The sequence below is a fragment of the Dactylosporangium sp. CA-139114 genome (assembly GCF_050955725.1).
Lineage (GTDB): Bacteria > Actinomycetota > Actinomycetes > Mycobacteriales > Micromonosporaceae > Dactylosporangium.
In genome coordinates this window covers 512970-628312 of record NZ_CP192080.1, presented here as the reverse complement: position 1 = coordinate 628312, position 115343 = coordinate 512970, and the positions used below count along the sequence as shown (strand labels likewise).

92 protein-coding genes, 1 tRNA gene and 1 riboswitch (1 of these 94 only partly in view) are annotated in these 115343 nt (G+C 72.6%); of the genes, 45 read left to right on the top strand and 48 right to left on the bottom strand.

Annotated elements, in window-relative coordinates; all coding sequences use genetic code 11:
- Positions 1-1060: the 5' portion of a D-alanyl-D-alanine carboxypeptidase/D-alanyl-D-alanine endopeptidase gene (dacB, locus tag ACQP2P_RS02830; RefSeq protein ID WP_433612976.1), read on the bottom strand. The gene continues 344 nt to the left of window position 1, outside the view; the window shows 1060 of its 1404 coding nt (coding positions 1-1060); it begins with the start codon at positions 1058-1060; the stop codon falls past the left edge of the window.
- Between the two features lie 81 nt (positions 1061-1141).
- Here dacB and ACQP2P_RS02825 point away from each other — a divergent pair, with 81 nt between their 5' ends.
- Entirely contained in the window at positions 1142-1681 is a 540-nt protein-coding gene (locus tag ACQP2P_RS02825; protein ID WP_350612361.1) for an inorganic diphosphatase, read from the top strand.
- A 117-nt stretch (positions 1682-1798) separates the two neighbouring features.
- On the opposite strand, the gene eccD is transcribed toward ACQP2P_RS02825, so the two are convergent.
- Positions 1799-3136 (bottom strand): type VII secretion integral membrane protein EccD, encoded by a 1338-nt coding sequence (eccD, locus tag ACQP2P_RS02820; RefSeq protein WP_433612974.1) that lies wholly within the window; start codon positions 3134-3136, stop codon positions 1799-1801.
- Between the two features lie 126 nt (positions 3137-3262).
- On the opposite strand from eccD, the gene eccCa reads away from it, so the two are divergent.
- Together eccCa and mycP are read left to right on the top strand one after the other, a co-directional pair.
- On the top strand, positions 3263-7252 hold the full coding sequence (gene eccCa / locus ACQP2P_RS02815; protein WP_433612972.1) for a type VII secretion protein EccCa: 3990 nt from the start codon (positions 3263-3265) through the stop codon (positions 7250-7252).
- A gap of 447 nt (positions 7253-7699) precedes the next feature.
- Positions 7700-8908 (top strand): type VII secretion-associated serine protease mycosin, encoded by a 1209-nt coding sequence (gene mycP / locus ACQP2P_RS02810; protein ID WP_433612970.1) that lies wholly within the window; start codon positions 7700-7702, stop codon positions 8906-8908.
- Positions 8909-8983: 75 nt separating this feature from the next.
- Here mycP and ACQP2P_RS02805 read toward each other — a convergent pair whose 3' ends face one another.
- The 5 genes from ACQP2P_RS02805 to ACQP2P_RS02785 form a co-directional block, all read right to left on the bottom strand.
- Positions 8984-10138: a MarP family serine protease gene (locus tag ACQP2P_RS02805; RefSeq protein WP_433618938.1), complete on the bottom strand. Its 1155-nt coding sequence runs from the start codon at positions 10136-10138 to the stop codon at positions 8984-8986.
- 43 nt (positions 10139-10181) lie between these two features.
- Positions 10182-10847: an NUDIX hydrolase gene (locus tag ACQP2P_RS02800; protein WP_433612968.1), complete on the bottom strand. Its 666-nt coding sequence runs from the start codon at positions 10845-10847 to the stop codon at positions 10182-10184.
- The gene (locus ACQP2P_RS02795; protein ID WP_433612966.1) at positions 10844-11440 is read right to left on the bottom strand and encodes a TlpA family protein disulfide reductase; all 597 of its coding nucleotides are present in this window, start codon (positions 11438-11440) and stop codon (positions 10844-10846) included. The genes ACQP2P_RS02800 and ACQP2P_RS02795 overlap by 4 nt, the downstream gene beginning before the upstream one ends.
- Complete coding sequence (gene nth / locus ACQP2P_RS02790) at positions 11437-12114, bottom strand: endonuclease III (RefSeq protein ID WP_433618936.1); 678 nt, start codon at positions 12112-12114, stop codon at positions 11437-11439. The genes ACQP2P_RS02795 and nth overlap by 4 nt, the downstream gene beginning before the upstream one ends.
- A gap of 144 nt (positions 12115-12258) precedes the next feature.
- Positions 12259-13470: a CapA family protein gene (locus tag ACQP2P_RS02785; RefSeq protein ID WP_433618934.1), complete on the bottom strand. Its 1212-nt coding sequence runs from the start codon at positions 13468-13470 to the stop codon at positions 12259-12261.
- 624 nt (positions 13471-14094) lie between these two features.
- Between ACQP2P_RS02785 and ACQP2P_RS02780 the strand changes: the two genes are divergently transcribed.
- From ACQP2P_RS02780 to ACQP2P_RS02745, 8 genes are all read left to right on the top strand, one after another.
- Positions 14095-14772: a Crp/Fnr family transcriptional regulator gene (locus ACQP2P_RS02780; RefSeq protein ID WP_426509797.1), complete on the top strand. Its 678-nt coding sequence runs from the start codon at positions 14095-14097 to the stop codon at positions 14770-14772.
- 245 nt (positions 14773-15017) lie between these two features.
- Positions 15018-15593: a TetR/AcrR family transcriptional regulator gene (locus tag ACQP2P_RS02775; RefSeq protein ID WP_433612964.1), complete on the top strand. Its 576-nt coding sequence runs from the start codon at positions 15018-15020 to the stop codon at positions 15591-15593.
- 11 nt (positions 15594-15604) lie between these two features.
- A complete protein-coding gene (locus ACQP2P_RS02770) occupies positions 15605-16408 on the top strand; it encodes a TIGR03084 family metal-binding protein (RefSeq protein ID WP_433612962.1) in 804 nt (267 codons plus the stop codon).
- A complete protein-coding gene (locus ACQP2P_RS02765; protein ID WP_433612960.1) occupies positions 16405-18084 on the top strand; it encodes an acyclic terpene utilization AtuA family protein in 1680 nt (559 codons plus the stop codon). Before ACQP2P_RS02770 ends, ACQP2P_RS02765 begins: the two co-directional genes overlap by 4 nt.
- Complete coding sequence (locus tag ACQP2P_RS02760) at positions 18081-19187, top strand: acyl-CoA dehydrogenase family protein (protein ID WP_433612958.1); 1107 nt, start codon at positions 18081-18083, stop codon at positions 19185-19187. The genes ACQP2P_RS02765 and ACQP2P_RS02760 overlap by 4 nt, the downstream gene beginning before the upstream one ends.
- Positions 19188-19192: 5 nt before the next feature.
- Positions 19193-20770, top strand: coding sequence for an acyl-CoA carboxylase subunit beta (locus ACQP2P_RS02755; RefSeq protein WP_433612956.1), 1578 nt, complete (start codon positions 19193-19195; stop codon positions 20768-20770).
- A gap of 10 nt (positions 20771-20780) precedes the next feature.
- Positions 20781-22802, top strand: coding sequence for a biotin carboxylase N-terminal domain-containing protein (locus tag ACQP2P_RS02750; protein WP_433612954.1), 2022 nt, complete (start codon positions 20781-20783; stop codon positions 22800-22802).
- A gap of 15 nt (positions 22803-22817) precedes the next feature.
- Positions 22818-23978, top strand: a complete 1161-nt coding sequence (locus tag ACQP2P_RS02745; protein ID WP_433612952.1) for an acyl-CoA dehydrogenase family protein — start codon at positions 22818-22820, stop codon at positions 23976-23978.
- A gap of 444 nt (positions 23979-24422) precedes the next feature.
- On the opposite strand, the gene ACQP2P_RS02740 is transcribed toward ACQP2P_RS02745, so the two are convergent.
- From ACQP2P_RS02740 to ACQP2P_RS02720, 5 genes are all read right to left on the bottom strand, one after another.
- Entirely contained in the window at positions 24423-26141 is a 1719-nt protein-coding gene (locus ACQP2P_RS02740) for a protein kinase domain-containing protein (RefSeq protein WP_433618933.1), read from the bottom strand.
- Positions 26142-26228: 87 nt separating this feature from the next.
- The gene (locus ACQP2P_RS02735; RefSeq protein ID WP_433612950.1) at positions 26229-29765 is read right to left on the bottom strand and encodes an adenylate/guanylate cyclase domain-containing protein; all 3537 of its coding nucleotides are present in this window, start codon (positions 29763-29765) and stop codon (positions 26229-26231) included.
- 87 nt (positions 29766-29852) lie between these two features.
- Positions 29853-30638: an MBL fold metallo-hydrolase gene (locus ACQP2P_RS02730; RefSeq protein ID WP_433612948.1), complete on the bottom strand. Its 786-nt coding sequence runs from the start codon at positions 30636-30638 to the stop codon at positions 29853-29855.
- A gap of 102 nt (positions 30639-30740) precedes the next feature.
- Positions 30741-31199, bottom strand: coding sequence for a RidA family protein (locus ACQP2P_RS02725; protein ID WP_433612946.1), 459 nt, complete (start codon positions 31197-31199; stop codon positions 30741-30743).
- A 1-nt stretch (position 31200) separates the two neighbouring features.
- Entirely contained in the window at positions 31201-31359 is a 159-nt protein-coding gene (locus ACQP2P_RS02720; RefSeq protein ID WP_190251269.1) for a hypothetical protein, read from the bottom strand.
- Positions 31360-31485: 126 nt separating this feature from the next.
- Here ACQP2P_RS02720 and ACQP2P_RS02715 point away from each other — a divergent pair, with 126 nt between their 5' ends.
- The 3 genes from ACQP2P_RS02715 to ACQP2P_RS02705 are packed head-to-tail and all read left to right on the top strand — an operon-like array spanning position 31486 to position 34517.
- Entirely contained in the window at positions 31486-32334 is an 849-nt protein-coding gene (locus tag ACQP2P_RS02715; RefSeq protein WP_433612944.1) for an Rv0361 family membrane protein, read from the top strand.
- Positions 32335-32365: 31 nt separating this feature from the next.
- Positions 32366-33343 (top strand): ArsA-related P-loop ATPase, encoded by a 978-nt coding sequence (locus tag ACQP2P_RS02710; RefSeq protein ID WP_433612942.1) that lies wholly within the window; start codon positions 32366-32368, stop codon positions 33341-33343.
- 28 nt (positions 33344-33371) lie between these two features.
- Entirely contained in the window at positions 33372-34517 is a 1146-nt protein-coding gene (locus tag ACQP2P_RS02705) for an ArsA family ATPase (protein ID WP_433612940.1), read from the top strand.
- A 42-nt stretch (positions 34518-34559) separates the two neighbouring features.
- On the opposite strand, the gene ACQP2P_RS02700 is transcribed toward ACQP2P_RS02705, so the two are convergent.
- Positions 34560-34871, bottom strand: coding sequence for a WhiB family transcriptional regulator (locus ACQP2P_RS02700; protein WP_350612388.1), 312 nt, complete (start codon positions 34869-34871; stop codon positions 34560-34562).
- Between the two features lie 433 nt (positions 34872-35304).
- Here ACQP2P_RS02700 and ACQP2P_RS02695 point away from each other — a divergent pair, with 433 nt between their 5' ends.
- Positions 35305-37764 carry a transglycosylase domain-containing protein gene (locus ACQP2P_RS02695; RefSeq protein ID WP_433618931.1) on the top strand — a complete coding sequence of 820 codons (2460 nt, stop codon included), beginning with the start codon at positions 35305-35307 and terminating at the stop codon, positions 37762-37764.
- A gap of 57 nt (positions 37765-37821) precedes the next feature.
- Here the strand turns inward: ACQP2P_RS02695 and ACQP2P_RS02690 are convergent, their stop codons facing one another.
- Positions 37822-38274, bottom strand: a complete 453-nt coding sequence (locus ACQP2P_RS02690) for a GatB/YqeY domain-containing protein (protein WP_433612937.1) — start codon at positions 38272-38274, stop codon at positions 37822-37824.
- 64 nt (positions 38275-38338) lie between these two features.
- Between ACQP2P_RS02690 and ACQP2P_RS02685 the strand changes: the two genes are divergently transcribed.
- From ACQP2P_RS02685 to ACQP2P_RS02675, 3 genes are all read left to right on the top strand, one after another.
- Positions 38339-39232, top strand: a complete 894-nt coding sequence (locus tag ACQP2P_RS02685) for a metallophosphoesterase (protein ID WP_433082734.1) — start codon at positions 38339-38341, stop codon at positions 39230-39232.
- Positions 39229-40386, top strand: a complete 1158-nt coding sequence (locus ACQP2P_RS02680) for an alpha/beta hydrolase family protein (protein ID WP_433612935.1) — start codon at positions 39229-39231, stop codon at positions 40384-40386. The genes ACQP2P_RS02685 and ACQP2P_RS02680 overlap by 4 nt, the downstream gene beginning before the upstream one ends.
- A gap of 84 nt (positions 40387-40470) precedes the next feature.
- Positions 40471-40544 (top strand) — tRNA-Pro (locus ACQP2P_RS02675).
- Between the two features lie 447 nt (positions 40545-40991).
- Here ACQP2P_RS02675 and ACQP2P_RS02670 read toward each other — a convergent pair.
- Complete coding sequence (locus ACQP2P_RS02670) at positions 40992-41345, bottom strand: hypothetical protein (protein WP_433612933.1); 354 nt, start codon at positions 41343-41345, stop codon at positions 40992-40994.
- Positions 41346-42125: 780 nt separating this feature from the next.
- Here ACQP2P_RS02670 and ACQP2P_RS02665 point away from each other — a divergent pair.
- Positions 42126-43802, top strand: a complete 1677-nt coding sequence (locus ACQP2P_RS02665; protein ID WP_433612931.1) for a hypothetical protein — start codon at positions 42126-42128, stop codon at positions 43800-43802.
- 110 nt (positions 43803-43912) lie between these two features.
- Here the strand turns inward: ACQP2P_RS02665 and ACQP2P_RS02660 are convergent, their stop codons facing one another.
- On the bottom strand, positions 43913-44302 hold the full coding sequence (locus ACQP2P_RS02660; protein WP_433612929.1) for a hypothetical protein: 390 nt from the start codon (positions 44300-44302) through the stop codon (positions 43913-43915).
- 346 nt (positions 44303-44648) lie between these two features.
- Here ACQP2P_RS02660 and ACQP2P_RS02655 point away from each other — a divergent pair, with 346 nt between their 5' ends.
- On the top strand, positions 44649-47783 hold the full coding sequence (locus tag ACQP2P_RS02655; protein ID WP_433612927.1) for a diguanylate cyclase: 3135 nt from the start codon (positions 44649-44651) through the stop codon (positions 47781-47783).
- Position 47784: 1 nt separating this feature from the next.
- Entirely contained in the window at positions 47785-48390 is a 606-nt protein-coding gene (locus tag ACQP2P_RS02650; RefSeq protein ID WP_433612925.1) for an HD domain-containing protein, read from the top strand.
- Here the strand turns inward: ACQP2P_RS02650 and bfr are convergent.
- From bfr to ACQP2P_RS02635, 3 genes are read right to left on the bottom strand one after another with little or no spacing between them, the layout of a single operon-like run.
- Positions 48368-48847: a bacterioferritin gene (bfr, locus tag ACQP2P_RS02645; protein WP_433612923.1), complete on the bottom strand. Its 480-nt coding sequence runs from the start codon at positions 48845-48847 to the stop codon at positions 48368-48370. The genes ACQP2P_RS02650 and bfr overlap by 23 nt on opposite strands.
- 30 nt (positions 48848-48877) lie before the next feature.
- Positions 48878-49063: a (2Fe-2S)-binding protein gene (locus tag ACQP2P_RS02640; RefSeq protein ID WP_433612921.1), complete on the bottom strand. Its 186-nt coding sequence runs from the start codon at positions 49061-49063 to the stop codon at positions 48878-48880.
- Positions 49064-49104: 41 nt separating this feature from the next.
- On the bottom strand, positions 49105-49416 hold the full coding sequence (locus ACQP2P_RS02635) for a DUF4031 domain-containing protein (protein WP_433612919.1): 312 nt from the start codon (positions 49414-49416) through the stop codon (positions 49105-49107).
- Between the two features lie 19 nt (positions 49417-49435).
- Between ACQP2P_RS02635 and ACQP2P_RS02630 the strand changes: the two genes are divergently transcribed.
- Positions 49436-50827 carry an FAD-binding oxidoreductase gene (locus ACQP2P_RS02630; protein WP_433612917.1) on the top strand — a complete coding sequence of 464 codons (1392 nt, stop codon included), beginning with the start codon at positions 49436-49438 and terminating at the stop codon, positions 50825-50827.
- Positions 50828-50939: 112 nt separating this feature from the next.
- On the opposite strand, the gene ACQP2P_RS02625 is transcribed toward ACQP2P_RS02630, so the two are convergent.
- A complete protein-coding gene (locus tag ACQP2P_RS02625) occupies positions 50940-52064 on the bottom strand; it encodes an IS630 family transposase (protein ID WP_433612915.1) in 1125 nt (374 codons plus the stop codon).
- A gap of 86 nt (positions 52065-52150) precedes the next feature.
- The gene (locus tag ACQP2P_RS02620; protein WP_433612913.1) at positions 52151-54010 is read right to left on the bottom strand and encodes a glycerol-3-phosphate dehydrogenase/oxidase; all 1860 of its coding nucleotides are present in this window, start codon (positions 54008-54010) and stop codon (positions 52151-52153) included.
- Between the two features lie 68 nt (positions 54011-54078).
- On the opposite strand from ACQP2P_RS02620, the gene ACQP2P_RS02615 reads away from it, so the two are divergent.
- Entirely contained in the window at positions 54079-54519 is a 441-nt protein-coding gene (locus ACQP2P_RS02615) for an SRPBCC family protein (protein ID WP_433612911.1), read from the top strand.
- Here ACQP2P_RS02615 and ACQP2P_RS02610 read toward each other — a convergent pair whose 3' ends face one another.
- Positions 54520-56088 carry a phytoene desaturase family protein gene (locus ACQP2P_RS02610; RefSeq protein WP_433612909.1) on the bottom strand — a complete coding sequence of 523 codons (1569 nt, stop codon included), beginning with the start codon at positions 56086-56088 and terminating at the stop codon, positions 54520-54522.
- 62 nt (positions 56089-56150) lie between these two features.
- Between ACQP2P_RS02610 and ACQP2P_RS02605 the strand changes: the two genes are divergently transcribed.
- Positions 56151-58460 carry a S8 family serine peptidase gene (locus ACQP2P_RS02605; RefSeq protein WP_433612907.1) on the top strand — a complete coding sequence of 770 codons (2310 nt, stop codon included), beginning with the start codon at positions 56151-56153 and terminating at the stop codon, positions 58458-58460.
- 1723 nt (positions 58461-60183) lie between these two features.
- Positions 60184-61119, top strand: coding sequence for a GNAT family N-acetyltransferase (locus ACQP2P_RS02600; RefSeq protein WP_433612905.1), 936 nt, complete (start codon positions 60184-60186; stop codon positions 61117-61119).
- A 98-nt stretch (positions 61120-61217) separates the two neighbouring features.
- Here ACQP2P_RS02600 and ACQP2P_RS02595 read toward each other — a convergent pair whose 3' ends face one another.
- Entirely contained in the window at positions 61218-61457 is a 240-nt protein-coding gene (locus tag ACQP2P_RS02595; protein ID WP_433612903.1) for a hypothetical protein, read from the bottom strand.
- A 91-nt stretch (positions 61458-61548) separates the two neighbouring features.
- On the opposite strand from ACQP2P_RS02595, the gene ACQP2P_RS02590 reads away from it, so the two are divergent.
- Positions 61549-62643, top strand: coding sequence for a dipeptidase (locus ACQP2P_RS02590; protein WP_433612901.1), 1095 nt, complete (start codon positions 61549-61551; stop codon positions 62641-62643).
- On the opposite strand, the gene ACQP2P_RS02585 is transcribed toward ACQP2P_RS02590, so the two are convergent.
- Complete coding sequence (locus tag ACQP2P_RS02585) at positions 62640-63995, bottom strand: RNA-guided endonuclease TnpB family protein (protein ID WP_433618929.1); 1356 nt, start codon at positions 63993-63995, stop codon at positions 62640-62642. The genes ACQP2P_RS02590 and ACQP2P_RS02585 overlap by 4 nt on opposite strands.
- 243 nt (positions 63996-64238) lie before the next feature.
- Here ACQP2P_RS02585 and ACQP2P_RS02580 point away from each other — a divergent pair, with 243 nt between their 5' ends.
- The gene (locus tag ACQP2P_RS02580; RefSeq protein WP_433612897.1) at positions 64239-65330 is read left to right on the top strand and encodes an IS630 family transposase; all 1092 of its coding nucleotides are present in this window, start codon (positions 64239-64241) and stop codon (positions 65328-65330) included.
- A gap of 63 nt (positions 65331-65393) precedes the next feature.
- Here the strand turns inward: ACQP2P_RS02580 and groL are convergent, their stop codons facing one another.
- The 6 genes from groL to thrC all read right to left on the bottom strand — a co-directional run bounded on the left by groL (position 65394) and on the right by thrC (position 72755).
- The gene (gene groL, locus ACQP2P_RS02575) at positions 65394-67013 is read right to left on the bottom strand and encodes a chaperonin GroEL (protein WP_433612895.1); all 1620 of its coding nucleotides are present in this window, start codon (positions 67011-67013) and stop codon (positions 65394-65396) included.
- Between the two features lie 239 nt (positions 67014-67252).
- Positions 67253-67627 carry a hypothetical protein gene (locus ACQP2P_RS02570; protein WP_433612893.1) on the bottom strand — a complete coding sequence of 125 codons (375 nt, stop codon included), beginning with the start codon at positions 67625-67627 and terminating at the stop codon, positions 67253-67255.
- A gap of 314 nt (positions 67628-67941) precedes the next feature.
- Positions 67942-68145, bottom strand: a complete 204-nt coding sequence (locus ACQP2P_RS02565) for a cold-shock protein (protein WP_190251253.1) — start codon at positions 68143-68145, stop codon at positions 67942-67944.
- Between the two features lie 279 nt (positions 68146-68424).
- Positions 68425-70137, bottom strand: a complete 1713-nt coding sequence (gene paaN, locus ACQP2P_RS02560; protein ID WP_433612890.1) for a phenylacetic acid degradation protein PaaN — start codon at positions 70135-70137, stop codon at positions 68425-68427.
- Positions 70138-70175: 38 nt separating this feature from the next.
- The gene (locus ACQP2P_RS02555) at positions 70176-71180 is read right to left on the bottom strand and encodes a GNAT family N-acetyltransferase (protein WP_433612888.1); all 1005 of its coding nucleotides are present in this window, start codon (positions 71178-71180) and stop codon (positions 70176-70178) included.
- Between the two features lie 306 nt (positions 71181-71486).
- Positions 71487-72755 (bottom strand): threonine synthase, encoded by a 1269-nt coding sequence (gene thrC / locus ACQP2P_RS02550; protein WP_433612886.1) that lies wholly within the window; start codon positions 72753-72755, stop codon positions 71487-71489.
- A gap of 11 nt (positions 72756-72766) precedes the next feature.
- A riboswitch (SAM riboswitch) is annotated at positions 72767-72905 on the bottom strand.
- A 97-nt stretch (positions 72906-73002) separates the two neighbouring features.
- Between thrC and ACQP2P_RS02545 the strand changes: the two genes are divergently transcribed.
- Positions 73003-73920, top strand: coding sequence for a glucosyl-3-phosphoglycerate synthase (locus ACQP2P_RS02545; RefSeq protein ID WP_433612884.1), 918 nt, complete (start codon positions 73003-73005; stop codon positions 73918-73920).
- On the opposite strand, the gene ACQP2P_RS02540 is transcribed toward ACQP2P_RS02545, so the two are convergent.
- From ACQP2P_RS02540 to ACQP2P_RS02530, 3 genes are all read right to left on the bottom strand, one after another.
- Positions 73908-74381 (bottom strand): hypothetical protein, encoded by a 474-nt coding sequence (locus ACQP2P_RS02540; RefSeq protein ID WP_433612882.1) that lies wholly within the window; start codon positions 74379-74381, stop codon positions 73908-73910. The two genes, ACQP2P_RS02545 and ACQP2P_RS02540, sit on opposite strands and share 13 nt — an antisense overlap.
- Before the next feature lie 43 nt (positions 74382-74424).
- Complete coding sequence (locus ACQP2P_RS02535) at positions 74425-75339, bottom strand: ABC transporter permease (protein ID WP_433612880.1); 915 nt, start codon at positions 75337-75339, stop codon at positions 74425-74427.
- A 174-nt stretch (positions 75340-75513) separates the two neighbouring features.
- On the bottom strand, positions 75514-78213 hold the full coding sequence (locus tag ACQP2P_RS02530) for an alpha/beta fold hydrolase (RefSeq protein WP_433612878.1): 2700 nt from the start codon (positions 78211-78213) through the stop codon (positions 75514-75516).
- A gap of 77 nt (positions 78214-78290) precedes the next feature.
- Between ACQP2P_RS02530 and ACQP2P_RS02525 the strand changes: the two genes are divergently transcribed.
- Positions 78291-80543, top strand: a complete 2253-nt coding sequence (locus ACQP2P_RS02525; RefSeq protein WP_433612876.1) for an AAA family ATPase — start codon at positions 78291-78293, stop codon at positions 80541-80543.
- A 151-nt stretch (positions 80544-80694) separates the two neighbouring features.
- On the opposite strand, the gene ACQP2P_RS02520 is transcribed toward ACQP2P_RS02525, so the two are convergent.
- Both ACQP2P_RS02520 and ACQP2P_RS02515 read right to left on the bottom strand, forming a co-directional pair.
- Entirely contained in the window at positions 80695-81060 is a 366-nt protein-coding gene (locus ACQP2P_RS02520) for a DUF3263 domain-containing protein (protein WP_433612874.1), read from the bottom strand.
- 97 nt (positions 81061-81157) lie between these two features.
- On the bottom strand, positions 81158-81943 hold the full coding sequence (locus ACQP2P_RS02515; protein WP_433612872.1) for a DeoR/GlpR family DNA-binding transcription regulator: 786 nt from the start codon (positions 81941-81943) through the stop codon (positions 81158-81160).
- A 186-nt stretch (positions 81944-82129) separates the two neighbouring features.
- On the opposite strand from ACQP2P_RS02515, the gene ACQP2P_RS02510 reads away from it, so the two are divergent.
- A complete protein-coding gene (locus tag ACQP2P_RS02510; RefSeq protein ID WP_433612870.1) occupies positions 82130-83071 on the top strand; it encodes an ROK family protein in 942 nt (313 codons plus the stop codon).
- Positions 83068-84180 carry an N-acetylglucosamine-6-phosphate deacetylase gene (nagA, locus tag ACQP2P_RS02505; protein ID WP_433612868.1) on the top strand — a complete coding sequence of 371 codons (1113 nt, stop codon included), beginning with the start codon at positions 83068-83070 and terminating at the stop codon, positions 84178-84180. The genes ACQP2P_RS02510 and nagA overlap by 4 nt, the downstream gene beginning before the upstream one ends.
- Here the strand turns inward: nagA and ACQP2P_RS02500 are convergent.
- The 3 genes from ACQP2P_RS02500 to ACQP2P_RS02490 all read right to left on the bottom strand — a co-directional run bounded on the left by ACQP2P_RS02500 (position 84144) and on the right by ACQP2P_RS02490 (position 88130).
- Entirely contained in the window at positions 84144-84860 is a 717-nt protein-coding gene (locus ACQP2P_RS02500; protein ID WP_433612866.1) for a phosphatase PAP2 family protein, read from the bottom strand. The two genes, nagA and ACQP2P_RS02500, sit on opposite strands and share 37 nt — an antisense overlap.
- Before the next feature lie 65 nt (positions 84861-84925).
- Positions 84926-86167, bottom strand: coding sequence for a trypsin-like serine peptidase (locus ACQP2P_RS02495; RefSeq protein ID WP_433612864.1), 1242 nt, complete (start codon positions 86165-86167; stop codon positions 84926-84928).
- A 133-nt stretch (positions 86168-86300) separates the two neighbouring features.
- On the bottom strand, positions 86301-88130 hold the full coding sequence (locus tag ACQP2P_RS02490; protein ID WP_433612862.1) for a potassium channel family protein: 1830 nt from the start codon (positions 88128-88130) through the stop codon (positions 86301-86303).
- A 92-nt stretch (positions 88131-88222) separates the two neighbouring features.
- On the opposite strand from ACQP2P_RS02490, the gene ACQP2P_RS02485 reads away from it, so the two are divergent.
- The gene (locus tag ACQP2P_RS02485) at positions 88223-89287 is read left to right on the top strand and encodes a hypothetical protein (protein WP_433612860.1); all 1065 of its coding nucleotides are present in this window, start codon (positions 88223-88225) and stop codon (positions 89285-89287) included.
- Here the strand turns inward: ACQP2P_RS02485 and ACQP2P_RS02480 are convergent.
- The gene (locus tag ACQP2P_RS02480) at positions 89284-90303 is read right to left on the bottom strand and encodes a DMT family transporter (RefSeq protein WP_433612858.1); all 1020 of its coding nucleotides are present in this window, start codon (positions 90301-90303) and stop codon (positions 89284-89286) included. The genes ACQP2P_RS02485 and ACQP2P_RS02480 overlap by 4 nt on opposite strands.
- A gap of 412 nt (positions 90304-90715) precedes the next feature.
- Between ACQP2P_RS02480 and ACQP2P_RS02475 the strand changes: the two genes are divergently transcribed.
- Entirely contained in the window at positions 90716-91642 is a 927-nt protein-coding gene (locus ACQP2P_RS02475) for a hypothetical protein (protein ID WP_433612856.1), read from the top strand.
- A 184-nt stretch (positions 91643-91826) separates the two neighbouring features.
- Here ACQP2P_RS02475 and ACQP2P_RS02470 read toward each other — a convergent pair whose 3' ends face one another.
- Together ACQP2P_RS02470 and ACQP2P_RS02465 are read right to left on the bottom strand one after the other, a co-directional pair.
- Complete coding sequence (locus tag ACQP2P_RS02470; protein ID WP_433082610.1) at positions 91827-92066, bottom strand: hypothetical protein; 240 nt, start codon at positions 92064-92066, stop codon at positions 91827-91829.
- A 73-nt stretch (positions 92067-92139) separates the two neighbouring features.
- Positions 92140-93096 (bottom strand): lactonase family protein, encoded by a 957-nt coding sequence (locus ACQP2P_RS02465; protein WP_433612854.1) that lies wholly within the window; start codon positions 93094-93096, stop codon positions 92140-92142.
- A gap of 101 nt (positions 93097-93197) precedes the next feature.
- On the opposite strand from ACQP2P_RS02465, the gene ACQP2P_RS02460 reads away from it, so the two are divergent.
- Genes ACQP2P_RS02460 through ACQP2P_RS02450 form a run of 3 tightly spaced genes read left to right on the top strand, consistent with a single transcriptional unit; the run spans position 93198 to position 96577 of the window.
- Positions 93198-94193 carry a fatty acid desaturase family protein gene (locus ACQP2P_RS02460; protein ID WP_433612852.1) on the top strand — a complete coding sequence of 332 codons (996 nt, stop codon included), beginning with the start codon at positions 93198-93200 and terminating at the stop codon, positions 94191-94193.
- Positions 94194-94203: 10 nt separating this feature from the next.
- Positions 94204-94779, top strand: a complete 576-nt coding sequence (locus ACQP2P_RS02455) for a DUF1684 domain-containing protein (RefSeq protein ID WP_433612851.1) — start codon at positions 94204-94206, stop codon at positions 94777-94779.
- A 58-nt stretch (positions 94780-94837) separates the two neighbouring features.
- A complete protein-coding gene (locus ACQP2P_RS02450) occupies positions 94838-96577 on the top strand; it encodes a recombinase family protein (RefSeq protein ID WP_433612850.1) in 1740 nt (579 codons plus the stop codon).
- A gap of 155 nt (positions 96578-96732) precedes the next feature.
- Here the strand turns inward: ACQP2P_RS02450 and ACQP2P_RS02445 are convergent, their stop codons facing one another.
- Entirely contained in the window at positions 96733-96837 is a 105-nt protein-coding gene (locus ACQP2P_RS02445) for an SHOCT domain-containing protein (RefSeq protein ID WP_433618927.1), read from the bottom strand.
- Positions 96838-97093: 256 nt separating this feature from the next.
- Between ACQP2P_RS02445 and ACQP2P_RS02440 the strand changes: the two genes are divergently transcribed.
- Positions 97094-97339, top strand: coding sequence for a hypothetical protein (locus tag ACQP2P_RS02440; protein ID WP_433612848.1), 246 nt, complete (start codon positions 97094-97096; stop codon positions 97337-97339).
- Here ACQP2P_RS02440 and ACQP2P_RS02435 read toward each other — a convergent pair.
- Positions 97336-97953 (bottom strand): DUF6082 family protein, encoded by a 618-nt coding sequence (locus ACQP2P_RS02435; protein WP_433612846.1) that lies wholly within the window; start codon positions 97951-97953, stop codon positions 97336-97338. The genes ACQP2P_RS02440 and ACQP2P_RS02435 overlap by 4 nt on opposite strands.
- A gap of 288 nt (positions 97954-98241) precedes the next feature.
- Entirely contained in the window at positions 98242-99654 is a 1413-nt protein-coding gene (locus ACQP2P_RS02430; RefSeq protein WP_433612844.1) for a ricin-type beta-trefoil lectin domain protein, read from the bottom strand.
- Between the two features lie 187 nt (positions 99655-99841).
- On the opposite strand from ACQP2P_RS02430, the gene ACQP2P_RS02425 reads away from it, so the two are divergent.
- Positions 99842-103666 carry an HD domain-containing protein gene (locus ACQP2P_RS02425; RefSeq protein ID WP_433612842.1) on the top strand — a complete coding sequence of 1275 codons (3825 nt, stop codon included), beginning with the start codon at positions 99842-99844 and terminating at the stop codon, positions 103664-103666.
- Positions 103667-103719: 53 nt separating this feature from the next.
- On the top strand, positions 103720-105351 hold the full coding sequence (locus ACQP2P_RS02420) for an MFS transporter (RefSeq protein WP_433612840.1): 1632 nt from the start codon (positions 103720-103722) through the stop codon (positions 105349-105351).
- Here the strand turns inward: ACQP2P_RS02420 and ACQP2P_RS02415 are convergent.
- The gene (locus ACQP2P_RS02415; protein ID WP_433612838.1) at positions 105330-107153 is read right to left on the bottom strand and encodes a sigma-70 family RNA polymerase sigma factor; all 1824 of its coding nucleotides are present in this window, start codon (positions 107151-107153) and stop codon (positions 105330-105332) included. The two genes, ACQP2P_RS02420 and ACQP2P_RS02415, sit on opposite strands and share 22 nt — an antisense overlap.
- Before the next feature lie 144 nt (positions 107154-107297).
- Between ACQP2P_RS02415 and ACQP2P_RS02410 the strand changes: the two genes are divergently transcribed.
- Complete coding sequence (locus ACQP2P_RS02410; RefSeq protein WP_433612836.1) at positions 107298-109697, top strand: Tex family protein; 2400 nt, start codon at positions 107298-107300, stop codon at positions 109695-109697.
- On the opposite strand, the gene ACQP2P_RS02405 is transcribed toward ACQP2P_RS02410, so the two are convergent.
- Entirely contained in the window at positions 109663-110256 is a 594-nt protein-coding gene (locus tag ACQP2P_RS02405) for a class I SAM-dependent methyltransferase (protein WP_433612834.1), read from the bottom strand. The two genes, ACQP2P_RS02410 and ACQP2P_RS02405, sit on opposite strands and share 35 nt — an antisense overlap.
- A complete protein-coding gene (locus tag ACQP2P_RS02400; RefSeq protein WP_433612832.1) occupies positions 110253-110432 on the bottom strand; it encodes a hypothetical protein in 180 nt (59 codons plus the stop codon). Before ACQP2P_RS02400 ends, ACQP2P_RS02405 begins: the two co-directional genes overlap by 4 nt.
- 101 nt (positions 110433-110533) lie before the next feature.
- On the opposite strand from ACQP2P_RS02400, the gene ACQP2P_RS02395 reads away from it, so the two are divergent.
- Complete coding sequence (locus tag ACQP2P_RS02395) at positions 110534-110740, top strand: zinc-binding dehydrogenase (RefSeq protein ID WP_433612830.1); 207 nt, start codon at positions 110534-110536, stop codon at positions 110738-110740.
- Between the two features lie 121 nt (positions 110741-110861).
- The gene (locus ACQP2P_RS02390; RefSeq protein ID WP_433612828.1) at positions 110862-111722 is read left to right on the top strand and encodes a DUF2207 family protein; all 861 of its coding nucleotides are present in this window, start codon (positions 110862-110864) and stop codon (positions 111720-111722) included.
- Between the two features lie 566 nt (positions 111723-112288).
- Here the strand turns inward: ACQP2P_RS02390 and rho are convergent.
- Complete coding sequence (gene rho / locus ACQP2P_RS02385; protein WP_433612826.1) at positions 112289-113497, bottom strand: transcription termination factor Rho; 1209 nt, start codon at positions 113495-113497, stop codon at positions 112289-112291.
- A 590-nt stretch (positions 113498-114087) separates the two neighbouring features.
- On the opposite strand from rho, the gene ACQP2P_RS02380 reads away from it, so the two are divergent.
- The 3 genes from ACQP2P_RS02380 (at position 114088) to ACQP2P_RS02370 (ending at position 115266) form a co-directional block, all read left to right on the top strand.
- Positions 114088-114351: a hypothetical protein gene (locus ACQP2P_RS02380; protein WP_433612824.1), complete on the top strand. Its 264-nt coding sequence runs from the start codon at positions 114088-114090 to the stop codon at positions 114349-114351.
- A gap of 226 nt (positions 114352-114577) precedes the next feature.
- Positions 114578-114946 carry an ATP-binding protein gene (locus ACQP2P_RS02375; RefSeq protein ID WP_433612822.1) on the top strand — a complete coding sequence of 123 codons (369 nt, stop codon included), beginning with the start codon at positions 114578-114580 and terminating at the stop codon, positions 114944-114946.
- On the top strand, positions 114943-115266 hold the full coding sequence (locus ACQP2P_RS02370) for an STAS domain-containing protein (protein WP_433612820.1): 324 nt from the start codon (positions 114943-114945) through the stop codon (positions 115264-115266). The genes ACQP2P_RS02375 and ACQP2P_RS02370 overlap by 4 nt, the downstream gene beginning before the upstream one ends.
- Positions 115267-115343: the final 77 nt, after the last annotated feature.

Genomic DNA, 115343 nt, shown 5'->3' with positions numbered 1-115343 from the left:
TGCGCGAGAAGCCGCTGCCGTCGACCAGTCCGTAGGCGGTGACCGGCAGGCCGAGCTCCTCCAGGACGCTCTTCGTGGCCGCCGCCCCGCCCTCGAAGGAGGCCGGCTGGTTCTTGGCCAGCGCCACCTGCCGCGCGAGCGCGTCGGCGAGCACGTTGTCGCTCTCCTGCAGCATGAACTCGACCATGCGCGACATGGGCGCGGATTCGACCTTGCCGAGCTCCTTCGCGCCCGGCGGGGCGTTTCCGGCCGCGACGGCATTCGTCGGTACCCCCAATGCGCTCGCGAATGCCTGAGCCGCCTGGAGATCGGGCTTCGGGTACCGCTGGGCGTACTTCTGCTGCTTCTGCCGCCCGCCCTCGGTCATGATCGGCGTCATCACGGCGCCGGAGCCGCCGGTCGTCGCGTCGGCGTCCCAGCCCGGCCCGATGCCGGAGCCGCTGTAGATGCTGACGTCGTACGTCACCTTGGTGGGGGCCTGGCCGCCGAGCGCCTCTTTCACCTGCTTGGCGAGATCGTCGATGCGGGCGGCGCCGGGGTAGTACGACGTTGGGAAGACCGCGAGCGTCGGGTCGCCGCCCGCGACGAGCACGACCTCGCCCGGCTGCGTGCCCGCGACCACCTTGGTCGCGATGCGGTACGCGGGGCCCCTCGCCGCGAGCGCGGCCGCCGCGGTCACGAGCTTGGTGGTCGAGGCCGGGGTCATCGCCGCGTCCGGCTCCGAGGAGTAGATGGCCTGCCCGGTCGCGACGTCCACGACCGACGCGGTGATGTGCGGCCCGAGCTGCGGCACGGCCAGCAGCGGCTGCAGCGCCGAGGTGACCCCGGCCTGGGTCGGCAGCGGGGCCTGGGCGTCCGCGGCGGCGAGCACCGCCGGCGGCGCGGCCGGGGCGGTGCCGTCCGTCCAGTGCGTCTTCTGCCCGCCCGCGAGGCCGAGTCCATTGACGATCTGTGTTCCGGCGGAGACCGAGGCCAGGGCGGCACCGAGCGCCAGGACCACCGCGACGACGGCGGCGATCAGGCCGGCCCGGCCGCGCGGTTGTGGTGTTTCCCTCGCCATCCGACCCTCCCCGTGATGCCCGACCGTGCCGTACGCGAGACTAATGGTCGGCGCAGCGGTGCGAGGGTGAGGAGTCGTCAGATGGACTTCGACGTCACGGTCGAAATCCCCAAGGGTCAGCGCAACAAGTACGAGGTCGACCACGCCACCGGCCGGATCCGGCTGGACCGAACGCTGTTCACCTCGACGCAGTACCCGGCCGACTACGGCTACATCGAGGGGACGCTCGGCCAGGACGAGGACCCGCTCGACGCGCTCGTGCTCGTGCAGTCCCCGACCTTCCCGGGCTGCCTGATCCGTTCCCGGGCGATCGGGATGTTCCGCATGACGGACGAGAAGGGCGGCGACGACAAGGTCCTGTGCGTCCCGGCCGACGACCCGCGGCTGGAGCACCTGCGGGACATCCACCACCTCGGCGAGTTCGACCGCCTGGAGATCCAGCACTTCTTCGAGGTCTACAAGGACCTCGAGCCCGGCAAGAGCGTCGAGGGCGCGACCTGGGTCGGCCGCGTCGAGGCGGAGGCGGAGATCGCCGAGTCGCGGCGCCGTTACGCCGAAGCCATCGCCGCGGGCACGTACCACGACCCCGGCGTGGCCCCGATCGCCCGCCCGGTCGACTAGACCGTCGGGTCACCGCGAAGGCGCCCGGTTCGTCCGACAACCGGGCGCCTTCGCGGTGTTCAGGGCGCTTTTCACGGCGTTCAGCGCCATCGCGGCGTTCAGCGCCTTCGCGGGGGGTCAGAGGAAGAGGCCGTACAGCCCCAGAACCGCGCAGGCGAGCGGCACCATCGCGACCACGCACAGGGTGTCGAGCAGATCTGCCGCGCGCCCGAGGTAGGGCGAGACCGGATGCGACGCCGCCCGCGCTCCCGCCACGGCGACGCCGAGCGCCACCAGCGGTACCACGGCAGCGACGATCCGGACATCGAACCCGGGGAACAGGGCGAGCAGGGCGAAACCCGCCACCCCGGCCACGATCAGCGGCAGCCGTTGCCGGATGGTCAGGAAGGTGCGGGCGCGCAGCAGCAGCGCGGCCGCGGCGACCGCGACGAGCACGGTGCCCGAGACGTCCCCGGACCGGGCGAGCAGCAGTGACCCGCCCACCGCGGCCGCGGCGAGCCCGATCAACATCCCCGTGAGCAGTTCGTCGGTGCGCGCGACGGCGGCGAAGATCCGGCCCCGGTCGGCGGCCGGCCCGCGCCCGCCCGGGGAGAGGTCGGCCGGCGTGGCCACGACCGGCATCGGCAGGCGGCCGAGCCGGATGGCCAGCAGCGGCAGCCCGGCCACGCCCGCCACCAGCACGGCGAGCAGCACCGCGGCCGCGGCGGCCGGGCGGGTCACGGTGGCGAGGAGCCCGGCCAGCGAGCCGAGCACGCCCACGGTCGCGCCGGCCGCGAACAGGCGCATCAGGTGCGCGACGCCGACGGCGCCGACGAGCGCGGCCAGCAGGAGCGCCACGGCTCCGAGCAGCGCGCGGTCCGACGCCGCGGCGGCCGCGGGCGCCGCCAGCCACCCGCCGGCGGCCGCGAACGGCAGCGCGTAGGCGGCCAGGTTCGCACCGACCAGCGCGTCGCCGTAGGCCCGCGACGCCGTGATGCCGGCCAGCAGCAGCCCGGCGGCGACGGCCGCGGCGGCCAGGGGCAGATCGGCCCGGACGACGGCGATCAGCGCGACGAGCAGCCCGGCCCCGGCGACCCCGATCGCGGCCGCCCGGGTCGCGGCCGGGCCCCACGGGAGGCCCTGCCGGCGCGCGCCCGCGGCGATGGCCTCGACCACGTCGTCGTATTCCAGCTCCGGCCAGCCGGTGCGGGCCGGGACCAGGTGCAGGACGGTGCCGTCGCGCACCCCCTGCCCGGCCAGCCCGGCGGCGCTCGACAGCGTGGTGCCGTCGGCCCGCCGCAGCAACCATCCGCCGTGCCGTTCACCCTCGTCGGCGAGCCCGTCACCCGCGTGCCGCAGGAGCTCGGGAAGCAGTTCAGCCAGCGGTACCGCATCAGGCACCGCAACATCGACGCGCCGCCCGGGCGCGTTGATCGTGATGCGGGCCAGACCGGCCGCGGCAGTCGACATGGGCATAGAACTACCACGATCCGTCGGCACGCGTCGCCCCCGTGCGCCCGCCGATTTCACAGCGTGAACAAGTCGTCACGATCCATGGTCCGGGGCGGAAAATTGTCGTACGCCTCACTTAGGGTTTCCGGCGTGACCACGGTCGTCGTGAAGCGTTCCCCGCGCCGGCCCGCTCCGGAGATCCCGAGCGGGGAGATCGTCGTGAGCGCACCGCCGGAGATCCCGCCGGCCCCCGCATCGCGCTGGCAGCAGCTGGTGCAGGTGGTGCCGATGCTCACCGGCACCATCGCGACGGCCCTGCTCTTCGCCGGGCGCGAGGGCGGGGCCTATTCCTATGTCATCGGCGCCGTCTTCGGCTTCTCGACGCTCGGCATGCTGCTCACGTCCACCGGTGCCGGCTCGCCGAAGAAGGCCGAGATGGCCGCGGCCCGCCGCGAATACCTGCGCCACCTCGCCCAGCTGCGCCGGCGGGTCCGCGAGACCGCGGCCCGGCAGCGCACCGGCCTGCACTACCGGCACCCGGACCCGCACGCGCTCTGGTCATCGGTCGACGGCTATCGGCTGTGGGAACGGCGGGCCACCGACGGTGACTTCGCCATCGTGCGGGTCGCCACCGGCCCGCAGACGCTCGCCACTCCACTCATCCCGCCGACGACCCGCCCGCTGCAGGACCTGGAGCCGATGACCGCGGCCGCGCTGCGAAGGTTCCTCGACGCCTACTCGGTGGTCCCCGGCCTGCCGGTGGCCGTCTCCCTGCGCAGCTTCGCCCGCGTCCACCTGCGCGCGGGGCGGGCCGCCGCCGGGCCGACCGGCGAGCACGACCCGGCGCGGGCGCTGGCCCGGGCCGTCCTCGCGCAGCTCACGGTGTTCCACGCCCCCGACGACCTGCTCGTCGCGGTCTGCGCCGGGCCCGACCGGCGCGCGTGGTGGGAGTGGACGAAGTGGCTGCCCCACGCCCTGCACCCCACCCGGACCGACGCGCTCGGCCCGGTGCGTCTCTTCGCCGAGACCGCCGGGGAGCTCGAGGAGCGCCTCGACGACTTGCTGCGCAGCCGCGGCCGGTTCGATGCCGAGCGGGAGGGGCCGCCGGCCGCGCCATACATCGTGGTGGTGCTCGACGGCGGCGACCTGTCCGGCAGCGCGCACCTGGGCACCGACGGCGGCATCGACGGGGTGACCATCGTGGACCTCGACCGGGAGCCGCCGCGGCTGCTCGACCGGTCCGCGATCGTGCTGGACACCGTCGGCGGCCGGCTCGCCACGATCACCGCCGACCACGACGTCGCCGAGCCGCCGCCGGCGATCGGGGTCGCCGACGCGCTCGACGCCGCCGAGGCCGAAGCCGTCGCCCGCCGGCTGGCGCCGCTGCGACTGGCGGCCGCGACCGGCCTCGACGGGGCGCCGGGCGACGGGCGGGACGCCGGCGCCGAGCTGGACTTCCCGGCGCTGCTGGAGATCGGTGACCCGGAGACGCTGGACCCCGCGAAGTCGTGGGCCCCGCGGCCGCACCGCGACCGGCTGCGCATCGCGATCGGCGTCGGGCAGCAGGGCCAGCCGGTCGACCTGGACCTCAAGGAGTCGGCCGAGGACGGGATGGGCCCGCACGGGCTGCTCATCGGGGCGACCGGCTCCGGCAAGTCGGAGCTGCTGCGCACGCTGGTGCTCGGCCTCGCCGCGACGCACTCGTCCGAGACGCTCAACTTCGTGCTCATCGACTACAAGGGCGGCGCGACCTTCGCCCGGATGGACCGCCTCCCGCACGTCGCCGCGTTCATCTCCAACCTGCGCTCGGAGCTGCTGCTGGTCGACCGCATGACCGACGCGATCACCGGCGAGGTGGTCCGCCGCCAGGAGGTGCTGCGCCGGGCGGGCGACTACGACTCGGTCCGCGACTACGAGCGGGCCCGGGCCGGGGGTGCGCCGCTGGCCCCGCTGCCGAGCCTGCTGGTCGTGGTCGACGAGTTCAGCGAGCTGCTGGAGGCCAAGCCGGACTTCATCGACCTGTTCGTGCAGATCGGGCGGGTGGGCCGGTCGCTGGGCATCCACCTGCTGCTCGCCTCGCAGCGGCTGGAGGAGGGCCGGCTGCGCGGGCTGGACACGCACCTGTCGTACCGGATCGGCCTGCGCACCTTCAACTCGCTCGAGTCCCGGACGGTGCTGGGGGTGCCGGATGCGTACGAGCTGCCGAAGAAGCCCGGCGGGCACGGCATCCTCAAGTCCGGCACCGAGCCGCTGACCCGGTTCAAGGGCGCCTACGTCGGCGGGGTGTGGCGGCGGGCGGGGCGGGCCGCGGCGAGCGCCGGCGGCGGGCGGCCGCGGGTGATGGCATACGGGACGCGGTACGTGCCCGTGCCGCCCGCACCCAAGCCCGAGCTGGAGCCGTCCGAGGCGCCGGAGGGCGAGAGCCTGCTCGACATCATCGTCGACCAGCTCGCCGGGCGGGGCGTGCCCGCGCACCAGGTGTGGCTGCCGCCGCTGGCCTCATCGGCACCGCTGGACGACGTGCTCGGGCCGGTGGCGGTCGACCCCGACCGCGGGCTGACCGTCACCCGCCCGCAGCTGCACGGAGCGCTGCAGGTGCCGGTCGCGCTCATCGACAACCCCCTTGAGCAGCGCCGGGACGTGCTGTGGTTCCGGCTCGACGGCGCCCAGGGGCACGTCGCGGTGGTGGGCGGGCCGCACAGCGGCAAGTCGGTGGCGCTGCGCACGCTGGTCACGGCCCTGGCGCTCACCCACACACCGGCCGAGATCCAGGTGTACTGCCTGGACTTCGGCGGCGGCCAGCTCGCCGGACTGCGGGAGCTGCCCCACGTCGGCGGGGTCGCGGGGCGCCTGGACGCCAACGCGGTCCGGCGCACGGTCGGCGAGATCGCCGCCCTGCTCGCGGCGCGAGAGCAGCGCTTCGCCGCGGCCGGGATCGACGGGATGCCCACTTACCGGCGGCGGCGCGCGGCCGGCGGGCCCGGGAGCCCCGACGACGGCTGGGGCGACGTGTTCCTGGTCGTCGACGGCTGGCCCAGCGTGCGCAAGGACTACGAGGACCTTGTGGCGGTGGTGGTCGACGTCGCCACGCGCGGGCTGTCCTACGGCATCCACGTGGTCGTCTCCGCCTCGCGCTGGATGGACTTCCAGTCCGGCCTCCGCGACCTGCTCGGGGCGCGGATCGAGCTGCGGCTCGGCGACCCCGGCGACTCGTTCGGCCCGCGCCGGGCGGCCGCGGCGGTGCCGCTCGAGACGCCGGGGCGCGGGGTGACGCAGGACGGACTGCACCTGCTCGTGGTGGAGCCGCGGCTGAACGGGGCCGAGCCTGGCGAGCTGGTGCGGACGATCGCCTCGGCCTGGCCCGGCGCGCCCGCCCGGCCGGTGCGGATGCTCCCCGCGTCGGTGCCCTGGTCCGAGATCGCCGATGACGCCGACCCGGAGAACCGGCTCGCGCTGCCGATCGGCATCGCCGAGTCCGACCTGCGCCCGGTGCGCATCGACTTCGCGGTCGAGCCGCACCTGCTGGCCTTCGGCGACGCCGAGTGCGGCAAGTCGACGCTGCTGCGCGGCCTGGCGACCTCGATCAGCACCCGGTTCACGCCGGAGGAGGCGCGGATCGTGCTGATCGACCATCGGCGCAGCCTGCTCGGGGCGGTGCGGACGGAGCACCTGATCGGGTACGGCACGGGGACGCAGCAGACCGTCGACCTCATCGCCTCGGTCGCGGACTACATGCAGCGGCGCCTGCCCGGGCCGGACGTGACCGAGGACCAGCTGCGCAACCGCAGCTGGTGGAGCGGCCCGCAGTGCTTCGTGCTGGTCGACGACTACGACCTGGTGCCGACGGCCGCCGGGAACCCGCTCGCGCCGCTGCTGCCCTACCTCGCGCAGGCACGCGACATCGGGCTGCACCTGATCGTCGCCCGGCACAGCGGCGGCGTTGGGCGCGCGCTCTTCGAGCCGGTGCTGCAGCGGCTGCGCGAGCTCGCTTCGCCGGTCGTGCTCATGTCGGGCGACCGGGACGAGAGTCTGGCCTTGAACAACGTGCGGTTCAGCGCTCTGCCGCCGGGCCGCGCTCGACTGGTCACGCGGAAGGAGAGCGGCACGCTGATTCAGATCGCCGACTGCCCCGTCGCCTGATCCCCCTTAGACGCGGCCCGCACCGGGCCGTTCCGGGCCGGGGCGGCCCTTCGAGCCGGGCCGGGCCGAGCCCGGCCGCTGCGCCTCGCATGAACGCGGCGGACGGCGCCGCGCCGGCGGCCTCGGACTGCCCGTCGCGGCGGCCGGTCTGTGTGGGCCGCGAGAAGACGATCGCGCGGCTGGAGTTGCCGACCACGCGCTCTCGCAGCGCGGTGCGAGTGAGCCGGCGAGCGGCTCCCCAGCGCAGCGTCGTCGGTGGGACGGGACCGTGGGGAGGAGCCGTTGTAAGCGCTGGGCCGAATGGATTACCACCTTTCGGCGAGGTGTGGCCAGACACCTGACAGATCCGACAAGACGGTCCAGAATGTCTCCATCGCGCACACCTCCATCGCCCGCGCCGCCGGCCGTGCCCTTGCTCTGGGGCTGTCGGCGGCGCTCGCGTGTGCGGTGGGAGTCGGGGTTGGGCCGGCGGCCGCGGTCGCGTACGAGGCCCGCAGCGAGCAGTGGCAGCTCACCGCCCTCGACGCGCGGGACGCCTGGAAGGTCTCGACCGGCAAGGGCGTGATCGTCGCCGTCATCGACAGTGGGGTGGACGCCACCCACCCGGATCTCGCCGGGCAGGTGCTGCCGGGGCTCGATCTCGTCGACCCCGCGGCGGGGGGCGAGGGGAAGGTCGACCCGGTCGGGCACGGTACGACCGTCGCCGGCCTCATCGCGGGCAACAACCGGGATCGTTCGGGGGCCGAGGGTATCGCGCCGGGGGCGAAGATCCTGCCGATCCGGGTGCTGGACACCGCGAACAAGTACGACGATCCGGGTGTCGTGGCCAAGGCGGTGCGCTGGGCGGTGGATCATCGGGCCTCGGTGATCAACCTTTCGCTGGGCGGGGCGCTGCGCAGCGAGGTGATCGCGGAGGCGCTGCGGTACGCGGCGGAGCACGATGTCGTGGTCGTCGCGTGTACCGGCAACATCGCCACCGACCCGTCGATCCACCAGGTCTGGTATCCGGCGCGGGAGCCCGGAGTCGTGGCGGTGGCCGGCCTCGGCGCGCGGACCAGCGCCTCCAAGGGTGACGTGCTCTGGTCCGGCTCGCTCACCGGGCCCGAGACGGTGCTGACCGCGCCCGCGGTGGATCTCACGGGGGCGAAGCCCGGCGGCGGGTACTGGCAGGTGCAGGGCACCAGCTTCGCGACTCCCCTGGTCGCCGGGGCGGCCTCGCTGGTGCGCGCCCGGTTTCCGAGGATGAGCGCCGCGAACGTCATCAACCGGCTCATCGGCACGGCCAAGGACCTCGGGCCCAAGGGGCGCGACGACCGGTTCGGCTACGGCGAGGTGGACCCGGTCGCGGCGCTGCGCGACACGGTCGGCGAGGTCGCGACCAACCCGCTCGCCGAGGACGCCTCGGGGCCGGCTCCGGCCGGCGACGAGCGGGCCGAAGAGGCGCAGGCCGAGCAGGCCGGGCCGCTGCGACCGGGCGGGGCGGCGCCGATGCCGGACTCGTCCGCGGAGCCGGGCCTGCGGCAGCTGGCGAGCGGCGTGCGCGCGGAGGCCGGCGCGGTCGCGGGCCTCACGGCGGTGCTGGTGATCTCCCTCGCGGGCGCTTCCGGGGTACTGCTCCGTCACCGCCGCCGCGCCCGGAACTCGACCACGCTGTAACCGCCGCGCACAGTCCGGACCGAGTCGGCGACAACCAGCCCATGGCACCACATCGCAGTGCCCTGGCGCGGGAGGCTAGGCGCACTCCCCCGTCTGCGTCGGGTCGGTGTGCTGCTTGCCCGCATCGGCGACCTGCGACGCCTCGTCCGCCGTCACCGCGAAGCCCGTCTGCGGATCGTCCGCCGCCGCGGCGAAGATGACCCCGATGACCTGGCCGTCCGTGGAGAGCAGCGGGCCGCCCGAGTTGCCGGAGCGGACCAGCGCCCGGATCGTGTAGATCTCCCGGGTCACCTTGTCCTTGTCGTAGATGTCCGGGCCGGTGATGTCGCGGTGGTCGCGGATGCGGGCCGACTGCGCGTCGTACGGCCCGTCGAGCGGGTACCCGAGCACGATCGCGTCGTCGTTGGACTCGGCCTTCTTCGCGGCGAAGGGCAGGACCGGGGCGTTGAGGCTCTTGACGTAGAGGACCGCGATGTCCCGCTTCGGGTCGTAGGCGACCACGGTCGCGGGCAGCGGGCGCGAGGAGCCGTCGACGAGGACGCTCACGGTCTTGGTGCCGGCCACGACGTGGGCGTTGGTCATGACGCGGTTCTGCGAGTAGACGAAGCCGGAGCCCTCGATGCGCCGCGAGCAGCTCGGCGCCTGGCCGAGGACCTTGACCACGGACTTCTTGGCGTTCTTGACCAGCTCGGAGCCCGCGAGCTTCGGGTCCGGCGGGGAGACCTCCTTGACCCGGGTCGGCGAGAGCCCGTCGAAGACGTCCGGGAAGCCGCGGGTGTCGACGGTGTCGCGCAGCGCCTGGGAGAGGGCGTCGGCCTGGGCCGGCATCGCCTTGTCGACCACGTTGAGGATGATCGAGTTGCTGACCGAGCGGGCCAGCCAGGGCAGCGACGACGTGCTCAGCGGGGCGGCGACGAGCCACACCACGAGGAGCACGGCCACGACCGAGACGACGGCGCCGCCCGCGTTGTCGACGGCCTGGGCGTTGCGGCTGACGATCGCGTTGCGCAGCCGGTTGCCCACGAAGCTCGCGAGGGCCTGGCCGGCGACGGCGAGGCCGAAGACCGCGGAGAGCGACACGACCACGCGGGCCTGGTCGGAGGAGAAGAACTGCTCGGCGATCATCGGGCCGAGCTGCAGGCCGAGCAGCGCGCCCCCGAAGAACCCGATGAATGACAGCAGACCGACAAGGAAGCCCTGGCGATATCCGTTGACGGCGAACATCACCATGAGGAGCAGAAGGACGAGATCGATCACGCTGCCAGACACGCATTCAACGTACAGGTGTGGCACCAGATGCCGGCAGTTCCTCGACCCGGCCCGTCGGCCACGGCACCGCCCATCCGCCGAGTTCCAGCAGCGTGGACAGCACGCCGGCGGTGAAGCCCCAGACCAACATGTCGTGAATCCGAAACGCCGGGCCGATCCAGCCGCTGGGGTGGCGAAGCCGCAGGCGGTGGGCGGGATCGACCAGCTCGCGGATGGGGAGGCGCTCGACGCGGGCCACCTCGCGCGGGTCGGCCGGGCCGACCGGGTGCGGCTCGCGCCACCAGGCGAGGACCGGCGTGACGAGGAAGTTGCTCACCGGGATCCACAGCGTCGGCAGGGTCGTGATGACCTCGACCGAACTCGCGTCCAGGCCGACCTCCTCCTCGGCCTCGCGCAGCGCGCACGCGATCGAGTCGGCGTCGCCGGGGTCGACCGCGCCGCCGGGGAACGCGGGCTGGCCGGCGTGGTTGCGCATGTCCGCGGCGCGCTGGAGCAGCAGGATGTCGGGGCCGGTGATCGGGTCCTCGCCGAAGAGCACGAGCACCGCACTCTGCCGGCGGCCCTCCCCGTCGGGCGTGGGCAGGCGCGTGAAGTCGGCCGCGTCGGTGTTGCGGATGTTGGTGAGCAGCGGCTCGAACCAGCCGGGCAGGTCCGGGGGCGGCTCGATCACACCGTCACCCCCAGATGCTGCCGGGCCAGCTCCCGCAGCTTGTCCGCGGTGAGCGCCGGGCCCTGGTAGGCGTACACGATGTGCCCGCCCGGGGCCACGAACAGCGTCGAGGGCAGCGTGACCAGCGCCTTGGACACCAGCGGGCTCGCCGCCACCGCGAACTGCTGCCCCTGGTCCTCCAGCATCGGGAAGGTCAGCTTCGCCTCCGTGATCACGGACTGGGCCTGGTCGTGGCGGTCCTTGGTGACGATGCCGACCACGCGCACCTTCCCGGCCGCCGCGACCTGCTCGAGCGCGGGCAGCTCCTCGCGGCACGGCGGGCACCACGAGGCCCACAGGTTCACGATCGTCGGCTCGGAGCCGAGGTCGGCCACGTCGATGAACCGGCCGCCGTCGAAGCAGGGCAGCGCCATGGCCGGCAACTGGGGGCCGGACGCGGCCGCGGCCGGGGCCGAAGGGGTCGCCTTCTCGATGCAGCGCGGGCCGGTGCTCGCCGCGGTGTCGCCGGCCGTCGGGGCCTTCACGTCCGCGGTGCAGGCCGCGAGCGCCGCGACCGTTGCGAGCAGGGCCGCGGCGAGCCGGAGCCGCCTCACAGGACCAGCTCCGCGAGCTCGCCCGCGCGCGGGCCCTTGAGCAGCTTGGTGGCCGCCTCCACCTCGGTCGGGCCCAGACCGTACGACGGGCAGTCCTTGCGCAGGGTGCACGCCCCGCAGGCCGGTTTGCGCGCGTGGCAGACGCGGCGGCCGTGGAAGATCATCCGGTGCGAGAGCATCGTCCAGTCCCGCGGCGCGAACAGCGTCGCGACGGCGAACTCGATCTTCACCGGGTCGGTCTCGTCCGTCCACTTCCAGCGGTGGACCATGCGCTGGAAGTGGGTGTCGACCGTGATCCCGGGCACGTCGAAGGCGTTGCCGAGGATCACGTTGGCGGTCTTGCGCCCGATCCCGGGCAGCGCGACGAGCTCGTTGAGCGTCCCCGGCACCTCACCGTCATGCCGCTCCACCAGCGCCTGCCCGAGCCCGATGAGCGACTCGGTCTTGTTGCGGAAGAAGCCGGTCGGCTTGATGAGCTCCTGCATCTCGATCGGGTCGGCCGCGGCGTACGCGGCGGCGTCCGGGTAGCGCGCGAACAGCTTCGGCGTGACCTGGTTGACGCGCTCGTCGGTGCACTGGGCGGACAGGATGGTGGCGACGGCGAGCTCGAGCGGGGTGGTGAAGTCGAGCTCGCAGTGCGCGTCGGGGTGGATCGTCACGAGGGCGCGGCCCATCCGCCGCGCCCGCCGCTTCAACGCCAACGCCGTCTCAGTCACGCAACGACAATACGTCGCCCGGTACGGCCCCCGGTCGAGCGACTCCGTCACAGTCAACCAAGCGCTTGATCAACCGCGGGCCGGACGCCCCGCACGAAGGCGTCAGGAGGCGGCCGGCTGCGTGATCGTGCCGTCCTGCGCGATCTGGGCGCCGGTCTTCGGGAAGTCCTGCTTGGTAAGGTTCGACACGAAGGGGATGGCCTGCTTCTTCGGGTCGGGCTTGGGCAGCCCGGGCGCGACCATGTAGGTGGCGGTGAGCTTCCCGGCCTTGAACGTACCGTCGCCGAGCAGCGTCACCTTCAGCACGCCGCCGATGCCGACCGTCCCGTTGTAGGACAGCGCCTTGTAGCCCGCGAAGTTGCCGAGGCTGTAGGCGATCAGCCGCCCCTTGTAGAACTCCATCGCGCGCATCACGTGCGGCCCGTGCCCGATGACCAGGTCGGCGCCGGCGTCGATGACGCGGTGGCTGAAGGCGACCGGGTTGCAGCGGTTCTCGCCGAGGAACATCTCGGTCTCGTTCTTCGCGTGCGTCTTGTCGGAGCCCTCGGCGCCCATGTGGACCTGCACGACCACGAGGTCGGCCTTGGTCGTGGCCTCCTTGACGATCTTCTCCGCGGCGTCGAGATCGGAGCAGAGGTTCGACCATTTGTAGGAGGCGAACCCGATCACCGCGATCTTCACGCCCTTGGCCTCGCCGACGGAGATGTCGCCCGGCCAGCCGGTGTACTTGATGCCGGCCCCGTCCAGCGCCTTCTGCGAGTTCTTGTAGCCGACCTCGCCGTAGTCGTAGGCGTGGTTGTTGGCCATGTTCATCATCTTGAAGCCGGCGTCGGTGAGGTTCTGCACGTAGGCCGGCGGGGTGCGGAAGGCGAAGCAGGTCTTGCCCGCGACGTCGGCCGAGCACTTGCCCACGCCGGTGTCGTCGGTCAGCACCTGCTCGAGGTTGCCCATCTGGAAGTCCGCGACCAGATACTCCTTCACCGGGTCGAAGAAGCCCTTGCCGTTGTTCGGCGGCAGCCCGCCCGGGGCCATGCCCATGACGATGTCGCCGGTCGCGCTCAGCGTGATGCCCTCGGCCGGGCCGGGGACCGCGCCGGCGGCGGGCGCGGACGAGCCGCCACCGGCCGCGTCGGAGCCGCCGCCACCCTTCGGCTGCTGGGCCGGGCCCTGGGTCGAGGCGGGCTTCTCGTCGCCGCCGAGGAAGGTGGCCGCGCCCGCCGTTCCGGCGCCGATGACCACGGCGGCCACCGCGCCCAGGATGATCGCGGTGCGCCGGCCGCCGCCGGAGCGCGCGGGTGGCGGATCGCCGGGCAGCGGCAGCTTGCGCCGGCCCGCCCGCTCCTCGGGCTCGTAGGCCCGGGCGGAGTAGAGGTCCTCGGGGCGCCGCTGCTGCCCGGGCGCCGGCTCGAACAGGGGCGCGACCGGCGGGGAGCCGTAGACCTGGCCGGAGACCGGACCGGTGCGGTCGCCGCCGAACGAGCCGCCGCCCCAGACGTTGCCGGAGCCGGGCTCCGGGGTGGGGTCCGGGCGCGGGTTGCGACCCGCCGCGAATCCGTCGAAACGACCGGTGGGCGCCCCGTAACCTCCGGCCGGTCCCGTCGGTTGCTCAGGGTGAGAGGGCGCAGGGCCGCGCCGCTCCGGCTGCTCGGGCTGCTCGTCCGGCCAGCGGGAGGGTCCGCCGTACACCGTCATGCGATCCACTCCACCACTCGGCGACGCCCCGAGCTCACGTTGAGCACGGGCTGGTCGTGTCCGACGCGAAGATATCGCACCCCCGCGAACGGTGGGCCACCCTTGCGCAGGACGACCCAGCCGCAGGTCGCGCGGTACCATCTCCGCCTGCCCACCCTCGGTCAACACGATCCCGTATGCATAAACTGGCGTTCGCGCGATCGCTTCGCAGCGGAGAGGACGCGCCGAGGATACGAGGTGGACGCGATGGACGAGGTACTGGCGCGGAGCGGGATTTTCCAGGGGGTCGAGGCCGACGCCGCGGAGTCGCTCGCCAAGGAGATGGAGACGATCGACGTCCGCAAGGGCGAGGTCGTGTTCAGCGAGGGCGAGCCGGGCGACAGTCTCTACATCGTGCTGTCCGGCAAGATCAAGGTCGGGCGCCGGGCGGCGGACGGCCGGCAGAACCTGATCGCCGTCATGGGCCCGAGCGACATGGTCGGCGAGCTGTCGCTGTTCGACCCCGGGCCGCGCACCGCCACCGCCACCGCCGTGCTCGACACGCGGCTGGCCCGGCTGCGCAAGCAGGCGCTGCGGCCGTGGCTGACCAACCGGCCGGAGATCGCCGAGCAGCTGCTGCGCGTGCTGGCCCGCCGCCTGCGCCGCACCAACGACTCGCTGGCCGACCTCATCTTCACCGACGTGCCCGGCCGCGTGGCCAAGACGCTGCTGCAGATGGCGGGCCGCTTCGGCACCCGCGACGGCGGCGTGCTGCGGGTCAACCACGACCTCACGCAGGAGGAGATGGCCCAGCTCGTCGGCGCCTCGCGCGAGACGGTCAACAAGGCCCTGGCCGACTTCGCCTCCCGCGGCTGGCTGCGGCTGGACGGCAAGAGCGTGATCATCATGGACCCCGAGCGTCTCGCCCGCCGAGCCCGCGTCTGAGAGCGCTCCGCGCGAGCCGGGCATGACTCGGGTCCGCCGGGGGCACGACCGTCGCTCCCGCCAGGCACCGCTGGGCGCTGCGCGCCGACGCTGCCAGGTCCGCCGCTGGTCGCCCTCGGAGCGCTAGGAAGCAAAACCGGACAGGTCCAAGAAGAAAAGGCCGCCCAGACACCCCGGGCGGCTTTTCTCGGCACCAAAAACAATCAGTCTTGACTGTTTGTTTCCGGGCGAGGACCCTGGGAGCCATGCAGGAACGCAGCCGGGTCACGCAGCGGCGCCTGCTCGAGGCCACCGTCGAGTGCCTCTACGAGTTCGGCTGGTCCGGCGCCACCACCACGGTCATCGCCGAGCGCGCCGGCGTCTCCCGCGGCGCCCAGCTGCACCACTACCCCACTCGCGCCGCTCTGGTGCTGGCCGCCGTGCAGCACCTGGCCGAGCGGCGGGCCGAGGAGATCCGGGTCGAGGCCGCCGCGCTGACCGGCGACCGCGAGGAGCGCCTGGACCGGGTCGTCGAGCTGCTCGCGGCCGCGTTCACCGGCCCGCTGTTCGTCGCGGCCCTGGAGGTCTGGGTCGCCGCGCGCACCGACGCCGAGCTGCGCGACGCGCTCGTGCCGCTCGAGGCGCGGGTCGGCCGCGAGATGCACCGGCTCACCGTCGACGTGCTGGGGGCGGACGAGTCGCGGCCGGGCGTGCGCGAGGCCGTGCAGGCGACGCTCGACCTGCTGCGCGGGCTGGGCGTGGCGAACCTGCTCACCGACGACACCCCGCGCCGCACCCTGCTCCTCGCGGCCTGGAAGCACCAGCTGGCGAAGCTGATATAGGAGGCGCGACGATGCAGCTCGACGAGGTGCTGCGAGACCTGGCGGCGGAGTCGGAGGCGCTCGACCGGCTGGTCAGCGGCCTCGACCCGCAGCAGTGGAGCCGCCCGACGCCCGCGCCCGGCTGGAGCGTGGCGCACCAGATCGCGCACCTGCACTGGACGGACGAGGTGGCCACGCTGGCCAACGCGGACCCGGACGGCTTCTACGCCCGGCTGTCGGAGTCGCTGGACGACCCGCTGACCTACGTGGATCGGGCCGCGGCCGCGGGCGTCGCGCCGCCGGACGAGCTGCTGGCGCGCTGGCGGGCCGGGCGCGCGGCGCTGACCGAGGCGCTGCGACAGGTGCCCCCCGGAGAGCAACGGCCCTGGTTCGGCCCGGCGATGTCGCCCGTCTCGTGCGCGACGGCGCGGATCATGGAGACCTGGGCGCACGGGCGTGACATCGCCGAGACGTTCCCGGACGACGAGCGCGCGCGGGAGCATCTGCGCCCCACCGAGCGGCTGCGCCACGTCGCCTTCATCGGCTTCCGGACGATCGGCCACGGCTTCGCCAGCCACGGGCAGCCGGCCCCGCCCGCCCCCTTCCGCGTGGAGCTGAGCCTGGGCGACGACGTGGTGACCTTCGGGCCGGAGGCGTCCGGCGACCGCGTGACGGGCCCGATCCTCGACTTCTGCCTGCTGGTGACCCAGCGCCGGCACCCGGCCGACCTGGCGCTGCAGGCCACCGGCGACCACGCGGCCGCATGGCTCGGCGTGGCGCAGGCGTTCGCGGGCCCGCCCGGAGCCAAGCGCGAGCCGCGGGCGAGGACCCGATGACGCTGCGGATCGGCAACGCGTCCGGGTTCTACGGCGACCGGGCCACGGCCTGGCGCGAGATGCTCGACGGCGGCGAGCTCGACGTGCTCACCGGCGACTACCTGGCCGAGCTCACGATGCTCATCCTCGGCCGCGACCGGCTCAAGGACCCGGCGACCGGATACGCCAAGACGTTTCTGCGCCAGCTGGAGTCCGTGATCGCTGCCGCCCGGGAGCGCGGCGTCCGCCTGGTGACCAACGCCGGCGGGCTGAACCCGGCCGGGCTCGCCGAAGCCGTGCGGGCCCTTGCCGCGCGGCTCGGTCTGGACGTGGCCGTCGCGCACGTGGAGGGCGACGACGTGAGCGCCCTGGTGCCGGGCCTCACGGCGAACGCGTACCTCGGCGCCTTCGGCATCGCGCAGTGCCTCACCGCGGGCGCGGACATCGTGGTCACCGGCCGGGTCACCGACGCCTCGCTCGTCGTCGGCCCCGGCATCGCCCGCTTCGGCTGGACCCGCGACGACCTCGACGCGCTCGCGGGGGCCACGGTCGCCGGGCACGTGCTGGAGTGCGGGGCCCAGGCGACGGGCGGCAACTACGCGTTCTTCACCGAGCTGCCCGACCGCGCCCGCCGCCCCGGCTTCCCGCTCGCCGAGCTGCACGCCGACGGCTCCGCGGTGATCACCAAGCACCCCGGCACCGGCGGGGCGGTGACGGTGGAGACGGTGACCGCGCAGCTGCTCTACGAGATCGGCGCGCCCGCGTACGCCGGGCCCGACGTGGTCGCCGACTTCGCCTCCATCCGCCTGGCCGCCGACGGGCCGGACCGGGTGCGCGTCTCGGGCGTCCGCGGCGCCCCGCCGCCGCCCACGCTGAAGGTCGGTGTCAACTCGCTGGGCGGCCTGCGCAACGCGATGACGTTCGTGCTGTGCGGACTCGAGATCGAGTCCAAGGCCGAGCTGGTCCGCGCCCAGCTCACCGACGCCCTCGGCCCCGACGGCCTCGAGTTCGTCCTGGCCCGCACCGACCGCCCGGACGCCGACTCGGAGGCGGCCGCCAGTGCCCTGCTGACCGTGTCGATCAAGGACTCCGACCCGAAGCGGGCCGGCCGCACCTTCTCCCAGGCCGCGGTGGAGCTCGCCCTCGCCTCCTACCCCGGGCTGGCGCTGACCGCCCCGCCCGGCGACGCCACCCCGTTCGGCGTGTTCACCGGGCACTTCCTGCCGCAGGAGGCGGTCGAGCACGTGGCCGTCCTGCCCGACGGAACCCGCCGCCCGATCCCGCCGCCGGCCACGACGATCGCGAGCACTCCACCGGGCTCGCAGACCGGCTCGCCGCCGGGCTCGCCGCGGCAGCCGCCGCCGGGCGTGGCGGTCCCGCTCGGCTCGGTGTTCGGGGCCCGCTCGGGGGACAAGGGCGGCGACGCGAACATCGGCGTCTGGGCCCGGGCCGAGCCCGCCTACGCGTGGCTGCGCGAGCACCTCACCGCCGACCGGCTCCGGGAGCTGCTGCCCGAGGCGCGGCCGCTGCCGATCGAGCGGTACGAGCTGCCGAACCTCCTCGCCGTCAACTTCGTCGTGCGGGGCATCCTCGGCGAGGGGGTCGCGGCCAGCACCCGCTTCGACCCCCAGGGCAAGGCCCTCGGCGAGTGGCTGCGCTCCCGGCTCGTCGAGCTGCCTGCGGAGCTGTTGCCGTGACGGATGCCTTCGAGACCGAGGAGCGGCGGCGGCTGCGGGAATTGACCCGTGCCTTCGTCACCCGCGAGGTGCTCCCCCACCTCGACGGCTGGGAGCGCGCCGGTGAGGTGCCCCGCGCCCTGCACCGGCGGGCCGCCGAGCTCGGGCTGCTCGGCATCGGCTTCCCCGAGGCGGCCGGCGGCTCCGGCGGCGACCTCGTCGACACCGTCGTCGTCACCGAGGAGCTGATCCAGGCCGGCGGGTCGTCCGGGCTCGTGGCCGCCCTGTTCACGCACGGCATCGCGCTGCCGCACATCGTCGCGACCGGGCGGGCGGAGCTGATCGAGCGGTTCGCGCGCCCGACGCTCGCCGGGGAGCGGATCGGCTGCCTGGCCGTCACCGAGCCCGACGGCGGCTCCGACGTGGCCGGCATCCGCACGCGGGCGGACGACCGCGGCGACCACTACGTCGTCAACGGTACGAAGACGTTCATCACCAGCGGGGCGCGGGCCGACTTCGCGACCGTGGTCGTGCGGACCGGCGAGGGCCTGCGCCTGCTCGTGGCCGAGGACTTCACGGTCACCCGAAGGCTGGACAAGATGGGCTGGCACTGCTCGGACACCGCGGAGCTGGCCTTCGTGGACGCACGGGTGCCCAAGGACCACGTCGTGGGCGGCTTCGCCGATCTCATGGCCCACTTCGCGACCGAGCGGATCTCGCTCGCGGTGCAGTCCTACGCCACCGCCCAGCGCTGCCTCGACCTGACGCTGGCCTGGGTGCGCGACCGGCACACCTTCGGCCGCCCGCTGGCGAGCCGGCAGCTCGTGCGGCACCGTCTCGCCGAGATGGCGCGGCTGGTCGCGGTGGCCCGCACATACGTACGCCACGTCGCCGTCCGTGTCGCAAGCGGCGAGCGGCTCGTTACGGAGGTGGCGATGGCGAAGAACACCGCGGTCGCGACCTGCGACCACGTCGTCGATCAGGCCGTGCAGCTCCACGGCGGCCTGGGCTACGTCCGCGACGCCGAGGTCGAGCGCCACTACCGCGACGCTCGGATCATGGGCATCGGCGGCGGGACCACGGAGATCATGAACGAGATCATCGCGAAGCAGTTGGGGGTCTGAGGGCCATGCCAGTGTTGACGAGCAATCTCGACCCGCGCGGGACCGTGTATTCGGAGAACCGCGCGGCGATGCTGGAGCGCCTGACCGAGCTGGAGTCGGCGCTGCGCCAGGCGCGCGCCGGCGGGGGCGACAAGTACATGGCGCGCCACCACGCGCGGGGCAAACTGCTGCCGCGCGAGCGCATCGAGCTGCTGGTGGACCGCGACTCGCCGTTCCTGGAGATCTGCCCGGTCGCGGCCTGGGGCACCGACTACCCGATCGGCGCCAGCGTGGTGGCCGGCATCGGGATCGTCGAGAACGTGGCCTGCGTGATCGTGGCCAACGACCCGACGGTGCGCGGCGGCGCGGTCAACCCGTTCTCGCTCAAGAAGACCCAGCGGGCCTCGCAGATCGCGCGGGAGAACCGGCTGCCGCTGATCAACCTGGTCGAGTCGGGCGGGGCGGACCTGCCGCAGCAGGCCGAGATCTTCATCCCGGGCGGCGCGGCGTTCCGCGACCTGACCCGGCTCTCGGCGGCGCAGATCCCCACGGTCGCGGTGGTCTTCGGCAACGCGACGGCCGGCGGGGCGTACGTCCCCGGCATGTCCGACTACACGATCTTCGTGCGCGACCGGGCCAAGGTGTTCCTGGCCGGGCCGCCGCTGGTGAAGATGGCCACCGGCGAGACGGTCGACGACGAGACGCTGGGCGGCGCCGCGATGCACGGCACGCGCTCGGGCCTGGCCGACTTCGTGGCCGAGGACGAGCGCGACGGCCTGCGGCTGGCCCGCGCCTGCGTGCGCAACTTCGGCCGGACGGCCACCCGCACCTACGGCGCGGAGCCGAAGTACGACGCCGACGACCTGCTGGGCATCCCGAGCGCGGACCTGCGGGTGCCGTTCGACCCGCGGGAGATCCTGGCCCGGGTGCTCGACGGCAGCGAGTTCGACGAGTTCAAGCCCGCCTACGGCCCGGCCCTGTGCACCGGCTGGGGCGCGATCCACGGCCACCGCGTCGGGGTGCTGGCCAACGTGCGCGGCGTGCTGTTCTCGGCCGAGGCGCAGAAGGCGGCCCAGTTCATCCAGCTCGCGAACGCGAGCGGCACCCCGCTGATCTTCCTGCAGAACACGACCGGCTACATGGTCGGCAGCGAGTACGAGCAGGGCGGCATCATCAAGCACGGCGCACTCATGATCAACGCGGTGGCCAACTCGCGGGTGCCCCACCTGACCGTCAACATCGGCGCCTCCTACGGCGCTGGCAACTACGGCATGTGCGGCCGCGCGTTCGAGCCCCGGTTCCTGTTCACCTGGCCGAACGCCAAGTCCGCGGTCATGGGCCCGCAGCAGCTGGCCGGCGTGCTGTCGATCGTGGCCCGCCAGGCGGCCGAGGCCAAGGGCCACGCCTACGACGAGGAGCAGGACCGCACCATGCGGTTCATGGTCGAGCACAAGGTCGAGCAGGAGTCGGCGGCGCTGTTCCTCTCCGGCCGCCTGTACGACGACGGCGTGATCGACCCACGCGACACCCGCACCGTCCTGGGCATGTGCCTGGCGCTCGTCGGCACCGGCGACCGCGCGAACTTCGGCGTATTCCGGCATTAGGGGAGCGACAGTGATCAGAAGGCTGCTGGTAGCCAACCGCGGCGAGATCGCCCGCCGGGTGTTCGCCACCTGCCGGGCGATGGGGATCGAGACGGTCGCCGTCTACTCCGACGCCGATGCCGACTCGCCCCACGTGGCCGAGGCGGACTACGCCGTCCACCTGCCCGGGAACTCCCCGAGCGCCACGTACCTGCGCGGCGATCTGCTCATCGCGGCCGCGCGCAAGTGCGGGGCGGATGCGGTACACCCGGGCTATGGCTTTCTGTCGGAGAACGCCGAGTTCGCCCGCGCGGTCATCGACGCCGGCCTGACCTGGGTCGGCCCGTCGCCCAAGGCCATCGCGATGATGGGCTCGAAGCTGGAGGCGAAGGCGCTACTGGCCGAGGCCGGGGTGCCGATGCTGCCCACCGCCGTCGAGCCCGAGGACGTCGACTCCTTCCCGGTGCTGGTCAAGGCGTCCGCGGGCGGAGGCGGGCGGGGCATGCGCATCGTGCGCGACCGCGAGTCGCTCGCCGAGGCCGTGGCCGCCGCCCGGCACGAGGCCGCGTCGGCGTTCGGCGACGGGACGGTGTTCTGCGAGCGGTACGTCGAGCGCGCCCGCCACATCGAGGTCCAGATCATGGCCGACTCGCACGGCAACGTGGTCCCCCTCGGCGAGCGCGAGTGCTCGATCCAGCGGCGGCACCAGAAGATCGTCGAGGAGACCCCGTCGCCGGCGGTCGACCCGCAGCTGCGCGAGCGGCTCTGCCAGGCGGCGATCGCGGCCGCCCGGGCCGTGTCCTACGTCGGCGCCGGCACCGTGGAGTTCCTGCTCGCGCCGAACGGCGAGTTCTTCTTCCTGGAGATGAACACGCGGCTGCAGGTCGAGCACCCGGTGACCGAGTGCGTGATCGGCGTCGACATGGTCCGCCTCCAGCTCGTCGTGGCCGAGGGCGGCCCGCTGCCGTTCAACGGCCCGCCGCCGCTGCGCGGGCACGCGATCGAGGTCCGGCTCTACGCCGAGGACCCCGCGTACGCCTGGATGCCCTCGACCGGCACCCTGCACCGCTTCGAGGTCGCCGGGGTCACGCACTCGTTCGGCCCGCTGCCCGCGCCCGGGCTCCGGCTGGATTCGGGCGTCGCCGACGGCTCGGTCATCGGCGTGCACTACGACCCGATGCTGGCCAAGCTCATCGCCTGGGCGCCGACCCGCGCCGAGGCCGCGCGCATGCTCGGCGGGGCCCTGGCCCGGGCGCACATCCACGGCGTGACCACGAACCGGGACCTGCTCGTGCGGGTGCTGCGGCACTCGGCGTTCCTGTCCGGCGGTACCGACACCGGCTTTCTGGATCGTCACCCCGAGGTCTTCGCGCCGCTGCTGTCCTCGGTCGACGCGGTGCGCCTGTCCTGTCTCGCCGCCGCGCTCGCGGGGGCCGCGCGGCGGGCCAAGACCGCGCTCCTGCCGGGGCTGCCCTCCGGCTGGCGCAACGTGCCCAGCGCGCTGCAGACGGTGGTGTACGAGGGGCCGACCGGCACGATCGAGGTCGGCTACCGGCTCGACCGGGCCAACGACCTCGCGGCCTGGGCGGTGCGCCGCATCGACCCCGAGGACATCGGCCTGCCCGGTGCCGCGCTCGACCCCTCCGGCGCGCCCGACCACCCGCCGGCCGCGATCCTCTCCGCCACCGGCGAGCGGGTCGTGCTCGACGTCGGCGGGGTGCGGCTGCAGTTCGCGGTGCACGAGGTCGACGGAGTGTCCTTCGTGGACAGTTCCGAGGGCTCGGTGACGCTGAGCGAGCTGCCGCGCTTCCCGCTGCCCTCGGCCGACCAGCCGGAGGGCTCGCTGGTCGCGCCGCTGCCGGGCGCGGTCGGCCGGGTGCTCGTGGTGCCCGGCCAGCGGGTCGCGGCCGGCGACCTGCTGCTGACGGTGGAGGCGATGAAGCTCGAGCACCCCGTGCACGCCCCCACCGACGGCGTCATCAGCGACCTGCGGGTCGCGGCCGGCTCGCAGGTCGAGTCCGGCGCACTGCTGGCGGTGCTGTCCCCCTCATAGCCCTTGGAGTTTTGCGTGGACTTCGACTACACCCCTCAACAGCAGGACCTGCGCGACGCGGTGGCCAAGCTGGGCAAGCGCTTCGGCCACGAGTACTTCGTGCGCAAGGCCAAGGCCGGCGAGCACTCCGACGAGCTTTGGCAGGAGGCGGCCAAGCTCGGCTACCTCGGCGTCAGCGTGCCCGAGCGCTACGACGGCGGGGGCGGCGGCATCACCGAGCTCGCGATCGTCTGCGAGGAGCTGGCCGCGGCCGGCTGCCCGCTGCTGCTGCTCGTCGTCTCCCCCGCGATCGCCGCGACGATCATCGCCAAGCACGGCACCGAGACCCAGCGGCAGAACCTGCTGCCGGGCTTCGCGTCCGGCACCCTCAAGGTCTGCTTCGCCATCACCGAGCCGGACGCGGGCTCCAACTTCCACAAGCTCACGACGGTCGCCCGGCCCTTCGAGGGCGGTTACTCCCTGACCGGCCGGAAGGTCTACATCTCCGGCGTCGACGAATCCGACAAGGTCATGGTCGTGGCCCGCCTGGAGGACGAGCGCACCGGCAAGCTGAAGCCCGCGATCTTCGTGGTGCCGTCCAACGCCCCCGGACTGACCGCGACGAAGATCGACATGGAGATCGTCAGTCCGGAGAACCAGTTCCAGCTGTACCTCGACGACGTGCGCGTCCCCGCCGAGGCGCTCGTGGGCGAGGATCCCGAGGCGGGCCTTCCCGCGCTGTTCTCCGGCCTCAACCCTGAGCGCATCACCGTGGCGGCGATGGCGTGCGGGACCGCGCGGTACGCCCTCGAGCGCGCCTCCGCCTACACCGCCACCCGCGCGGTGTGGGGCCGGCCGATCGGCAGCCACCAGGGCGTCGCGCACCCGCTGGCGCACGCGTACATCCAGGTCGAGCTCGCCCGGCTCATGGTGGCGAAGGCCGCGACCCTCTACGACGCGGGCCGCGACCTCGAGGCCGGGGTCGCGGCGAACATGGCCAAGTACGCCGCCGCCGAGGCCGCCGCGCTCGCGGTCGACACGGCGATCCAGTCGCTGGGCGGGAACGGGATGACGACCGAGTACGGCGTGTCGACCCTGCTCGGAGCCGTCCGCGCCGGCCGGATCGCGCCCGTGTCGCGGGAGATGATCCTGAACTTCGTCTCGCAGCACCTGCTGGGGCAGGAGAAGTCGTACTGACGCCACCATCGGCGTTGCGGCACGGCCAAGCGCGGCCAGCGCGGCGCGGCCCGGCGAGACGGCGGCCCAGCGGCCCGGCGGTGCAGTGCGGGCGGCGGCGCGGGGCGGCGGTGCGGGCGGCGCAGGCGGTGCGGCGCGGCGCGGCGCGGCGGTGCGGGCGGCGGGCGGCGGTGCAGCGCGGGCGGCGCGGCGGTGCGGGCGGCGCGGGCGGCGCGGCGGTGCGGGCGGCGCGGCGGTGCGGGCGGCGCGGGCGGCGCGGCGCGGGCGGCGCGGTGCGGTGCTGTGCGGTGCGGCGCGGCGGGCGGCGCGGGCGGTGCGGCGGTGCGGCGGTGCGGGCGGCGCGGGCGGCGCGGTGCGGCGGCGCGGGCGGCGCGGTGCGGCGGCGCGGGCGGCGCGGTGCGGCGGGCGCTCGGCGGTACGGCCCGAGGCGGCGATGGGCGCGTGCTAGCGGCTCTTGTGCAGCTGGTCGCCGGTCATCGCATTGTCCCCGCGGCCGGCCAGGCACCGGAACGTCGTCGGGCCGGTCTGCTGCTCGGCCGTGCTCGGCAGCATGACCGATATCTCCCAGTTGGCCGCGCCGATGTTCACCGCCACCAGAGTGTTGAGGCTGCACACGCCGGCCACGGCCGGGTCCTTGCGGCTGGTCACCTTGCTGCCGGCGGGCAGGTCGCCGTAGGCGAACGCCTCCCACGTGTGCACCCCGTCGCACGAGGTCACCGTGAGCTTGGCGTCGAAGCACTCCGGGGTGCTCGAGCAGTGCGCCTCCGCGGCGGCGACCGGGCCGCAGGCGGTGGTGGGCGGGGCGGCGAGCACCGAGGCGGAGGGGGCCGGGCCCGGGGAGCCGTCGCCGAAGCCGTACGCCATGGCGACACCCACCAGCGCCGCCACCGCCACCAGTCCGATGGTCACGCCGACCCACAGGCCGCGCCGGCTTCCCGCCGCGGGCTTGACCGGCGCGACGAACGGGTCCGAAGGCGGCGCGGCCGGCGGCCCCGAATCCGCGACCGCGGCCACGCCACCCGAGCCGGAGCCGGAGCCGGAGCCGGAGCCGAAGACCCCGCCCCTGGAGCCGAACCCGCCCGCACCGGAGCCCGAGGACGGAGCCGAGCCCGCCCTGGAGCCCGAAGACGGAGCCGAGCCCGCGCCGGGGCCCGAAGCGGCGGAGCCGGAGCGGTGCACGGGGTCGGTCGCGGGCTCCTCGGGGCCGGCCTCGTGCGGGACGGTCTGCTCCGGGTCGCGGGGGAAGCCGCCCAGGAACGGCGAGTCCAGCAGGCGGTCGGCGGGCGGCGGCGGGGGCGTGGGCGGCAGCGGCGGCGAGGTGTAGACGGGCTCGACCGGTGGGGAGCCGAGCGGGGGCACGATCACCGGCGGGGTGGGCGCGAGCTGCAGGGCGATCAGGGCGTCGCGCAGCTGCAGGGCCGTCGGGCGCCGGGTGTCGTCGTTGGCCATGCCCGCGCGCAGGATCGCCATCAGCTCCGGCGGGCAGCCGGGCAGGTCGGGGATGTTCTCGTTGAACATGTCGACCAGCGAGAGCAGGCTCGGCATCTGGTCCTCGCGCCAGCGGGGCGGGCGGCCGCGCATCAGGGCATAGAGGGTGGCGCAGAGCGCGTAGACGTCGGCGGCGGGGCCGGGCGGGGCGTGGCGGAACGTCTCGGGCGGGGCGTAGGCGGGCGTGAGCACGTCGAGGGTGATCGACACGTCGCGCCACTCGGCGAGGATGGCCAGGCCGAAGTCGGCGAGGGCGGGCTCGCCGAAGCGGCTGAAGAGGATGTTGGCGGGCTTGACGTCGCGGTGCAGGACGCCCAGGGAGTGCGCGTCCGCGAGGGCGTCGGCGATCTTGAAGCCGACCTCGCGGACCTCGGCCGCGCTCAGCGGGGCGGAGCGCATGCGCTCGGCGTAGGAGCCGTCGCAGAGCTCCATGATCAGGTAGGGGTGCCCGTCGCCGGTGATGCCCGCGTCGAACAGATCGACCACGTGCGGGTGGCTGGACATGCGGCCGGCCGCGCGCGCCTCGCGCATGAAGCGGCGGCGGTCGCGCTCGGTCTCCAGGGTGCGGTTCTCGACCTTGACGGCGACGTCGCGCCCGACCGACTCCTGCTGGGCCCGGTAGACGGTGGCATATCCGCCACGGGCCAGCACCGAGAACCCGGTCAGGCCGGGCACCGAGGGGAGCGGAGCCGATGCGGTCACGGTAAGACGGTACGACAGGGGTATGACAGTTCTCCGTCACGCATCGGCCACAGCCGACTTTCAGGACTCGGCCACCGCCGCAACGGAGTCGTGCGCGCACGCTCGGTTGGCTTCGAGGGCCTCGGCCAACACCGCCGCCGCATAATCGCGACCGCGAACGTCCTCACCCGCGGCGTCCTGCGCCTGCCGCGCCCAGTCCAGCGCCTCCGCGTTGCGCCCGGCCGCCAGCAGGGCCGCGGCGTAGGCGGCGATGGCCTGGCGGCGCGAGAAGATCACCGAGGGGCCGGGCCGCTCGGCGGCGACGCAGCCCAGCGTCTCCAGCGCCGTGGGCAGGTCGCCTTGGGCCAGGCGGGCCAGGCCGAAGAGCACCCGCGGCCCGACCGTGGCCGGCTCCAGCACGTCGTGGGTCTCGACAACCCGCAGGACCGCCCGCGCGTCGGCCTCGGCCGCGACGGCGTCGCCGCGGTCGAGCGACACGAAGCCGCGCATCGTGCGCGACATGCCGAGCAGCAGCGGGTGCCCGGTCTTCTCGCCCCACTCGGTGGCGTCGCTGAGCAGGTCATACGCGTGCGCCGGCTCCGACAGCTCGCGCGCGACCACGCCGCGCACGACCAGTGCCAGGCCGCGGCCCCAGTCGTCGCCGGCCGCGGCGAACTCGCGGTAGGCCCGCCGCGCCTCGCGGTCGGCCTCGGCGAGGTCGCCGCTCTCGGCCGCCGCGAACGCCTCGACCGCGCGCAGGGTGCCGACCGCCCAGGCGTCGCCGACGCGCTCGCCGAACGGCAGGAACGCCTTGGCCAGCCGCCGCGCCTCGCCGAGCCGGCCCGCGAGCAGCCGCACGAACGCCGTGGTGCCCCTCAGCCAGGCCCGCCCGACCGGGTCGCCGAGCTCGGCGAAGCGGCGGGCGGCCCGCCCGAGCGCCGCGTCGGCGCCGGCGAAGTCGCCGCGGGTGGTGGTGACCCAGGCCAGGTGCTGCAGCGACCACGCCTGGGCGCGCCGGTCGCCGGCGGTGACCGCGATCTGGAACGACTCGGCGAAGCGGCCCCCGGCCTCGGCCAGGCGCCCCTCGAGGAAGTCGGCCATGCCGAGGCGGCGCATGGCGTCGCCGCGCTCGTACGTCAGATGCGCCGCCGTCGCCGCGTCGAGCGCCTCGGACAGCGTGCCGTAGCTGCGCCGGTGATCGCCCATGGCCCGGTAGGCCCGCCCCGCCACGAGCAGCGCGCCCACCCGCACGGCCGCGTCGTCGCCCGCGTTCGCCGTGATCTTCTCGGCGTACCCCAGCGCCTCCGCCGACCGCCCGAGCTGCAACAGCGCCCGGGCGTGCACGAGCCGGTCGGCCGCGGGCAGCGCGCCGCCGCCGAGCACCGCGGCCCGGTCGGCGGCCTGCGCGGCCTGGGCCGGCTCGCCGGAGGCCAGCGCGGCCCGGGCGGCGCGGCCCAGCGCCTGCACGCCCAGCGGCGCGGCCGAGCGGGCGAGCGAGTCCGGCCGCAGCCCGACGACGTCGGCGAGCCGGCTGGCCCGCTCGGCGTGCTCGGCGATGAACGCGTCGGCGGAGCCGAGGGTGAGGTTGAGCCCCGCGACGTTGCCGGTGCCGCCGGCGGCCAGGAAGCTCGTGACGGCCGCGGCCGCCCAGCGGGAGAGCGCGGCGTGCCGCTCGGCCAGGTCGGCCTTGCCGATGCCCGCGTAGGCGGCCTCGCGCAGCAGCGGGGTGGCGAAGGCGAACCCGCCCCGCCCCCGGCGCAGCATGCGCCGCTGCAGCAGCTCCTCCACGGCCCGCTCCAGCTCGACGGCGGCCACGACCGCGGGCCGGGCCGGCTGGCCGGGCGGGTTGAACCGCAGCGCCTCGAGCGCCCGGGCGGGCACGGTGTCACCGATGACGGCGGCGTCGCGCAGCACGGCCCGGGTGTCGGCGGGCAGCGCGTCGATGCGGGCCGCGAGCACGGCGGCGAGGTCGCGGGAGAGCAGGCGGCCGCCGAGCGAGCCGGGCGCGAGCCGCCAGCCGGGCGGGTCGGTGCCGGCGACGGTGGTGAGCGCGCCCCGCTCCTGCAGCAGGGTGACGAGCTCGGCGAGGTAGAACGGGTTGCCCTGGGCGGTCGCGAGGAGCCGGTCCTCGTCGGCCGGGGCGAGCCGCCCGCCCCCGAGGTAGGCCGTCAGCAGCCGGGCGGCGTCCGCGCCCCGAAGCGGCGGGATCGGTACGACCTCGGCATCCGCCATCCGGGTCAGCACCCCGGCCGAGCGCACCAGCTCGGGCCGGCCGAGCAGCACGATGAGCACCGGGCCCTCGAGCCGCTCGATGGTCGCCCCGAGCGCGTCCAGCGTTTCGGCGGTCGCGTCGTGCAGGTCGTCGACGATCACCACGAGCGGCGTCTCCGCGGCCAGCCCCGACAGCAGCTCGGCCACGGCGGCCGGCACGACGTCGAGGTCCAGCTCGTCGGCCTTGCCGCCGGGCGCCACCCACGCGGTGTCGCCGACGGCCTCGGTGTAGCCGATCAGGCTCAGCAGCAGGTCGCTGGCGAACCGCGGCGGCTCCGGGCGCCCCCGCGCGGCCCGGGCCAGGCGCTGGGCGAGCCGGCGCAGCCGCTCCTCGACCGCCTCGCGGGTCTGCGCGGCGTCGGGGGGCAGGCCGATCGCGGCGCGCACGAGGTCGGCCAGCGGGGCCAGCCGCCGCCGCTCGCCGAACGCGGCGCAGTGCACGGAGAGCACGCGGGCGCCGCCGCCCGGCGCGAACCCGGCGCTCGGGGTGTAGCCGGCGCCGCCGAGGTATCCGGCGGCGAAGCGCTCGATCTCGCCGGCCAGCCGCGTCTTGCCCAGGCCCGCCTCGCCGGTGAAGACCAGCACCCGCGACTCCTGGCGGTCCGCGATCTCGGCGAGGCGGCCCGAGACGCGGCCGAGCTCGGGCTCGCGGCCCACGAACGGCGCCTCGTCGCCGAGGCCGGAGCGGGTGCCGGGCGCGTCGAGCAGGCCGAGCAGCTCGTAGGCGTCGACCGGCTCCCGCTTGCCCTTCAGCCGCAGCGGGCGCAGCGCCCGCCAGGAGGCCAGGCGGCGGGTGGAGCTCGAGGTGCGGTCGCCCGCGTACACCGCGCCGATCGCGGCCGCGTCGGCGAGCCGGGCGGCGGTGTTCACGGTGTCGCCGATGACCGTGTATTCGATGCCGGCCTGCACGCCCGCGACGACCGGCCCGGTGTTGAGGCCGATGCGCAGGCCGAGCGGGGCGCCGCCGCCGCGCTCGTCGTCGAGGACGCGGCGGACCGCCCGCTGCATCGACAGCGCGGCGCGCACGGCCCGCTCGGCGTCGTCCTCGTGCGCGACCGGCGCGCCGAACACGGCCATGATCCCGTCGCCGGTGAGCTTGTCGACGTGCCCGCCGAAGGTCTTCACGGCGCCGGCGAGCGCGGCGAGCACCCGGTCGGTGACGGCGCCGACGCGCTCCGGGTCGAGATCCTCCGACCAGGCGGTGAAGTCCGAGAGGTCGCCGAAGAGGACGGTGACGATGCGCCGCTCGGCCGCCGGCAGGGTGGCGGCCGCGGGCAGCGCGGAGCCGCAGTGGTGGCAGAACCGCGCACCGGGAACGGCCACGGTCCCGCACACCGAACAGGTCACGCCGTCACCTCCGCTGCGCTCCGGTGCCGCCGCGACCCCCGGGCTGAGTTTGCCGGTGAGCGGCCCCTCCGCTTCGCCGCGGACCGCTCACGTTGCATCCAAACCATCAGGGGCCGGATGTGATTCCCGTCGCAGAAAATCGAGCTGCGCGCGCACGCTCATCTCGGCGGCGAACCAGAGCGAGCGGTCCACGTCGGCGTACACCTTGGCCACGACCTCGGGCGCGTCCGTCGCGCCGGCCGCCACCGCCGCCCGCACCTGCTCCAGCCGCGACTCGCGGTGCCGGCGGTAGAATCGGGCCGCGATCCCGGTGTCGTGCAGTGCCGGGCCGTGCCCGGGCAGCGCGGGGCGCCCGTCGAGCGCGGCCAGGCGGCCGAGGCTGTCCAGGTAGTCGCCGAGATCCCCGTCGGGCCAGGCCACGACGGTGGTGCCGCGGCCGAGGATGGTGTCGCCGGTCAGCACGATCTCCTCGCCGCCCAGCCGCACCACGAAGCACACCGAGTCCTTCGTGTGCCCGGGGGTGGCCAGCGGCTCGACGGTGAGGCCGTCGGCGTCGAGGTGCTCGAGCACCGGCGGGTGGTACACCCGCGCCCCGGTGAGCCCGGCCAGCCGCTCGACACCCTCGGTGTGGTCGATGTGGCCGTGGGTGAGCACGATGGCGGCGACGGGTGCGTGCGCGGCGACGGCCCGCAGGTGCCCCTCGTCGAGCGGGCCCGGGTCGACCACGACGCTGCCGCCTCCGGGGGCGCGCAGCAGCCAGGTGTTGGTGCCGTCGAGCGTCATCGGGCCCGGGTTGGGCGCGCGGACGAGCGTCACCCAGTCGGGCAACGCGTCGAGCACTTCGGCGGCGGGGGTGGTGACGTGGCTTACCACGAAAGTGATCCTACGGCGGGGTACTTCGCCCCACACGTCACCCGACCGGCCAGTAGCCGACCCCGCGAGCGGTGCGCCACGGGGTCGGCCGGCCATCCGGCGTCAGGCCACCTCGAGGATCGCCTCGACCTCGACGGGCGCGTTCAGCGGCAGTGCCGAGACCCCCACGGCGCTGCGCGCGTGCTTCCCGGCGTCGCCGAACACCTCGCCGAGGAGCTCGGAGGCGCCGTTGACCACGCCGGGCTGCCCGGTGAAGCCCGGCGCCGAGGCGACGAACCCGACGATCTTCACGACCCGCACGACGCTGCCGAGGCCGACGAGGGCCTCCACCGCCGCGAGGATGTTGATGGCGCAGGTGCGGGCGAGGTCCTTGGCCTGCTCCGGGGTGACCTCGGCGCCGACGAGCCCGGTGGCGTGCAGGGCCCCGTAGACCATGGGCAGCTGGCCCGAGACGTACACGTGGTTGCCCGTGCGCACGGCGGGGACGTATGCGGCGACGGGCGGTACGACCGGAGGAATGGTGATCCCGAGCTCGGCCAGGCGGGCGTGGACGTCACCCATGTCAGCCGGCCTTCGGGCGCTTGAAGTAGGCGACCAGGTTCTCCGGGTTGGGGCCGGGCACGATCGCCACCAGCTCCCAGCCCTCCTCGCCGAAGTTGTCGAGGATCATCTTCGTGTTGTGGACCAGCAGCGGCGCGGTCAGGTACTCCCATTTCTGCATGTGGGGACAGTAACGCCGGGCCGTCCGGGTTTGTCGGGCACAGCCTGATATCAGGACCCCCCACGGGTGGCCCCATGACGCTACTGTGAGGGCCGCCGACGTGAGCGCCGCACAAAGGTGGGAGAAATGACGCAACCGCCCCCATACCCGGGCCAGCCGGAGTATCCGGGTCAGCCCGGACAGTCCGGGCAGCCGGGTTGGCCGCCGCCCCCGCCGGTGCAGGACCCGTTCGCGCAGCCGCAGCCCGAGCAGTACACGGTGCAGCCGCCGAACCCGGACCCGTACGCGCCGCCCACCTCGGCCCCGCCGATCTCCGGGCAGCCCTACGCCCAGCCCTACCCGCCGGCCGGCCCGATGCCGGCCACGGGCGCGTTCGGGCAGCCCACGGCGCCGTTCACGCCGCCCACCGGCCAGTTCCCGACCGGGCCCACGGCCCCGGTCAGCGGGGTGCCGCAGCCGGGCATGGCGCCGCCGTTCTCCGGTCCGCCGGCCCAGGGCTACCCGGTCTACCCGCAGCAGGCGCCGGTCAAGAAGAAGCGCGGCCTGATGATCACGCTGATCATCCTGGGCGTCGTGATCGTGCTCTGCGGCGGTGGCGGCGCCGCAGCCTACTTCGTGGTCCAGAACAACCAGGGCACGGGTGCGCCGACGGCCTCCGAGGCGGTCAACAGCTTCCTCACCGCGGTGTACAAGAACAAGAGCGTCGACGACGCGCTCAAGTACGTCTGCTCCTCCTCCCGCGACAAGGCGAAGGTCACCGCACGCATCCAGGAGATCCGCACCTACGACGCGAGCCTCAGCAGCCCGACCTACACCTGGCCCGCGCCGACGGTCGAGAAGCAGACCAGCGACGAGGCCACGCTCACGACCACGGTGAAGGTGACCACCAGCGACGAGAAGGTCGCGGAGACGAAGTACCGGTACATCGCCTCCCACGGCAAGGGCTGGTTCGTGTGCGAGATCACCGCCGCGTGACGACGGGCCTCGACCAGGTAGCGTCGAGGGTGTGACGGCGCGCGAGTCTTCTGACGGGCGGGGCGGCTACGGCTGGCCCGCCCGTCTGCATGTGGTCACCGGCAAGGGCGGCACCGGCAAGACGACCGTGGCCGGCGCCCTCGCGCTGGCGCTGGCCCGTGACGGGAAACGGACCCTGCTGATCGAGGTCGAGGCGCGGCAGGGCATCGCGCAGCTCTTCGACCGCGACCCGCTGCCCTACCGCGAGGTGCGCGTCGCCTCGGCCCGCGGCGGCGGGGAGGTGCGGGCGCTGGCGGTCGACGCCGAAGAGGCGCTGCTGGAGTACCTCGAGATGTTCTACCGCCTCGGCGTCGCCGGACGGGCCCTGCGCAAGGTCGGCGCCGTCGACTTCGCCACCACGGTCGCCCCGGGCCTGCGCGACGTGCTGCTGACCGGCAAGATCAAGGAGGCGGTCACGCGCACCGCCGACGGCCGCCGGGCCTACGACGCCGTCGTGCTCGACGCGCCCCCGACCGGGCGGGTGGGCCGGTTCCTCAACGTGACGGCCGAGACGGCGCGGCTGGCCAAGGTCGGGCCGATCAAGACCCAGAGCGAGGGCGTCGCGGCCATCCTGCGCTCGCCGATGACCGCCGTGCACGTGGTCACCCTCCTGGAGGAGATGCCGGTCCAGGAGACCGCGGACGCGATCGAGGAGCTGACCCGGCTGGGCATCCCGATCGGCACCGTGGTCGTCAACGCCACCCGCCCGCCGGTGCTGGCCGGGGTGAAGGTCACCCAGGCCGACCTGCGCCGGGGCCTGGCCGCGGCCGGCGTGACGGCCGACAAGGAGCTGCTGGGCGGGCTGGCCGGGGAGGCGCGGGCCTACCAGGCCAAGGTCACCGCCGAGTCCTCGCTGCGTGCCGAGCTGCTGGGTCTCGGCCGGCCGGTGGTCGAGCTGCCGATGATGCCCGAGGGTGTGACCGTGGCGACCCTCGAGTCGCTCGGTGATCTGCTCCTCACGTCTGCTTGAGGATGCTCGCAGCGGATACGCTCGCAGGGTGCCTCCCACTGCCGAGACGCCCGGGTCGCCCGACCTGGATCTTGACGCGATCCTCGCCGACCGCGCGATCCGGATCGTGGTCTGCTGCGGCTCGGGCGGAGTCGGAAAGACGACAACGGCCGCGGCCCTGGCGCTGCGAGCGGCCGAGGAGCACGGTCGCCGCACGGTCGTGCTGACCATCGACCCGGCGCGGCGGCTGGCCCAGGCGCTCGGCCTGACCGAGCTGGACAACACGCCCCGCCAGGTCAAGGGCCTCCAGCCGGACTCGGCCGAGCTGCAGGCCATGATGCTGGACATGAAGCGGACCTTCGACGAGGTCGTGCTCGCGCACACCGACCCGAAGAAGGCCGAGGAGATCTTCGCCAACCCCTTCTACCAGGCCATGAGCTCGACGTTCTCGGGCACGCAGGAATACATGGCGATGGAGAAGCTGGGCCAGCTGCGCGCCCGCGACGAGTGGGACCTCATCGTGGTCGACACCCCGCCGTCGCGCTCGGCGCTGGACTTCCTCGACGCGCCGGCTCGGCTGTCGCGGTTCCTCGACGGCAAGATGCTGCGCCTGCTGCTCGCGCCCGCCCGGACCGGCGGCCGCAGCGTGTTCAACCTGGTCTCGGCCTCGTTCGGGCTGTTCAGCCGCACCGTGCAGAAGATCCTCGGCGCCCAGCTGCTGACCGACCTGTCGGGCTTCGTCGGCGCCCTGGACTCGATGTTCGGCGGTTTCCGGGAGCGCGCCGAGCAGACGTACCGCGTGCTGCAGGCCCCCGAGACGGCGTTCCTCGTCGTGGCGGCGCCCGAGCCCGACGCCGTGCGCGAGGCGGTCTACTTCGCCGGGCGCCTGGGCGCGGACCGGATGCCGCTGGCGGGCCTGGTGCTCAACAAGGTCGTGCCGGTCGCGGCGCCGGCGCTGTCCTCCGCCGACGCCCGGGCGGCCGCGGAGCGTCTCGACGACCTCGGCGGCCACCAGGCGACGGCGGACGTGCTGCGGGTGCACGCGGAACTGGCCGATCTGCACGATCGGCAGGCGGCGGTCTCCGGCCGGTTCCTGCGCGCCCACCCCGGCGTGCCGGTCGTCCGCGTGCCCGCGCAGCCCGCCGACGTCCATGACCTCGACGGGCTGCGCGCGATCGGCACGACCTTCGCGTAGAGCGCGACCGGCCCGCGCCTCGCATGAAGCAGGCGGCTGCGATCAGCCGGTCGGCACCAGCTCCTTGGCGTCCTTGCTGGTGCTGTTGCGGTCCATGGCCGCTTCGAACATCTTGCGCCAGCTCGGCACCTGCGGGTGGCGGCGTAGCAGGGCGCGGCGCTCGCGCTCGGTCATGCCTCCCCACACCCCGAACTCGATCCGGTTGTCGAGGGCGTCCGCCAGGCACTCGTACCGCACGGGGCAGCTCCGGCAGATCCGCTTCGCCACGTTCTGCTCGGCGCCCTGGACGAACAAGGCGTCCGGGTCGCCATTGCGACACGCGGCGATGCTGGGCCAGTCGACGACCATGCTCATATTTCCTCTTCCCCCCTTGGACTCCCCCCGGGTCCATCCGCCGTGCTTGCCCCGGCGAAAAGCGCCCAAACCACGTCCCCCCATGGCATTCGGGTGCAGTTCGCCGGATTGCCCGGCGCGACGGCAGGGTCCCCGGCCACGGGAACCCCGAGAGGAGCTTTCCGGAACATCATGCTCTGTAGTCGTCCAGTTACGCAACGTTGTTGCACCAGGTTAACCGGCCTTCCGCGTTCCACCAAAGGGCCGATCCGTGCTACCACTCGGCCACTACCGGGTGCGATTTGCCCAAAATGCCGACGGCCCCCGTGCGGCTTGCCGCAGAATCGGAACTGGGTCAACCTCACGCTCGATGTGACGCGTCTAGGACAACGAGGACGCCTGCATCTGGACGCGGCCTCATGACGTCGTCACGTAGTCTGAGGCGGTGACCTGGATGCGCAAACGCGAGCACGGCCTGCTGCCCAACGCGGCTTCGTTGCTGCTGTGTGGGCTCTTGGCGGGGCTCGTGGTCGCTGCGGCGGCTTTCCCCGCGGTGGCCATGTCCGGACTGGCCGCGAAGGCCGGCTCGGACACGTTCGAAAACCTCCCGACCGACATCGACGTGCTGCCGTCGCCGCAGATCTCCTACGTGTTCGCCGCGGACGGCAAGACGCTGCTGGCGATGATGTACGACGAGAACCGCCGCGATGTGAAGATCGACGACGTCGCCCAGGTCATGCAGCAGGCGATGGTCGCGGCCGAGGACAACCGGTTCTACGAGCACCGCGGCGTGGACGTGAAGGGTGTGGCCCGCGCGTTCGTGGCCAACCAGAACGCCGGCGGGCAGACCGAGCAGGGCGCCTCGACGCTGACGATGCAGTACGTGCGGCAGGCCATCGCCTACTCGGCGCGCACGCCGCAGGAGGTCGTCGACGCGACCGACAAGACCCCGACGCGCAAGCTGCGCGAGATGAAGTACGCGATCGACCTCGAGAAGAAGCTCTCCAAGAAGGAGATCCTCGAGCGGTACCTCAACATCGCGCCCTTCGGCCACGGCGCCTACGGCGTCTACGCGGCCGCGCACGTGTACTTCGAGAAGGACCCCAAGGACCTCACGCTCCCCGAGGCCGCGCTCATCGCCGGCCTCGTGAAGGCGCCCGGCACCAACGACCCGGCCACGGCCGAGGGTCTGCCGCGGGCGATGGACCGGCAGAAGTACGTGCTGAACCAGATGGTCTCGATGGGCTACATCGACCGGGCCACGGCCGACGCCGCCGGCAAGGAGAAGCTCAACATCGTCGGCAAGCGGACCCCCGAGGGCTGCGAGTCGATCCAGCGCCCCGAGCTCGGCGCCGGCTTCTTCTGCGACTACCTGCGGCGCTGGTGGATCGGGCAGAAGGTGTTCGGCGAGGACGAGTACCAGCGCGCCAACCGGCTGCGGGCCGGCGGCTACACGGTCGTCTCCTCGCTCGACGTCCAGACGCAGACGGCGGCCTTCAAGTACGCGCAGGACCAGCCGCTCGTGTCCAAGGACCAGAAGATCACCATGGGCCAGTCCAACGCGCTGATGCTCGCGGCGGTCCAGCCCGGCACCGGCCGCGTCACCGCCCTGGCCACCAACCGCAACTTCAGCAACGACCAGACCAACAACGGCAAGAACACCAACCCGGACAAGAAGAACCAGAAGGGCAACTACCCCAACACCACGGTGCCGATCATCACGGGCGACAAGGACATCCCCGGCTACCAGGCCGGCTCCGCCTTCAAGATCTTCACCGCGGTCGCCGCTCTCGAGTCCGGGCTGCCGCTGGCCACCACGATCCAGACCGAGAAGCAGTTCGTCTCGGACTTCCCGATCGACCCGAAGAGCCCCGCCGCCTGCAACGGCGCGCACTACTGCCCGAAGAACTCCGGCGGGCAGTCCGGCCCCTACAACATGTGGACCGGCTTCGGCAGCTCCATCAACACGTTCTTCGTGCCGCTGGAGCAGCAGGTCGGCGTCGACCACGTGGTCGACGTGGCCAAGCGGCTCGGCATCCAGTTCAACGCCCCGAACGACGCCCAGCTCGCGGCCAACCCCAAGCAGTGGGGCGCCTTCACCCTCGGCGTCTCGGCCACGACCCCGCTGCAGCTGGCCAACGCCTACGGCACCCTCGCCGCGGACGGCCTCTACTGCGAGCCGACCCCGATCCTCGAGGTCAAGGACAACAGCGGCAAGAAGGTCGACGGGCTCGACCCCAAGTGCAAGCAGGCCGTCGACCCCGAGGTCGCCCGCGCGGCCGTCGACATGGCCCGCTGCCCGGTGGGCGACCAGTCCGCGACCGGCAAGTGCGCCGGCGCCACCGCCGGCTACTCCCGCGACTTCGTGAAGCGGCCGATCGCCGGCAAGACGGGCACGACGGACTCCGAGAAGAGCGCCACGTTCACCGTCATGACCAAGCAGCTCGCGGTCTCCGCGTTCCTGACCGACCCGGACTGGCCCGAGACCAACAAGGACATGAAGCACCCGCCGACCAACTACGCCGCGCTGGGCGTGCTCCGCGACGGCCTGGCCGGCCAGCCCGTCGTGCAGTTCACCCCGCCGACGAAGGACCGCTCGCAGGGCAAGCTGGTCGACATCCCGTCGGTCAAGTGCCTCTCCGTCGACCAGGCGCGCGCGAAGATCAAGAACGCCGGCTTCTCGGTCTCGGTCGCGTCCGGCCAGGTCGCCTCGCAGTGCCCGGCCGGAACCGTGGACCGCACCAACCCGTCCGGCTCGACGGCCAAGGGCGGCTCGGTCCAGCTCGTCGTGAGCAAGGGCCCGGGCGCGCCGGCCGCGCCGTACCTCGGCAACGACAACGGCGGCGGCAACAACCCGGTGCCCAACGGCGACGTCCCGGACACCAACATGTGCCCGATCCCGTGGGTGTGCTGATCACCTGATCGCATGAACAAGGCGGGCGTCCCTCTCCGGGGGCGCCCGCCTTGTCACTCAGTTGGACGTCAACTGGGCCTTGACGATCGCGGCCACCCGGCCGCCCTCGGCGCGACCGGCGACCGCCGCCTGCGCGGCCTTCATCGCCGGGCCCATCTGCTGCGGACCGGCGAACCCGCCGGCCGCGAGGGCCTCGCGCACGATGTCGTTGAGCTCGTCGTCGGAGAGCTGCTTCGGCAGGTACCCCGCGATGACCTCCTCCTCGGCGCGCTCCTTCGCGGCCTGGGCCTCGCGGCCGGCCCCGGCGAACGCGTCCGCGGCCTCGCGGCGCTTCTTGGCCTCCTTGGTGAGCACCGACAGGATCTCGTCGTCGGAGAGCTCACGGGCGGACTTCCCGGCGACCTCCGCGTTGCGCACCGCGGCGATCGCCATCCGCAGGGTCGACGTCACCAGCTCGTCGCGAGCCTTCATGGCGTCGTGCAGGTCGGACTCCAGGCGTGCCTTCAACATGAGAAAAGTCTATCCGTCGGATCTTGCTCATATTCTGTTGCAAGCGCGCCGGTAGGCTGAGTAAATGCGCTCGAAGACCGTTCTGCGACTCGCGGCGGGCACCGTCGCCGCCGGGGCCGCCACCTTTGCCTACGCCTCGCTCGTCGAGCGCAACATGTTCACCCTGCGCCGCTTCGACGTGCCGGTGCTCGCCCCCGACGCCGAGCCGCTGCGGGTGCTGCACATCAGCGATCTGCACATGACCCCGGGCCAGCACCGCAAGCAGCGCTGGGTGGCCGAGCTGGCCGGCACCGACCCGGACCTGGTCATCGTGACCGGCGACAACATGGCCCACGTGGACGCCGTGCCCGGCGTGGTCCGCGCGCTCACCCCGCTGCTGGACCGGCCCGGCGCGTTCGTCTTCGGCTCCAACGACTACAACGGCCCCGTGTTCAAGAACCCGCTGGGGTATTTCAACAAGCACAAGCCCTACGTCCAGGGCGCCGCGCTGCCCGCCGAGGAGCTGCGCGACCTGCTGGCCGGCTCCGGCTGGGCCGACCTGAACAACGCGCGCACCACGATCAAGGCGGGCGGCCGCACGATCGAGCTCGTCGGCGTCGACGACCCGCACGTCGGCCGCGACGACTACGACGCCGTCGCCGGCCCGGCCTCGCCCGACGTGGACCTGCGCATCGGGCTGACCCACTCCCCCGAGCCGCGCATCCTCGACCGCATGGCCGACGACGGCTTCGATCTGCTGCTGGCCGGGCACACGCACGGCGGGCAGGTCGCGGTGCCGTTCTACGGTGCCCTGGTCACCAACTGCGGCCTCGACCGCAGCATGGCCAAGGGGCTGCACCGATGGCCTTATTCCGAGTCGTACCTGCACGTCTCGGCCGGCCTCGGCACGCACCCGACCGCGCCGATCCGCTTCGCCTGCCCGCCCGAGGCGACGATCCTGACCCTCATCCCGCGGTGACCGCCGAGTCTGCGGCGCCGCTGCGGAAATGGCCGCGGCGCGCCGCGTACGCGGGCATCGCCGGGGCCGCCGGACTCGCGGTGCTCCTGCCCACGGGCACCGCCGGGGCGGGCTGGTTCCTGGCCGGCCACGTGCTCAACGTCAACGGCCCGCGGGTGTACCCCGTGCGCGTGCGCGCCTGCGCGGGCAACCGGATCACGCTGACCCGCACCCCCGACACGGCGCGGAGCATCCCGCTGTCGTTCGTATGGCCCGCGGGGCACGCGATCCTCGGGGACGTCATCTCCATCGACCGGTCGATCGTGACCCGCGAGATCGCCGAGGTCACGCGGGGCTCGCTGACGACGGGCGTGCGCGGGTACACCTCGAGCTACGTCTTCGAGGGGGATCCGTCGACGGCTCGCGGCCTGCCCTTCGACGAGGTGGTCGTGCCGGGCGAACTCGGGCCGCTGCCCGCGTGGCTCGTCCCGCCCACGACCGAGCAGGTGGACGACACGTGGATCATCGCGGTGCACGGTCGCGGCGCCCCGCGCGGCGAGGCCCTGCGCGTCCTGCCCACGCTCGCCGCCTCGGGCCGCCACACGCTCGTGGTGTCGTACCGCAACGACGCCGAGGCCCCGCCCTCGTACGACCGCCGCTTCCACCTCGGCCACACCGAGTGGCGCGACGTCCGGTCCGCGATCGACTACGCACGGTCGGCGGGCGCCCGCAACGTGATCCTCATGGGCTGGTCGATGGGCGGCGCGGCGATCCTGAACCTGCTGCGCGAGTGGGACCACGACGGCTACCTGCGCGCCCTGGTCCTGGACTGCCCGGTGGTCGACTGGACCGAGACGCTGCGCATGAACGCCCGCCAGCTCAACGTGCCGCCCGTGTGGACCTGGACCGCACTGCGGCTCATCCAGCACCGCCTGGGCGTGCGCGGAGCCGACCTGGACTACCGCCCGCTCGCGGCCCGGCTCGACGTGCCGACGCTGGTCTACGTGGACCACGACGACCGCACCGTGGCGCCCGCCCCGACGATCGAGTTCGCCCAAGCCGCGCCGCGGCACGTAATCCTGGTCGAGACACGTGAGGCGGGTCACTGCCGAAGCTGGAACCTGGACCCGGAGGCGTACGAGAAGCGCCTCGCGGACTTCCTGCGCTCCGTGTAGTCCCAGCTCAGAGCCCCTTCGCTCGACACGGGGGATACCGAGTTGGGGATGCGGCGGGCGTGGGCTACGATTACTCGGCACGCTCGGGGTATAGCGCAGCTTGGTAGCGCGCTTCGTTCGGGACGAAGAGGCCGTCGGTTCAAATCCGGCTACCCCGACTTCGTGAAACACCAGGCCAGGGCCGGTTTCCTCACCACGAGGGACCGGCCCTGACTCGTCTCTTGATCTCCGCTGGGAGAGATCTGGGAAAAGGTCTTGGCCTGAACATCTCGTCGAGGACGTTCACCGGCGAGCCGGGGCTCGTCTCTGCAACCCGGGCGCGATCGGCACCCGGCAGGCATCAGCCCGACCGGCGGCGTTGCGACCCCGCGGCTCCGCGAGAATGTCCGACCCGACCCCGGCCAACGTGCGGTACGACTGGTCACGCGCGCATACATCGCCTCAGAGGTCATCATTCTCGAAGAGGACCTGTGACGCATGATGTTGCCGAATTGGGCTGCACTAGATCAAGGCGCCTTCGGCGCGGCCCGGGGCCGCGAACATGCTCTTGAAAGAAGCCCGGTCAGCTCGCGGCAGCCGATGGCCCCAGCAGCCGGGGGTTACCTCTACGGCTGCAGTCGGTCCCTCAGCCACGAATGAAGGAGCGCCACCTGGTCACGGCTCGCCAACCGCACGCCAGCAACCATTCCGAAGAAGAGCAGCGTCGCCACCAGCGCACCGCTCACGGCCGCTGCCGAGCGGCCGGCAGCATTGGCGTGTCCCGTGACCATTTGGTTGACCGCCGCTGCCGCCCCGCCGACAAGCACTAGCAAAAAGATTCCAAGCGAGACACAACCCAACACTCGAGCCGGCAAGCTCCAGCCGATGTCATAGTGCAGCGCGCAGCCCTCGCGCGTGGCCCGCAACCGGCCTCGCAGAGCGGTCGGCGACCAGATGCCGAGACCTGCGTGCATCGCCACCAACTTGACCTTGTCCTGCCGGACGCTGCCTCTGACCACTCCGGCCGGGCCGGAACTTGCCCCGAGCGTTCCGCGGTGCCCTTGCAGGGCATCGTCCAGCCGGGTACGCGCAGCGTCCACAGACAGCGATGACGAAATCGTAAAATGCCGACCCCGCGTGCCGGTCAACCCATCAACGGCCCCCTGGACCATCCGGCATCCCATCGAAGGCGAGGCTCCGATCATGACGTAGCGCGGAGGGCGGCCAGCGGATCAGTGTCGAGGCGGATCGGGAAAGGAGCGTCAGACTCCAGGGTTCACGCTCATCGGCGACTCGCCTCCACACGCATGCTCCCACCACCGTCCCATGAGCGCTGCCCGGTGACGACCTGAAGCCCTCCGAACGAGGGCCGTCCCGGCAGGAATCCAGGGCACGCTCCGGCCTTCATTCCGGACGACCACGCGGGCGGGATGGCGGTCGGGCGGGCGCTCGAGGTGGTCGCCGGGGATCGTCGCGTTGCTCGCGTGCTGGACCGGCTTTGCGACGGCGGCGATGTTCCTGCCGCCGGCGGCGGTCACGGTCCTGATGCTCGTGGCGGCGCTCGTGTTCGGGTGGTGTGGGGCGGGGCCGCGGGCGGTGGGTGGATAGAGCTGGTCGGGCTCGCCCGACAGTGGAGAGCGGCCGTTGTCGCTGTAAGCCCGGAATGTGAGGCCAAGTCGTTTTCGTGCTTCGGAGGACTCCCCCGGGTGAGGGGACGTGCTAAGTTCGCCGTCGCGCGTCCCATGGCTCGGAGGTAACAAGTGGCGAACCGGTCGATCCAGACGGATCCGGAGCCCGAGGTCACGATTCGATTCAGCGACCGGCAGGTGGTCTGGGCGCTGATGGCGCTCGCCGCGGTGCTCTACGCGATCGCCGCGAAGATGCGCCTCGGCATGCCGCCGCTCGGCGACGAGCCGCACTACCTCATCGAGAGCATCTCGCTCGGCAAGTATCACACGTTCGACCTGACCCAGGCCTACGCCAACGGTGACTTTCGGGTCTTCTATCCGGAGGACATCCAGCCGCACGTGTACCCGAACGCCGACGGCGTCATGGTGCCCCTGCACAACTTCGGCGGGCCGATCCTGTGGACGATCCCGTTCATGATCTGGGGTCGCATCGGGGCCCAGGCCGTCGTCGTGCTGGCCAGTGTGCTCACCGTCGGCATCACGTTCCGGATCATGCGCGAGCTGGGCATCGCCCGGTCCTACGCGGCGATCGTCACCGGGATCTTCGTGGTCGCGACGCCGATCTACATGTACGCCTCCATGCTCTTCATCGACCCGTTCGGCGCGCTGTTCGTGGCCTACGCCGTGCGCGTGCTGGTGGCCGCGCGCCCGGCGAAGTGGCAGGTCGCGCTGGCCTCGGCGGGGCTGGGCTGGATGCCCTGGGTGCACGGCCGGTTCACGCTGTTCACCGTGATCCTCGGGGTGCTGCTGCTCCTGCGGGTCGACCGGGGCGGCGCGAAGGGCGTGCGGGCGCTGAGCGCGTACATCCCGGCCGCGGTGCCGATGCTCGTGCTGCTGCTCGCGCTCGAGATCTTCAACTACACCCACTACCATTCGCTGAACCCGGCCCCCGGCAACTCGGCGCTCGGCGACGGTGTGCTGCAGATCCCGCCGCAGCGGGGGCTCGCGGGGCTTCTGTTCGATCGGCAGTACGGCCTGATCAGTCATTTCCCCGTGCTCGCGCTCGCGGTGCCGGGCATGTTCCTGGTCGGCCGGCGGCACAGCCGGATGCAGTCGCACTGGATGCTGCTGGCGGTGATCCTGCCCTACATGCTCGCCATCTCCACCTTCCGCACCTGGTGGGCCGGGTTCACGCCGCCCGGGCGCCTGCCCGTCGTGCTCGTGCCGCTCCTCGCGTTCTACGTGGCGATCACCCTCCAGCGCCTGCACAGCTGGTTCCCGCTGGCGCTGGCCCTGGCCACCGGCGTGTTCGGCTTCCTGGTCACGTTCACCGGCGACGTCAACCTGTTCTGGCGCTTCACCTCCGGCGGCGGCAACGGCAACGACCCGGTCTTCACGTGGCTGGCCGGCAAGATCCGCCAGCCCGACATCGCACGGTTCATACCGGCGGTCGAGACGAACCCGGGCACGGGCGAGAACTACTGGCCGTTCGTCCTCGCCTTCGCCGTCTGCGTGGCCGTCGCGGTCCTGTGGGGCAAGCTGGCCCCGGCCGACCGCATCCCCGACCGCACGCTGTGGAACTACCTCCCGACGCCGCGCGAGCTGCTCGCCTCGGTCCGCCGCCGCCCGGCCCCGGCCGCGTCGCCGGCCCCGGCTGCGGTCCCCACGTCCAAGGCGCCGGCGAGGCCCGCGGCCAGGCCCGAGCCGGTGCCCGTCCCCGCCGCCGAGGCGGAGCACTCCGAGGGTGAGTCGGACAAGCCGAAGCTGGAATGGCCGTTCCCTCCGGCGGACCGGACCTCGCAGCACTAGCGCCGGAGCGGCGACGCCGCGCCATATCGTGTCTGCCCGCGCAACGCCAGATGCGGCCCGCCAACCGGCGGGCCGCATCTGGCGTATGGGTGCTTGAGGTGTTCGTGGCTTCAGTTGGCGGCTTCGAGCTCGGTGTTGGTGCCGCTGAACATGGTGCCGGTTTCGAAGCCGGAGGCGAAGCGCTCCTTGAGCATGTCGAGCTCGGCGAACTGGGCCTGGTGCGAGGACTCGGAGCCCTCGGCGGCGAAGACGTGGTCGTCGACGGACGCGTCGTGGGAGTAGTTGGTGTAGTCGTCCGACTCGTAGTGCACGGCGCCGGGGGCGTCGTACTCGACGTGGTGGCCCTGCGAGAAGGCGGTGGACTCGGCCGCGGAGTGGCCCTGCTCGTACACGCCGAACTGGCTGCTGAAGTCGGCCTCGGAACCCGCGGCCTGGTGCATCTGGTCCAGCTCGCCGCTCTCCTGGCCGGCCTCGTACTGCCCGTAGTCGACGTCGCTCATGTCTCTATCTCCCTTTCATCAAAGGCAACTCGGTGATGACAAGAACGGTAGGGAACCCGGAAGCCGCGCAAATCCCGGAAACGTGCCACGGCCGAGGAGGGCTCATGGACGGACGGGGACGTGGCGTGCCGGCCGTTCGGCGAGGCGCACGGGGTGGTTGATGCGCGTGCGACCGATGCGGTGCAGACGGACTCCCCGAGCAGCGGCCGCCGGCCGGGAGAAAGGGACGAACGGCGCCCCGGGATCGTCCGGCCGCCGGACACCGGAGACCCGACACGTGTCACCCGATGCGCCAATTGCTCCCGAACACCTCATCGGGGCCCCGCGAAGGCCGATCAAGCTGGCGATGAACGTGCAGGATCCCGTCACCGGCGCCCACTCGCGCGCCGCCCTGGACGCCGCCCTGCACGAGGTCGGCGGGGCCAGCCTGCTGCTGTTCGACGTCGACCACTTCAAGACCGTCAACGACGCCTTCGGGCACCTGCGCGGCGACATGCTGCTGCGGCAGCTCGCCGAGCGCATCCAGGGGCTCATCCGGGCCGAGGACGTGCTGTTCCGCTACGGCGGCGACGAGTTCGTGCTGCTGCTGCCGGACACCGCGGCCGACGAGGCGCTACGGCTGGCCATCCGGCTGACCGATGAGGTGCGGGCGCGGGAGTTCGCGGGCACCCCGCCGCTGCACCTGTCGATCAGCATGGGGGTGGCGTCCAGCCCGGCCGACGGTACCGATGGCGAAACCCTCATCGCCGTGGCGGACCGCCGCAACTATCTGGCCAAGCGGCGGGGCCGGGGCCAGGCGGCCGGCGACGACATCGAGGCGGACCCGGCCGCCGGCTCGTCGCGGCTGTGGGAGCGCGACGCCGCGCTCAGCGCCACGCAGGAGTTCATGACCCGCGTGTCGGCGGGCCTGCGCGGGGCGCTGCGCATCACGGGCCCCAAGGGCGCGGGTCACACGCGGTTCCTGCGCGAGGTGACCCAGATCGCGCGGCTGCGGGGCTTCGCGACGGAGCTTGCGGGCAGTACCACGGCCGAACCGGGCAAACCCGTGATCCTCCTCGCGGACGTGGGCGAGCCCGTACCCGCGCTCGGGGACGCCTGCGCGGTCGTCTACGCCACCACCGACCTCGGCGGCCCCGCCGACACCGGCGAGACCGTGATCGAGCTGACGCCGTGGTCGCCGGCGACGCTGCGGATCTGGCTGCGCATCGCGCTCGCCGGGGAGCCGACCCGGGCGCTGCTGGACCGGCTCGTCGAGCGCTCGGGCGGGCTGCCGGCCCGGGCCGAGGCCGAGCTGCAGCGGCTGCGGGCCCGGGGCGAGCTCGTCGCGGCCGGGGACGGCACCTGGGGCGTGAAGCCGGCCGCCCCCAAGCGGCGGCGCAGCCGGCTGCCGGTGCCGATGACCAAGCTCGTCGGCCGCGACCGGGAGACCGCGCGGGTCGCCGGGCTGATCCGCGACGGGCGGCTGGTGACGCTGGTGGGGCCGGGCGGCATCGGCAAGACCCGGCTGTCGCTGGCCGCGGCCGGCGCGGTCGCGGACGAGTTCGCCGACGGCGCGGTGTTCGTACCGCTGGCCGACACCACGAACGCCGAGCTGCTCACCGCCGCCCTGGCCCGCGCCCTGCACGTGGCCGAGCTGCCCGACCAGCACCTGTTCGACACGGTGCTCGACCAGCTGGCCGAGGCCGAGCAGCTGCTCGTGCTCGACAACTTCGAGCAGGTCGTCGACGACGGCGCGGCGCTGGTCAGCGACCTGCTGGCCGCGGCGCCGGGGGTGCGCGCGCTGATCACGAGCCGCGAGCGCCTGTCGTTGTACGGCGAGCAGGTCTACCAGGTCCCGACGCTCGCCGACTCGCCTGCCGTGACGCTGTTCGAGCAGCGGGCGCGCGCGGTCGACGCCGACTTCGAGATCACCATCGACACCGCGCTGCCCGTCGCGCAGCTGTGCCGCCGCCTCGACGGCCTGCCGCTGGCGATCGAGCTGGCCGCGGCCCGCATCGACCGCTGGAGCCCGGACGAGCTGCTCGAGCACCTCACCGAGCACCTCGACCGGGAGCTGGACACGCTCGGCGGCTCCGGCCCGCGCGACCTCCCGGCCCGCCAGCAGACCCTGCGCGGCGCGATCGACTGGAGCTTCGTGCTGCTCGACGGCGAGGAGCAGCGGCTGTTGACCGAGCTGTCGATCTTCGTCGGCGGCTGGACGGCGCCGGCGGCGCTGGCCGTCACGCTGCCGGGCGGGGATCTCGACCTGCTGGAGAAGCGCCTCGCCGCGCTGGTCGACAAGCACCTCGTGGTGCGTGACGACGACGGCGGGCGCTACCACCTGCTGTCGACGATCCGCGCGTACGCCCGCAACCGCCTCAGCGACGAGCGCGGCCCGGCCGACCGGCACGCCGGCTTCTACGCGGCGTTCGCCGAGGCCTCCGCGGCCGGGCTCACCGGGCCGGAGCAGGTGGAGTGGACCGGGCGGATCGAGACCGACTACGAGAACGTGCGGGCCGCGTTCGGGCACTCCGACGCCGCGACGCGCACGCGGATCTGCCTTGGGCTGTGGCGCTACTGGCGCAACGGCGCGCACATCGGCGAGGGGCGCGAGTGGCTCGCCCGCGTCCTCGCGCAGGACACGGACGACAACGGCACCCGGGCGCGGCTGCTGCACGCGGCGGCGATCCTGGCCGCGACCCAGGACGAGCACGAGGTCGCGTTCGGGCTCGGGGCGGAGAGTCTGCGGCGCGCGACCGCGGCCGGCGACCGGGTCACGATCGGCCACGCGCACAACGCGATGGGCATCGCCGCGATCGGCGGCGGCGACCACGACGAGGCCACCGCGCACTTCGGCGAGAGCCTCGCGGTGTGGCGCGAGCTGGACGTGCCGCAGGGCGTGGCCGCGTCGCTGGGCAACCTCGGCAAGGTCTCGCTCAGCCGGGGCGACTACGCGGCGGCGGAGCGGTACGCCAACGAGTGCCTCGACCTGGAGCGCGCCAACGGCAACACGCGCGGGATCCTGCTCGCGCTCGAGTGCGTCGGGCAGGCCCTGCTCGGGCGGGGCGACGTGGCGGGCGCCCGCGCGGCGCTGGACGAGAGCCTGGCCCTGAGCCGGCAGATCGGCGACGCGTTCGGCGCGGCGATGGCCCAGCACCAGCTCGGGCTGGCCGCGCTGGCCGAGGGCGACCGGGTGGAGGCGCTGCGGCTGCTCGTCGCGGCGCTGGCCACCCGGCACGAGGTCGGCGACCGGCTGGACCTGGCGATCTCGCTGGACGTGGTCGCGGCCCTGCTCGCCGCGGACGATCCGGCGCACGCGGCCCGGCTGGTCGGGGCGGCGGACGGGCTGCGGGGCCGGCACCGGCTGCCGGAGCCGCCCGACGCGCAGACGCTGCGCTCGCAGACCCTGCCGCGCCTCGCCGCGCACCAGCGCGACCGGGCGGCCGGGCGCGCGGTGAGCCTCGAGCACATCGTGGAGAGCGTGGGGCATCTACGCTCGTGACGTGATCGAGGCTTGGCAGCGGATCTTCCCGGGCGAGGAGACGGTCGGACGCGACCTGCTGGCGCGCTGGTCGCAGCCGCATCGGCGCTACCACACGCCCGAGCATCTGGCGCTCATGCTGCGCGTGATCGACGAGCACGCGCGGCTCGCCGACGACCCGGACGCGGTGCGCCTGGCGGCGTGGTTCCACGACGCGGTCTACGAGGTGTTCGCGGCGGACAACGAGGAGCGCAGCGCGGCGCTGGCGGAGACGACCCTGGCCGCGCTCGGCTGCTCCCCGCGGCGCGCGGCGGAGGTCGCGCGGCTGGTGCGCCTGACGGCCGGCCACGCGGTCGAGCCGGGCGATCGCAACGGCGCGCTGCTGGCCGACGCGGATCTGGCCATCCTGGCGTCGGACAAGGCGGACTACGACCGTTATGCCGAGGCGGTGCGCGCGGAGTACGCGGCGGTGCCGGATGACGTCTTCCGGCCGGGGCGCGCGGCCATTCTGCGCAATTTGGCGGATTTGCCGGAAATATTCCGAATTGTACCGGCACGGGCGGAATGGACCGCCCGTGCGCGGGTGAACCTGGAGGCCGAGATCGCTACGCTTCTGGGTGCTCGGTGACGTTCTGCAGATACAGCGCCTCGCCGAACTTCTCGATGAGCGCGAGCTGCGTCTCGAGGTAGTCGACGTGGTGCTCCTCGTCGGCGAGGATCCCCTCGAAGATGTTCGCCGAGGTCACGTCGCCGATGGAGCGCATGTACTCGATGCCGCGGCGCAGCCGGTCGACCGCCTCGAGCTCGATCTGCATGTCGCACTTGAACTGCTCCGGCACCGACTCGCCGATGCGCAGCGGGAACAGGCGCTGGTAGTTGGGCAGGGCTTCCAGGAACAGGATGCGATCGGTGAGCACCTCGGCGTGCTTCATCTCGTCGATCGACTCGTGTCGGGTGTGCTTGGCCAGAATCGTGTATCCCCAGTTCTCCTGCATCTTGGCGTGCAGGAAGTACTGGTTGATCGCCGTCAGCTCGGCAGTGAGCTGCTCGTTCAGAAACTCGATGACTCGTGCGTCCCCTTGCATGCTGGCAGGTTACGCCTCTTATGCCCGTTTCTAGTGGAAAACAGGGACCGGGGCCGGGCTTTCGGCGTCGATCAGATCGGCGATGCGGTCGAGGCACGAGCCGCAGCCCGTGCCGGCGCCGCACTCGTCACCGACGGCGTCCTCGGTGTGGGCGCCGGACTGGATGACCCGGCGGATCTCGCACTCCCGCACGCGGTGACAGATGCAGATATACACGGCCCGTACTCCTCGCTTAGCCTTACCTAAGCAAGGGTCACCTAATGTTTTCCTGGAAACAAGGGCTGACCAGGCTTTTTCTTGCCTCTTGAATCGGACAAATGACGCGGTCGGCGCAGCCCGGACGCAACCAGGCGCTCGACGATCACCCGCGAGGGGACCGGCCTGGCACCCAGCCACACGGCGATCCGCGCCCGCTCGGCCGACACGTCGTAGTGGTCGCGCTCGAACGCCCGCGGCGGCACCCCGATCAGCTCGGCGAACGCGTGCAGCTCGGCCGCCGAGACGTCGCTGATGAGATGGGCGAACAGGCGCCCGTGCGCGGGCCACCTTGGCGCGTCGATGTAGAGCACACGCACTAGCGTGCCAGGTATGAGCCTCGTCGAGGAGTTGCGTGCGGCCCTGCCCCACGAGGGCGGCGTCCTGACCGACCCGGACCTGCTGCGCTCCTACGAGCACGACGAGGCGGACCTGGTGCCCTTCGGCACCCCGGCGGTCGTCGTGCGCCCGCGCACCACGGGCCAGGTCTCCGCCGTCCTGCGCGCCGCGAGCCGGCACAGGGTGCCGGTCATCCCGCAGGGCGCCCGCTCGGGCCTGGCCGGGGGCGCCAACGCCATCGACGGCGCCATCGTGCTGTCCCTGGTGCTGATGAACGAGATCATCGACATCGACACCGAGAACCGCATCGCCGTCGTCCAGCCGGGCGTGGTCAACGCCCAGCTGCGCCGCGCGGTGGCCGAGCGGGGCCTGTACTACCCGCCCGACCCCGGCTCCTGGGAGCAGTCGACCATCGGCGGCAACGTCTCGACCGACGCCGGGGGCATGTGCTGCGTGAAGTACGGGGTCACCAGCGACCACGTGCTCGGCCTGGAGGTCGTGCTCGCCGGCGGCGAGGTGCTCACGTGCGGCCGGCGCACCGCCAAGGGGGTCGCCGGCTACGACCTGACCAGCCTCTTCGTCGGCTCCGAGGGCACCCTGGGGGTGATCACCGAGGTCACCGTCCGGCTCCGCCCCGCCCCGGAGGCGTCGCTGACCCTGGTCGCCGTCTTCGACACGTTCCCGGCGGCCGGGGCCGCGGTCTCGGCCATCGTCGGCTCCGGCCTGCAGCCCAGCATGCTCGAGGTCATCGACCGGGTGGCGATGGGGGCGATCGAGGCGTACCGCCCGATGGGCCTCCCCACGACCGCCGCCGCACTGCTGATCGCCTCGGTCGACTCGGGCAGCCGCGCGCCCGACGACCTCGCGGCGATCTCGGCCATGTGCCACTCGGCCCAGGCCGCGGACGTCTTCGTGGCCGCGGACGCCGACGAGGCCGACGCGCTGCTCGCCGCCCGCCGCCTGGCCCACCCGGCCCTGGAGCACTTCGCGGCGCACCTGTTCCCGCTGGGCGGGGGGATCATGGTGGACGACGTGGCGGTACCGCGAACCCAGCTCGTCGAACTGATCGAGGGCATCGAGCGCATCTCCCGGGAGCACGGCGTGGTCGTCGCGACGGTCGGCCACGCCGGGGACGGCAACCTGCACCCGGCCCTGGTGATCGACCGCTCGGACCCGGTGAGCCTGGCCCAGGGCCAGAAGGTCTTCGACGCCATCATGTCGCTGGGCCTGTCCCTCGGCGGGACGTCGACCGGCGAGCACGGCGTGGGCCTGCTCAAGCGCGACTGGCTGGCGCGCGAGATCGGCCCGACGGGTCTCAAGGCCCACCGCTCGATCAAGGCCGCCCTCGACCCCGACAACATCCTGAACCCCGGCAAGATCTTCTGACGGCACGTTTCCGTCTTCGCCGCCGAGGGCTCCGAGACCTCGCACCAGGCCCAGTTCGCCGAGCTCGAAACCGCCGACCTAGTGCTCTGACCACGAACGTTCACGGTGTCGGTCAGGCCGCCGTTCGCCTGGTGGGCTGGCCCCATCTGCGTTGGCGTTCGGAACGGATGCGGGCGCGTTCACGGCGTTGGGCGGCGAGGACGTCGGGGTGGCGGGCGTTGGCGTTGCGCCAGCGCAGGTAGGCGTGGATGGCCTTCGTCGAGGCGGGGTGGTTCGCGCGGTTCGACCCGGCGACGGTGAACGTTCGTAGCGGCCCGAAGTGCGCTTCGATGGGGTTTGCCCAGGACGAATACGTCGGGGTGAAACACGGCTCGACCCGGTTACGGGCCGCCCACTGGCGGATCTTCAGACCGCGGTGGGCGGACAGGTTGTCCAGGATGATGTAGATCGGTGCGCCGTCCGGTCTGGCGCGGCGGATCGACTGGAGTGCGGCCAGGGTGTTCGCTGCGGACTTGCGCCGGTGCACGACGCCCCAGAGGGTGTCGTCGCCGACGCTGTAGCAGCCGTGGAACTGCCGCACCCCGTGCAGCTTGTGGTAGTTCGCCGGGAGCCGGCCGGGGTGCCCGGTCGGCGCCCAGGTCGCGCCGCCGTGCGGGCGGATCGTGAGCGGTCCGAACTCGTCGAACGCGAAGACCCGGTCCGGGAACCTGGTCATGACCTGCTCGATCCGGGCGAGCTTGGCCTCTTTGGCGGGGTCGTTGGACTCCTTCCACGTCTTGGTCCGCTGGAAGGTGATGTCGTGCTTGCGCAGCAGCTGCCGGAGTCGTTCCCGGCCGACCTTGACCCGGCGCGGGCCGTGGTTGTGGGCGAGGTAGTCGGCGAGTTTGCGCAGGCTCCACCGGGTGAACGGCTGGCCGAGGGCTTCGGGTCGGGTGTTGGCCGTCGCGACGATGAACGCTTCGTCGTCTTCACTGATCAGGCGGGGACGGCCACCCGCCCACCGAGGGTTGAGGCTGGCCATGCCCATCTCGTTGAACCGGTGAATGACCTGCCGGACCGAGTCCTCATCGGCCTGGACCAGCCTCGCGATCACCGGCACGCTGTTCCCGCCAGCCGACGCGAGCACGACCATCGCCCGCCGCAATCGGATCGCTGAGCCGGTCCCACGTCTGGTTATCCGGAGCAGCTGCTGACCCTCCTGGTCAGACAGCCGCCGCACACGCACGGGTTCTGCCACCGCCACAGCCTGAGACCACACACGCCGCCCAGCCCGGAGGTCGAGCGGCGTGTCATCCAACACCGTGAACGTTCGTGGTCAGAGCACTAGACCCTGTCCTGGAGCACGGTCGCGCGGTCCGCCTGGAAGCCCCGGACGTCCGGGGCGCCGAGGCGGGCCGCGTCCGCGGTCAGGTCGTCCGGCATGCGCTGCGACTCCTGCTCCGCCGCCACCCGCGCCAGGTAGTGGTCCACCTCGCGCGAGCGCGTCGCCGCGTCCCAGCCCAGCACGTCGCCCATCACGCGGGCCGCGTCCTGGGCCGAGGCCGTCCCGCGGTGCTCCGTCTCGAACGAGATCCGCGTGCGCCGGGTCAGCACGTCCTCCAGGTGCAGCGCGCCCTCGGCCAGGGCCGCGTACGCCACCTCCGCCGCCAGGTACTCCGGCGCGCCCGCGACCGGGCGGCGCAGCTGCGGGTCGAGCGCGAGCACCTCGAAGGCCAGCGAGCCGTAGCGCTCGAGCAGGTGCTCCAGGACGCCCACGGGCAGGCCGTGCCGGCGGGCCAGATCCGCCCGGTTCGTCCACAGCGGGTGGTATCCGTCCGCGCCGAGCAGCGGCAGGTCCGCCGTCCGCGACGCGGGCACCAGGCCGCCGTGCCGGCGCAGGCCGCCCAGGCGATGGGCCACCCGGTCGATGACGTCCGCCGCCATCACGCGATACGTCGTGTACTTGCCGCCGGCGATCAGCATCAGGCCCAGCATGGGCTCGACGACGGCGTGGGTGCGCGAGAGCGCCGACGTCTGCTCGTCGCGGCTGTGGGGCTGGCGGTGCCGCGCCTCCCGGGAGAGCAGTGGGCGCAGGCCCGCGTAGACGCCCTCGATGTCCTGCATGCCCAGGGGGCGGTCCAGCACGGCGTTGACCTGGCCCAGCAGGTAGGCGATGTCCGTCGCCGACGCCGCGGGGTGACCCCGGTCCAGGGTCCAGTCCGTGTCCGTGGTGCCGATGATCCAGTGGCCGCCCCACGGGATGACGAAGAGGACCGACGTGGGCGTACGCAGGATGAGTCCGGCCTCTCCCGTGATGGCCGAGCGCGGTACGACCAGATGCACCCCCTTGCTGGCCCGCACCTGCAAGCCGGCGGACTCGCGCGGCCCCTCGCCCGAGAGCATGCCGGCGATGTCGTCCATCCACACGCCGGTCGCGGCGACGACCGTGCGCGCCCGGACCTCGAACTCCTCGCGCGACTCCAGGTCCCGCACGCGCACGCCGGTGACCTCGCGCGCGTCGCGCAGCAGGCCGACCGCGCGGGCGCTGGGCACGATCGCGGCGCCGAGACCGGCCGCGGTGCGGGCCAGCGTCGCGACCAGCCGGGCGTCGTCAACCTGGCCGTCGTAGTACTGGATCGCGCCGCTGATCGCGTCCTCGCGCAGCGAGGGGAAGCGGCGGTGCGTCTCCGCCCGCGACAGGTGCCGGTGCAGGGGCATCCCCCGCGGCGAGGAGCGGCGCAGGCGCGCGGTCGCGGCGAAGGCGTCGTAGAGCCCGACGCCGGCACCGTAGTAGGCGCGCTGCCAGACCCGCTGCCCCAGCCCGGCGAAGCCGCGGTGGGACGGCAGCGGCACCAGGATCGGCACGGGGCGCACGAGGTGCGGCGCGAGCCGGGACGCGAGCAGGCCGCGCTCCTGAAGAGCCTCGGTGACCAGGCCGAACTCCAGCTGCTCGAGGTAGCGCAGGCCGCCGTGGATGAGCTTGGAGGACCGGCTCGACGTGCCGGCGGCCAGGTCGCGGGCCTCGATCAGCGCGACCGACAGGCCGCGGGAGGCGGCGTCGAGCGCGGCTCCGGCGCCCGTCACGCCACCGCCGATGATCAGGACGTCGAAGCGCTCCCGGCGCAGGCGGGCCACGTCGCCGGCGCGGCGCGCGGGCGACAGGCGCGAGGACTCGAAGCGGGACGTGGAGGGTTCACGGCGCACTACTACACGGTAGCCTCGCCCGTCACGCCGCTGGTGTGAGATGCCCGGGCGGGGGAATGAGAGGTGACGTGTCCATCACCGAACGCATCGTGCGCGCACCCGCCGAGACCGTGTACTCCGTGCTCTCCGACGGCTGGTCGTACTCCGACTGGGTGGTCGGCACCGCACATGTCCGAGACGTCGACGAGGCCTGGCCGGCCCCCGGGTCTCGGCTGCACCACAAGGCGGGCCCCTGGCCGGTGTCGATCAAGGACCGCAGCGAGTCCCTGGACTGGGACCCGGGCCGGATGCTGCTGCTGAAGGTCCACGTCTGGCCGCTCGGCGCGGGCCACGTGCGGTTCACCCTCGACCCGCTCGACGAGCAGGCGACCCGGATCACGATGCAGGAGCAGTTCACCGAAGGCCCGATGCTGGGTGTGCGCAACAAGGTCGGCGACGTCTTCCTGCACTTCCGCAACAACGAGGCCCTGCAGCGCCTGGCCGACCTCGCCGAGCGCCGCAAGGGCTAGTCACGGGTAGATGCGGCGCAGGGCCGCGCGGATCGCGGCCTGGTACGCGTCGCCGAGCACGGGCCGGTTGCGGGCCAGCGCCGCGCGCGCCGCGTTCGCACCCGGCGCGCCGTGCACCCCGCCACCCGGGTGGGCGCTCGCGCTGGCGAGGTACAACCGGTCGATCGGCGTGTCCGCCCGCCCGAGCCCGGCCGTCGGCCGCCAGACGACCTGCTGGTAGGCCCCGGCCGTCCCGCCGTTGATCGCCCCGCCGACCAGCGAGGGGTCCTTGGCCTGCAGCTCCCCGGGGCCGGACACGTGCCGGGCGAGCACCAGGTCGTCGAAGCCCGGCGCGTGGCGCCGCAGCACGTCGGTGACGCGCTCCGCGTGGGCGGACACCTGCTCCGCGGTGACACCGCGAGGGAGATGGGTGTACGCCCACAGCGACTCGGTCCCGGCCGGTGAACGGCTCGGGTCGGCCGTCGTCATCTGGCCCACGAGCAGGAAGGGCTCCTCGGGCGGGCGGCCGGTCGACAGGTCCGCCGCGTATCGCACGGGGTCCGAGCCCACGTGCACCGTGCCGGCCCCGGCGACGTCCGGCGAGATCCACGGCACCGGGCCGGAGAGCGCCCAGTCGATCTTCAGCGTGGCGTTGTCCCAGCGGAAGCCGGCCAGATCCGCCAGCAGCCGCCCGGGCAGATGCTCCGGCTTGATCATCGATTGGTACAGCGGGAGCGCGGGCACGTCCGCGACGACCGCCCGGCGGGCCCGGAAGAGCCGCCCGTCCGCGCAGCGCACGCCGAGCGCCCGGCCGCCGCCCACGATCACCTCCTCGACCGCCGCGCGGCGGTGCACGACGCCGGAGAAGCGGCGCAGCAGGGCCTCGGTGATCTGCTGCGCGCCGCCCACGGGCACCGGGAAGCCGTGCTGCTGCGCCAGCATCGCCAGCAGCCAGCCGAAGCCGCCGCCGGCCGCGTCGTCGGGGGCCAGATCGGTGTGCAGGGCCAGGCCGGTGAGCAGCATCCGGGCGCCCTCGCCCGCGAACAGCTCCTCGCCCAGCACGCGCGCGGGCACCAGGAAACGCCGCCCGAGCCGCAGCGTGCCGCCGACGCCCGCGGTCCGCGCGAGGCGGGCGCCGGCGCGGATCGGCGGGAACGGGGTGAGCAGGGCGGGGACGAGCGCGGAGGCGAGGTTGCGCCACTCGGAGTACCACTGCCGCCAAGCCTTGCCGTCGCCCGCCGCGAACCGTTCGAGCGACTCGGCCGTGAGGTCGAGCTCGCGGCTGATCACGGCGGCGCGGCCGTCGGGGAACAGGTGCGCCACCACCTCGGGCGCGTGTGTCCAGCGCAGGCCGTGCGACTCCAGGTCGAGCGCCTGCAGCGGCGGCGAGGCGGCCGACAGCGGATAGAACGCGCTGCACAGGTCGTTGAGGAACCCGGGCGCGGTGATCTCGGCCGAGCGGACCGCCCCGCCGGCGTGCTCGGTCGCCTCGAGCACGACGACGTCCCAGCCCTCGTCGGCGAGCATGTTCGCGGCGACCAGGCCGTTGTGCCCGGCGCCGATGACGACCGCGTCCACGGTTTCGGCCATGCCCCTCAGTCTCCCTCCCGCGTCCTCACGTTTTGTCATACCCGGCCCGTAGCATCCGGACCATGACAGCGCCGTCGAGACGAAGCTGGGGTTGGTCGCTCGCCCTCACCATCGTGCTCGGCCTCTGGGTGCCGTTCGTCATCGTGGCGCTGAATGCGGGCCTCTGGCTCGTCGACGACACGCTCACCATCGAGGGCGAGTCGGCGCCGCGCGCGCTGTGGCTCGCGGTCGCGGTGACCGGCCTGGCGCTGGCCGGGGTGCCGGCGCTGCTGCTCGGCCTGCTGTCACCGGTGTGGTTCGCGCGGCTGGCGGGCCGGCAGTGGGCCCTCACCACCGGTTTCGGGGCGCTGCTGACCGTCGCACGCCTCGTGCCGCCGACCTATCACGAGTTCTATCTCGCCGTCCTGGCCGCGCTCGCCGCCGCGGCGGCCCTGGTCCACCGGCTCGTCACCGGGCCACTGCGGCCACGCACCGAGCCGGACCGCTGGATGCCGTGGCTGTCGCTCGCCGTCGGGCTGCTGCTCCTGCTGCCGTGGCTGTGGGCAGGCGCGCTCGGCGGGGCCGCCGAGACCGTGCTCGCCCTGGTGGCGGCGCTCGCGATCGCCTGGCTCGCGACCCGCCCGCTGCTCACGCTCACCATCCGCACGCCGACGGGCGCCAACGCCTGGGGCCGGGTGGCGGTGGGCGGCCTGCTCGCGGGCGTGGCGCTCGTGCCGCTCGCGGCCGGCGTCGGCGAGCCGGCGGTGCAGCTCTTCGCCCTGCTGAGCGTGCCCCCGACCGCGTTCGTCCTGGCCGCGCTGCGCCGGGCCGGGATGCCCTCGGTCGTCGCGCTGCTCACGCCGGTGCTGTTCGGCCCGCTCGCATTCGTCGACCCCGACGAGACCTCGCTGATCCTGGGCCTGCGCGACGGGCTCTACTGGGGCGCCATCGCCGCCGCCGCGGCGGGCGTGCTGGCCGTGCTCACCGCGATCCTGCTGCTGGTCGTGTTCCGGCGGGTGCGCTGGCACGCCTGGCTCGCCGGGGCGCTCGCGCTCGTGGTGGCCGCGGCGGGCGCGACGGTGTATGTCGGGCTCGGGCGGCCCGGGCTGCACGGCGAACGGCTCTTCGTGGTCATGCGCGAGCAGGCCGACCTGAGCGGGCTCGCCTCGATGGCCGATCGCGGCGAGCGGGGGCGGGCGACCTACGAGCGGCTGGTCGCGACCGCCGAGCGCTCCCAGGCCGCGCTGCGGGCCGACCTGCGCTCCAAGCACGTCGCGTTCACCCCGTTCTACCTCGTCAACGGCATCGAGGTGGACGCCGGCCCGGTCGCCCGGCAGTGGCTGGCGGGCCGCTCCGACGTCGCCCACGTGCTGCTCAACCCGCAACTGCGCCCGCTGCCGGCCGTCGCCGCGCCGATGCACGGGTCGCGGCCCGCGCCGACGTCGACGCCCTGGAACCTGACGCTGATCGGGGCGGATCGGGTCTGGGAGCGGTACTCCACCGGCAAGGGCATCGTCGTGGGCAGCTCGGACTCGGGCGTCGACGGCACCCACCCGGCCCTGCGGGGCAACTTCCGCGGCGGCAACGACTCGTGGCTCGACCCCTACAACGGCGCGCGCACGCCCACGGACCACAACGGCCACGGCACGCACACCATGGCCACCGCGGTCGGCAAGGACGTCGGCGTCGCGCCCGGCGCCGAGTGGACCGCGTGCGAGAACCTGCCCCGCAACCTGGGCAGCATGGCCAACTACGTGACGTGCCTGCAGTTCATGCTCGCCCCCTACGCGCCGGGCGCCGACCCTTGGCACGCGGGCCACCCGGAGCGCGCCCCGCAGGTGCTGACGAACTCGTGGGGCTGCCCGGCCGTCGAGGGCTGCGACGAGTTCTCGATGCGCCCCGCGATCGACGCCTTCACCGCCGCGGGCATCTTCTTCGTCGCGGCGGCGGGCAACACCGGCCCGCGCTGCGGCTCCATCACCGACCCCCCGGCGAACTACGCCGCGACCCTGACGGTCGGCGCCGTGGACCGCACCGCGCGCGTGGCCGACTTCTCCAGCCGCGGCCCGACGGCCGACGGCCTGTCGAAGCCGGACGTGGTGGCCCCGGGCGTGGACATCCTGTCGGCCCTGCCGGGCGGCGGCTACGACGAGCTGAGCGGCACGTCGATGGCGACGCCCCACGTGGCGGGCGTGGTCGCGCTGATGTGGTCGGCCAACCCGTCGCTGATCGGCAACATCGCCAGGACGCGCGAGATCCTGCGCTCAACGACACGCCCGGCGACGCCGGGCGGCACCGCGTGCGGCGCCCTGTCGAACACCATCGGCGCGGGCCTGATCGACGCTTACGCGGCGGTCCAGGCCGCGGTCGCGCTCAAGACCCCTTCGCCCTAGCCCAGCCCCCCTTGAACCCTGATGCGCGACCTCCTGCCCCCGTCGATCCCGCCCAACAACCCCGCCCAAACCCGGCCCCCGTTTCCACACAACTATCGAGCGTATCGATCAAGTTCATCAGTTTTTATGAATCCTGTATGGTGCTTTTAGCAAGTCGGAACGGGGCACCCTGGAGCCACGTGAACTCCTTCGCCCACCCTTCATCGAGCCTTCCTCTGCCATGAGCCGACCACTCCCCCCGGTCTTCTGGGTCCGAGTACGACGGTCGCGCGTGATACCGAAACCGGCGCATCGGCAGTGCGGGCGTCGCCTCGCCGGGCCACGGCGAGCTCGGGCCACAGTGCCGACGGGCCTGCGGGGCTTGTCGTGGTGTGGCGCTGCGGGAGCCAGTGGGCTCCCGGACGCGACGAGGCGAAGGGGCGGAGGGGTGCGGGCTGCGGTGGGGCGCTGGCCGACGAGCCTGTCGTCGCCGGCCTTTTCGCGGCCGCCCTGGCCGAGGAAGCCGTACACCCGGTGGCGTGCGCGCCTCGTCCGCCCAAACGGTCGATGGCCTCGGCCCGCGACCGAGAGGAGGCCTTCGACGTCCGACGTCGTCGTCGCCGACGCGTTGCCGCCGGCCTCGCGGACGGCGCTGCTCCGCTCGCCGCCCCAGCACCGGCCGGCACGGGCCAGCGGCATCCGGCGGCGCTGCGGTCCGGACCGACTCGGCCACCCAGGCCGCACCGGCCACGGACGGCGCTGCTCCGCTCGCCGCCCCAGCACCGGCCGGCACGGGCCAGCGGCATCCGGCGGCGCTGCGGTCCGGACCGACTCGGCCACCCAGGCCGCACCGGCCACGGACGGCGCTGCTCCGCTCGCCGCCCCAGCGCCGGCCGGCACGGGCCAGCGGCATCCGGCGGCGCTGCGGTCCGGACCGACTCGGCCACCCAGGCCGCACGGGCTCACCGACGAGCATCGACAGGCCGTTCGATCTTCAAGCGACGGCGTGTCAGGCGACCGGCGGTGACCCGAGCGCGGCCGTTCACGGGGACGCCGGCGCGGCAGGCGATCGGTAGCGACCGGGGCCTGGGTCCCTCACGGTCTGACGGCCGGCGCGGCCCGCGCCGGCGTGGGATGCCAACTGGCGCCGCCAGTTCGGGCCCACAAACCGAGGCGCGCTTGAGGGCCTGGGTGCCGGAGTCGGATATAAGGGAATTGACGGTGCATTTGACGCCCGGCGACGGTGCGGCGATCCGGGGCGGCCCGTGCCACCGGGGTTCGGTCCGACATGTCGGGCATTTCACGCCTACCGCACGCCCCGCGCCGTCGGCGGGGGTTCGTGATTGCCCCCTGCGCAGCCGCGCCCGAAGGGGTCAGCGGTTGAGCGCTTGGTGCGATCGGCTGGCCGCGTCACAAGTCGGGCAATTCTCGGCTGCCGCAGGCGTGGAGCGCCGGTTGGCGGCCATCCAGCCAGGGCCAACGCGCGCAGCACCGCACTCAGGTCGCCGGAGTGGTCCTGGCCGCGCGCCGGGGCTCATTGCCGCTGGTTGCCGCGACCACCTGGTCCGGTCCCGGTTGCGCGGGGAGCCGCCCCGCAGTTTTCAGGATTTATAGCCCGTCAGGCGATATTTGGCATGTGCGGCCTTTGTCGGATTCCAGCGCAACGAGAGCGGTGGTTTGCATTTTGCTCACATCCGCGTGACGTGGGCGGACGCGCGTGCAAACAGTTAGGTATGTTTACCAAATGATCGGGGAGCTCGACGGTGTTGGCGGGGTTGGGGCGCTCCTCGCCCGGGCGCTCGACCTGCCGGAAGACGCCGCCGAGGCCGATGTGCTCGCGAACCGGCTCGCGGCGCCGCCTCGTGGGCGGGTGGTGGTGCGGGTGGGGGCCTCGGACGGTACCGGTGTCGCTTTCGCGTCCATCAGCGACGCCGACCCGCGGCTCGGGCACGTCGAGCTGCTCGCCGTGCTGCCGGAGGCGCGCCGTCGTGGCGTCGGGGCGGCGCTGCTGCGCGCGGCCGAGGAGCGCCTCGCCGCCCTGGGCGCCACGCGCGTGCGGCTCGGCGGCAACCCGCCGTGCTACGCGTGGCCGGGCATCGACGTGCGGTACACGCCAGCGGTGTGCCTGGCGCGGCGCGCCGGGTACAAGGTGACCGACACCGCCTGGAACATGACCGCGGACCTGACCCGCCTCAACCAGCCGACCGAGGCGAGGCCCGGCGAGACGCGGCCCGACGAGACGCAGCCCGGCAAGACGCGGTCCGACGAGACGCGGCTGGATGAGTCGCGGCTCGAGGGGCAGGGCGTGAAGGTCCTGCCGGCCGGCCCCGACGCGGCCCCGTGGGTGCGCTCGATCTGGGGCGACGGCTGGGCGTGGGAGGTCGAGCAGTCGCTGGGCCGCGACGGCGCCGGCTGTTACGTGGCCGTGCGCGACGGCGAGATCCTGGGCTTCGCGGCGTACGGCGCCAACCGCCCGAGCTGGTTCGGCCCCATGGGCACCGCCCCGGCCGCGGAGGGGCTCGGCGTGGGACGGGTACTGCTGCGCCGTTGCCTCGCCGACCAGCACTCGCTCGGCCTGCGCTCGGCGCAGATCGGCTGGGCGGGCCCGATCGGGTTCTACTCCAAGGCCGTGGCAGCCAGGGTCGAGCGCGTGTTCTGGATCTACACCAAGGATCTGTGAACGCATGCGGGGCAGGCCGTGGGTTCGCCACGGTCCTACCCCCCACACGTGCCGCCGGTGCCCGTGATCCCCCGTCATGCCACGGGCACCGACGTCGTCTACATGTCCGGCTGGTTGCCGCGCTTCTGCTGCGTCGAGGACTGCGTCTTCGTGCGCGCGCGCATCGTCGCCGTGTTGGCGTTGGTCGACTCGCCCGCCATGATCGAGTCTGGCGTGATCGTCATGTCGTCGGTGAGGTCCTGGTCCAGGTAGCCGAGATCGTCTTCGCTGCGGTGCATGCCGCGCTCGATGCTCTGGCCGGAGTCGAAGCTGCTGCTGTTCTTCTTGGACTTGCCCATGATCCCCCCTCATGTCGGCCCGACCTCACCATATGAGGACCGTTCGCATGTTGACGGCAAAACGCGCATATCCGCGCCCTAAGGTCGGGCTATGAACGGCTCAGTGGTGCTGGACGGCCTGGTGGTGATGGACGGGCACAACGACCTGCCGTGGCGCCTGCGGGTCCGCGGCACCGACGTCGATCTGAGCGGCGACCTGTCGGGCACCGGCCTGCACACCGACCTGCCCCGCCTGCGCCGCGGCGGGGTGGGGGCGCAGTTCTGGAGCGTGTACGTGCCGAACGACCGTCCGGGGCCCCAGGCCGCCGTCCAGGTCGTCGAGCAGGTCGAGCTGGTCCGGGGCCTGGTCGATCGCTACCCCTCGGCCCTGGCGCTGGCCACGAACGCCTACGAGGTCGAGCGGGCCCGCTCCAGCGGCCGCATAGCGTGCCTGCTGGGCGCCGAGGGCGGCCACTGCCTCGACAACTCCCTGGTGGTCCTGCGCTCGTTGCACAAGCTCGGGATTCGGTACCTCACGCTGACCCACTCCCGCAACACCGACTGGGCCGACAGCGCGACGGACACCCCCGCGTCCCACGGCCTGTCGCCGTTCGGCCGGGAGGTCGTGCGGGAGCTGAACCGCCTCGGGATGCTCTGCGACCTGTCACACGTGTCCGATCAGACCATGCACGCGGCCCTGGACATCTCGGCGCACCCCGCGTTCTTCTCGCACTCCTCGGCCCGGGCACTGTGCGCGCACCGCCGCAACGTCCCCGACGACGTGCTGCTGCGCGTACGCGACTCCGGCGGCGTGGTGATGGTGACGTTCGTGCCGTTCTTCCTGACCGACGCCTGCCGCGAGTGGGGCGAGGAGCTGGCGCGGGTGGAGGACGCGATCGCGGCGCCGTGGGACTCGCCGGAGTTCCTGCGGGAGCGCCGGGCCTGGATGGACGCCAACCCGAGCCCGCCCACGACGGTCCGGGACGTGGTCGACCACGTCGAACACGTGCGCGCGGTGGCGGGCGTGGACGCGGTCGGGCTGGGCAGCGACTTCGACGGCACCGAGATCGTGCCCGAGGGCCTGCCGGACGTGTCGGCGTATCCGGCGCTGCTGGCCGAGCTGTCCGAGCGCGGCTGGTCGGAGCCGGAGCTGCGCAAGCTGGCCTGGGAGAACACCATGCGGGTCTTCAAGGCCACGTGCGGCTAGTGCTGTGACCACAAACGTTGACGGGTTTGTGGTTCCTCGCCCGCGGTTGCGGTCGAGCGACTCCCCACCACCTTGTGTTGTGGTGGCGGGGCGGGCCTCAGCCGGCCAACCGGCCCTCGCGCCGCCGCAGCGCCCGTCACCGTGGCTGGTGGCGGGTGGTGTGGTCGGCGGGGGTCACGCCGGGACGGTCCGGCACCGGGAAGATGCCGTCCCGCTCGACGGTGCGTGACCACGCAGGGCAGCACCGCGGCCGCCGTGGTGGTGTCGGTGCCGCCGCCCGCGTTGGGGGTGCGGGTGGCGATGGTGGCCGCCGCGAACAGGTCACGGTGCCCGGAGATGTTGCAGGTGTGGCAGGTCATGGTCCGTCCGGCCGGTTTCCGGATGCGTTGCCGGCAGGCGGGGCAGGTGGACGAGGTGCGCCGCTCGTCCACCAGATGCACGGTGATGCCGGCGAGTTCGGCCTTGTCCCGCAGGACGGCGATCGCGCGGCCGATCTGCCACTGCCGGAGCCGCAGGTTGTGCCGCCGCCCGGCGTCGAGGTCCAGGACGCCGCGGGGGTCGCCGACGCTCAGCGTCCCGACCTGCTGCTGCACGGCCCAGGTGATGACCGTCTTCGCGGCTTCGTGCTGGGCCTGGCGGATACGGCGGCGGTGCCGGGCCTCGACCAGCCGGGCCCGGCGGCGCATCTTGCGCCACCGCCGTGACCCCCGCTGTCCAGGTGCCGGGGCATGGCCGGCGGTGGCCCGGCGGCGGGCCTTCGTATCAGCCAGATGCATCCGGTGCTCCGCACGGATCGCCCGCCCGGACACCAGCAACCCGTGCCCGTCCGGCCCGGCCACCGCATACGGGTGGATGACCCCCAGGTCCACGCCGGCGACCCGGCCAGGGTCAGGCGCGGCGCCCCCGGGGTGGACGGCGACCGGGATCTCGGCGGTGACCTCCAGCCACAACCGGCCGCCCTCCGCCAGCAGCGTCACGGACCGAACCTGCCCGGCCGGGTACGGCACCGCCCGGTCCAGACGCAGCCGCAACGGCGCGGCACCGGCCGCGGCCGGCAGCCGTAGACGGCGGCCGTCCAGGCTGTAGGTGCCGTGATACCAGCGCACCGGCACCAAACCCCGACGACGCCGCGGGAACCGGGCCGTGCTGTCGCCGGCCCGGCGGCGTTTCGCCGCGGCGAACCACGCATCGGAGAACCGGCGCAGGACCGACCGGGCACCCACACTGTCCAGATCGCCGAACGTACCGGGACCCGACGCCGCCAACTCCCGGCACAACGCCTGATACGACACCAGCGGTGCGTCCCGCCGCCGACGCCGCCACACATTGAGCTCCAGCACGCACGCCCACACATCACCGGCCGACCGCAACAACCCGAAACAACGCTCCCGCTGCGCCCGCGTCAACCGCAGACCGACCCGAGCGGTGCGATACACCACCACTGGCAAGGCTGCGTCCCGGCGACGAGGCACACCAACGTTCTAGCACACACGTACGACACAACCCCAACCGCATCAACCCGGCCAACGTTTGCGGTCACGGCACTAGTGTGCCGCGCCACAAGTTCGCCTTATAAATAGGTGTAGGGTGATGGGATGCCGAGGACCGGGCGTCCCACCCCGCCGCTGGTGTTGTCCGACGAGGAGCGCGCGACGTTGGTCCGCTGGTCGCGGCGGGCGAAGTCGGCGCAGGTCCTGGCGATGCGGGCGAAGATCATTCTGGCGTGCGCCGAGGGCACGTCGAACACTGATGTGGCCACGGCTTTGGGTGTGCATCTGTCCACTGTGGGCAAGTGGCGGCGGCGGTTCCTGGCCGAGCGTCTGGACGGGCTGATCGACGAGCAGCGGCCGGGCCGGCCGCCGTCGATCAGCCTGGACCGGGTGGAAGAGGTGGTGGTGGCCACCCTGGAACAGACGCCGCGCAACGCTACCCACTGGTCGCGCACGTCGATGGCGCAGCGGTCGGGGCTGTCGAAGTCCACGATCGGACGGATCTGGCGGGACTTCGGGCTGAAACCGCACCGGGCGGACACGTTCAAACTGTCGACCGACCCGCTGTTCATCGAGAAGGTCGTTGACGTGGTCGGGCTCTATCACAACCCACCGGAACGGGCGGTGGTGCTCTGCGTTGACGAGAAGTCCCAGATCCAAGCGTTGGACCGTTCGCAGCCGGTGCTGCCGATGATGCCGGGCATGCCCGAGCGGCGTACCCACGACTACGCCCGTAACGGGATCACCAGCCTGTTCGCCGCGTTCAACGTGGCTGACGGCACTGTGATCAGCCAGCTGCACCGCCAGCACCGTGCCGCCGAGTTCCAGAAGTTCCTGGTCGCGATCGACAAGACCGTGCCGGCGGAACTGGATGTGCATCTGATCTGCGACAACTACGGCACCCATAAGACCCCGGCCATCCGGGCCTGGCTGGCCCGGCACCCCCGCATCCACATGCACTTCACCCCGACCGGCTCGTCCTGGATCAACCAGGTCGAACGCTGGTTCGGGTTCCTCAGCGAGCAGAAGATCCGCCGCGGCGTCCACAAGAGCGTCCAAGCCCTGGAAGCGGACATCCGGGCGTGGATCGCTGACTGGAACAGCAACCCACGCCCGTTCATCTGGACCAAGACCGCCGAGGAGATCCTGGAGTCACTCGCCCGATTTTGTAGGCGAATTTCTGACGCAGAACACTAGCCGGGAACAGCAACGCGGGCCGGCTCCCAGGGGAGCCGGCCCGCGTTGCTGGAGCTGGTGGACTCAGAAGTCCATGTCGCCGCCGCCGGGCGCGGCCGGCGCCTTCTCCTTCTCCGGCTTGTCCGCCACCACGGCCTCCGTGGTGAGGAACAGCGCCGCGATGGAGGCGGCGTTCTGCAGCGCGGAGCGCGTCACCTTGGCCGGGTCGATGATGCCCTCGGCGAGCAGGTTGACGTATTCGCCGGTCGCGGCGTTGAGACCGTGGCCGGCCTCCAGGTTGCGCACGCGCTCGACGACGACGCCGCCCTCGAGGCCCGCGTTCACCGCGATCTGACGCAGCGGGGCGTCGAGCGCGACCTTGACGATGTTCGCGCCGGTGGCCTCGTCGCCGACGAGGTCCAGCTTGTCGAACGCGGTCTTGCCGGCCTGCACGAGGGCCACGCCACCGCCGGGCACGATGCCCTCCTCGACGGCCGCCTTCGCGTTGCGAACGGCGTCCTCGATGCGGTGCTTGCGCTCCTTGAGCTCGACCTCGGTGGCCGCACCGACCTTGATGACCGCAACGCCGCCGGCCAGCTTGGCCAGGCGCTCCTGCAGCTTCTCGCGGTCGTAGTCGGAGTCGCTCTTCTCGATCTCGGCGCGGATCTCGGCGACCCGGCCGTTGATCGCCTCGGCGTCACCGGCACCGTCGACGATGGTGGTCTCGTCCCGGCTCACCACGACCTTGCGGGCGCGGCCGAGCAGGCTCAGGTCGGCGTTCTCGAGCTTGAGGCCGAGGGTCTCGCTGATGACCTGACCACCGGTGAGGATCGCGATGTCGGCGAGCATCGCCTTGCGGCGGTCACCGAAGCCGGGGGCCTTGACGGCGACCGACTTGAACGTGCCGCGGATCTTGTTCACGACGAGGGTCGCCAGGGCCTCGGCCTCGACGTCCTCGGCGATGATCGCGAGCGGCTTGCCCGCCTGCATGACCTTCTCCAGCACCGGGAGGAGGTCCTTCACCGCGGAGATCTTCGACTCGACGATGAGGATGTAGGGGTCGTCGAGGACGGCCTCCATCCGGTCACTGTCGGTCGCGAAGTAGGGCGAGATGTAGCCCTTGTCGAAGCGCATGCCCTCGGTGAGCTCGAGCTCGAGGCCGAAGGTGTTGCTCTCCTCGACGGTGATGACGCCTTCCTTGCCGACCTTGTCCATCGCCTCGGCGATGATCTCGCCGACGGTGCTGTCACCGGCGGAGATGGAGGCGGTGGAGGCGATCTGCTCCTTGGTCTCCACGTCCTTGGCGAGGTTGGCCAGCTCGTCGGCGACGGAGGCGACGGCCGCCTCGATGCCGCGCTTGAGAGCCATCGGGTTCGCGCCGGCCGCGACGTTGCGCAGGCCCTCGCGGACCAGCGCCTGCGCGAGCACGGTGGCCGTCGTCGTGCCGTCACCGGCGACGTCGTCGGTCTTCTTCGCGACTTCCTTGACCAGCTCGGCGCCGATCTTCTCGTACGGGTCCTCGAGCTCGATCTCCTTGGCGATGCTCACACCATCGTTGGTGATGGTGGGGGCGCCCCACTTCTTCTCGAGCACGACGTTGCGGCCCTTGGGGCCGAGGGTCACCTTGACGGCGTCGGCGAGCTGGTTCATGCCCCGCTCGAGACCGCGGCGCGCCTCTTCGTCGAACGCGATAATCTTGGCCATTCGGCGTTGTCCTCCTGGACACTCACGATTCGCCACGACCCCGTGGGGCCGGCGGCTCACCGCCTGCTTTCGCACCTTCACGGGACCCAACCGGGTCCCCGGCGGTCGGGCCGGATGAGCCCGCGACGACCAGCCTCAGGTGATTGCCCACCAGAGGTCTGCACCGTCCCGACCTTGGCACTCACGGGTTGCGAGTGCCAAGTCCTTGTTTAGCACTCTGGCCCGGCGAGTGCAAGCAATCAGGCAAGCCCGCCAGGTGAAACAGTGGAGGAGGCCCGGCGGGCACTGCGCCGCACGTCATCGCCCAGTTCCGCGGGGCGCAGCGTGGCCGGATCCGGCTCGTGGCGGCCCTCGCGCACCGGGGCCGCGAAGGTTTCGAACGCCCGCCGGAACTGGTGGTCGGCGGGCAACCGCTCCTCGTGTGCGCCCTGGGCGTCCGTGATACGCACCACTGGCTCGAGACCGCGCCGGGGCGGTGAACGCGGCTTCCCGGCGAGCACGTGCTTGCCGGCCTCGAGCGCGGCCCGCGTCCACGCGCGGTGCAGGCCGGTCGGCATCGCCGCCGAACTCGGCGGAGTACCGCGCCGGTCGGCTACCAGTTCCGGCTCGGCCACGGCCAGCTCGACTGGTCGACTTCGATCGGCGCTCGGAGGCCGGCGTCGAGGCCATGCGGCACAAGCCAGTTCACATCGCGGCCTCGAACCGGCCGGCTGGCTCACGCGGCTGCAGCACGCCATCCGCACCGGCGAGTCCGGGCCGTCGAACCCGGTGGCGCCCCGGTTGCCAGGCCGCCTCGTCGTGGTGAAACCGCGCGAGCGGCGCGATTGGCAAGAATTCGGGCATTGACGTGCATGCCGGAGAACAAGGGCGCAGGGCACCGTTCCTCAACAATGAGAACGGTGCCCCGGCGCGGTATTCGGAGTCCGGGTCAGGCGAGGAGCCGGACCCCTTCGGCCTGCGGACCCTTCTGACCCTGCGCGATCTCGAACTCGACGCGCTGTCCGTCCTCCAGCGACTTGTAGCCGTCCATCTGAATCGCGGAGAAGTGGACGAAGACGTCCTGCCCCCCGTCGACCGCGATGAACCCGTAGCCCTTCTCGCTGTTGAACCACTTGACGGTGCCCTGTGCCACGGTGCACTTCCTCTACTTCGGACCTTCTGCCTCCCGGCCGGCTGTGGGAAACCGGGCCGCGGTCTTCGACCACAGCCGCCGGGACCGGGAGTGGCCTCCGGCGAGAGGAACGACGACCGAACCGCACGGTACAGGAGTAGTCGAGGCGCCGACAGGCCCAAATCGGACAGCAAGGTCACGAATCAAACAGCCGGAAAAGGTCGCCGAGCATGCCTTCTCGCAATTTTTCGTTGCAGAGTCAAGCATCGCCCGGCGACTACGTGTTACTGACCTTCGCCGCTACACGTGACGGCGTGACTGAATTACGCGGAAGCGGCTCGCCACGTAGGCACCGTCGGTGAGCGCGGCATTGGCGGCGGGATTGGCGCCGCTGGCGTGGAAGTCGGAAAACGCGGCCGACTGGTTCACGAAGACGCCGCCCGTAAGGTTGACTGACAAATGCACACCTGCAAGTAGTGCGGCCTCTTCCACGGCGTCGAGGACCTCCGGGGACGTCGAATACACCGAAGCGGTCAATGCGCCCTTCTTCCCGACGGTGTCCGCGAAGATCCGCAAACTGCCCGCCGTGGAATCGGTGGCGACAACGAAGGAAATGGGGCCGAACCACTCCGAGCCATAAGTGTCCACATCGCCCGCGCCGAGTTTCCGGATGAGTGGCGTGCGGACCGTCGCCGACGCATAAGCCGGGTGTGAAACGTCTGATGATTCGAGCACCGCGTCGCCGACCGTCGCGGCTTTCTGGAGCCTCTCCAGAACGCCCTGGTTCACGATTGCGCCGGTGAGTTCCACGCCCTTCGCGGGCTCCGCGGTGAGCGCCGAGACGGCCCCGGCAATGCCCTGAGCGACCTCATCGAGCGTCTTGTGCCCCTCGTTCGTGGCAATGCCGGCGGCGGGCACGAGAATGTTCTGCGGAGTGGTGCACATCTGCCCGGAGTACAGCACCAAGGAAAAGCCGATGTTGCGGCACATCCCGGCGAAGTCGTCGGTCGAGTCGATCACGACGGTGTTCACGCCGGCCTTCTCGGTGTAGACCACGGCCTGGCGCGCGTTGGCCTCCAGCCAGTCGCCGAACTCGGTCGAGCCGGTGAAGTCGATGATGCGCACCTCGGGGCGCAGCGCCAGGGTCTTCGCGAGCCCCTCGCCGGGCGCCTCCGCGGCCAGCAGCACGAGGTTGGGGTCGAAGCCGGCGTCGGCGAGCGTCTCGCGGGCGATCTTCACGGTGATCGCCAGCGGCAGGACGGCCCCCGGGTGCGGCTTGACGATCACCGGGTTGCCCGTGGCCAGGGACGCGAAGAAGCCCGGGTAGGAGTTCCAGGTCGGGAACGTGTTGCAGCCGACGACCAGGGCGGCCCCGCGCGGTACGACATGGAAGGTCTTGGACATGTGCAGCGTCTGGCCCTTGCCCGCGGGCTTCTGCCAGTCGGCCATGGCCGGGGTGCGCGTCATCTCGCGGTAGGCGTAGGCGACCGCCTCGAGGGCGCGGTCGAACGCGTGCGGCGCGCCGGCCTGGAAGGCCATGACGAAGGCCTGGCCGGTGGTGGCGTGCACGGCGTTGGCGAGCTCGAACGCGGCCTTGTGCAGGCGCGCCAGGATCTCCAGGCACACGCCCGTGCGGGCCTGCGGGCCGGCCGCGCGCCAGGCGGGCATGCCCTCGGCCAGCGCGGCGAACGCGGCGTCGAGGTCGAGGTGGGGGTAGCGCACGTCGAGCGCGATGCCGAAGGGCGAGGCCTCGGTCGCGACCCAGTCGGTGATGCCCGGCTGATCCTTGAGGGGGAAGTCGGTGCCGAGGTAGGCCTTGTACGCCGCCTCGCCGTCGGCGGCGGCGTGCTCGCCGTAGACGCGCGGGCTGGGCGACTCGGGGTAGTTGGACCAGTACGCACGCTCGGCGATCGCGGTCAGCGCCCGCTCCAGCGTGTCGGCGTGGCTGGCGAACATGGGGTGTGAGTTCTCCATGGCGCCATCCTGCCATCGCGGAGCGGGCCCGCCGACCATCTGACGAGTTCCCGCGACGGTTCCCCCGGGCGGCACCCTCAGTCCCGGATCGGCCCCTGCCAGTTGGCCCAGTGATCGACCAGGCGGAAGCCCATCGCCTCGTTGATCGCGATCATGTACGGGTTGTCGGTCGCGTTGAAGGTGTCGATCGTGGTCACGGCCGGCTCGGCCGCGCGCATCGCCCGCAGGTTGGCGACCTTGGCCACGACGCCGAGCCGTCGGCCCCGGTGCGCGGGGTGCACGAGGGTGATGAGCTGCCAGGCGTGCCAGTCGACGGTCCGGGCGACCCTGATCGCGGTCCAGGCCACCAGGCGGCCGCTCGCCTCGTGCACGAGCCCGGCCTCGTAGCGCCGCGAGCCCCACGCCAGGAACGCCGCGTGCTGGGTGCGCAGCCGGTCGGCGTCGACCCGCTCGGGCTCGACGTCGAGCTCACCCATCGGGGTCTCGGTCACGAACGAGCTGTCCAGCGCCGCGATGTCCTCGATGTACTCCTCCGGCAGCGCGTCGCCCCAGTGCACGAGACGGTAGCCGGCGGCCTTCGCCCGGCCCTCGGCGTAGAGCCGGTCGAGCGCGGCCTCGTCGGCGTCGGCGAGCAGCAGCCGGCGGCGGGCGTCGAGCAGGCCGTTGGTCAGCCCGCACGACTCGGCGAACCCGGCGCGCTCGGCCGGGCCGAAGCCGAGCACCCTCGTGCGGCCGGCGGCGCGGGCGACGGCGGTCGCGTGCGCGAAGAGGGCCCGGCCGACGCCCCGGCGCCGGTGGGCCGGGCGGACGTGGACGTCGACGAGGGCCTTGTCGAGGTTGTCGTGGCGGGGCAGGTCGAGCTGGGCGACACCGACCGGCTCACCGCCGCGACGGGCCAGGAAGCGGTGGCGGGGTCCGCGGGGCGGCGGGACGCGCCACTGCATGTCGTACTGGTACCGGCACTCCGGCGGCAGATCGGGCCGGTCCGCGTGGACCGACTCACCGACGATCTCGAACGCCGCGTCGACGGCCGCCGGGTCGTCGGCGCGCACCTCGACGATCTCGAGCGTGTGCGGGGTCATGGGCCTCAGGGTGTCGCCGCGCCGCGGCCCCCGGCAATCCATTTATGCCCGGAAATGGTCGGGAGGACGCTCGCCAGCACCTCCGGTGCTGTGGTCGCGGATCCAGGGATCTCGCGGCGACACGTCCTCCCGCACCGAGCATCCTGAACCTCGGGACCTAGGGCGTCAAGTCACCCATCCGACGATCCGCGCATCAATAACTACGCTCGGTATCGATCATCTCCCCCGCTCGGACGAGCCGCCCCTCGTCCAAGCGTGGAAGCGCTCTCCGCAGATCAACGCACCGTGATCGCGTGAGCAAAAAAATCATCCGAGCAGACCGGCCTCGCGGGCCGACTTCAGCGACGGCTTGACCCGGTGCGTGGGAACCGCCCGGTCGGCGACCGCATCGAGGGTCTTGAGGCCGTCGCCGGTGTTGAAGATGACCGTCTCGGCGTTCGGGTCGAGCTTGCCGGACTCGACGAGCTTCTTGAGCACCGCGGTGGTGACCCCGCCGGCCGTCTCGGCGTAGACGCCGGCGGTCCGGGCGAGCAGCTGGATGCCCTCGCGGATCTCGTCGTCGCCGACGTACTCCATCCACCCGCCGGTGCGCCGCACGGACTCCAGCGCGTAGACCCCCGCGGCCGGGTCGCCGATGTTGAGGGACTTGGCGATGCCGGTCGGCTTCACCGGGGTGATCTCGTCGCTGCCGTCGTGCAGCGCCTTCGCGATCGGGTTGCAGCCGGCCGACTGGGCGCCGAAGACCTTCCACTCGGTCGCCGGGACGAGCCCGATCTCGACCAGCTCGGCGAACGCCTTGTCGATCTTCGTGAGCAGCTCGCCGCTGGCCATCGGGATGACCACCTGGGCCGGGATGCGCCAGCCGAGCTGCTCGGCCACCTCGTAGCCGAGCGTCTTGGAGCCCTCGGCGTAGAAGGGCCGCACGTTGACGTTGACGAACGCGGTGTTCTCGAACTCGTCGGTCTCGGTGAGCTCCGAGCACAGGCGGTTGACCTCGTCGTAGGAGCCCTCGATGGCGACGACCTCGCCGCCGTACACGGCGGTCATGACGACCTTGCCGGGCTCCAGGTCGGCCGGGATGAACACGGTCGAGGGGACGCCGGCCCGCGCGGCGTGCGCGGCGACGCTGTTGGCGAGGTTGCCGGTGGAGGCGCAGGAGTAGCGCGTGAAGCCCAGCGCCTTCGCCGCGGTGAGGGCCACGGACACGACGCGGTCCTTGAACGAGTGCGTCGGGTTGGCGGAGTCGTCCTTGACGTACAGCGGCGCGGTGAACCCGAGCTCCCGGCCCAGGCCGTCGGCCCGCACCAGCGGGGTCAGGCCCGGGTCCAGGGTCACGCGGGTCTCGGGGTCCAGCCCCACGGGCAGCAGCGGCGCGTAGCGCCAGATGTTCTTCGGCCCCGCCTCGATCTGCTCCCGGGTCACCTTGGCCAGCGCCGCGGCGTCGTAGCCGACCTCGAGCGGGCCGAAACACTCGTAGCACGCGTGCTGTGCGGCGAGCGGGAAGGTCGCCCCGCACCCGCGGCAGACCAGGTTGCGGGCGGGCGAGTCGGTGAAGACGCTGAGCGTCGAGGTCATGGGAGGCCTTCCTCTCATCTTTCCCATAGCGCACGGGCGTGCGCCGGGACGGATTTGGCACCTACCGCGACGGGCCTCGTCTTCGAGCACACGTCGCAGGGGTTGCCGGGGCTTCATCGGGCCGTATCCCTCTGCCCCTCTGGATGAGGTATTGAGTTGTGAGCGGAGCTGCATCTGAGTGTAAGGGGCACCACCGGCCGCCGGGTATGAGTCATCTCACGAGCTGGGCGGGGCTAGCGTTTCAGGCATGCATCCAGCGGCGGCGGACTGGTTCACACGGCGCACCTCCCGCTGGCCCGACTGGCCGGCCGACGAGGTGCTCGCGGCGAAGGGTGACACCCGGGTCAGCGTCGTGCTGCCCGCGCTCGACGAGGAGCCGACGGTCGGCGAGATCGTCACCGGGGTGCGCAGCCTCGGCCCCCTGGTCGACGAGCTGGTCGTGGTCGACTCCGGCTCGGTGGACCGCACCGCCGAGGTCGCCGCGGCCGCGGGCGCCACCGTGCACCACCGCGACGACATCCTCCCGGCGACCGGCTCCCGGCCGGGCAAGGGCGAGGTGCTGTGGAAGGCGCTCGCCGTCACCAAGGGCGACATCCTGGTGTACGTCGACGCGGACCTCACCGACTTCCGGCCCCACTTCGTGACGGGGCTGCTGGGCCCGCTGCTGGCCGACCCCGCGACGCTGATGGTGAAGGCGTTCTACGACCGGCCCCTGCTCGACGTCTCCGCGGCCGGCGGCGGCCGGGTCACCGAGCTGGCCGCCCGCCCGCTGCTCAACGCGCACTTCCCGGAGCTGGCCGGGGTCGTGCAGCCGCTCGCCGGCGAGTACGCGGCCCGCCGCACCCTGCTCGAGTCGCTGCCGTTCGCGGCCGGCTACGGCGTGGAGACCGGCCTGCTCATCGACGCCTGGCGCACGCACGGGCTCGACGCGGTCGCCCAGGTCGACCTGGGTCAGCGCACCCACGGCCACCAGGACACGGCCGCGCTGGGCCGCATGGCGGCGACGATCCTGCAGACGATCAACGCCCGCGTGTCGCCGAGGCACTCCCTCTGGCCGACGTTGACGCAGTTCGAGCGGCGGGATTCGGCCGTGGTACCGCACGAGACGCCCGTCGCCCACCCGGACCGCCCCCCGATGGTGACGGTCCCCGGCTACTCCTCCTGAGCCGGGACGAACCGCCACAGCTGCGCGGTCGCAACCCCGGCACCGGCCACCGCCAGCGCGAGGGCGGCCCACTCGGCGCTCAGCAGCCACCACGGCGTCTCGATGATCGCGACCGGCGGCTCGCCGGAGATCGAGGCGACCACCAGCACGACCGCGACCAGGAGCATCAGCACCAGCAGCAGGACCGAGACGAGCCGCAGCATCCACCGGCCGGTGCGGCCGCCGAGGCGGGCCATGACCGTGCTGCCCGCGGCCACCGTGGCGCCGAACGCGCTCGCGATCGCGCCGATGAGCGTGAAGATCTTCGCGGTCTGCGCCTCCACCGGGCCCCGGGTCAGGTTCGAGCTCTGGGCGAAGTGGGTCCACTCGTAGAGGTGGGTCTGGTCGTAGTACAGCCCGGCCGCGAGGGCGGCGAGCCCCACGGCCAGGGCACATGCGCCGGCTAGGGCGGAGATCCGCATGGACGGGCACCCTACCCGCCGGTAGGGGCCCGTCCGGCACGGGTCAGCTCACGACGTCCTTGCGCAGGAAGCGCCACCATGCCAGCGAGAAGAAGACGGTGGCGTAGAGCAGGGACGCGATCGCCCCCTTGACCAGGTCGTCGGTCTGCATCGGGCTCGACAGCAGGCCGAGCCAGGCGTCGGCGTAGTGCGTCGGCAGCACGGTGCGCAGGTTTCCGAGCGCGGTGATCTGGTCGAGGATGTTCGACAGGATCTGCAGGAGCACCGCCCCGCCGACGGCGCCGAGCGGGGCGTCGGTCGACACCGAGAGCAGGAACGCGAGGGAGGCCACGACGAGCAGGGTGACGCAGAGGTACGCCACGATCTCCATCAGCCGCACGAGGCTCGTCCCGGCCGCGATCTCGCCGCCGATCGGTGCGCTCAGCGGCGCCCAGCCGTAGCGCAGGGTGCCCGCGGCGAGCGCCGTCGCCACCAGGATCAGGATCGCCGCGAGGCTGTAGAGCAGCGACACGGCGAGCTTGACGGCCAGCAGGCGGGAGCGCGGGACCGGCATCGCCAGCAGGTAGCGCAGGCTCCCCCAGCTCGCCTCGGACGCCACCGTGTCGCCGTGGAAGAGGGCCACCACGACGACGAGCAGGAAGCCGGCCGAGACGAGCAGGGTGAAGAGGGTGAAGTTCGGGCCGCCGCTCGTGGCCAGGTCGGACAGGCGGGAGAACTCGCCGCCTCCGCCCCCGCCGCCGTTGTCGTTCGAGTTGCCGCTGTCGAGCTGGAACGCGGTCAGGATGATCAGCGGGAGCAGCACCATGAAGCCCAGCGCGAGCTGGGTGCGCCGCCGCGAGCCCTGCCGGCGGATCTCCGTCCACAGCGAGAGGGTCGCGCCCGGCCGGTACCCGGGGGCGCCCCCGACGACCTCGATGGTGCTCACGCCGACACCTCCGCTTCGCTCCGTACCGCTCATGCCGACACCTCCGCTGCGCTCCGGCGCCGGCCTGAGCCAAAACTGCGCCCCTGATGAGCGGCCACTCCGCTTCGCTCCGTACCGCTCATGCCGACACCTCCGCTGCGCTCCGGCGCCGGCCTGAGCCAAAACTGCGCCCCTGATGAGCGGCCACTCCGCTTCGCTCCGTACCGCTCATTCGCGCTCTCCGCTCGCCTTGGTGTCCCCGCCCACCAGGGACAGGAACGCGTCCTCCAGCCGCCGCCGCGGCGTGACCCGGTCGATGCCGACCCCGGCCCGCACGAGCGCCGCGACGACCTCGGCCCGCGGCGTGCCGTCGATGTCGATGACCAGCCCGCGCCCGCCGGACCACGCCACCGAGCGCACGCCGGCCACCTCGCCCAGCACCTTCTCGGCCTCGTCGACGTCGGAGACGTCCAGCTGCACCGTCGGCGAGTCGCCCACGATGTCCTCGACCGGCCCGGCCGCGACCACCTCGCCCCGGTGCATGACCACCACGTCGGTGCAGGTCTGCTCCACCTCGGCGAGCAGGTGGCTGGAGACCAGCACGGCCCGGCCGCCGGTGGCGTAGCGGCGCAGCACCTTGCGCATCTCGGCGATCTGCGGCGGGTCGAGCCCGTCCGTCGGCTCGTCGAGCACCAGCAGCTCCGGCAGGCCGAGCATGGCCTGGGCGATGGCGAGGCGCTGGCGCATGCCGTGGCTGTACGTCTTCACCCGCCGGTGCACCGCGTTGCCGAGGCCGGCGATGTCGTACGCCTCCTCGAAGTGCGCGTCCGCCGCGGGCCGGCCGGTGGCGCGCCAGTACAGCTCCAGGTTCTGCGCCCCCGTCAGGTGGGGCAGGAAGCCCGGCCCCTCGACGAGCGCGCCGACCCGGGACAGCACCGGCGAGCCGGGCAGCAGCCGGTGCCCGAAGACCAGGATCTCGCCGGCCGTGGGCCGGGTCAGGCCCATGAGCACGCGCAGCGAGGTGGTCTTGCCGGCCCCGTTCGGCCCCAGGAGCCCGACGACCTGTCCCCTGTGGACGGTGAAGTCCACCTTGGACACGGCGACGAAGTCCTTGTACTCCTTGCGCAGCCCCCGCACCACGAGCGGCGTGTCCACGTGCTCGGCGTCGACGCTGCGGTCGATGCGCCGGGCCCGGCCGCGGGCCACCAGCATCGCGATCACGAGCGCGAGGAGGATCGCGGCGACGAGGGCGGCCAGGACCCACCGCCAGATGACGTCCGGGTTCGCGATCGGCGTCCCGGTGGCGGCGGGCAGGGTGATCGCCCCGTCGACCGCGACGGTGTAGACGACCGGCTCGGGCGGCGACCAGTAGGCGGTGTCCGCGGTCGCCACGGTGATCCCGACCCGGCTGCCGGCCTCGAAGCGGTGCACGACGGCGGGGAGGATGACGGTGATCGGTACCGCATCCGCGATGTCCTTCGGCAGGCCCGTCAGCCGGATCGGGGCGATCAGCCCGTCCGGGATCGACGGGGTGCCCTTGGACGGCAGGTCGTAGAGCTTCACGAACAGCGTCGCCTCGCCGGTCGGGGACGCCGCGCGGATCTTGACCCGCGGCGCGCCGGCGGTGTCGAGCGCGGCGCCCAGCGGGGCCGAGACGAAGTCGGCGTGCTGGCCCGGGATCTCCCGCGAGATGCCCGAGCCCAGGCCGCTGGAGCCGAGCAGGCTCGACAGCCCGGCGAGCGGCAGCGACGAGATCGCCGCCGGGTTGCCGTCGGGCGGGTTGGCGATCGGCTGGGCCGGCCCGGTCAGGTCCACCGTGGTGCCCGGGCCGGTGATGCCCGGGTAGGTGTCCACCTTCGAGGCGGCGGTGACCAGGCCGCGGCCCTGGGCGTTGAGGCCGGAGACGCGCGAGTAGGTGAAGCTGTTCTCCGGCGCCTTGCCGTTGCCCTTCAGGTAGTGGTCCAGCCACTGCCCGGTGAGCAGCCGCAGCCGGTCGACCTCGGACTGCGGGCCGGTTCCGCCGTCGTGACCGCCGGTGAACCACGCGACCCGCACCGGGGTGCCCGTGGCCGCGATGCCGCGCGCGTTCGCGTCGCCCTCGCTGAGCGGGAAGAGCGTGTCGACCTGGCCCTGGACCAGCAGCGTCGGCGCCTTGATCTTCTCCAGCACCGACGAGGGCGAGGACTTGCGCAGCAGGGCCTCCGCGGCCGGGGTGGCCTTGCCGGTCGTGGCGATGTCGAGGTAGGCCCGGCAGAGGTCGGCCGCGAAGCGCCCGCACTGCGGGTTCCTCGGGTTCTCGGAGGCGCCGAAGAACTGCCCGGCCCACTGCTTCTTGAACACCCCGCCCGGCAGGAACACGTTGACCAGGTCGTTCCACGTGATCATGGGCACGATGGCGTCGACCCGGGTGTCCTGGGCGGCCAGCAGCAGCGCCAGCGCCCCGCCGTAGGAGCCGCCGACCGCGGCCACCTTGGGGTCGTTGCCGGACCTGGCGATGTCGGGCCGCGCGGCGAGCCAGTCGATGAGCCGCTGGGCGTCCTTCACCTCCCAGTCGGGGCTGTCGAGGTGGATCTCCCCGGTCGAGCGGCCGAAGCCCTGGGCCGTCCAGGCCAGGACGGCGTAGCCCTGCTCGGCGTACAACTCGGCGTCGCTCTTCACGCTCTGCTTCGTGCCGCCGAAGCCGTGCGCGAGCAGGATCGCCGGCACCGGGGCCGTCGAGCTCGCGGACTTGGGCAGGTAGAGCGTCGTGTCGAGGGTGACCTCGTCGGTGTCGCCGGGCCCGGTGCGGACCGTGAGCATCTGGTCGGTGGTGCGGTAGCTCTTCGGCGCGGGGGCCGCGGCCCACCCCACCAGCCCCGCGACCAGGACGATCCCGACGGCGCCGGCGATGACCTGGCGCCGGCTGAGGCGCGGGAGACGAAATCGCATTGGCCAAACGTACGCACCGGATGTTGCGGAAAGTGGAAAGACTCAGCCCCTTCACAGCAACAGCTACGCTCGAACGCGTGTCGGCGACCTTGACCCTGACTGCCAGCCTGCGCCCGGCCGCGCTCGACGCCCGCCGCGGGGTCGTGCGCCTGCATCCGGAGGTGCTCACGGCGCTCGGGCTGCGCCCGGGCGACCCGGTCACGCTCACCGGGCGGCGAACCTCGGCCGGCATCGTCGCGGTGGCCGAGCCGGGGGCGAGCCGCGCCCTGCTCTACGCCGACGATCTGCTGCTGGGCAACCTCGGCCTGCGCGACGGCGGCCAGGTCACCGTCGCGACCGCCCCGCTGCGCGCGGCCGCGACGGTCACGCTGTCCGGCCCGTCCGAGATCATGGCGGTCGTGTCGCCGGAGATGCTGCGCCTGGCGCTGCTGGGCAAGGTGGTCACGGTGGGCGACAACGTGTCGCTGCTGCCCCAGGACGTCTCGCTCGGCACCCTGTCGGTGTCGGCGCCGGCGGTCCACATGGTCGACCGCGGTCTCGTCGAGGCGGCCCGGCGCAGCCTTTCCAACACCGTCGGCTACGCGTTCACCAGCGCGCTGCTGAGCGTCGAGGCGGCCGAGCCGGCCGGCGCCGCGCTGGTCACCATGGATACCGCGGTCGGATGGCTGCACGGCCACGCGACACACGCCCCGGGCGGCGTGATGGCCACGCCCCGCTCCGCCCCGGCCCCGGCCACGCCGGCCGTGACCCCGGCCGGCCCGGCGCCGACCCTCGACGACCTGCCGGGCCTGCGCGCCCAGGGCGAGCAGCTCATCGAGCTGCTCGACCTCGGCTTCCACCACGGCGAGGTGCTGGCCAAGCTCGGCACCACCGTGTCCCTGGGCGTGCTGGTCACCGGGCCGGCCGGCTCCGGCAAGTCGGCGCTCGTGCACGCGGTCGCGGCCCAGGTCGAGGCCCAGGTGGTCGCGCTGTGGGCGCCCGAGATCGCCGCGCTCACCAACAACGACGCGGCCGCGCGCCTGCGCAAGGCCGCCGACGAGATGCGAGCACCGGGCCCGGCCGTCCTGCTCATCTCCGACGTCGACGCGCTCGCCCCGCGCGACCAGCCCGGCCCGCTGGCCACGGTCTTCCGCCAGCTGCTCGGCGAGCTGATCCGCGAGGGCGAGGCGGTCGTGTGCACCACCAGCCGCCCCGAGTCGGTCGACCCGGCCCTGCACTCCCCGGAGCTGCTGGCCCACGAGATCTCGCTGCCGCTGCCCGACGCCGCCCTGCGCCGCGAGCAGCTCGCGGTGCTCACCCGCGGCATGCCGCTGGCCGACGACGTGAAGCTCGACGACGTCGCCTCCCGCACGCCCGGCTTCGTGGCCGCCGACCTCGCCGCGCTGGCCCGGGAGGCGGGTGTACGCGCGGCGCTGCGCCATCGCCGCGAGGCCGAGACCCCGAAGGTCGTGATGGCCGACTTCGAGGCCGCCCTGGAGGTGGTCCGGCCGACGTCGATGGCCGAGAGCTCGCTCGAGCTGGCCAAGGTGACCCTGGACGACGTCGGCGACATGGTGGAGGTGAAGCAGACGCTGACCGAGTCGGTGCTGTGGCCGCTGTCCTACCCCGACGCCTTCTCCCGCCTCGGCGTCGAGCCCCCGCGCGGGGTGCTGCTCTACGGCCCGCCCGGCTGCGGCAAGACCTTCCTGGTCAAGGCGATCGCGGGCACCGGCAAGGCGAACGTGCTCTCGGTGAAGGGCGCCGAGCTGCTCTCGAAGTGGGTGGGCGAGTCCGAGCGGGCGGTCCGCGAGCTGTTCCGCCGCGCCCGCGAGGCCGCCCCGACCCTCGTCTTCCTCGACGAGGTGGACGCCCTGGCCCCGACCCGTGGCCAGGCGACCGACGGCGGCACGACCGACCGCGTGGTCGCGGCCCTGCTCACCGAGCTCGACGGCGTCGAGTCGCTGCGCAACGTCGTGGTCATCGGCGCGACGAACCGCCCCGACCTGGTCGACCCGGCCCTGCTGCGCCCGGGCCGCCTGGAGCGCCTGGTCTTCGTGCCGCCACCGGACGCCGACGCGCGCGCCGAGATCCTGCGCGCGGCGGCCAAGTCGGTCCCGCTCGCGCCGGACGTGGACCTCGCCGCCCTGGCCGCGTCGCTGGACCGCTTCTCGGCCGCGGACTGCGCGGCGCTGGTGCGGGAGTCGGCCCTGGCCGCGATGCGGGAGTCGCTGGACGCGACCGAGGTGACGGCGGCGCACGTGGAGCTGGCCCGCTCGCGGGTGCGGCCGTCGCTCGACCCGACCCAGGTGGAGTGGCTGGCCAACTACGCGGAGCAGCAGAAGGCCCGCTGACGCCGGATCGCGCTCCGCCATCACCGACACTCGCCGCTGCAGCGCGCTCCGCCGCGGCCGGGTCGGGCATGGAAAGCATCGAGCCGGGCGCAACGAGCACCGGCACGGGACGAGCCCCGAACGGGCACTGCGCGATGCCGCGCCAGCAGCGTCAGCGGCGGCGGGCGCGCGAGGCTCGCAGGCGGCGCAGGCGCTGGATCACGATCGGGTCGTGGGCCAGCGCCAGCGGGTTGTCCAGCAGGCCGTTGAGCAGCTGGTAGTAGCGGGTCGCGCTGAGGCCGAAGGTGTCGCGGATGGCCTGCTCCTTGGCGCCCGCCTGCCGCCACCACTGCTTCTCGAACGCCAGGATCCGCTTGCCGCGCTCGTCGAGCTCGGCCGGCTCCTCGGCGACCGCGATGTCCGGCGCCGGGGCCGGCTCGTCGCCGTCGAGGAAGTCGTCGATGTCCTCTGTGGACGGTTGCGCGGGCACGCGAGCGGTCGCGACGTCGTCGCGCCGCATCCTGCGCACCTCACCCACGCCGACCACCCTATCGGGTGAGCGCCTCGATCACCCGCTCCGCAACGCGGCCGCCGACCCAGCTCAGGTCCGCGGTCCCGCGGGTGAAGCCATGGAGTCAGGCGGTGACGATCTTCACGCCGGCCTCGCGGAAGGCGCCCAGCGTGGTCTCGGTCGCGTTGGAGTCGGTGACCAGGGTGTCGATGCGGTCGATCGGGCAGATGCGCGCGAAGGCGTGCCCGCCGAGCTTCGAGCTGTCCGCGATGATCACGACCCGGCGGGCGCGGGCGACCATGAGGCTGTTCATCGCCGCCTCGCCCTCGTGGTGGGCCGCGGCGCCGAGGGTCACGTCGAGCGCGTCGACGCCGAGCAGCGCGATGTCCAGCGTGACGTCGCGCAGGATGTTGCCGCCGAGCGGGCCGACGAGCTCGAAGGACTGCGGGCGGACCACGCCGCCGGTGACCACGATCTTCATCCGCGAGCGCACGAGCAGCTCGTTGGCGATGTTGAGCGCGTTGGTGACCACCGTGAGCTGGGCGTCGTCCACGCCGCCGGTCAGCTCCGGGCGCACCGCGAGCGCGCGGGCGACCTCGGTCGTGGTGGTGCCGCCGTTGAGCGCGACCACCATGCCCGGCGACACCAGGGCCGCCGCGGCGGCGCCGATGCGCTGCTTCTCCGGGGCGTGCTTGGCCGTCTTGTACCGCAGGGGCAGGTCGTACGACACCCCGTTGGCGACGGCCCCGCCCCGGGTACGGGTGATCATCTGCTGCTGCGCGAGCTGGTCGAAGTCGCGCCGGATGGTGGCCTGGGACACGTCGAGGCGCTCGGCCGCGTCCTCCACGCTGATCCGGCCGCTGTCGGTGAGGATCTCGAGGAGCGCGTTCCAGCGCGCGTAACGGTCCACGCGGCCCCTCCCTGCGCGTACGGTGCGAGATGTGTGCACAATAATGCGCGAAACGGCCGGTAAACGCAAAGGTGACTGCTCGAACCAACGGATGGGCGACAGTTGCCAGCCCGACGGCCGGTGCGCGATGATGCGCCAACCGGAAGGTTTGTTCACAGTAACGATGGGGCGAGGACAGAGCCGCACATGACGCAGACCGTGATCGCTCTGGACGTCGGGGGCACCGGGATCAAGTGCGCGCTCGTCGGCGCCGACGGCGACGCGCTGCACACGGTGCAGCACGCCGAGCGCCACCCGACCGGGGCCGAGCGTGGCGGCGAGGCCGTCGTCGCGACCATCCTGGACATCGCCGAGGGGCTCGCCGCCACCGCGCGGGCCAAGGGGCTGGAGCCGGTCGGCGCCGGGCTGGTGGTGCCCGGGGTCATCGACGAGGTCAACGGCATCGCGGTCTGGGCGGCGAACGTCGGCTTCCGGGACGTACCGCTGCAGGCCCTGCTGGAATCCCGCCTCGGGCTGCCCGCGGCCCTCGGCCACGACGTGCGGGCCGGTGGGCTCGCCGAGGCGCGGCTGGGCGCCGGGCGGGGCCGCGACTACGTGCTCGTCATCCCGATCGGCACCGGGATCGCCGCGGCCAACGTGGTGCACGGCCAGGTCTACACGGGCGGGCACGGCGCCGGCGGCGAGATCGGCCACATCGTGGTGCGCCCGGGCGGCCCCGAGTGCGGCTGCGGCCAGCGCGGCTGCCTGGAGGCGATCGCCTCGGCGTCGGCGGTCGGCCGGCGCTACTCCGAGCAGGCCGGCCGCACCGCCACCGCCGAGGAGGTCGCGCGCCTGGCCGCCGAGGGCGAGGCGACCGCGGTCGAGGTGTGGCGCGAGACGATCGACGCCCTCGCCGACGGGCTCATGACCGGCATCGCGCTGTTCGACCCGGCGGTGATCGTGCTCGGCGGCGGCCTGGCCGAGGCCGGCGAGGCCCTGCTCGCACCACTGCGGGCCGGCGTGCACGCGCGGGTGACGTTCCACCGCGAGCCCGAGATCACCCGCGCGGCGCTCGGCGACGAGGCCGGCTGCCTGGGCGCGGCCCTGATCGCGCTCGACCACCTGCACATGAAGGAGAGCACCGCATGACTGTGGTATCCGGGGTCCGGGTCGTCGCGGGCGACCGCGTCATCGACAACGGTTTCGTCCGCGTCGAGGGCTCACGGATCGCCGAGGTCGGCGAGTCGCCCTCCGGCCGGGCAGCGGATGCCGCCCTGGTCGTGCCCGGGTTCGTCGACATCCACGTGCACGGCGGCGGGGGCGCGACCTTCACCACCGGCGACGCGGACGAGGCGCGCAAGGCGGCCGCGTACCACCTCGGCCACGGCACCACCACGATGCTCGCCAGCCTGGTCACCTCGTCGCCGGAGCTGATGATGAGCGCCACCAGGGCGTTCGGCCCGCTCGCGGCCGAGGGCGTGATCGCCGGCATCCACTTCGAGGGCCCGTACCTGTCCCAGGCCCGCTGCGGCGCCCAGAACCCGGCCCACCTGCGCCACCCGGACCTCGGCGAGCTCAAGTCGCTCATCGACGCGGGTGAGGGTGCGGTACGGCTGGTGACGGTCGCCCCCGAGCTCCCCGGCGCCCTGGAGGCGATCCGGCTGCTGGTCGAGCGCGGGGTCGTCGCCGCGATCGGGCACACCGACGCCACCTACGAGGAGACGCTCGCCGGCGTCGAGGCGGGCGCGACGGTCGGCACGCACGTGTTCAACGGCATGCGCCCGCCGCACCACCGCCAGCCCGGCCCGGTCTTCGCCCTGCTCGGCGCGGCCGGCGTGGTCTGCGAGTTCGTCGCCGACGGCATCCACCTGCACGACGGCACCCTGGCCTTCGCCGCCTCGGTCACCGGCCCGGCGCGCGCGGCCCTCATCACCGACGCCATGGCCGCGGCCGGCATGCCCGACGGCACCTACGACCTCGGCGGGCAGAGCGTCGACGTCGCCGAGGGCGTGGCCCGGCTGACCCGCGACGGGGCGATCGCCGGCAGCACGCTGACCATGGACCGCGCCTTCCGCCGGGCCGTGGGCGCGGGGCTGTCGCTGGTGAACGCCTCGCGGATGGCCTCGGGCACGCCCGCCCGGGCGATCGGCCTGGACGGCGCCGGCGAGCTGCGCGAGGGCGCCGCCGCGGATCTGGTGCTGCTCGACGCGGAGCTCAACGTTCAGCGCGTGATGCGCGCCGGCTCCTGGGTGTCGTAGAACGGGCCGGACCAGCTCTTGAAGACACCCAGGGGGACCGCGTCCCACGGCACCCGCCGCAGGATGCGGTCGAGGAGCACGCCGAGCATGAGCGCGCCGAGCCCGTCGGTGAACCAGTGGAAGCTCAGGTACGTCGTGGTGATCAGCACCACGAGCGGGACCACGTAGCGGATCGCGGTCACGAACCCCGGGCGCAGCACCCCGGTGAGCAGGGTCGCCAGCACCCCGTAGAACACGATGGTGTTGATGACGTGGCCCGACGGATAGGACATCCCCGAGTCGATCCGGAAGAGCCACTCGGGATGGCTGAGCTCGTGGTTGCTCGGCGCGGTGCGATCCGTCCACAGCTTCACCGGGCCGATGGTCACGTAGGTGATCAGCTCGGCCCCGATGAGCGGCAGGAACGGGCGGAGCGTGTGCCGGGCCCGGCTCATGAAGAAGGCGACGATCGCGACCAGCGGCGTGAGGACGGCCCCGCCCTGGCCGAGCAGGTTGCCCGCGCGCAGCGCCAGGTAGAACCACCGGGGCCGGTGCGCGTCGACGAAGTCGCGCACGGCGAGATCCAGGCTCAGCAGCGGGGTCTTCGCCGCGAGCAGGATCGTGATGAGCGCGAAGCCCGCGAGCAGCAACGCGTCGAACCACCAACCGGCAGGGCGGACGGGGCGTAACTCGATGCGCACGAGGGAGAACGGTACCCGAACACGACGAAGGGCCCGGTCGCCCGGGCCCTTCCTGCACAGGTTCTCTACATCAGGTTGCGCAGCTGGGCGGCGATCCGGTCGATGCGCACGCCCGAGTTGGGGCAGCCGCCGAAGTGGTGCAGCGCGATGACCTTGTTCGTACGGCGGGAGATGACCGGGGAGCCCGAGGAGCCGCCGTCGGTGTCGCAGAAGTACGCCATGTCGGTGTTGGCGGCGTAGCCGTCGTAGGACGGGTCGCTCACGGCGCAGTTGCCGCTGCGCTCGGTGCTGTCCTGGGTGGTGATCACCGTCGGGGCGCCGCGCGGGTGCTGCGGGATGTAGAGCTCCTCGCCGCGCACCGGCGCCCGGTCGTCGATCTGGAGGTAGCCGAACTGCTGGATCTGCGCGAAGTTCTTCACGCTGAACAGCGTGTAGTCGAGGATGTCGTCGGTCGCGAGCACCTGGTCGCCCATGACCTTGACCGGGCGCAGCGTGCTGCCACCGTTGCACTGCGCGCACTCGTAGTTGAACCACACCTCGGTGCTGCGCGCCTCGCGGGTCGTGGTGAAGCAGTGGTGGTTGGTCAGCATCCGGTTCTGGGTGCCGACCCGCCACGCGGTGCACAGCTCCACCCCGTTGATGAGCAGCCGCGCGACCGGCTTCGAGTTGGCGTACGCCACCGGGTCCGACGACTTGTAGCAGGCGGCGTTCTCGGTCTCGTTGGCCCGGCCGCAGATGCTCTCCTCGTGCGGCGCGGCGGCGAGCGCGGCCTTGCGGTCGGCGTCGGCCTTGGCGCGCTCGGCCGCGGTCTGCCCGCGGGCCACCTTGTCGACGGTCACGCCCATGCCGGCCAGCCGCGACCGGATGCCGAAGACGTCCTTGCCCGCCTTCTGCACGCGCACGACCGCGCGGTCGCCCGACACCGACATCGTCCAGTTGTCGGAACCGCTCAGCTGTTCCGCGGTGTACTCGTAGTGCTCCGCCCCGCTCGCGTCGCTCACGACGACCTTGTCGCCGTCGCCGAGCGCCAGCCGCGAGAAGTGCACCTTGACGTAGTCGGCGCCGGCGTAGGCGAACGTGCGCGAAGCGGCCTGCTCGATGCTGCCGCCGGTCACCGACTCGAGCACCCCGGTCGGGGTCGCGCCCGGCTCCTCGAGCCCCGACACGTCGTGGAACAGGCGCAGCTGCGGCGCGGCGGCCGGCGCTCTCTGCGGCTGCGGTGATCCGGAGGAGGCCATGGCGACCCCCGCCCCGGTGACTCCGAGCAGGGCACAGACCCCTGCCACCAGCAACGACTTACGCCGCATGAGCGCGTCCTTCCATGGGTTCGCAGAGCAGAAGGGATACGCCCGCCGGAGGGAGGGTTAAATCGGGCGATCCGCCCATTCAACGACCGATCCCCGCAGAAGGGATCGGGATCCGGCCGCCCTGACCGCCCGGCTAGGAAATGCGGTCGACCGTCCCACCGGTATGGGCCAGAAGGCCACCCAGCCCGAGCCGCGTCGTTACCACGGTCAGCAGGTCGCCGGCGCGCAGCACGTAGGAGCCCGGCGGGGCCCAGACCGTCCGGCGCTCCTCGTCGGTGGCGACCGCGAGGATCTGGACCTCGCCGACGTCCTGGGCCGCCTCGACCGGGCGGCCGTCCAGCCGCGAGCCGGCGACGATCGGCACCTCGGCGAGCAGCAGGACCCGGCGGCCGACCGGAATGGTGCCGATCACCTCCCGCTCGAGCAGGGCGGCGGCGAAGGCGGGGGCGGCCAGGAAGGACACGCTGCGCGAGGCGGTGATGCCGAAGGCGCGCTGCACCCGGTCGGCGAAACGGCCGTCGAAGAGCCGCAGGATGACCCGCAGGTCGGGCTTGAGCGTCCGGCCCTCCAGCGCGGCCTCGAGGTTGGCCTGGTCGTCGGTGGAGACCACCACCAGCGCCCGGCAGGTGTCCACGGACGCGGCCCGCAGCACCTCGACGTTGCTCGCGTCGCCGACGATGAACGGCACCCCGCGACTGCGGGCCGCCTCCGCGCCCCGGGCGTTCTCGTTGCGGTCGATCACCACCACGGGCACGCCGAGGTCGACGAAGGCGTGCATGACGCGGGTGCCGACATTGCCGAGCCCGACCACGACCACGTGCCCGGAGACCGGTTCGCGCAGCCGGCCGAGCGCGAGCGCCAGCCGCGCGTTGACCACCGCCTCGACCACCGCCGCCGTGATCACCGGGATCAGCGCCACGTTGACCAGCCCGAGCAGGGTGGTGACCACCTTCTCGGGCCAGTGCGACTCGAGCTCGGGGCTCGCCCCGGTCAGCTCGGCCAGCAGCGTCACGTAGGCGGCGTTCCACCAGCTCACGTGCTTGTAGTGGGCGATGACCGCGGTGCCGGCGACGAGCATGACGACCAGCACGAGCGCGGTCAGCCAGAGCTTGCGGCTCACCAGGCCGCGCAGCGCGTGCAGGGGATGGCGCAGCTGGTGGCGCCACCAGCGGCGGAACCGGCTCTCGCGCACCGCGGGCGCCCGGTCGGGGCGCTCGCCGCGCTCGAGCACCGTGGCGGCGCGCTCGCCGTTGGCCACGGCCAGCACCAGGTCGGCGCCTTCCCGGGGCAGCAGCTCGGGCTCGTCGTCCGCCCGTCCGCGGGCCAGGCCGCAGACGACGTCGTCGGGGCGGACCTCGGCGCGGCGGGCCACGAACAGGGTGCGCTGCGCGACCCGGACGTGCACCGGCGCGACCTCGCCCAGCGCCTCGGAGACGAAGGTGGGCGCGGCCATCTGGGCGTCGGAGAGCACCCGCACGTCGGCGAAGTTGCGCCGCACGCTGTGCCCGAGGCGCAGGTTGAACATCCGGATCACCAGCCGGATGCGCGGGTTGACCTCCTGCGCCTGCAGGGCCGCGTCGAGGTTGCCGATGTCGTCCTGCTTGACCAGCGCGAGGGCGTCGGCCCCGGCCAGGTCGGCCCGCTCGAACGCCTCGGTGTCGGGCTTCTCCGCCTCGACCACCCGGCCGCCGTGCTCGGCCACGAGGCGGGCGATGTCGGGGCCGTGCCGCCGCCGGGTGCTGGGCAGGATGGCGGTGACGCGCACCCCGTACTGCAGGACCAGCTCATTGATCAGCCGCACTGCCAGCGGGTCGTCCCCGCACACCACGACCCGCTTCGCCGGGGCGTGCACGATGTGCCGCTCGGGGCCGCCGACCGGCTCGATCGACCACGGACGGGTGATCGCCTGAACGCGTGGAAGGTTCCCTCGCAACCGCCTCATCAGCCACGACTCGGACGTCACCGCGCGATCCTAGCGAAGATCACCAGTTTCCGAAGACCCCCGATCTCGTTGGTCCCGGCGAATCGCATTGTCGACCAGATTGGTTTTCGAGGATGAACACGTGGCTTCGCCGGACGGTAGGGACCGTCGGCATCGCGGGCGGCATGCTGCTGCTCGGCGCCGGCGCCGCACACGCCGATGACACCGCGCTGGCGCCCGGTCAGCTGGACGACCTGTTCTCGCCCGCCGGCGGCCCGAACAACCAGTCCCTCCAGCTGCAGGCGCACACCGACCGCATCGACACCAGCACCGAGGCGACGACGGCGGCCCCGCTGAGCACCAACCGCGTCAACCGCCAGGCCGTTCCGGGCATGCTCCAGGGCCTGCCGGTGTCGAGCCTCGTGCCGACCGACAGCCTGGGCCTGCCGCGCACGACGTCGAGCCGGCTGCCGAACCTGCCGGCCCTGCCGACCGACGCCGTCGCCGCCAACGCCCTGCCGGGCGCGGGCCAGGCGCCGTCGCTGGCCGGCACCGAGGACTCGCTGGCGACGCTGCCGCTCGTCGGCGGGCTGACGGACCTGTCGCAGCTGGGCCTGCCCGGCACCGACACGCTGCAGGGCACCTCCATCGCGGACACCTCCACCGCGTTCCCGGGGGTCAAGCCGTCGCCCCGCAAGGCGAAGCAGGGCAAGACCGAGGGGCTCCCGCTCGTCGGGGGCCTGCCGCTGCTGGACGGCGGCCTGCCGGTGCGCGGCACGCTCAACCCCGTCGACAACCTCGGCCTCCCGGTCGGCGGCGGCCTGCCGGGCGCGGGCCGCGGCGCCACCGAGGCGGGCGGCCTGCCCCTGGTGGACGACCTCCCGCTCGGCGGCAGCGACGTGCTCAAGAACGACTCGGTCACCGGCGTGCCGGTCATCGGCGGCGTGGGCCCGACGCCGGGCGTGAGCACGACCGCGGTGGCGAACCGGCTCGTGCCGACGACGGGCGCCCTGCCGCAGGCGGCGAGCAACCTGCCGCTGGTGACGGAGTCGGCGGCGTACGCGCCGCGGCACGCGGAGTCGGACTCCTACGCGCCGCGGCACGCACAGACCGAGGCCCTGCCCGTGGTGACGGGCCTGCCCGTGGTGGGCGGCCTGGCCCAGGGCGCGCTGCCCTTCTTCAGCGGCATCGTCGGCTAGCTGCCGACTTTTCGCGGGGCCGGGCGCTGAGCGTCCGGCCCTTCGTGTTCCGGCCCGCTGTGCTGCGACCCTGCGCGCGCCGACCCTGTGTGCTCCGAACCTGGGTGTTCCGAACCTGTGCGCCCCGAACCTGTGTGCTCCGACCGGCGTTCCTGCACCGCGAGCGCGGCGACGCAGGCCAGCAGGATCGCGCCGCCGGCGGCGGACCACGGGGTCAGCCGCTCGTGCAGGACCAGGGCCCCGAGCGCGACGGCCGCGAGGGGCTCGCTCAGCGCGACCACGGACGCCGTCGTCGCCCGCACCACGGTCAGCCCGCGGAAGAACAGCGCGTAGGCGAGGGCCGTGGGCACCGCGCCCTGGAACGCCAGGAGCGCCACGGTCTCGCCCAGGCCGTCCGCCCTCGGCAGCAGGCCCTCGAACGCGGCGATGGGCAGCAGCGCCACGGCGCCGACGGCGAAGCCGCTGAGGGCGGAGTCGAAGGGGTCGTCGGCCTGGGCCCGGTTGAGCAGCGTCACCGCGGCGTAGCCGGCCGCCGAGACCAGGGCCACGGCGATGCCGGCCAGGGGGTGCGGCCCGGCGCCAGGGCTGCGCAGGACCAGCAGGACCAGGCCCGCGACCGAGGCGGCAACCGTGACCGAGCCCGCCCGCCCGAGACGCTCGCCGAGGAACAGGCGGGCGCCGATGGCGATCAGGATCGGGCCGGAGCCGAGGGTGACCACGGTGACGATGCCGACGCCGCCGAGCGCGATGGCCACGTAGTAGGCGGTCTGGTAGACGGCCATGCCGAGGCCGTTGAGGATGCGCGTCGCCGGCTTGGCTCGCCGGCCGGTCGCGGTGCGCAGGAACGGGCGGAGCGCCGCCAGCAGGGCCAGGCCGCCGGCGTAGCGCCAGAACGTGACGGCGATCGGGCCGAGGCCGCTGTGGTCGTACAGCACGGCGGCCACGAAGCCGCCGAGGCCCCACGACACGGCGGCGACGGCAATGCAGGACAGATTGAGGCCAACGGAATTTCGCATACGGGTGTGCTCCCGGGTCATCGGCTGGGCTGGACGCGTTTCGAACGCGGGCAGCCGCCACCGACCCGGGGGTCACGCCGCCGGGTGCTGTGGTCTCTTCGCCTGCCCGCTACCGAATGGGGGGCAGGCACACGACACGCAAGCACATGCGCGGGACATTAGCGATCACCCCGCGGACGGACAATCGATTTCCCGGCCGATCACGATGTGGTGACAAGTCGCGGACACCCACCCGTCCATCGGCACGGCCCACGACCGCGACACGCCGCCCGACACGCCGGTGAGCGGCGCATTCTTGCCCGATGGTCACTATTCGTGTACGTAACTTCGCCGAATAGTCACGTCTCGATGGGGTGCCCACCCGGGGCGCGGCGTTTACGCTGAGGCGACACGCACAGCCGGAGGTCGCGCCGTGGCCATTGACACCCCCGCCACGTTGGCACAATCCCCCCGCGACCTGCCGTGGACCCTCACGGGCGGGCGCGGAATCTTTGGTCTCGACCCGGTCACCGGGGCCATCGTGCTCTGGGTCGGGTTGATGGCCGTCATCGTGTTGTTCGTCCTGCTCGCCGCGTTCCTGTCGCGCTGGAGCCTCTACCGGCTCAACCGCGCCGACCGCCGGGCCGCCGTCGAGCAGGCCGAGGCGAGCCTGAGCCCGGCCGAGCGCTCCCGGCTGCGCGTCGAGGCCGGCGAGCTCATCCGCCAGGCCGCCGCGACCGCCGCCGCCGCGAAGCGCGCCCAGCTCACCGTGGTCGAGGCGCAGGCCCGCAGCCTGGCCGCGCAGACCGCCCGCGAGCACGCGTGGAACGTGTTCGACGTGGCCCAGAAGGCCTACCAGGAGGCGCTGCAGGCCGCCGGGCAGGTCGCGGCCGAGCCCCGGCAGCCGGTGCTCGAGCAGGACGACGAGACCAAGCGCGAGGTCTCGCGCGCGGCCCTGGACGCCTTCAAGCGCGGCGACATCACCGTGGACGCGCTCGAGCAGGTGTTCAAGGGCGTCGCCGGGGCCGACCCGCTGCAGGAGCTCGCGGCCCGCGAGGTCGAGCTGCGCCGCAGCGCGGAGAGCCGCGCGCGGCGGCTCTACGACGCGGCGGCCGCCACCGAGCGCGCCGCGGTGAAGGCGGCGGACGTGGCCGTGGTGGCCGCGGCGGCGCTGGCCCAGGAGGCGGCGGAGGTGGCCGCGGAGGCCGCGGAGCTTCGCGACACGCTCGACGCGGCCCGGCAGGCGGGGATCACGGCGTCGACGATCCTGCCCAAGACCCGGGTGCCGCGGCAGCGCAACCGGAACCCGCGCTCGGAGGCGGCGGACAAGGCGAAGCTCGCGACCGGCGAGGCCGTCTGAGCGCCGGCGCACGCTCGCGCCGGCCCGATCAGGCTCAGCGCGACCACCCCCGGACCTGGCAGCGTCGGCGCGCAGCGCCGAGCGGTGTCTGGCGGGAGCAACGGTCCGCACCCCGACGGACCCGAGCCATCGCCTGCCGTCACCCGACGCGGACCTTTCGGCGCCGTCTTTCTCAGGCCGTGGGTCAGGCCGTGTCGGAGAGCGCGTCCGCCGGCCGGTCGAACCGCATCTCGGCCAGGGCCTCCCGCAGCCGCGGGAGGTCGTCCTCCGCGAGCTGGAACGACGCCCGGCAGATCTTGTCCACCCACAGCGAGACCACCACGGTGCCGCGCTCCGGGTGGCCCGTCACCCGCATGGTGCGGTCGCCGCCGCGGCGGTCTTCGAACACGTCGCCCGATTTGGGCAAAGCCACGAGCTCACCCATGCATCGATGGTGCGGCACCTAACGCCGGTTCAGCAAGCCTTCGGTGCCGCATCATCCACAGGATCGCCCGGGATCAGACAACGACGGGGATCACTGCGCTCGGCGACGGATGCTCGATCACGACGGTGGCCGGCGACGGTATGCCGGAGTCGGGATCGAGATCGAGGACCGCCACGGTGTTCGAGTGCTGGTTCGCCACGCACAGGGCGCCGTCCAGCACCGCGAAGTGCCGCGGCCAGGTGCCGCCGGTGCTCACCTCGTCGACGGGGAGCAGGCCGCCGCCCTCGACGGCGAACGTGGTGATCGTGTCGTTGCCGCGGTTGGCCACGTAGAGGTGCCGGCCGTCGCGGGACAGCGCCAGCTCGCTGGGCAGGTTGTCGCCGACCGGCTGCACGAGGCAGGCGGGCTTCACGTCGAGCAGTTCGAAGCCGGAGGTGTACGTCGAGACGGTCGACGCCAGCTCGTTGGCGACGAACACGCGCCCGTCGGGGTGGAACACGAGGTGCCGCGGGCCGGTGCCGAGCGGCTGCACCGTCGTGGTGCGCAGGTGCTCCAGGCGTCCCTCGGGCGTGACGCGGTAGTGCACGATCGCGTCCATGCCGAGGTCGACGGCGTGCAGCATCGTGCCACGAGGGGTCACCTGGTGCGCGTGCGGCCCCTCCTGCCGGTCCGGGTTGACGCTCGCCCCGGCGTGCTGGGCCAGGTCCGTCTGCCGATCGAGCCCGCCGTCGGGCCGCAGCGCGAACACCGCGACGCTGCCGGTGCCGTAGTTGGCCACGAACAGCCGGCCGTCCGCGACCGCGGCGTGGCACGGGGAACCGCCGCCGGTCGGCAGCGTGTTGATCAGCTCACCGCCGGGGGTGAAGGCCGAGACCTGCCCGTCGTCGAGCTCGCCGACGGCGTACCGGACCCCGTTCGCGCCCACCGCGAGGAAGCTCGGCGCGGGCGAGCGCACCGGCGGGGCGAGCGGCTTGAAGTCGTCGTCGTAGGTGGAGTACTGGTCTGCGTAGGAGCCGATGAGCAATGGCACCCGTCAAACCTATCGACCCTTAAGGGTGGGGGCAGCACTACCATCAATCGCGGGGGCTGACGGGTTCGATCACGGCCCATGGAGCCGGAACGCTGAACGCCATGACAGTTCTGGTCTCTGCGCAGCGAACGAGCGACTTCACCGCCCTGTCCCAGCGGATCCGCGCGGCCGGACTGCTCGAGCGGCGGCCCGGCTACTACGCCCTGCGGCTCACCCTGGTCGTCGCCCTCTACGCCGGCGGCTGGGCCGGGCTCGCGCTCACGCACAGCCTGTGGTTCGCGGCCGTGCTGGCGGTCGCGTACGCCCAGGTCGCCCTCGTCGCCCACGACCTCGCCCACAAGCAGGTCTTCCGCGGCCGTCGCTGGTCGCAGGCGCTGGGCATGCTCGCGGGCAACGCCGGCATCGGGATGAGCTACGGCTGGTGGATGCACAAGCACACCCGCCACCACGCGAACCCCAACCACGAGGAGCACGACCCGGACGTCGCGCCGGACATCCTCGTGTGGTCGACGCGGCAGGCCGAGCGCGCCGGCGGCCTCGCGCGGGTCATCGGCGGGCACCAGGCGCTGCTGTTCCTCCCGCTGCTGCTCCTGGAGGGCTTCAACCTGCACGTGTCGAGCGCGCGGGCGCTGCCCACCGTGCAGCGCCGCCGGCTGGAGAGCTTCCTGCTGTACGGCCACATCGCCGCCTACCTCGCGGCCGCCTTCCTGCTGTTCTCCCCCGGCACGGCGATCGCGTTCATCCTCATCCACCAGGGGCTCTTCGGCCTGTACCTCGGGATGACCTTCGCCCCGAACCACAAGGGCATGCCGGTGCTGACGTCCGAGGACGAGCTCGACTTCCTGCGCAAGCAGGTGCTCACGTCGCGCAACGTGCGCGGCGGCGTGTGGCTCGACGTGGCGCTCGGCGGCCTGAACTACCAGATCGAGCACCACCTGTTCCCGAACATGCCCACGCCGAACCTGCGCAAGGCCCAGCCGATCGTGCAGCGGTACTGCGCCGAGATCGGCGTCCCGTACCACTCGGCCACGTTCGTGGACTCCTACGCCCAGGCCCTTCGCCACCTCCACGCGGCCGGAGCGCCGCTGCGGCGGTAACTTCGGGGGCGTGGACCATCTCGCACTGGCCGACTACCGGGCCCGGGTCGCCGCCATGTACCTCTCCGACGAGGACCTGGCGGGATTCCGGGCCCTTCGCGACGACCTCTTCGCCACCCACTCCCAGTCGGCCGCGCCGGGCCCGCTGCGCTACTTCCCCGCGTCGGACGAGTTCGTCGCCACGGTGCCCCTGACGCCCGCGTCCGGCTCCCTGGAGATCGCCACTGGCGGCCCGGACGGCGTCCTGACCTACGAGCGAGCCGGCATCCTCGACACCCCGTGGGGCCGGCTGACCCTGTTCTGGCTCGAGGCCTACGGCGGCGGCCTGTTCCTGCCCTTCCGCGACGGCACGAGCGGCCACGAGACCTACGGCGCGGGCCGCTACCTGACCGACACCGTGAAGGGCACCCACGGCCGCGGCGTGGTCACCTTGCCGGACGGCCGGGTGCGGCTGGACTTCAATTACGCGTACAACCCCTCGTGCGCATACAGTCATTTATATCAGTGTCCGCTTGCACCCTGGGAAAACAGGCTTGAGGCGGAGATTCGGGCCGGTGAGATGATCTATCCCTGCGGAACGGCTTGACTCTAGGCTCAGGGGCCTGCGTTGGTAAGTCTTTGTTTAAGCCGTACGCTCCCCGCTCATGGCGACCAGACGGGTACCAACCGGGGTGCGTGCCCTCGGCGTAGTCAGGCTCTCCCGACACTCCGGACATCCGAACGATCCAAGCACCAGCCCGGACCGGCAACGCGACGCCGTTGTGGCCGAGGCTGCACGGCGAGGGATGACCATCGTTGGTTGGGCTGAGGACTTGGGGGTGTCGGCTGCCAAGGTTCCGCCGTGGGACCGACCGGACCTAGGCCCGTGGCTCCAGCGTCCGGATGAGTGGGACGCGCTGATCTTCTGGAAGCTTGACCGGCTATGCCGGTCGGTTGGCGACTTTGCAACCATGGTCAACTGGCTCCAGCCGGACCGCGGAGCAGCCTTCCAGCACCACCGCTTGCCGGCCATCGATAAGCCCAAGAACCTCGTCAGCACCACCGGCGAAGTCGACCTGAGCACCAACATGGGCCGAGCCATGGCAACCATCGTCGCTGTGTTCGCTGAGCTAGAGGCCAGCATCATTCAGGAGCGCGTAAACGACGCTCGCACCGAGATGTACGAGCAGAAGCGTTGGCCTGGTGGCAGGTACCCGTACGGATATCAACCGGTGCGCCTGAAAACCGGCGGGTGGGTCCTGGAGCCAAACCCGGACACAATGCCGATTGTCGCGGAGCTTGTTGACCGGGTGTTGAAGGGTGAACCTGCGTACGCGGTTCAGCTGGACTTTGACAAGCGCGGCATTCCGACCCCAAAGGGCGGGACCTCCTGGACACAGGTCAACGTTGGCAAAATGTTGCGCTCCAGGGCCCTCCTGGGCGAATACACGTTTGAATCCATCACCGGCGACGACGCGGTGCCTGTTGACCCGAAAAGGGCTGAGCCGCTCATCAGTGCTGCCCAATGGAACGCGCTTCAGGAGCGTCTTTCCAAGAACGGGACTCGGCAACGGGTGACCGGGGCAAGCATGCTCTTGGATGTGGCTTTCTGTGCCGCGTGCGGCGAGCCTATGTACCTCCGCACCATGAGGCAAAAGAACGCGAACAAATCCGAGGTTCTATACGAGTATCGCTACTACGGCTGTGGCGGTAACTGGTCCCGGCGTGTCAAGTGTGAGGCGAAAGCGAGCATTCGGGCGGAAAAGCTTGAGGCCATCATCTCCGATGCCATCATGACCGCCATCGGAGACTTAGAGATGACCCGAACCGAGCGTGTACCCGGTGTCAGCTACGCGGCGGAACTGGAAGACTTGCGGCGAACACTTGACGACCTGATTGCTCGCACTGCTGGCAAGTCCGCGGCTGTGGCCGCCGTGTATGAGCCTCGGATTGTGGCAACCGAGGCCAAAATTGACGAGCTATCGGCGCTCCCCGAACAGCCGCCGACTGTTCGCAATGTGGGTACCGGTCAGACCTACCGGCAGTTGTGGGAGGCCGCAGACGTGGCCGGCAGGCGCCAACTGTTGCTTGAATCGAAGGTGAAAGTTGAGGCCATCAAAGTCGGCGATGGGGGCCTGAAGTTAGGTCGTTTTGAGCGCCCGGACGGGTTCGCGGTGGGGGTGGCAACCGTCGTGGATGGCGTCCAGGTCGTGATGTACCTCCCCGAGGGGTTAGCTGCCCGCGCTACGGGCAACCCTGACGCACGCGTGACATACCGGGAGCAGACGTTTTTCCCGGACGATCCCGGAACAATCATCAGCATCGCCAGCAATCTGCAACAGGAGTTATCCATTCAACGTGGCGATACTCCACCAGGGCGCCGCAGGGCGCCCAGGACGAGATAGAAGCATCAAGAAAGCCCGGTTGCTACTCAGTAGCAACCGGGCTTTTTTTCGTCTCTATGCCACGCTCATGACCCTTAATACTGCAACGGCGGATCTCCATCTTGAGCGGTCCGTCCGCGTTCGGTGATCCGAGCGAAGACTGGCTTGCTCGAGTGTCAGAGGCGCCCGAGCAACTCAGCCTTCTTCGCCACGAACTCCTCATCCGTGAGGATGCCGGCATCGTGGAGCGAGGCGAGCTTCTCAAATCTGCCCAACGACATCCGGCTGAGCCGCGACCACGGCCGGCGTCCCCGGCGCGCCTCGCTTAGCCGCGGAGTTGGCCGCCCGCTCCCACACGGATTGACGACGTCCACACCGTGACGGTCGCGATGCGTGCCGGCCAATTTCCTTCGGTGGGTGCTCGTACGGCTGATGAGCCGGCACCCGGGGCGTGGAGACACGTGCCCGATTTGCTCCTCCGGTAGAGTCCGCGGCGTTGCATGCGCGCTCGCAGCGCGACCCCACCGAAAGGACGTGATGGAGCGCTCCGTGATTGCTCGCCGCCTCGGTTCGACCCCGTACCAGCGCGGCTCCCGTCAGGAGTTCAGCTGCCCTGACATCTTCGAGCTCGCCGACGGACGGTTCGCCGTGATCGGCACCGACATGACGGCCGAGCTGTCCGCGCATCTTCCGCCGGACGCCGGGGTCGCCGACTACGAACGCATTGTGGTTATCACCCGCGACACGATGCTGCACGCGAAGCGCGACATCCCGGACGCCTAGCCCGGCGCCCGGGCTCGGCGGAAGGCCTCCTCGCACATCCGGTCGAACTCCCGGCTCAGCGGGTCGCCCTCGCGAACGCGGAGCCGGGTTTCCCGCACGGACTCCCAGAACTGCTGCACCACCGGGCTTTCGAAGACTTCCACGATCGTCTCGAGCCATACACGCTCGTCGCGGTCGGCGATCCGGTAGCTCAGGTTCACGTGTGACAGGACGAGGTTGGCGTAGAGGAACTGCTTGCGCTGCCGAGGTGTGATCTCCGGGCGGTATTCGGGCCACACCTCGGCCAGGTCCTCGTCGTCGATCGCCATCCGCAGCAGTTGCATGTGCAGGGCGCGCAGCGTCGACTCGGACGTGCGGAACAGTTCGTGGCCGGACTGTTCGGCCGCCTCGCGTTGCATTCTGAGCTCCGCACGCTGCATGCGCAGCTCGTTGAACTGCACCCACAGGGTCGCGAGCACCACGATCAACGCGAATGCCGAGAAGATTCCGTTCACCACCGAGAAGGCGTCGCTCAGCTCGTCCCAGCCCCGGGGCGCGCGCGTGCCGGTGGCGATTTCCGCGGCGCCGATCCCGGCCAGGCCCAGCACGCCGGCGAGGAGCGCGGCGGCCAGCAATGCGCCGGTCACGATCAGCGGTCGCGCCGAAACGACGCGACCGGCAGGAAGTCTGCCCATCGCTCACCCGACCTCATGAACGCCTTCGCACCGGCCGGAGCCGGGCGACCAAGGATCCATCATGGGCGTCGAGGATGATATTCGGCGATCGCATTCCGGGACTCATGGTTGAATGAATCGTGAATGAACCGGAACCGCACGTCCGCAACTCACATTAGCACCGGAAATTGCTCGGGACCAAGCGATCGCCGCCGAATTCACGGCGCATCGGCACGTGCATTCACGAAGCTACTGCATGGTCCAGATCTGGCTCGGGGCGGCCGCGCAGTCCCAGATGACCACGATTGAGCCCGAGCCGGTGCCGGCCGCCGTCAGGCAGCGTTTCGCGTTGGGGTTCTGCCACGTGTTGTCCGAGCGGCGCACGAAGACCTGTGCCGGGGTGCCGTTGCACGGGTACACCTGGACCGGCGTGCCGTTCGCGGTGTCCCGGTTCACCACGTCGAGGCAGTAGCCGTTGTCCGCGAGCAGCGTCGCGCCCGTCGCCGCGTTGCCCTGGACGCGGAAGACCTGGGCCGCGTCGCCGCAGGCGTCGATGACCACGCGGTTGGCGGAGCCGGGGCGGTATTCGAGGCACTTGCGCGACTGCGCACCCATCAGGCGGCCCTGGGTCGGCTGGACCGGCGGCGGCGGGGTGGTCGTCCTGGTCACGGTCGGCGGGGCGGTCGACGGGGACGCCGGCTGGGAGGCGGCCGGGGCGGTCGTCGCGGCGTGGGCGCGGGTCGTCGTCGGGGCCGCGGCGTCGGTCGCCGGGTCGTCCGTCGCCTCCGCCGACGCGGACGGGGACGCGCCGGCGGCACCGACCGGGACCCGGCCGCCGGGCATGTCGACGCCGGGGACCTGGCCCGGCAGGGCGTTGTCGTTGCCGCCGGAGCCGTCGCCGCGCATGGCCTGGAAGACCACGGCACCGGTGATGAGCAGCAGGAGCACCGCGACGGCGACGGCGCCGACCGGGTACTTCTTCCACGGCATCACTCGCCGGCGCCGGCTGCCGCGGTAGTCCTGGGCGTCCTCGTGGTCGTAGTCCGTGACGATCGCCAGCGCCGGGGCCCGGTAGTCGGCCACCGTCGGGGAGTCGTCGGCGGGAACCACGGGGCCGACGGGAAGCAGCTCGCCTTCGACCGTCTCGACCACCGTCTCGTCCGCCGGCTCCGGATCGACGGCGGGCGCGGGATCGGCGGCCGACTCGGGATCGACGGCCGACTCCGAGTCGACGGCCGGCGAGGGGTCGGCGGTCGGCGAGGGGTCGGGGGCCGGCGAGGGGTCGGCGGTCAGCTCGGGGTCGTTGGAGATGCCCGGGAGCGAGACGATGAACGCCAGGTTCTCGGCGTCGCCCAGGTTGGCCGCGTCCGCGCGCCGCTCGCCGGCCAGCGTCGCCACCGGCGACGGGTCCGGCTCGTCGTCCCTGACCGGCACCGGCGCCATGGCGACAGCGGTCGGGCCGTCGGGGCGGCGCTGGTGCGGCACCGCCGGAATCGTCGGCTTCGGCGGCGTGAACGGCTCCGGCAGCACGCGCGCGGCGGCCGAGGCCGTCGGGGGCACGCGGTGGCGGGGGTTGGGACCGGCGGCGGGGGGCAGCGGGCCCGCGAGTGGGGGCTGCGCGCCCGAATCGCCTGCGTTGTCCCCGTCTCCAGCGACGGACATGCCGTGATCCCCCTCAAGGAGCCGAAGAAAGCCGAGAGCACCGTAGCTGCTCGCGCAACAAAAGGCGACCGGCCGGAAGTCCAATCCCGGTCTTACGCGCAGTGCGTTGCGATCCCCCGGTAAGTTTTCCCGCATGGTGCCAACGGGCTGGGAAACGATCGCGGGGCAGCATACGGTTTGGGGTCGTGTGGACGATGCGTCGACGCATCGTGACCAAGCCGTTGCGCTGGTGCGGGAACTCGCCGCCGCGCGCGGCCGGGCCGCGGCCTCGCTGGGTGATGACCCGTGGCAGGACGACGACTTCGGCGATCGCATGTCGGACCAGATCAGCAAGCTGGTCGACCTGCTGCCGCCGGACGTGCGGTTCACGGGACCCGAGGCGTTCCTGCTGGTGACGCTGCCGCTGCTGCATGACGCTCTCTGGTCGGGCCTGGCCGCCCAGGAGCGCGGGGTGCAGCCCGGCGACCTGGAGCCCTCGCAGGACGCGAGCAGCGACCGGGCCGCGTTCGAGCGCTTCACGCAGACCTATGCGCAGCCACACCGCCGGGCCCTGGCCGCGATCCGCGCCGGGCGCCGCGAGACCGCGGCCGAGCTCGGCTGGTGGCTGCTGCACCGGTGGATCGGCCGCCGCCCGCAGGCCTACCAGCCGGCGACGATCGCGGCGCTGACCGGCGCGCCGCAGGACGCGCGCACCGCCGAGCTGCTGCGCGCGATCCGGGCCGATCCGGCGTTCCTCAACCGCCACGACCGGCCCGAGTCGCTGCTGTCGCGGCAGGGGGAGGTGCGGGAGCGGCTCGTCGGTTTCCTGCTGGCCATCGCGCGCGGCCTGGCGATCGAGGTCACCGTGCTGCCGGAGGTCGTCGGCGAGCACCTCGGCATCGGCGACCCGGTCACCGCGGAGCAGGTGCTGCAGACCGTCCGCGACTCGCGCTGGGACCTGCGGGGCGCGACGATGGTGCTCACGGCCGCGTGCGCGCACCCGTCGATCGAGGTGGCCCTGCGCGCGCACATCGACACGCTGAACCAGCTGCTGGCCGAGGCGCAGCGGGCGGCGAGCCGCGACGAGGCGCTGCTGCCGCTGCGGCACCTGCCCAACCGGGCCGCCACCGACGACGTCGGGCCGCTGGTGCGCGACGGCGTGCCCGCCTACCAGTCCGCCGGCGTGCGCTTCCGGCTGGCCGAGGACCGGGTCCGTGAGCTGCTCATGGGCGAACAGCTCTACGGTGACCCGGCACTGGCGATCCGGGAGCTGTACCAGAACGCGCTGGACGCCTGCCGATACCGCGAGGCGCGCACGGAGTACCTGACCCGCGCCCACAACCGGACGCTCCCGTGGGACGGGCACATCACGTTCACCCAGGGCGTCGACGAGCACGGCCGCGGCTACCTCGACTGCTCCGACAACGGCATCGGCATGGGCGTGCGCGAGCTCAGCGAGGTCTTCTCGCAGGCCGGCGTGCGCCTGGCCGACCTGCCCGAGTTCCTGGAGGAGCAGGCCGAGTGGGCGCGGCTCGACCCGCCGGTGCAGCTGTTTCCGAACAGCCGCTTCGGCATCGGTGTGCTCAGCTACTTCATGCTCGCCGACGAGCTGACCGTGCAGACGTGCCGGATGGGCCGTGACGGGCAGTCCGGCGAGCGGCTGCGGGTCTCGATCGCGGGGCCGGGCAGCCTGTTTCGCATCCAGGACCTCGGGCCGGGCACCGAGACGGGCACGACGGTCCGGCTGCACCTGCGCGACGGCGTGACCGTCAGCGCCGTCGAGGAGCTGCGCAAGCTGCTGTGGGTGGCCGAGTTCGCCACCGACGCGACCGACGGGGTGCAGAGCCAGGGCTGGTCGCCCGGCGTGCTGTCCAGCGCGGCCGCGAGCCTCGGCGAGGACGAGGACGAGGAGGATCGCGTCGGGCCGGGTGTGGTCGCGGCCGAGGGGTCGCGGGTCTGGTGGTGCCGCAACAACGGCGCGCTGCTGGCCGACGGGCTCTACGCCGGCCGGGAGATCTTCGGGGCGGTGGTCAACCTCAACCGGGACCTGGCGCCGCGGCTGTCCGTCGATCGCACGAAGATCCTGGCGTACCGCGAGGACGACGTCGACCGCCTGCTCTGGGAGGCCGTCCCCGCGCTCACGGCGCCCGGCACGACCCTGCTGGGCTACGAGTGGCTGTGCCGGCTCGCCCCCGTCCGCCCGCTCGTGGCGGACCTGATCTACGAGCAGGCGATCGAGCGCGGCCACGGCCGGTGGGAGATGGACGGCGAGACCGTCGACGCCGCGGTGACCGGCTGCTTCGTGGCCAACGACGGCCCGGTCGGCGGCCCGGACGAGCTCGTCGAGTGGCGGCTCACCGCGCTGGCCGCGGGCGGGCGCTACCGCAAGGTGCTGCGGCCCGGCCCGGAGTGGCAGCGGGCGCTGCGGGCCCGGCCGTCCGACGCGCTGCTGCTCAGCGTCGACGTCGATGGCACCGGTCCGTGGCTGGACCCGGTGGACATCGTGCCGCTCGTGCACCTCGTGCGGGCGGCGCGCAAGACCGGCCGCTCGGCCCCGGAGATCGCCGCGCGGCTGGACGCGCTCGGCTTCGAGCCGTCGGTGGGCGCCGAGTCCGTGGGCGTGGACCCCGACGACCTGATCTTCACCAGCCGGGACGTGGACGGGACGCGGCCGTGGCTGCAGCCCGATCAGCCGGTGCATCTGGTGCATCTGCTACGGGCCGCCCATCGCAGCGGCCGGACCGTGCACCAGGTGGTGGCGCGGCTGCGGCAGCTGGGCTTCGAGGTGGACGTGGACGTCGACGTGCTGCCGCTGGAGCAGTTCGACGCGCGCGACCTGACCATCGCCAGCCGGGACCTGGACGGCTCGCACCCGTGGCTCGACCCGCGGGAGCCGGTGACGCTGCTGCACCTGCTGCGCGCCGCGCACAACGTCGGGCTGCCGGCCGACGAGACCGCGGCCCGCCTGGCGCTGCTGGGCTACCCGCTGGTCAGCGGCTGGGAGACGCTCACCACCGAGCCCGACGACCTGGTGCTCATCTCGCGCGACCTCGACAGCACCTCGCCGTGGCTGGACCTGCACGAGGAGGTGGCGCCGGTGCACGTGCTGCGCGCCGCCGAGCGGGCGTCGCGGCCGGTGACCGAGGTCGCGGCGCGGCTGCGCTCGTTCGGCTTCTCCCTCGGCGGGAACCTCGACGCGATCGAGGTCGTGAAGCTGGAGCCGGAGGACCTGCAGCTGGCCAGCCGCGACCTGGACGGGTCGCAGCCGTGGCTGGACTCGTCCCGCCCGGTGCCGCTGATCCACCTGCTGCGGGCCGCGGAGGCGACCGGCCGCGAGGTGCGGGAGGTGGCGGCACGGCTCTCGGCGTGCGGGTACCGCGTCGACGTCGACCCGGACGCGATCCTCATCGACCACCTCGAGCCCGACGACCTGACCATCACCAGCGAGGACCTCGACGGCTCGGACCCCTGGCTGGACCCGATGAAGCCGATCCCGACGATTCGCGTCCTGCGCGCCGCCCAGCGGACCCGCCGCAGCGTGCACGACATCGCCGCCCGGCTCACGTTCCTGGGCTACGCGGTGAGCCTGCACGGCGCCGGGCCCACCCTGGACCAGGTGGAGCCCGACGACCTGCTCATCACCAGCCGGGACCTGGACGGGTCGCAGCCGTGGCTGGACATCGAGGAGCAGGTGCCGCTGCCGCACCTGCTGCAGGCCGCCCGGCGGGTGCGCCGGCCCGTGCACGAGATCGCGGCCCGGCTGGAGACGCTGGGGTACACCGTGGACGTGGATCTTTCGAGCATCGCCGTGGACTCGGTGAAGCCGAACGACCTGTTGCTGGCCAGCACCGACCTCGACGGCTCGCGCCCGTGGCTCGACGCCTCCCAGCCGGTGCCGCTCAACCACCTGCTGGCCGCGGCCCAGAAGATCCGCAAGCCGATCGAGGACGTCAGCGCGCGGCTGCGGGCGCTGGGCTACTCGGTGCCCGACGTCGACTCCCGCCTGCCCCGGCTGCGCCCCGGCGGGGTGTAGCAAACCTCACGAGGCATCGACCCCCATGCCCGCCATGGGCCAGAATTACATCGATGCCTCCCTATTGGCCGGTCGTGCGCGACCGGGTCTTCGGCCGGGTCCTGCCCGGCCTGGCCCTCTCCGCGCTCGGCGACGGGATGAGCGCGGTCGCGATCGGCTGGCTCGCCCTGCAGTGCGCGCCGCCGGGGCAGCGCGGGCTGTGGATCGGGCTGGCGATCGCGGCGTACACGCTGCCCGGCGCGTTCGGCGCGGTGCTGCTGGCCCCGCTGCTGCGCGGCCGCAGCGGGGCGCATCTCGCCGCGCTCGACGCGGGCCTGCGCGCGCTGCTGCTCGGGGCCGTGCCGGTGCTGGCCTGGGCGGGCGCGCTCACCATCGGCCGGTACACCGCACTGCTGGCCGGCTCCGCGCTGCTGTCGGCGTGGGGGTCGGCGGGGCGGTACACCCTCGTCGCCCAGGTCCTCCCGGCCGAGCTCCACGTGCCGGCGAACGCGCTGCTCACGCTGCTCAACGAGGCCGCAACGGTGGCCGGGCCGGTGCTCGCCGGGCTGCTCATCGCCTGGCTCGGCGCGCCCGCCGTGCTCGCGGCCGACGCGGTGACCTTCGCGGTGCTGGCCGTCTCGTTCGCGCTCGTGGGCGCGCGGGCGCCGCTGCCCCGGCGGGGGCGCCGCTCGGCCGGGTTCGCCGCGATCCGCAAGGATCGGCGGCTCCTCGCGCTCACGGCCCTGTCGGCGGGGTTCTTCCTGCTCTTCGGGCCGGTGCCGGTGGCCGTGCCGCTCCTCGTGTCCTCGGCGCCGGAGGTGGCGATGCTGTACGCCTCCTTCGGCGTCGGCGCCGTCATCGGCGCGATCACCATCGGGCACCTGGCGCGCCTGCCGCTGTGGCCGGCCGCGATCGGCTCCGTGCTCGCGTTCGGCCTGCTGCTCCTGCCGCTCGGCCTCGGCCTGCCGCGCTGGGCCGACCTGCTCACGCTGGCCCTGACCGGGCTCGCCTGGGCGCCTTTCCCGACCGCGAGCATGTCGCTCTACCAGCGGCTGGTGCCGCCCGACCGGCTGCCGCCGGTGCTGGCCGCGCGCGGCGCGGTGCTCGTCGTCGCCACGCCGCTGGGCACGCTGCTGGGCGCGCCGCTGGTGCAGGCGGCCGGCCCGGCCACGACGCTGGTGGCGTGCGGCGCGGCGACGACGGTGCTCGGCCTGGCGGCGCTGGTCGTGCGGCTGCGTGCCTCGCTCGGCTCAGGCGCCTGCTCAGCCGGACGCTCAGGCGACCTCGTCCAGCACGCTGAGGTGGGCGCAGAGGCGGCGGGTGTACTCCCGCAGCGCCGCGATCGCCTCGTCGACGTCCTCGGTGAGCACGTCGGGCAGGTCGATGAGCATCCGGCGCCCGTCGACCGTGGCGTACCCGCTCACCTCGAAGTTCCCCTCGCGCACCCACACGTCCACGCCCAGGTCCACGGTGGTCCGCTCGTAGCGCAGCACGACCCCGACGAGCGCGAAGGGCGACTCGCCGGGGCCGATCCGGCCGATGCGGCCGATGAGCTCCCAGTGCAGCGGACCCCGCATGTGCCCGTGCGTCGCCGCGGCCTGCTGGCCGAAGCGCTGGAAGTCCTCGCACGCCTCGTTGAGAGCGGCGAGCAGCGTGGCGGCCCCACTCGATCTCGCGTCCATGGTCATCCTCCTGCGGCTCGATAGGCGGCGCCCACCTGGGTGGGGGTGGTGCCGTTGCTGTAGAGGCCGGTGTCGCCGGACTTGCTGGTGTAGAGCAGGAACCAGCTGTACCGCTCGACGTAGGACAGGCCCTGGAGCATGGCCGTCGAGCTGTTGACGAACGCGACCTGCTGGTCCGTCGAGGGGTAGACGGTGCCGTTGTCGAAGCGCATCAGCGCGTACTCGGTCAGCCAGATCGGCAGGTGGTAGCGGTTATAGACGTTTTGGATGTAGGTCTTGAGCTGGTTGGCCGCGTTCGGGCCGAAATCGCCGCCGTACCAGTGCAGGGTGATGAAGTCGACCCGGTAGCCGCGCTGCTTCACGCCCTGCATGAACTGGTCGAACCAGCCGCCGGGGGTGTCCGCGCCGTAGGCGGGCGCCGGGCTGCCCAGCCGCATCCCGGTCGCCTGCAGCTGCGGCCACAGGTCGAGGACCTGCTGCGGGGTCATGTTCGACTGTTCCTTGAGATCCGGCTCGTTGAACGCGAGCAGGGTCTTGCCGTTGGCCTTGGCCTTGGCCAGGTCGCCGCTGACGTTGCCGCCGCCCCAGATCATGGGCACGAACTCGGCCCCGGAGACGCCGGACATCGGGGTCGGGGACCAGTCGTAGTACCAGCCGGCCCGCACGTCCTTGATCGCCGGCCCGTTGCTCGCGCCGAACTTGTCGTTGGTGCTGACGCCCTTCTTGGCGCTCCTGGTCGGCGGGGGCAGCGCCGCGACGGTGCTCTTGGCCGGGGTCGCGCTGGGCGGCGCGCTGCTGGGCGGCGCGGACGGCGCCTCGCTGGCCGGAGGCGGGGCGGCGCTGGTGGACGGGGCCGCCGCGACCACGGCCGGCTTCTCGTCGCCCTGGGTGGCGACGTAGGCCGCGCCCGCGGTGCCGGCGATGGCGGCCGTCGCCGCGAGACCGACCAGCGCCGGCTTGGAGGCGGTGAACCAGCCGAACAGCACCGCCTTGAGCCCGCCGGCCTTGCCCGTGCTGACCGCGGCCGTCGTGGTGGCCGCGGTCCCGGCACCGGCGCCCGAGGCCATGGCGCTGAAGACGAACGGGACCGGGACGAGCGCGACGCCGGCCAGCAGGCGCTCGGCCGCGACCATGTCCGACCACGCCCGGTCGCACTGCTGACACTCCCGGGTGTGCCGGGCCAGCCGCTTGCGCCACAGGGCGCTCGGGCGGCCGTCCCAGGTGTGCAGCACCGCGCTGAGCTCGGGGCAGCGGGGCCGGGCGGCCAGCGCGCGCACGACCGCCCGGGCCGCGTCGAGCTGGGCCTTCATCCGCTGGATGCGCACGGCCGCGTGCTGGCGGGTCAGGTGCAGCGCGTCGACGACCTCCTCCCGGTCGAGCTGCCCGGCGGCCTCCAGCCACCACAGTGAGAGCAGCTCGCGGTCGTCGTGGTCGAGCCAGCGGGTGGCCTCGGCGACCTCCTGGCGCTGGCCGGACAGGCGCAGCCGGGTGATCGCGAGGTCGGCGAAGTCGGCGCCGGGGTCGGCGGTGTCGGTCGGGTCGGCCCAGTCCCCGACCAGCGGCGCCTGGGTCTGGCGGCGATGGCGGTCGCGGACCTGCGACATCGCGATGGCCACGGCCCAGGAGCGGAAGCTCTCGGGCTCGCGCAGCCGCGGCAGCCCGTCGACGATCCGCAGCATCGTCTCCTGCACGACGTCGTCGACGTCCGCGTGCCCCTGCAGCGCGCGCCCGACGATGTTGTAGATCAGCGGCAGGTACTCGCCGACCAGGGCATCCAATGCCCGCTGGTCACCGGCTCGTGCCGCGATCACCGTGGCCGTGCTCATTCGCGCCTCCTGTCGGACCTATTCAGGAGACGTGGTGCGCCGGGGTCAATAACGCTTCCTCAAAAACTACTTTGCGTGACTGACCCGTTGCGTTATTTGGTGTTGTGGCTGATGGGACCTCGCGGGGCGCGTGGGGCAGAATGCATGGTCGTGACGGTCTCGATTCACCAGCGCATCGCGGAAGAGCTCGGCGTCAGGGAACGGCAGGTGACCGCGGCGGTCGACCTGCTCGACGGCGGGGCCACGGTGCCCTTCATCGCCCGGTACCGCAAAGAGGCGACCGAGATGCTCGACGACGCGCAGCTGCGCACGCTGGAGGAGCGGCTGCGGTACCTGCGCGAGATGGAAGAGCGCCGCGCCGCGATCCTCGAGTCGATCCGCAGCCAGGGCAAGCTCGACGAGGCCCTCGAGGCGCAGATCAACGCGGCCGACTCGAAGGCCCGGCTCGAGGACATCTACCTGCCGTTCAAGCCCAAGCGCCGCACCAAGGCCATGATCGCCCGCGAGGCCGGGCTGGAGCCGCTCGCCGACGGGCTGCTCGCCGACCCGACGGTGGACCCGCAGGCGGCCGCGGCCGTCTTCGTCGACGCCGAGAAGGGCGTGGCCGACGCCGCCGCGGCGCTGGACGGCGCCCGGGCGATCCTCGTCGAGCGCTTCTCCGAGGACGCGGACCTCATCGGCGAGCTGCGCGAGAAGATGTGGGGCAAGGGCCGGCTCGTCTCCAAGGTCCGCGAGGGCAAGGAGACCGACGGGGCCAAGTTCTCCGACTACTTCGACTTCAGCGAGCCCTACACCAAGCTGCCCTCCCACCGCATCCTCGCCATGTTCCGCGGCGAGAAGGAGGAGATCCTCGACCTGGTGATGGAGCCGAGCCAGGACCCTGAGGCGCCGTCGCTCTACGAGCCGGCGATCGCCTCGAAGTTCGGCATCCGCGACGAGGGCCGCCCCGGCGACAAGTGGCTCGCCGACACCGTGCGCTGGGCCTGGCGCACCCGCATCCTCGTGCACCTCGGCATCGACCTGCGCATGCGGCTGTGGCAGGCGGCCGAGGAGGAGGCGGTGCGGGTCTTCGCCGCCAACCTGCGCGACCTGCTGCTGGCCGCCCCCGCCGGCACCCGCGCCACGATGGGCCTCGACCCCGGCTTCCGCACCGGCGTGAAGGTCGCGGTCGTCGACGCCACCGGCAAGGTCGTCGACACGCACACGATCTACCCGCACGTGCCGCAGAACAAGTGGAACGAGTCGATCGCGATCCTGGCCGCGCTGTGCCAGAAGCACAAGGTCGAGCTCATCGCGATCGGCAACGGCACCGCCTCGCGCGAGACCGACAAGCTCGCCGCGGACCTGATCAAGCAGTTCCCGCAGCTGTCGGTCGTGAAGGTGATGGTGTCCGAGGCGGGCGCCTCGGTCTACTCCGCCTCCGCCTACGCCTCCCAGGAGCTGCCCGGCCTCGACGTGTCGCTGCGCGGCGCGGTGTCGATCGCCCGGCGGCTGCAGGACCCGCTCGCGGAGCTGGTCAAGATCGATCCGAAGTCGATCGGGGTCGGGCAGTATCAGCACGACCTGTCCGAGTCGAAGCTCAGCCGCTCGCTCGACGCGGTCGTGGAGGACTGCGTGAACGGCGTCGGCGTCGACGTCAACACCGCCTCCGCCCCGCTGCTGACCCGCGTCTCCGGCATCGGCTCGACCCTGGCCACCGCGATCGTCGCGCACCGCGACGCCAACGGCCCGTTCCGCAACCGCCGGGCGCTGAAGGACGTGGCCCGGCTCGGCCCGAAGGCGTTCGAGCAGTGCGCCGGCTTCCTGCGCATCCCCGACGGCGACGACCCGCTGGACTCCTCCTCGGTGCACCCCGAGGCCTACCCGGTGGTCCGGCGCATCCTGGCGACGACGGGCGGGGACCTCAAGGCGCTCATCGGCAACGGCACGGCGCTCGCCCGGCTCAAGCCCGCGGACTTCGTCGACGACACCTTCGGCCTGCCGACCGTCACGGACATCCTGAAGGAGCTCGAGAAGCCGGGCCGCGACCCGCGCCCGGCCTTCAAGACCGCCGAGTTCGCCGAGGGCGTCGAGAAGATCTCGGACCTGACCCCCGGCATGCTGCTGGAGGGCGTGGTCACGAACGTGGCCGCGTTCGGCGCGTTCGTCGACGTGGGCGTGCACCAGGACGGCCTCGTGCACGTCTCGGCGCTGTCGCGCACGTTCGTGAAGGACCCGCGCGAGGTGGTCAAGCCCGGTGACATCGTGCGCGTGAAGGTGCTCGACGTGGACATCCCGCGCAAGCGCATCTCGCTCACGCTGCGCCTGGAGGACGAGGCCACCACCGCGTCCAAGCCCCGCGAGAACCGCGAGTCCCGTGGCGGCGGCGGTGGCGGCGGCGGCCGTCCGCGCGGTGGCGGCGGCGACTCGCGCCGCTCCGGTTCCGGGGGCGGCGGCGGCTCGTTCACGGGCGGCGGCGCGCTCGCCGATGCGCTGCGGCGGGCCGGGCTCGACAAGGGCCTCGACGGGCTCAAGGACCAGCAGCCGAAGCAGCGGCGGAAGTAGCGAGCCGCCACACCGTGGTGCGCATGACGTCCCCGTCCTCCAGTGCCCGGCGGACGGGGACGTCGTATGTGGCCACCTGCTCGAAGAGCCGCTCGGGCAGGAACCCCCGGCCGGGGTCGCCGATGTAGGCGTCCGCGCGGCGCAGGAGCTTCAGCACCGTCTGCGCGACGCTCGCCGAGTAGAACACGTCGCCGGCCAGGATCACGTCGGCCGGCACTGGCTCGGCGGCCGTTTCGATGACGACGTCGTTGGCCGCGGCATTCCTGAGGGCGGCCGCTCGCGCCTCGGCATCGGTGTCGACGGCGATGACTTCGCGCGCACCGGCGAGTTTGGCCGCGATGGCGACGACGCCGGAGCCGCTGCCGAGATCGACGACGCTTCTGCCGCTGACGACGTCCGGCCGGTCCAGGACGAACCTTGCGAGAGCCACTCCCCCGGGCCACGCGAAGCGCCAGAACGGCGGGGGCGTGTCGCTGCGGTATCCGCCGGTGGCGTCGAAGAGCCGGACGTGCTCGCCGGCGAGGTCGAGCGCGATTTCGGGCAGCAGCGGGGGGTTCATCTGGGTAACGATATGTCGGGCGCTTCGCTAGCCCGACATATCGGACATTTCATGATTTCATGGGAAGCGCGCGATGTTCTGCTCAACCCAGGTCCTGAGCAGGAGAGCGGGCCGTTGGCGTCGCGGCCCAGCGGGGTGAGGCTGTACACCACCCGGGGCGGGACCTCGGCGAACACCTCGCGCTCGATCAGCCCGTGCTCCTCGAGCCGGCGCAGCGCCGCCCGGCCTCGACCTGCTGCCGCTGAAGGCCAAGAGCATCACGTTCGACTGGGAGCTGATGTTCACGCGCCCGTTGTTCCAGACGCCGGACATGGCCGCACAGCACGAGCTGCTGAACCGCACCGCCGAGCTGGTCGACGCCGGCTCCGTGCGGCACACCATGACGTCGAACCTGGGCGCGATCAACGCGGCGCGCCTGGCCCGGGCGCACGAGATGGTCGAGGACGGGCACATGGTCGGCAAGGTCGTCCTCGGCGGCTTCTGAACGGCTTGAGTGATTCGGCGGGAGCGGGGTTCAACGGTCTAAGGTGGTTGGGCCCTGCCCCGTTCGGCGGGGCTCCGACGTTCCGCCCGATCGACGATCCGCCCCCGCCCGGAGGTTCCCCGTGGACTGGCCCCCGTTCCTGCAGCTCAGCGTGCCCGTCACGCTCGCGGTGTGGGTGCTGCTGACGGTCGTGGCACTCTGGCGCTCGCGGCCGCGGCTGCCCGAGGCCGGGGAGGCGCTGGACACCCCTCCGGGTGAAGAGCCCCCGGCGGTGGTGAGCCTCATGGTCAACCGGTGGCGCTCCGACGAGGACGCGATCGACAGCACGCTGCTCGACCTGGCCGCCCGCGGTTTCCTGGAGCTGCGCCAGCCCGGCGAGGACCCGGAGGAGACGACCGTACGGTTGCGCAAGGGGGACGGGCGGAGTTTGACGCCGTACGAACAGCAGGTCCTCGACCGCGTCAACCAGCTCTCGGTCAACGGCGAGGCGTCCCTGACCAGCCTGGCGTTCCGCAGCTGGACGGAGGCCCGCCGCTGGCGAGGCGCGTTCTACCGCGCGGTGATCGAGGAGTCCCGCACCCGCGGCCTCTCCCAGCGCCGCCTCTCCCGCTCGACGCGGCGCACCCTGCTGGGCACGGCCGCGATCCCGGCGGCGTTCATGTTCGCCACGTGGATGTGGGCCGCGTACAAGCTGCACGCGAACCTGGCCGACCAGGTCACCGGCTCCTTGATGGCCGCGGGCGCGGTGTACCTCGCCATGTACCTCGTCGTCGAGATGCGCTGGAGCGACCAGAGCACGCCGGAGGGCACGCGGACGGCGGCGGGGTGGCTCGCTTACCGGGCCCACCTGGTCGCGGTGGAGGGCGTCAAGGACCTGGCCCCGGCCGACGTGGCGTCCTGGGGTCGCGAAATGGCCTTCGCCTCGGCTCTGGGCGTGCTGCCCACGGAGGAGGCCCTGATGCGGTCCCGGGTCGCCCTGTAGCGCGCACTCGCTTCTGCTCTTTCGCGGACCGCCTTGTTTCGCGGGCTTCTCGCGGCCGACTCTCAGCCGCTTCCGTGCGCGCCGTGGCCGGTCGGGGTCGGGGTCGGGCGCTCCGCGCGCCCACCACGAACTCGCGGTCGCAATCCCGCGCGCGCCGTCATCGCGTCCGCGCTGGTCGAGGGCTGGCCAGGCGCCCAGCGCGCCCACCACCGACTCGCCGTTCGCGATCCGCGCGCCGTGGCCGATCCGGCGCCCCGCGCGCCCACCTCGCGGGCGCCCGCGCCCAGCTCGCGGGCGGTCTCGACAGCTCACCGCCCGCACACCGTCGCGGTCGCACGCCACGCGCGCCGTGGCCGATCCGGGGTCCCGCGCCCACCGCGCGGGCGGGCTACCCACTCACCGACCTGCCCGGCCTGTCCTCGTTGACTTAAGCCGGCCTCGTGACGTCCACCGAACCCACACTTCGGCATGGCTCGGCGGGCGTTCCGATATCCCTACGCTACCACCCTCGAAAAAGTTCGATCTTGCAATCTCACGAGGGGTATGCGGGACATCACTGCGTGGCGTCAGGCCTGACCACGCAGCAGGAGGGTGAGGAACTCGGCGTTCGACTGGGTCTTCGACAGGCGGTCGATCAACTGCTCCGTCGCCGGCGAGCCCGTCGCGCTCAGGGCCTTGCGCAGGCGCTGGACGGCCACCAGCTCGTCCGGGTGCAGGATCACGTCGTCGCGGCGGGTGCTCGAGCCGTCGATGTCGATCGCCGGGAAGACGCGACGGTCGGCCAGCTTGCGGTCCAGCTTGAGCTCGGCGTTGCCGGTGCCCTTGAACTCCTCGAAGATGACCGTGTCGCCCATCGAGCCGGTCTCGACCAGCGCGGACGCGATGATGGTCAGCGAGCCGCCGTTCTCGATGTTGCGCGCGGCGCCGAGGAGGCGCTTCGGCGGGTAGAGCGCGTTCGCGTCGATGCCGCCGGTCAGGATGCGGCCGGAGGCGGGGGCCGAGTTGTTGTACGCGCGGCCGAGCCGGGTGATGGAGTCGAGCAGCAGGACCACGTCGTGGCCGAGCTCGACGAGGCGCTTCGCCCGCTCGATGGCGAGCTCGGCGATGCCGGTGTGCTCGGCGGCCGGGCGGTCGAACGTCGAGGCGATGACCTCACCCTGCACGGAGCGCTGCATCTCGGTGACCTCTTCGGGCCGCTCGTCGACCAGCAGCACCATGAGGTGGCACTCGGGGTTGTTCGTGGCGATGGCGTTCGCGATCGCCTGGATGACCATGGTCTTGCCGGCCTTCGGGGGCGACACGATGAGGGCGCGCTGGCCCTTGCCGATCGGCATGACGAGGTCGATGAGGCGGGTGGTGAGCCGGCGCGGGGTGGTCTCCAGGCGCAGGCGCTCCTGCGGGAACAGCGCGGTCAGCTTGCTGAACTCGGGGCGGTTGCGCGCCCACTCCGGGTCGTTGCCGTGGACGGTGTCGAGCCGGGTGAGCGTGCCGCCGTTGGCGCTGCCGGTGAGGGCGTCGCCGTGGCGCAGGCCGTATTTGCGGACCATCGCGGCGGGAATCGCGACGTCTTCGGGGCCGGGCAGGTAGCTGTCGACCCGCAGAATCATCTTGTCGCGGTGGACGTCGACGATGCCGGCGACGTCGCGCGCGTCGCCCGGGGTGGGCGGCTGCGGCTGGTTGGCCGGGCGGCTGTGGTCGCGGTTGCGCTGCGAGGAGCGGGTCCTGCGGCGGCCCTGGCCTGCGGGATTCTGTTTCTGGGCGGTACGATCCAACACTTCGATTGGGGCCATATGCGTCCTCCTAGGACTGTGCGGCCTGAGGAAAGGGTGCTCTTCGGGTACGCGTGTATCCGAAGAACGGGCTGCGCTGCGTGTACGGTGGCCGCCTGGCTTCCTACGCGAGAGCGTGACACGCGGTGGCGAAAGGGCGTCCCCGGGCGGCAGATTGCCGACTTCCGCGGGACTGGCTCGACGGTAACGCGAACACGATCGGTCGGCAAGCCCTGCGCGTGGCGTGGCGGGCAACCGGCCACCCGAGGATGGACCGGCGCGGCTCCCGGGGCAGGTTCAAACGACCTACCCGGCTAATCGGCACATAAGCCGCGTGGAGCAACCGGGTACACCGGCAGCAGGGACCACCGGCCGGCAACTGAGCGCCGCGCGCACGCGAGCCGGGGAGCACAGCGGCCAACTGGGCAAAGAGGCCAATTGGACACGGCCGGGCACGCCGGGCAACCGAGCGGGCACCGAACGCCGGAAGCACCCCCCACGCGCGCTACCGTCCGGCACCCGAACGGGTCCCGGCACGGCACCGAGCCGACGGTTTTCTGACTGGTGTCAGGGAGCACACCAACCGGGGGGTTGACATGAACACGACGTTTGACACGGTGCGGGCCGAGGCTCTGTTCGCGTCCGCCCTGCAGGCCTCGCAGGAGCCGACCCCGCTGCAGGTGCGCACCGCCGTGACGACGACGCTGCGCCGCTACGGCGTCAACGGCTGCGCGGCCCGGGTCGCCGGCGAGTTCGGCGAGTACCCCGAGACCGCCGCCCGCCGCATGTCCTGGGCCCTGGAGATGGTGCGCGAGGCCTACGAGCAGCTCGCCGCCCGCGAGTTCGCGTTCGCCGGCTGAGACTGAGCTGGCTGAAACTAAGCGGCTGAGACTGACCGGAGCCCCCGAAAGCCGGCTGAGCCACGAGAAGCCGACCAAAGCCGGCGCAGCACGACCCGATACCGGCCGGACCGCCAAGCGGCTATGAAGCATGCAGCTCAAGGCCGCAAGTCGAGAACCAAGACCTTGATCCAATTGCGACCAGACCGACGTTTCCTTGTTGAACGGCTGCGGTAACAGTTAGTTCGTGGACCTTCGCCTCACCGTGGACCTGCCTCGCGATCTTGATCGCATGAACACGCTCCGGCACATCCTGGACGGGGCGTTGAGCGGGCTCGGCGTGTCCGAACAGGCCCGGACAGACGTAGGCCTCATCGTCAGCGAAACCTGGGCGAACGTGATCGCTCATGTGCGCGTCGGTGTTGCCTTTCAGGTCCGCGCGACGGTCGACGAGGTCCAGTGTGTGATTGAAGTCACGCACCCCGGGGAGCAGGCCGCCGACACCGTCAACGCGCTCACCGCCTCCGGGCATTCCCTCAAGGTCGTCCGGAGCCTCGCCGACGCCGTCGACGTCGACCGCGACGGCCTGCTGATGAAGGTCACGAAGCTGCTATGACCGAGTTCGCCGCCCAGGCCACCCCCTCCCCGGACGGCACGGTCACCGTGACCGCCTCCGGCGAGCTCGACATGACCAGCGCCCCGCGCCTGATCAACGTGCTGCGGGACGCGATCCACCGCCACGGCCCGTCCCGGGTCGACCTCGATCTGACCGGCGTGACCTTCATGGACTCGACCGGCCTGCAGGTGCTCGTCGCGGCGAACACCGACGTCGGAGGCGGTCTGCGCATCACCGGCACGAGCCCGGCGGTGCACCGGCTCCTCCAGCTCACGGGCGTGCTCGAGGAATTCGGGCTGTCCGCCGAGCGTTCTAGTTGAAGGCAGGGTTCCCCGAGCTCCCGACGAGGAGGGCACAAGAGAGCCCGAACCATTTTGCAACCGAACAGTTCCCGACC

Coding starts and splice junctions, on each gene's coding strand:
- ACQP2P_RS02825 (WP_350612361.1), top strand. CDS start 1,142: ATGGACTTCGACGTCACGGTCGAAATCCCCAAGGGTCAGCGCAACAAG.
- eccD (WP_433612974.1), bottom strand. CDS start 3,136: ATGCCCATGTCGACTGCCGCGGCCGGTCTGGCCCGCATCACGATCAAC.
- ACQP2P_RS02805 (WP_433618938.1), bottom strand. CDS start 10,138: ATGGTGATGTTCGCCGTCAACGGATATCGCCAGGGCTTCCTTGTCGGT.
- nth (WP_433618936.1), bottom strand. CDS start 12,114: ATGGGCCGCGCCCTCGTGACGATCCACCCCGACGCGCACTGCGAGCTC.
- ACQP2P_RS02780 (WP_426509797.1), top strand. CDS start 14,095: ATGGACGAGGTACTGGCGCGGAGCGGGATTTTCCAGGGGGTCGAGGCC.
- ACQP2P_RS02775 (WP_433612964.1), top strand. CDS start 15,018: ATGCAGGAACGCAGCCGGGTCACGCAGCGGCGCCTGCTCGAGGCCACC.
- ACQP2P_RS02770 (WP_433612962.1), top strand. CDS start 15,605: ATGCAGCTCGACGAGGTGCTGCGAGACCTGGCGGCGGAGTCGGAGGCG.
- ACQP2P_RS02765 (WP_433612960.1), top strand. CDS start 16,405: ATGACGCTGCGGATCGGCAACGCGTCCGGGTTCTACGGCGACCGGGCC.
- ACQP2P_RS02755 (WP_433612956.1), top strand. CDS start 19,193: ATGCCAGTGTTGACGAGCAATCTCGACCCGCGCGGGACCGTGTATTCG.
- ACQP2P_RS02725 (WP_433612946.1), bottom strand. CDS start 31,199: ATGGGTGACGTCCACGCCCGCCTGGCCGAGCTCGGGATCACCATTCCT.
- ACQP2P_RS02720 (WP_190251269.1), bottom strand. CDS start 31,359: ATGCAGAAATGGGAGTACCTGACCGCGCCGCTGCTGGTCCACAACACG.
- ACQP2P_RS02715 (WP_433612944.1), top strand. CDS start 31,486: ATGACGCAACCGCCCCCATACCCGGGCCAGCCGGAGTATCCGGGTCAG.
- ACQP2P_RS02700 (WP_350612388.1), bottom strand. CDS start 34,871: ATGAGCATGGTCGTCGACTGGCCCAGCATCGCCGCGTGTCGCAATGGC.
- ACQP2P_RS02695 (WP_433618931.1), top strand. CDS start 35,305: ATGCGCAAACGCGAGCACGGCCTGCTGCCCAACGCGGCTTCGTTGCTG.
- ACQP2P_RS02690 (WP_433612937.1), bottom strand. CDS start 38,274: ATGTTGAAGGCACGCCTGGAGTCCGACCTGCACGACGCCATGAAGGCT.
- ACQP2P_RS02685 (WP_433082734.1), top strand. CDS start 38,339: ATGCGCTCGAAGACCGTTCTGCGACTCGCGGCGGGCACCGTCGCCGCC.
- ACQP2P_RS02660 (WP_433612929.1), bottom strand. CDS start 44,302: ATGAGCGACGTCGACTACGGGCAGTACGAGGCCGGCCAGGAGAGCGGC.
- ACQP2P_RS02655 (WP_433612927.1), top strand. CDS start 44,649: ATGAACGTGCAGGATCCCGTCACCGGCGCCCACTCGCGCGCCGCCCTG.
- bfr (WP_433612923.1), bottom strand. CDS start 48,847: ATGCAAGGGGACGCACGAGTCATCGAGTTTCTGAACGAGCAGCTCACT.
- ACQP2P_RS02630 (WP_433612917.1), top strand. CDS start 49,436: ATGAGCCTCGTCGAGGAGTTGCGTGCGGCCCTGCCCCACGAGGGCGGC.
- ACQP2P_RS02610 (WP_433612909.1), bottom strand. CDS start 56,088: ATGGCCGAAACCGTGGACGCGGTCGTCATCGGCGCCGGGCACAACGGC.
- ACQP2P_RS02605 (WP_433612907.1), top strand. CDS start 56,151: ATGACAGCGCCGTCGAGACGAAGCTGGGGTTGGTCGCTCGCCCTCACC.
- ACQP2P_RS02600 (WP_433612905.1), top strand. CDS start 60,184: ATGATCGGGGAGCTCGACGGTGTTGGCGGGGTTGGGGCGCTCCTCGCC.
- ACQP2P_RS02595 (WP_433612903.1), bottom strand. CDS start 61,457: ATGGGCAAGTCCAAGAAGAACAGCAGCAGCTTCGACTCCGGCCAGAGC.
- ACQP2P_RS02590 (WP_433612901.1), top strand. CDS start 61,549: ATGAACGGCTCAGTGGTGCTGGACGGCCTGGTGGTGATGGACGGGCAC.
- ACQP2P_RS02580 (WP_433612897.1), top strand. CDS start 64,239: ATGCCGAGGACCGGGCGTCCCACCCCGCCGCTGGTGTTGTCCGACGAG.
- groL (WP_433612895.1), bottom strand. CDS start 67,013: ATGGCCAAGATTATCGCGTTCGACGAAGAGGCGCGCCGCGGTCTCGAG.
- paaN (WP_433612890.1), bottom strand. CDS start 70,137: ATGGTCGGCGGGCCCGCTCCGCGATGGCAGGATGGCGCCATGGAGAAC.
- ACQP2P_RS02555 (WP_433612888.1), bottom strand. CDS start 71,180: ATGACCCCGCACACGCTCGAGATCGTCGAGGTGCGCGCCGACGACCCG.
- thrC (WP_433612886.1), bottom strand. CDS start 72,755: ATGACCTCGACGCTCAGCGTCTTCACCGACTCGCCCGCCCGCAACCTG.
- ACQP2P_RS02545 (WP_433612884.1), top strand. CDS start 73,003: ATGCATCCAGCGGCGGCGGACTGGTTCACACGGCGCACCTCCCGCTGG.
- ACQP2P_RS02540 (WP_433612882.1), bottom strand. CDS start 74,381: ATGCGGATCTCCGCCCTAGCCGGCGCATGTGCCCTGGCCGTGGGGCTC.
- ACQP2P_RS02535 (WP_433612880.1), bottom strand. CDS start 75,339: ATGAGCGGTACGGAGCGAAGCGGAGGTGTCGGCGTGAGCACCATCGAG.
- ACQP2P_RS02530 (WP_433612878.1), bottom strand. CDS start 78,213: ATGCGATTTCGTCTCCCGCGCCTCAGCCGGCGCCAGGTCATCGCCGGC.
- ACQP2P_RS02510 (WP_433612870.1), top strand. CDS start 82,130: ATGACGCAGACCGTGATCGCTCTGGACGTCGGGGGCACCGGGATCAAG.
- nagA (WP_433612868.1), top strand. CDS start 83,068: ATGACTGTGGTATCCGGGGTCCGGGTCGTCGCGGGCGACCGCGTCATC.
- ACQP2P_RS02495 (WP_433612864.1), bottom strand. CDS start 86,167: ATGCGGCGTAAGTCGTTGCTGGTGGCAGGGGTCTGTGCCCTGCTCGGA.
- ACQP2P_RS02485 (WP_433612860.1), top strand. CDS start 88,223: ATGAACACGTGGCTTCGCCGGACGGTAGGGACCGTCGGCATCGCGGGC.
- ACQP2P_RS02480 (WP_433612858.1), bottom strand. CDS start 90,303: ATGCGAAATTCCGTTGGCCTCAATCTGTCCTGCATTGCCGTCGCCGCC.
- ACQP2P_RS02470 (WP_433082610.1), bottom strand. CDS start 92,066: ATGGGTGAGCTCGTGGCTTTGCCCAAATCGGGCGACGTGTTCGAAGAC.
- ACQP2P_RS02460 (WP_433612852.1), top strand. CDS start 93,198: ATGACAGTTCTGGTCTCTGCGCAGCGAACGAGCGACTTCACCGCCCTG.
- ACQP2P_RS02450 (WP_433612850.1), top strand. CDS start 94,838: ATGGCGACCAGACGGGTACCAACCGGGGTGCGTGCCCTCGGCGTAGTC.
- ACQP2P_RS02445 (WP_433618927.1), bottom strand. CDS start 96,837: ATGTCGTTGGGCAGATTTGAGAAGCTCGCCTCGCTCCACGATGCCGGC.
- ACQP2P_RS02440 (WP_433612848.1), top strand. CDS start 97,094: ATGGAGCGCTCCGTGATTGCTCGCCGCCTCGGTTCGACCCCGTACCAG.
- ACQP2P_RS02430 (WP_433612844.1), bottom strand. CDS start 99,654: ATGTCCGTCGCTGGAGACGGGGACAACGCAGGCGATTCGGGCGCGCAG.
- ACQP2P_RS02420 (WP_433612840.1), top strand. CDS start 103,720: ATGCCTCCCTATTGGCCGGTCGTGCGCGACCGGGTCTTCGGCCGGGTC.
- ACQP2P_RS02415 (WP_433612838.1), bottom strand. CDS start 107,153: ATGAGCACGGCCACGGTGATCGCGGCACGAGCCGGTGACCAGCGGGCA.
- ACQP2P_RS02410 (WP_433612836.1), top strand. CDS start 107,298: ATGGTCGTGACGGTCTCGATTCACCAGCGCATCGCGGAAGAGCTCGGC.
- ACQP2P_RS02405 (WP_433612834.1), bottom strand. CDS start 110,256: ATGAACCCCCCGCTGCTGCCCGAAATCGCGCTCGACCTCGCCGGCGAG.
- ACQP2P_RS02395 (WP_433612830.1), top strand. CDS start 110,534: ATGTTCACGCGCCCGTTGTTCCAGACGCCGGACATGGCCGCACAGCAC.
- ACQP2P_RS02380 (WP_433612824.1), top strand. CDS start 114,088: ATGAACACGACGTTTGACACGGTGCGGGCCGAGGCTCTGTTCGCGTCC.
- ACQP2P_RS02370 (WP_433612820.1), top strand. CDS start 114,943: ATGACCGAGTTCGCCGCCCAGGCCACCCCCTCCCCGGACGGCACGGTC.